The 115,019-nt window shown below is 53.8% G+C and carries 111 protein-coding genes, 1 tRNA gene and 1 pseudogene (2 of these 113 running past the window's edge); 39 read left to right on the top strand and 74 right to left on the bottom strand.

The genetic code is table 11. The annotated features are described in order from the left end of the window. The 5 genes from I6L74_RS11050 to rraB form a co-directional block, all read right to left on the bottom strand. On the bottom strand, nucleotides 1-1,055 hold the 5' portion of the coding sequence (locus I6L74_RS11050) for a tyrosine-type recombinase/integrase (RefSeq protein WP_059180011.1). It extends 205 nt beyond the left edge of the window; the window shows 1,055 of its 1,260 coding nt (coding positions 1-1,055); it begins with the start codon at nucleotides 1,053-1,055; its stop codon lies off the left edge, out of view. 164 nt (nucleotides 1,056-1,219) lie between these two features. Beyond that, nucleotides 1,220-1,304, bottom strand: a tRNA-Leu gene (locus I6L74_RS11045). Between the two features lie 108 nt (nucleotides 1,305-1,412). Continuing rightward, on the bottom strand, nucleotides 1,413-2,144 hold the full coding sequence (locus tag I6L74_RS11040; protein WP_059180010.1) for a hypothetical protein: 732 nt from the start codon (nucleotides 2,142-2,144) through the stop codon (nucleotides 1,413-1,415). Nucleotides 2,145-2,169: 25 nt separating this feature from the next. Further along, nucleotides 2,170-2,928, bottom strand: coding sequence for a tRNA isopentenyl-2-thiomethyl-A-37 hydroxylase MiaE (miaE, locus tag I6L74_RS11035; protein ID WP_059180009.1), 759 nt, complete (start codon nucleotides 2,926-2,928; stop codon nucleotides 2,170-2,172). Nucleotides 2,929-2,970: 42 nt separating this feature from the next. After that, a complete protein-coding gene (gene rraB / locus I6L74_RS11030; protein ID WP_012015873.1) occupies nucleotides 2,971-3,396 on the bottom strand; it encodes a ribonuclease E inhibitor RraB in 426 nt (141 codons plus the stop codon). Between rraB and argL the strand changes: the two genes are divergently transcribed. Beyond that, the gene (gene argL / locus I6L74_RS21700; RefSeq protein ID WP_410199990.1) at nucleotides 3,296-3,592 is read left to right on the top strand and encodes a putative translational regulatory protein ArgL; all 297 of its coding nucleotides are present in this window, start codon (nucleotides 3,296-3,298) and stop codon (nucleotides 3,590-3,592) included. The genes rraB and argL overlap by 101 nt on opposite strands. Further along, nucleotides 3,562-4,566 (top strand): ornithine carbamoyltransferase, encoded by a 1,005-nt coding sequence (argF, locus tag I6L74_RS11025; RefSeq protein WP_059180008.1) that lies wholly within the window; start codon nucleotides 3,562-3,564, stop codon nucleotides 4,564-4,566. The genes argL and argF (I6L74_RS11025) overlap by 31 nt, the downstream gene beginning before the upstream one ends. A 90-nt stretch (nucleotides 4,567-4,656) precedes the next feature. Here argF (I6L74_RS11025) and I6L74_RS11020 read toward each other — a convergent pair whose 3' ends face one another. Then, entirely contained in the window at nucleotides 4,657-5,112 is a 456-nt protein-coding gene (locus I6L74_RS11020; RefSeq protein ID WP_059180007.1) for a YhcH/YjgK/YiaL family protein, read from the bottom strand. A 676-nt stretch (nucleotides 5,113-5,788) separates the two neighbouring features. Between I6L74_RS11020 and arcA the strand changes: the two genes are divergently transcribed. The 5 genes from arcA (at nucleotide 5,789) to I6L74_RS10995 (ending at nucleotide 11,139) form a co-directional block, all read left to right on the top strand. Then, nucleotides 5,789-7,009, top strand: a complete 1,221-nt coding sequence (gene arcA / locus I6L74_RS11015; protein WP_059180006.1) for an arginine deiminase — start codon at nucleotides 5,789-5,791, stop codon at nucleotides 7,007-7,009. A gap of 10 nt (nucleotides 7,010-7,019) precedes the next feature. After that, a complete protein-coding gene (arcC, locus tag I6L74_RS11010; RefSeq protein ID WP_059180005.1) occupies nucleotides 7,020-7,931 on the top strand; it encodes a carbamate kinase in 912 nt (303 codons plus the stop codon). A gap of 189 nt (nucleotides 7,932-8,120) precedes the next feature. Continuing rightward, nucleotides 8,121-9,125, top strand: coding sequence for an ornithine carbamoyltransferase (argF, locus tag I6L74_RS11005; protein WP_059180004.1), 1,005 nt, complete (start codon nucleotides 8,121-8,123; stop codon nucleotides 9,123-9,125). A gap of 47 nt (nucleotides 9,126-9,172) precedes the next feature. After that, on the top strand, nucleotides 9,173-10,576 hold the full coding sequence (locus I6L74_RS11000) for a YfcC family protein (RefSeq protein WP_059180003.1): 1,404 nt from the start codon (nucleotides 9,173-9,175) through the stop codon (nucleotides 10,574-10,576). 83 nt (nucleotides 10,577-10,659) lie between these two features. After that, complete coding sequence (locus I6L74_RS10995; RefSeq protein ID WP_059180002.1) at nucleotides 10,660-11,139, top strand: arginine repressor; 480 nt, start codon at nucleotides 10,660-10,662, stop codon at nucleotides 11,137-11,139. A gap of 3 nt (nucleotides 11,140-11,142) precedes the next feature. On the opposite strand, the gene I6L74_RS10990 is transcribed toward I6L74_RS10995, so the two are convergent. After that, complete coding sequence (locus tag I6L74_RS10990; protein ID WP_234593629.1) at nucleotides 11,143-11,241, bottom strand: hypothetical protein; 99 nt, start codon at nucleotides 11,239-11,241, stop codon at nucleotides 11,143-11,145. On the opposite strand from I6L74_RS10990, the gene I6L74_RS10985 reads away from it, so the two are divergent. From I6L74_RS10985 to ridA, 4 genes are all read left to right on the top strand, one after another. After that, complete coding sequence (locus I6L74_RS10985; protein ID WP_072241926.1) at nucleotides 11,240-11,344, top strand: pyrBI operon leader peptide; 105 nt, start codon at nucleotides 11,240-11,242, stop codon at nucleotides 11,342-11,344. The genes I6L74_RS10990 and I6L74_RS10985 overlap by 2 nt on opposite strands. A 34-nt stretch (nucleotides 11,345-11,378) precedes the next feature. Next, entirely contained in the window at nucleotides 11,379-12,311 is a 933-nt protein-coding gene (gene pyrB, locus I6L74_RS10980) for an aspartate carbamoyltransferase (RefSeq protein ID WP_059180001.1), read from the top strand. 12 nt (nucleotides 12,312-12,323) lie between these two features. Beyond that, nucleotides 12,324-12,785, top strand: coding sequence for an aspartate carbamoyltransferase regulatory subunit (gene pyrI / locus I6L74_RS10975; RefSeq protein WP_059180000.1), 462 nt, complete (start codon nucleotides 12,324-12,326; stop codon nucleotides 12,783-12,785). Nucleotides 12,786-12,964: 179 nt separating this feature from the next. Next, entirely contained in the window at nucleotides 12,965-13,351 is a 387-nt protein-coding gene (ridA, locus tag I6L74_RS10970; RefSeq protein WP_059179999.1) for a 2-iminobutanoate/2-iminopropanoate deaminase, read from the top strand. Nucleotides 13,352-13,468: 117 nt separating this feature from the next. On the opposite strand, the gene I6L74_RS10965 is transcribed toward ridA, so the two are convergent. Together I6L74_RS10965 and I6L74_RS10960 are read right to left on the bottom strand one after the other, a co-directional pair. Further along, on the bottom strand, nucleotides 13,469-13,948 hold the full coding sequence (locus I6L74_RS10965) for an Hcp family type VI secretion system effector (RefSeq protein ID WP_059179998.1): 480 nt from the start codon (nucleotides 13,946-13,948) through the stop codon (nucleotides 13,469-13,471). A gap of 234 nt (nucleotides 13,949-14,182) precedes the next feature. Next, entirely contained in the window at nucleotides 14,183-14,875 is a 693-nt protein-coding gene (locus I6L74_RS10960; protein WP_059179997.1) for a hypothetical protein, read from the bottom strand. Between the two features lie 354 nt (nucleotides 14,876-15,229). On the opposite strand from I6L74_RS10960, the pseudogene I6L74_RS21695 reads away from it, so the two are divergent. Further along, nucleotides 15,230-15,372: pseudogene (locus I6L74_RS21695) on the top strand (SymE family type I addiction module toxin); the annotation flags it as partial. Between the two features lie 156 nt (nucleotides 15,373-15,528). Here the strand turns inward: I6L74_RS21695 and I6L74_RS10955 are convergent. The 5 genes from I6L74_RS10955 to mgtL form a co-directional block, all read right to left on the bottom strand. Then, entirely contained in the window at nucleotides 15,529-16,326 is a 798-nt protein-coding gene (locus tag I6L74_RS10955) for a tetratricopeptide repeat protein (protein WP_059179996.1), read from the bottom strand. A 355-nt stretch (nucleotides 16,327-16,681) separates the two neighbouring features. Continuing rightward, nucleotides 16,682-16,960: a hypothetical protein gene (locus tag I6L74_RS10950; protein ID WP_243398823.1), complete on the bottom strand. Its 279-nt coding sequence runs from the start codon at nucleotides 16,958-16,960 to the stop codon at nucleotides 16,682-16,684. 328 nt (nucleotides 16,961-17,288) lie between these two features. Further along, nucleotides 17,289-19,673 carry a beta-N-acetylhexosaminidase gene (locus I6L74_RS10945; protein WP_059179995.1) on the bottom strand — a complete coding sequence of 795 codons (2,385 nt, stop codon included), beginning with the start codon at nucleotides 19,671-19,673 and terminating at the stop codon, nucleotides 17,289-17,291. Nucleotides 19,674-20,297: 624 nt separating this feature from the next. After that, a complete protein-coding gene (gene mgtA, locus I6L74_RS10940; protein ID WP_059179994.1) occupies nucleotides 20,298-23,006 on the bottom strand; it encodes a magnesium-translocating P-type ATPase in 2,709 nt (902 codons plus the stop codon). 332 nt (nucleotides 23,007-23,338) lie between these two features. Then, a complete protein-coding gene (gene mgtL / locus I6L74_RS21635) occupies nucleotides 23,339-23,389 on the bottom strand; it encodes a mgtA regulatory leader peptide MgtL (RefSeq protein ID WP_131489246.1) in 51 nt (16 codons plus the stop codon). Nucleotides 23,390-23,637: 248 nt separating this feature from the next. Between mgtL and treR the strand changes: the two genes are divergently transcribed. The 5 genes from treR to nrdG all read left to right on the top strand — a co-directional run bounded on the left by treR (nucleotide 23,638) and on the right by nrdG (nucleotide 31,240). After that, nucleotides 23,638-24,585 carry a trehalose operon repressor TreR gene (gene treR, locus I6L74_RS10935; RefSeq protein WP_059179993.1) on the top strand — a complete coding sequence of 316 codons (948 nt, stop codon included), beginning with the start codon at nucleotides 23,638-23,640 and terminating at the stop codon, nucleotides 24,583-24,585. Nucleotides 24,586-24,829: 244 nt separating this feature from the next. After that, a complete protein-coding gene (gene treB / locus I6L74_RS10930; RefSeq protein ID WP_059180044.1) occupies nucleotides 24,830-26,248 on the top strand; it encodes a PTS trehalose transporter subunit IIBC in 1,419 nt (472 codons plus the stop codon). 51 nt (nucleotides 26,249-26,299) lie between these two features. Then, complete coding sequence (treC, locus tag I6L74_RS10925; protein ID WP_059179992.1) at nucleotides 26,300-27,955, top strand: alpha,alpha-phosphotrehalase; 1,656 nt, start codon at nucleotides 26,300-26,302, stop codon at nucleotides 27,953-27,955. Nucleotides 27,956-28,330: 375 nt separating this feature from the next. Next, nucleotides 28,331-30,469 (top strand): anaerobic ribonucleoside-triphosphate reductase, encoded by a 2,139-nt coding sequence (nrdD, locus tag I6L74_RS10920; RefSeq protein WP_059179991.1) that lies wholly within the window; start codon nucleotides 28,331-28,333, stop codon nucleotides 30,467-30,469. 306 nt (nucleotides 30,470-30,775) lie between these two features. Beyond that, nucleotides 30,776-31,240, top strand: coding sequence for an anaerobic ribonucleoside-triphosphate reductase-activating protein (gene nrdG / locus I6L74_RS10915; protein WP_059179990.1), 465 nt, complete (start codon nucleotides 30,776-30,778; stop codon nucleotides 31,238-31,240). Between the two features lie 33 nt (nucleotides 31,241-31,273). Here the strand turns inward: nrdG and I6L74_RS10910 are convergent, their stop codons facing one another. The 12 genes from I6L74_RS10910 to pmbA form a co-directional block, all read right to left on the bottom strand. Further along, a complete protein-coding gene (locus I6L74_RS10910; protein WP_059179989.1) occupies nucleotides 31,274-33,184 on the bottom strand; it encodes a BglG family transcription antiterminator in 1,911 nt (636 codons plus the stop codon). A gap of 19 nt (nucleotides 33,185-33,203) precedes the next feature. Continuing rightward, nucleotides 33,204-34,349, bottom strand: a complete 1,146-nt coding sequence (locus I6L74_RS10905; protein ID WP_059179988.1) for a lactonase family protein — start codon at nucleotides 34,347-34,349, stop codon at nucleotides 33,204-33,206. Nucleotides 34,350-34,665: 316 nt separating this feature from the next. Next, nucleotides 34,666-35,406 (bottom strand): 2-dehydro-3-deoxy-phosphogluconate aldolase, encoded by a 741-nt coding sequence (dagF, locus tag I6L74_RS10900; protein WP_059179987.1) that lies wholly within the window; start codon nucleotides 35,404-35,406, stop codon nucleotides 34,666-34,668. Further along, complete coding sequence (locus I6L74_RS10895; protein WP_059179986.1) at nucleotides 35,403-36,521, bottom strand: DgaE family pyridoxal phosphate-dependent ammonia lyase; 1,119 nt, start codon at nucleotides 36,519-36,521, stop codon at nucleotides 35,403-35,405. The genes dagF and I6L74_RS10895 overlap by 4 nt, the downstream gene beginning before the upstream one ends. Beyond that, the gene (locus I6L74_RS10890) at nucleotides 36,505-37,638 is read right to left on the bottom strand and encodes an amidohydrolase/deacetylase family metallohydrolase (RefSeq protein ID WP_059179985.1); all 1,134 of its coding nucleotides are present in this window, start codon (nucleotides 37,636-37,638) and stop codon (nucleotides 36,505-36,507) included. Before I6L74_RS10890 ends, I6L74_RS10895 begins: the two co-directional genes overlap by 17 nt. A 43-nt stretch (nucleotides 37,639-37,681) precedes the next feature. Next, nucleotides 37,682-38,323, bottom strand: a complete 642-nt coding sequence (locus tag I6L74_RS10885) for a DUF4310 family protein (protein WP_059179984.1) — start codon at nucleotides 38,321-38,323, stop codon at nucleotides 37,682-37,684. A gap of 13 nt (nucleotides 38,324-38,336) precedes the next feature. Further along, entirely contained in the window at nucleotides 38,337-39,113 is a 777-nt protein-coding gene (locus tag I6L74_RS10880; protein ID WP_012015840.1) for a DUF4311 domain-containing protein, read from the bottom strand. A gap of 22 nt (nucleotides 39,114-39,135) precedes the next feature. Further along, nucleotides 39,136-39,435, bottom strand: coding sequence for a DUF4312 family protein (locus tag I6L74_RS10875; protein WP_059179983.1), 300 nt, complete (start codon nucleotides 39,433-39,435; stop codon nucleotides 39,136-39,138). 2 nt (nucleotides 39,436-39,437) lie between these two features. Beyond that, nucleotides 39,438-39,800 (bottom strand): SFCGS family glycine-rich protein, encoded by a 363-nt coding sequence (locus I6L74_RS10870; RefSeq protein ID WP_012015838.1) that lies wholly within the window; start codon nucleotides 39,798-39,800, stop codon nucleotides 39,438-39,440. 11 nt (nucleotides 39,801-39,811) lie between these two features. Continuing rightward, nucleotides 39,812-40,150, bottom strand: coding sequence for a glycine dehydrogenase (locus I6L74_RS10865; protein ID WP_096759565.1), 339 nt, complete (start codon nucleotides 40,148-40,150; stop codon nucleotides 39,812-39,814). Nucleotides 40,151-40,473: 323 nt separating this feature from the next. Beyond that, nucleotides 40,474-40,860, bottom strand: coding sequence for a cytochrome b562 (gene cybC / locus I6L74_RS10860; RefSeq protein ID WP_059179981.1), 387 nt, complete (start codon nucleotides 40,858-40,860; stop codon nucleotides 40,474-40,476). Between the two features lie 93 nt (nucleotides 40,861-40,953). Beyond that, nucleotides 40,954-42,306 carry a metalloprotease PmbA gene (pmbA, locus tag I6L74_RS10855; protein ID WP_059179980.1) on the bottom strand — a complete coding sequence of 451 codons (1,353 nt, stop codon included), beginning with the start codon at nucleotides 42,304-42,306 and terminating at the stop codon, nucleotides 40,954-40,956. Between the two features lie 94 nt (nucleotides 42,307-42,400). On the opposite strand from pmbA, the gene yjgA reads away from it, so the two are divergent. Together yjgA and I6L74_RS10845 are read left to right on the top strand one after the other, a co-directional pair. After that, nucleotides 42,401-42,952, top strand: coding sequence for a ribosome biogenesis factor YjgA (yjgA, locus tag I6L74_RS10850; protein WP_059179979.1), 552 nt, complete (start codon nucleotides 42,401-42,403; stop codon nucleotides 42,950-42,952). A 304-nt stretch (nucleotides 42,953-43,256) separates the two neighbouring features. Beyond that, nucleotides 43,257-44,465 carry an aldose 1-epimerase family protein gene (locus tag I6L74_RS10845; RefSeq protein ID WP_059179978.1) on the top strand — a complete coding sequence of 403 codons (1,209 nt, stop codon included), beginning with the start codon at nucleotides 43,257-43,259 and terminating at the stop codon, nucleotides 44,463-44,465. Nucleotides 44,466-44,522: 57 nt separating this feature from the next. Here I6L74_RS10845 and mpl read toward each other — a convergent pair whose 3' ends face one another. Beyond that, entirely contained in the window at nucleotides 44,523-45,896 is a 1,374-nt protein-coding gene (mpl, locus tag I6L74_RS10840; RefSeq protein WP_059179977.1) for a UDP-N-acetylmuramate:L-alanyl-gamma-D-glutamyl-meso-diaminopimelate ligase, read from the bottom strand. Between the two features lie 199 nt (nucleotides 45,897-46,095). On the opposite strand from mpl, the gene fbp reads away from it, so the two are divergent. Next, nucleotides 46,096-47,094, top strand: coding sequence for a class 1 fructose-bisphosphatase (gene fbp / locus I6L74_RS10835; protein ID WP_059179976.1), 999 nt, complete (start codon nucleotides 46,096-46,098; stop codon nucleotides 47,092-47,094). 144 nt (nucleotides 47,095-47,238) lie between these two features. After that, complete coding sequence (locus tag I6L74_RS10830; RefSeq protein ID WP_059179975.1) at nucleotides 47,239-47,541, top strand: helix-turn-helix domain-containing protein; 303 nt, start codon at nucleotides 47,239-47,241, stop codon at nucleotides 47,539-47,541. Nucleotides 47,542-47,575: 34 nt separating this feature from the next. On the opposite strand, the gene I6L74_RS10825 is transcribed toward I6L74_RS10830, so the two are convergent. The 5 genes from I6L74_RS10825 to ytfQ form a co-directional block, all read right to left on the bottom strand. Further along, nucleotides 47,576-49,144, bottom strand: coding sequence for a methyl-accepting chemotaxis protein (locus I6L74_RS10825; protein WP_059179974.1), 1,569 nt, complete (start codon nucleotides 49,142-49,144; stop codon nucleotides 47,576-47,578). Nucleotides 49,145-49,237: 93 nt separating this feature from the next. Beyond that, nucleotides 49,238-50,239, bottom strand: coding sequence for a galactofuranose ABC transporter, permease protein YjfF (gene yjfF, locus I6L74_RS10820; RefSeq protein WP_059179973.1), 1,002 nt, complete (start codon nucleotides 50,237-50,239; stop codon nucleotides 49,238-49,240). Then, entirely contained in the window at nucleotides 50,226-51,251 is a 1,026-nt protein-coding gene (gene ytfT, locus I6L74_RS10815) for a galactofuranose ABC transporter, ATP-binding protein YtfT (RefSeq protein ID WP_096759564.1), read from the bottom strand. Before ytfT ends, yjfF begins: the two co-directional genes overlap by 14 nt. 10 nt (nucleotides 51,252-51,261) lie before the next feature. Continuing rightward, a complete protein-coding gene (ytfR, locus tag I6L74_RS10810) occupies nucleotides 51,262-52,764 on the bottom strand; it encodes a galactofuranose ABC transporter, ATP-binding protein YtfR (protein ID WP_059179971.1) in 1,503 nt (500 codons plus the stop codon). Nucleotides 52,765-52,888: 124 nt separating this feature from the next. Continuing rightward, nucleotides 52,889-53,845 carry a galactofuranose ABC transporter substrate-binding protein YtfQ gene (gene ytfQ / locus I6L74_RS10805; RefSeq protein ID WP_059180043.1) on the bottom strand — a complete coding sequence of 319 codons (957 nt, stop codon included), beginning with the start codon at nucleotides 53,843-53,845 and terminating at the stop codon, nucleotides 52,889-52,891. Between the two features lie 309 nt (nucleotides 53,846-54,154). On the opposite strand from ytfQ, the gene ppa reads away from it, so the two are divergent. Continuing rightward, nucleotides 54,155-54,685 (top strand): inorganic diphosphatase, encoded by a 531-nt coding sequence (gene ppa, locus I6L74_RS10800; RefSeq protein WP_012015824.1) that lies wholly within the window; start codon nucleotides 54,155-54,157, stop codon nucleotides 54,683-54,685. A 90-nt stretch (nucleotides 54,686-54,775) separates the two neighbouring features. Here ppa and I6L74_RS10795 read toward each other — a convergent pair whose 3' ends face one another. The 13 genes from I6L74_RS10795 to tamA all read right to left on the bottom strand — a co-directional run bounded on the left by I6L74_RS10795 (nucleotide 54,776) and on the right by tamA (nucleotide 70,466). Next, nucleotides 54,776-56,431 (bottom strand): O-antigen ligase family protein, encoded by a 1,656-nt coding sequence (locus tag I6L74_RS10795; protein ID WP_243398824.1) that lies wholly within the window; start codon nucleotides 56,429-56,431, stop codon nucleotides 54,776-54,778. Between the two features lie 65 nt (nucleotides 56,432-56,496). Further along, nucleotides 56,497-57,420, bottom strand: coding sequence for a fimbrial protein (locus I6L74_RS10790; RefSeq protein WP_082691947.1), 924 nt, complete (start codon nucleotides 57,418-57,420; stop codon nucleotides 56,497-56,499). Nucleotides 57,421-57,476: 56 nt separating this feature from the next. Further along, nucleotides 57,477-58,022: a fimbrial protein gene (locus tag I6L74_RS10785; RefSeq protein WP_059179969.1), complete on the bottom strand. Its 546-nt coding sequence runs from the start codon at nucleotides 58,020-58,022 to the stop codon at nucleotides 57,477-57,479. 7 nt (nucleotides 58,023-58,029) lie between these two features. Next, on the bottom strand, nucleotides 58,030-58,542 hold the full coding sequence (locus tag I6L74_RS10780; RefSeq protein WP_059179968.1) for a fimbrial protein: 513 nt from the start codon (nucleotides 58,540-58,542) through the stop codon (nucleotides 58,030-58,032). Between the two features lie 11 nt (nucleotides 58,543-58,553). Continuing rightward, a complete protein-coding gene (locus I6L74_RS10775; protein ID WP_059179967.1) occupies nucleotides 58,554-59,108 on the bottom strand; it encodes a fimbrial protein in 555 nt (184 codons plus the stop codon). A 15-nt stretch (nucleotides 59,109-59,123) separates the two neighbouring features. Continuing rightward, nucleotides 59,124-59,702 carry a fimbrial protein gene (locus I6L74_RS10770; RefSeq protein ID WP_059179966.1) on the bottom strand — a complete coding sequence of 193 codons (579 nt, stop codon included), beginning with the start codon at nucleotides 59,700-59,702 and terminating at the stop codon, nucleotides 59,124-59,126. Nucleotides 59,703-59,724: 22 nt separating this feature from the next. Beyond that, a complete protein-coding gene (locus I6L74_RS10765; protein WP_082691946.1) occupies nucleotides 59,725-60,492 on the bottom strand; it encodes a fimbria/pilus periplasmic chaperone in 768 nt (255 codons plus the stop codon). Between the two features lie 30 nt (nucleotides 60,493-60,522). Continuing rightward, nucleotides 60,523-63,030 (bottom strand): outer membrane usher protein, encoded by a 2,508-nt coding sequence (locus I6L74_RS10760; RefSeq protein WP_072241922.1) that lies wholly within the window; start codon nucleotides 63,028-63,030, stop codon nucleotides 60,523-60,525. Between the two features lie 31 nt (nucleotides 63,031-63,061). Beyond that, nucleotides 63,062-63,610: a fimbrial protein gene (locus I6L74_RS10755; protein WP_128131004.1), complete on the bottom strand. Its 549-nt coding sequence runs from the start codon at nucleotides 63,608-63,610 to the stop codon at nucleotides 63,062-63,064. A gap of 83 nt (nucleotides 63,611-63,693) precedes the next feature. Continuing rightward, nucleotides 63,694-64,227 carry a fimbrial protein gene (locus I6L74_RS10750; protein WP_059179962.1) on the bottom strand — a complete coding sequence of 178 codons (534 nt, stop codon included), beginning with the start codon at nucleotides 64,225-64,227 and terminating at the stop codon, nucleotides 63,694-63,696. Nucleotides 64,228-64,612: 385 nt separating this feature from the next. After that, nucleotides 64,613-64,957: a gamma-glutamylcyclotransferase family protein gene (locus tag I6L74_RS10745; protein WP_059179961.1), complete on the bottom strand. Its 345-nt coding sequence runs from the start codon at nucleotides 64,955-64,957 to the stop codon at nucleotides 64,613-64,615. A gap of 2 nt (nucleotides 64,958-64,959) precedes the next feature. Then, nucleotides 64,960-68,736, bottom strand: coding sequence for an autotransporter assembly complex protein TamB (tamB, locus tag I6L74_RS10740; protein WP_059179960.1), 3,777 nt, complete (start codon nucleotides 68,734-68,736; stop codon nucleotides 64,960-64,962). Next, complete coding sequence (tamA, locus tag I6L74_RS10735) at nucleotides 68,733-70,466, bottom strand: autotransporter assembly complex protein TamA (RefSeq protein WP_059179959.1); 1,734 nt, start codon at nucleotides 70,464-70,466, stop codon at nucleotides 68,733-68,735. Before tamA ends, tamB begins: the two co-directional genes overlap by 4 nt. Before the next feature lie 222 nt (nucleotides 70,467-70,688). On the opposite strand from tamA, the gene msrA reads away from it, so the two are divergent. Both msrA and paeA read left to right on the top strand, forming a co-directional pair. After that, entirely contained in the window at nucleotides 70,689-71,330 is a 642-nt protein-coding gene (gene msrA / locus I6L74_RS10730; protein WP_059179958.1) for a peptide-methionine (S)-S-oxide reductase MsrA, read from the top strand. Nucleotides 71,331-71,551: 221 nt separating this feature from the next. Further along, nucleotides 71,552-72,889 carry a polyamine export protein PaeA gene (gene paeA, locus I6L74_RS10725; protein ID WP_059179957.1) on the top strand — a complete coding sequence of 446 codons (1,338 nt, stop codon included), beginning with the start codon at nucleotides 71,552-71,554 and terminating at the stop codon, nucleotides 72,887-72,889. A 74-nt stretch (nucleotides 72,890-72,963) separates the two neighbouring features. Here paeA and I6L74_RS10720 read toward each other — a convergent pair whose 3' ends face one another. Further along, nucleotides 72,964-73,170 (bottom strand): DUF1107 domain-containing protein, encoded by a 207-nt coding sequence (locus I6L74_RS10720; RefSeq protein ID WP_012015808.1) that lies wholly within the window; start codon nucleotides 73,168-73,170, stop codon nucleotides 72,964-72,966. A 331-nt stretch (nucleotides 73,171-73,501) separates the two neighbouring features. On the opposite strand from I6L74_RS10720, the gene I6L74_RS10715 reads away from it, so the two are divergent. Continuing rightward, nucleotides 73,502-74,059 (top strand): YtfJ family protein, encoded by a 558-nt coding sequence (locus tag I6L74_RS10715; protein ID WP_059179956.1) that lies wholly within the window; start codon nucleotides 73,502-73,504, stop codon nucleotides 74,057-74,059. Here the strand turns inward: I6L74_RS10715 and cysQ are convergent. Then, nucleotides 74,053-74,793, bottom strand: a complete 741-nt coding sequence (gene cysQ, locus I6L74_RS10710) for a 3'(2'),5'-bisphosphate nucleotidase CysQ (RefSeq protein WP_059179955.1) — start codon at nucleotides 74,791-74,793, stop codon at nucleotides 74,053-74,055. The genes I6L74_RS10715 and cysQ overlap by 7 nt on opposite strands. A gap of 180 nt (nucleotides 74,794-74,973) precedes the next feature. Here cysQ and I6L74_RS10705 point away from each other — a divergent pair, with 180 nt between their 5' ends. Both I6L74_RS10705 and I6L74_RS10700 read left to right on the top strand, forming a co-directional pair. Next, the gene (locus I6L74_RS10705; protein WP_059179954.1) at nucleotides 74,974-76,920 is read left to right on the top strand and encodes a bifunctional 2',3'-cyclic-nucleotide 2'-phosphodiesterase/3'-nucleotidase; all 1,947 of its coding nucleotides are present in this window, start codon (nucleotides 74,974-74,976) and stop codon (nucleotides 76,918-76,920) included. A 90-nt stretch (nucleotides 76,921-77,010) separates the two neighbouring features. Further along, nucleotides 77,011-77,637, top strand: a complete 627-nt coding sequence (locus tag I6L74_RS10700; protein WP_059179953.1) for a Vat family streptogramin A O-acetyltransferase — start codon at nucleotides 77,011-77,013, stop codon at nucleotides 77,635-77,637. Nucleotides 77,638-77,714: 77 nt separating this feature from the next. Here I6L74_RS10700 and I6L74_RS10695 read toward each other — a convergent pair whose 3' ends face one another. Continuing rightward, nucleotides 77,715-78,119 (bottom strand): YybH family protein, encoded by a 405-nt coding sequence (locus I6L74_RS10695; RefSeq protein WP_059179952.1) that lies wholly within the window; start codon nucleotides 78,117-78,119, stop codon nucleotides 77,715-77,717. 351 nt (nucleotides 78,120-78,470) lie between these two features. Between I6L74_RS10695 and I6L74_RS10690 the strand changes: the two genes are divergently transcribed. Next, on the top strand, nucleotides 78,471-79,214 hold the full coding sequence (locus I6L74_RS10690) for a hypothetical protein (protein ID WP_082691945.1): 744 nt from the start codon (nucleotides 78,471-78,473) through the stop codon (nucleotides 79,212-79,214). Nucleotides 79,215-79,334: 120 nt separating this feature from the next. Here I6L74_RS10690 and I6L74_RS10685 read toward each other — a convergent pair whose 3' ends face one another. Together I6L74_RS10685 and I6L74_RS10680 are read right to left on the bottom strand one after the other, a co-directional pair. Further along, nucleotides 79,335-79,511 (bottom strand): flavodoxin-like domain protein, encoded by a 177-nt coding sequence (locus I6L74_RS10685; RefSeq protein WP_174521011.1) that lies wholly within the window; start codon nucleotides 79,509-79,511, stop codon nucleotides 79,335-79,337. 50 nt (nucleotides 79,512-79,561) lie between these two features. Beyond that, entirely contained in the window at nucleotides 79,562-79,948 is a 387-nt protein-coding gene (locus I6L74_RS10680; protein ID WP_059179951.1) for a winged helix-turn-helix transcriptional regulator, read from the bottom strand. An 83-nt stretch (nucleotides 79,949-80,031) separates the two neighbouring features. On the opposite strand from I6L74_RS10680, the gene I6L74_RS10675 reads away from it, so the two are divergent. The 3 genes from I6L74_RS10675 (at nucleotide 80,032) to I6L74_RS10665 (ending at nucleotide 82,827) form a co-directional block, all read left to right on the top strand. After that, nucleotides 80,032-80,880, top strand: coding sequence for an SDR family oxidoreductase (locus I6L74_RS10675; RefSeq protein WP_059179950.1), 849 nt, complete (start codon nucleotides 80,032-80,034; stop codon nucleotides 80,878-80,880). A gap of 81 nt (nucleotides 80,881-80,961) precedes the next feature. Then, nucleotides 80,962-81,786: an AraC family transcriptional regulator gene (locus I6L74_RS10670; RefSeq protein WP_059179949.1), complete on the top strand. Its 825-nt coding sequence runs from the start codon at nucleotides 80,962-80,964 to the stop codon at nucleotides 81,784-81,786. Nucleotides 81,787-81,861: 75 nt separating this feature from the next. Continuing rightward, a complete protein-coding gene (locus I6L74_RS10665; protein ID WP_059179948.1) occupies nucleotides 81,862-82,827 on the top strand; it encodes a DMT family transporter in 966 nt (321 codons plus the stop codon). Nucleotides 82,828-82,864: 37 nt separating this feature from the next. On the opposite strand, the gene I6L74_RS10660 is transcribed toward I6L74_RS10665, so the two are convergent. Then, complete coding sequence (locus tag I6L74_RS10660) at nucleotides 82,865-84,514, bottom strand: methyl-accepting chemotaxis protein (RefSeq protein WP_059179947.1); 1,650 nt, start codon at nucleotides 84,512-84,514, stop codon at nucleotides 82,865-82,867. A 250-nt stretch (nucleotides 84,515-84,764) separates the two neighbouring features. Between I6L74_RS10660 and ytfE the strand changes: the two genes are divergently transcribed. After that, nucleotides 84,765-85,427, top strand: coding sequence for an iron-sulfur cluster repair protein YtfE (ytfE, locus tag I6L74_RS10655; RefSeq protein WP_059179946.1), 663 nt, complete (start codon nucleotides 84,765-84,767; stop codon nucleotides 85,425-85,427). 67 nt (nucleotides 85,428-85,494) lie between these two features. Here ytfE and cycA read toward each other — a convergent pair whose 3' ends face one another. Further along, nucleotides 85,495-86,904 carry a D-serine/D-alanine/glycine transporter gene (gene cycA / locus I6L74_RS10650; RefSeq protein WP_059179945.1) on the bottom strand — a complete coding sequence of 470 codons (1,410 nt, stop codon included), beginning with the start codon at nucleotides 86,902-86,904 and terminating at the stop codon, nucleotides 85,495-85,497. 305 nt (nucleotides 86,905-87,209) lie between these two features. Beyond that, the gene (gene bamJ / locus I6L74_RS10645) at nucleotides 87,210-87,830 is read right to left on the bottom strand and encodes a BamJ family beta-barrel-assembly machinery protein (protein ID WP_059179944.1); all 621 of its coding nucleotides are present in this window, start codon (nucleotides 87,828-87,830) and stop codon (nucleotides 87,210-87,212) included. A gap of 253 nt (nucleotides 87,831-88,083) precedes the next feature. On the opposite strand from bamJ, the gene I6L74_RS10640 reads away from it, so the two are divergent. Continuing rightward, nucleotides 88,084-88,716, top strand: a complete 633-nt coding sequence (locus tag I6L74_RS10640) for an OapA family protein (RefSeq protein ID WP_059179943.1) — start codon at nucleotides 88,084-88,086, stop codon at nucleotides 88,714-88,716. 39 nt (nucleotides 88,717-88,755) lie between these two features. On the opposite strand, the gene I6L74_RS10635 is transcribed toward I6L74_RS10640, so the two are convergent. The 5 genes from I6L74_RS10635 to rpsF form a co-directional block, all read right to left on the bottom strand. Further along, a complete protein-coding gene (locus I6L74_RS10635; protein WP_059179942.1) occupies nucleotides 88,756-89,694 on the bottom strand; it encodes a DMT family transporter in 939 nt (312 codons plus the stop codon). A 152-nt stretch (nucleotides 89,695-89,846) separates the two neighbouring features. Further along, nucleotides 89,847-90,296: a 50S ribosomal protein L9 gene (gene rplI, locus I6L74_RS10630; protein ID WP_059179941.1), complete on the bottom strand. Its 450-nt coding sequence runs from the start codon at nucleotides 90,294-90,296 to the stop codon at nucleotides 89,847-89,849. A 41-nt stretch (nucleotides 90,297-90,337) separates the two neighbouring features. Continuing rightward, nucleotides 90,338-90,565: a 30S ribosomal protein S18 gene (gene rpsR / locus I6L74_RS10625; protein WP_000135199.1), complete on the bottom strand. Its 228-nt coding sequence runs from the start codon at nucleotides 90,563-90,565 to the stop codon at nucleotides 90,338-90,340. A gap of 4 nt (nucleotides 90,566-90,569) precedes the next feature. Continuing rightward, entirely contained in the window at nucleotides 90,570-90,884 is a 315-nt protein-coding gene (gene priB / locus I6L74_RS10620; RefSeq protein ID WP_006178996.1) for a primosomal replication protein N, read from the bottom strand. A gap of 6 nt (nucleotides 90,885-90,890) precedes the next feature. After that, nucleotides 90,891-91,286, bottom strand: coding sequence for a 30S ribosomal protein S6 (rpsF, locus tag I6L74_RS10615; protein ID WP_011915632.1), 396 nt, complete (start codon nucleotides 91,284-91,286; stop codon nucleotides 90,891-90,893). A gap of 342 nt (nucleotides 91,287-91,628) precedes the next feature. Here rpsF and yjfY point away from each other — a divergent pair, with 342 nt between their 5' ends. Next, on the top strand, nucleotides 91,629-91,904 hold the full coding sequence (yjfY, locus tag I6L74_RS10610) for a DUF1471 family protein YjfY (protein WP_059179940.1): 276 nt from the start codon (nucleotides 91,629-91,631) through the stop codon (nucleotides 91,902-91,904). Between the two features lie 109 nt (nucleotides 91,905-92,013). Here yjfY and yjfP read toward each other — a convergent pair whose 3' ends face one another. Continuing rightward, nucleotides 92,014-92,739, bottom strand: coding sequence for an esterase (yjfP, locus tag I6L74_RS10605; RefSeq protein WP_059179939.1), 726 nt, complete (start codon nucleotides 92,737-92,739; stop codon nucleotides 92,014-92,016). A 139-nt stretch (nucleotides 92,740-92,878) separates the two neighbouring features. Here yjfP and bsmA point away from each other — a divergent pair, with 139 nt between their 5' ends. From bsmA to I6L74_RS10590, 3 genes are all read left to right on the top strand, one after another. Next, nucleotides 92,879-93,208: a biofilm peroxide resistance protein BsmA gene (bsmA, locus tag I6L74_RS10600; protein WP_072241921.1), complete on the top strand. Its 330-nt coding sequence runs from the start codon at nucleotides 92,879-92,881 to the stop codon at nucleotides 93,206-93,208. Nucleotides 93,209-93,344: 136 nt separating this feature from the next. Then, nucleotides 93,345-93,632 carry a DUF1471 family protease activator YjfN gene (gene yjfN, locus I6L74_RS10595; protein WP_059179937.1) on the top strand — a complete coding sequence of 96 codons (288 nt, stop codon included), beginning with the start codon at nucleotides 93,345-93,347 and terminating at the stop codon, nucleotides 93,630-93,632. A gap of 171 nt (nucleotides 93,633-93,803) precedes the next feature. After that, complete coding sequence (locus I6L74_RS10590; RefSeq protein ID WP_059179936.1) at nucleotides 93,804-95,735, top strand: methyl-accepting chemotaxis protein; 1,932 nt, start codon at nucleotides 93,804-93,806, stop codon at nucleotides 95,733-95,735. Here I6L74_RS10590 and I6L74_RS10585 read toward each other — a convergent pair. Further along, on the bottom strand, nucleotides 95,732-97,354 hold the full coding sequence (locus tag I6L74_RS10585; RefSeq protein WP_059179935.1) for an isovaleryl-CoA dehydrogenase: 1,623 nt from the start codon (nucleotides 97,352-97,354) through the stop codon (nucleotides 95,732-95,734). The two genes, I6L74_RS10590 and I6L74_RS10585, sit on opposite strands and share 4 nt — an antisense overlap. Nucleotides 97,355-97,546: 192 nt before the next feature. Here I6L74_RS10585 and I6L74_RS10580 point away from each other — a divergent pair, with 192 nt between their 5' ends. Further along, nucleotides 97,547-98,836, top strand: a complete 1,290-nt coding sequence (locus I6L74_RS10580) for an MFS transporter (RefSeq protein WP_059179934.1) — start codon at nucleotides 97,547-97,549, stop codon at nucleotides 98,834-98,836. A gap of 89 nt (nucleotides 98,837-98,925) precedes the next feature. On the opposite strand, the gene rlmB is transcribed toward I6L74_RS10580, so the two are convergent. The 14 genes from rlmB to nnr all read right to left on the bottom strand — a co-directional run bounded on the left by rlmB (nucleotide 98,926) and on the right by nnr (nucleotide 114,769). Further along, on the bottom strand, nucleotides 98,926-99,660 hold the full coding sequence (rlmB, locus tag I6L74_RS10575; protein ID WP_011915624.1) for a 23S rRNA (guanosine(2251)-2'-O)-methyltransferase RlmB: 735 nt from the start codon (nucleotides 99,658-99,660) through the stop codon (nucleotides 98,926-98,928). A 99-nt stretch (nucleotides 99,661-99,759) separates the two neighbouring features. Continuing rightward, nucleotides 99,760-102,225: a ribonuclease R gene (gene rnr / locus I6L74_RS10570; RefSeq protein ID WP_059179933.1), complete on the bottom strand. Its 2,466-nt coding sequence runs from the start codon at nucleotides 102,223-102,225 to the stop codon at nucleotides 99,760-99,762. 38 nt (nucleotides 102,226-102,263) lie between these two features. Further along, nucleotides 102,264-102,689 carry a nitric oxide-sensing transcriptional repressor NsrR gene (gene nsrR, locus I6L74_RS10565; RefSeq protein WP_011915622.1) on the bottom strand — a complete coding sequence of 142 codons (426 nt, stop codon included), beginning with the start codon at nucleotides 102,687-102,689 and terminating at the stop codon, nucleotides 102,264-102,266. Between the two features lie 191 nt (nucleotides 102,690-102,880). After that, nucleotides 102,881-104,179, bottom strand: coding sequence for an adenylosuccinate synthase (locus tag I6L74_RS10560; RefSeq protein ID WP_059180040.1), 1,299 nt, complete (start codon nucleotides 104,177-104,179; stop codon nucleotides 102,881-102,883). 101 nt (nucleotides 104,180-104,280) lie between these two features. Further along, nucleotides 104,281-104,478: a DUF2065 domain-containing protein gene (locus I6L74_RS10555; protein ID WP_059179932.1), complete on the bottom strand. Its 198-nt coding sequence runs from the start codon at nucleotides 104,476-104,478 to the stop codon at nucleotides 104,281-104,283. Nucleotides 104,479-104,550: 72 nt separating this feature from the next. Continuing rightward, nucleotides 104,551-105,555 (bottom strand): protease modulator HflC, encoded by a 1,005-nt coding sequence (gene hflC, locus I6L74_RS10550; protein WP_059179931.1) that lies wholly within the window; start codon nucleotides 105,553-105,555, stop codon nucleotides 104,551-104,553. Nucleotides 105,556-105,557: 2 nt separating this feature from the next. Further along, a complete protein-coding gene (gene hflK, locus I6L74_RS10545) occupies nucleotides 105,558-106,823 on the bottom strand; it encodes an FtsH protease activity modulator HflK (protein WP_059179930.1) in 1,266 nt (421 codons plus the stop codon). 58 nt (nucleotides 106,824-106,881) lie between these two features. Further along, a complete protein-coding gene (hflX, locus tag I6L74_RS10540; protein WP_059179929.1) occupies nucleotides 106,882-108,162 on the bottom strand; it encodes a ribosome rescue GTPase HflX in 1,281 nt (426 codons plus the stop codon). 75 nt (nucleotides 108,163-108,237) lie between these two features. Then, nucleotides 108,238-108,549: an RNA chaperone Hfq gene (gene hfq, locus I6L74_RS10535; protein WP_011915616.1), complete on the bottom strand. Its 312-nt coding sequence runs from the start codon at nucleotides 108,547-108,549 to the stop codon at nucleotides 108,238-108,240. An 85-nt stretch (nucleotides 108,550-108,634) separates the two neighbouring features. Then, nucleotides 108,635-109,585, bottom strand: coding sequence for a tRNA (adenosine(37)-N6)-dimethylallyltransferase MiaA (miaA, locus tag I6L74_RS10530; protein WP_059179928.1), 951 nt, complete (start codon nucleotides 109,583-109,585; stop codon nucleotides 108,635-108,637). After that, nucleotides 109,578-111,419: a DNA mismatch repair endonuclease MutL gene (gene mutL, locus I6L74_RS10525; protein WP_059179927.1), complete on the bottom strand. Its 1,842-nt coding sequence runs from the start codon at nucleotides 111,417-111,419 to the stop codon at nucleotides 109,578-109,580. The genes miaA and mutL overlap by 8 nt, the downstream gene beginning before the upstream one ends. Before the next feature lie 9 nt (nucleotides 111,420-111,428). Further along, nucleotides 111,429-112,772, bottom strand: coding sequence for an N-acetylmuramoyl-L-alanine amidase AmiB (gene amiB / locus I6L74_RS10520; RefSeq protein ID WP_059179926.1), 1,344 nt, complete (start codon nucleotides 112,770-112,772; stop codon nucleotides 111,429-111,431). 16 nt (nucleotides 112,773-112,788) lie between these two features. Next, nucleotides 112,789-113,250, bottom strand: a complete 462-nt coding sequence (tsaE, locus tag I6L74_RS10515) for a tRNA (adenosine(37)-N6)-threonylcarbamoyltransferase complex ATPase subunit type 1 TsaE (RefSeq protein ID WP_059179925.1) — start codon at nucleotides 113,248-113,250, stop codon at nucleotides 112,789-112,791. Beyond that, nucleotides 113,243-114,769 (bottom strand): bifunctional ADP-dependent NAD(P)H-hydrate dehydratase/NAD(P)H-hydrate epimerase, encoded by a 1,527-nt coding sequence (gene nnr / locus I6L74_RS10510; RefSeq protein WP_059179924.1) that lies wholly within the window; start codon nucleotides 114,767-114,769, stop codon nucleotides 113,243-113,245. The genes tsaE and nnr overlap by 8 nt, the downstream gene beginning before the upstream one ends. On the opposite strand from nnr, the gene queG reads away from it, so the two are divergent. After that, nucleotides 114,768-115,019: the start of a tRNA epoxyqueuosine(34) reductase QueG gene (queG, locus tag I6L74_RS10505; protein ID WP_059179923.1), read on the top strand. Its footprint extends 888 nt past the window's final position; the window shows 252 of its 1,140 coding nt (coding positions 1-252); its start codon is at nucleotides 114,768-114,770; the stop codon falls past the right edge of the window. The genes nnr and queG overlap by 2 nt on opposite strands.

Genomic DNA, 115,019 nt, shown 5'->3' with positions numbered 1-115,019 from the left:
AACGCACTACACGCCATCGCACGGAAACCATGCCCACATACTTCGGTTTTGGTGTCATAACCCATCCCACGTAAAGCGTTATTGATGGTGTTTTCACTCATGGGTTTAGTTGGATGATGATCTCCGGGGAAGACTAGGTCACTATGACCACTTAACATTCTGATCTCTTCGAGCAAGGCTATCGCCTGATGAGATAATGGTACTAAATGAGTTGTTCTCATTTTCGACCCGCGGTGGGAATGTTTCACACCTTCAATGGCCTCTCGCTCAGCAGGAATAGTCCAAAGTGCTTTCTTGAGATCAATCTCTTTCCAGCGTGCAAAACGTAACTCGCTGGAACGGATAAAAACATTGAGGCATAGTTGAAGAGCCAAACGCGTTAGCAAACGGCCTCTATGGCATTCAATCTTTTGGATAAAAGCAGGTAGTTTCTCAAGAAGTAAAGCCGGTCTGTGAGTCGCTTTTCTTGATGTAATAGCCCCAGCGAGATCCTGTGCTGGATTTCTTTCAATGAGGCCACTTTGTACGGCGTAGCGCATAATACCGCTGATACGTTGCTGTAAACGAGAAGCAACATCCAAGCGACCGCTCATTTCTACTTCACGCAGTGGAAGCAAGAGATCTCGAGTAGATAAATCTGCAATGTTTCTAGCGCCGATAGTTGGAAGAATATTGCGCTCTAAATCTCGCCATACTCTTTCTGCATGACCGCTAGACCATCGCTTATTGTTCGAGTGCCAGTCTTTTGCCACTTTCTCAAAAGTATTTAACGTTGCTTGCTCCTGCTCTCTCACCTCTTCTTTTTTTGCATTAGGGCTAATCCCTTCAGCTAACAAGAGGCGTATCTCATCACGTTTTTCACGGGCTTTTGCCAGGGATACAAGAGGATAAGCACCCAAAGCAACCCGGCTTTCTTTACCTTCAAAGCGGTACTTCAGATACCAGCGTTTAGAACCAGTTGGTTTAACTAAGAGATATAAGCCATGGGAGTCTGTGAGTTTGTATTCTTTTTCGCGGGGCTTTGCTGTGCGGGCTGCTACGTCTGTGATAGCCATAAATTGGGGGTCAATCCTTTATCGAACCGAGCTGACCACTATTCTGACCCCCATTAGCACTGGATGTCAACGGATGTCCTCGGACGAATCAAGACCAAAAAAAAGCCTTTCGGCTTTAATTTTAGTAACTTACGGACTATTACGGACGTATTCAAACATACTAATGGTGCCGAAGGCCGGACTCGAACCGGCACGTATTTCTACGGTTGATTTTGAATCAACTGCGTCTACCGATTTCGCCACTTCGGCACTGAAGGGGATGATGCGGAAACGTTGTGGATTATACCTGTCACGCGCCGCCTTGCAAGCGGCAGCGCGCTAAACCTGTGCTAAGTGTCGAAAAAACCAGCGTAACGCCTATTCCAGTTCCGAAACCGCGAGCCGAATCACGCCTGCGGCGTGGCTCTCGGGCAGTTTCAGCACCTTCGCCCACATCTCCTGCACCATATCGCAAGACACCTTCTCTTTACCCGCCGCTTTATCAGGGGTCTGCAACAGCTGGATATCCTCGCCGTATTTCGCGGCCAGCGCTTTCATGATTGGTCGCACATCGGCAACGGCCGTTTCACGCTCCTGCGGCGTCACGGTATGTTTATTCTTTCCATATGCGGCGCGCATCATGTCGGCGTCGGCCTGCATACGGCGCTGCATCATCGGTTTATCCAGCACCCGTAGCGGATTGATGCCGCCTTTCACATCAGGATAAAGAAAGCGGAAACAGGCATCGTCACTCACCTTCTGAATGGCAGCGGTCTGTTCCATATTCGCGCGCATGTAATCCACCACGTTGGCGTCCGGCGCGTTTTGCAGCCGCGACATCTGCAGGCGCAGGATTTGCGGCTGAATCACGTCAATAATGTGTTGCTCGGAGTCGCCCTCTTTTTGCATCGCCAGGATCTGGGCGCGAATTCGTTCCTGAAAAGCAGGGTCCTGCTCTTTCAGTACTTGCCACGCGGGCATGCTATTGAGTGTGGTATCAAGGCGATATTCAGGGGTGTGCTGCAGACGCTGTTTGTCGTAATAGACCCAGAAGGCCACTGCGGCGGCCAGTACAGCGACGGCAACAATAGGTTTCCACGTTCTTCTCATCTCGCATCCTTTTTGCAGTGACGGGTTACACCGGTACGCCGCTATGAAAGCGAAATTCATTGTCCGGTGTCGAGATAAGTGTGGCTTCTATTTCGCCAAAAATCTGTATCCGTGAAGAGATATCGTTGTCGCTTACCTGTTGGGCAAGTGTCAGATAGTCCTGATAATGACGCGCCTCAGAACGCAATAGCGACAAATAAAATTTTTGCAGGTCGTCATCCAGGCACGGCGCCAGCGCGGCGAAGCGTTCGCAAGAGCGTGCTTCTATATACGCTCCGCAGATCAGTTTATCGATAAGCGTCAGCGGTTCGTGAGTGCGCACCTCTTTCAACATGCCTTTGGCGTAGCGGCTGGCCGTGATTTTGACGTAGGGAATGCTGCGCGTCAGCATCGCCTCACGCACCTGCCAAAAATGATGCAGCTCTTCTTTTATTAACAGAACCATGCTGTCGATAAGCGCCTGCCCCCACGGGTCGTCGGTTTTTGGCATCACGCTTTTGCCAATCTGCTTATGCAGAGCAACAAAATCAGGTTCCGGCCCGTCGCGGAAGGTGAACGCTTCGTAGGGCTTGAGCCAGTCGAGCAACGCATCCGCACCCCTTTTATCGGCGACGTATTTACGCACCAGCAGGAGCGCAGTCTGCGCGGCCTTGAGTTCGCACACCATGTGGTCAGTAAGCAGCAGCGGTAAATTGGCAGGATCGCGGGCTTTATCAATCCACGCTTGCGGAGTAGGACACTGGAGGAAGTTCAGAACAGGAGAGAGAATCTGCGGGTAATCCATTGTGGTTCCTGATGCGGCAGCCGGAGCTGCCGCTATTAACACTTAGTGACGTACGCCGTCGTCGTCTTCGTCGATGCTATCTTCATCATCTTCGTCGTCGCCGTCCTCACCGTTAGGATCTTCGTAGTACGTTCCCCAGCCGTCGTATTCCACTTCGAATTTATCAGCCAGATCCATCAGCTGTTCTACCTGCGCGTCGATAAGTTCCGCTTTCAGCGCGCCTTCGCTCAGGATATCGCAGCAGATGACGGTTTCGCCCTCTTCCACTTCCAGCTCTTCTGGCTCGGTCACTTCGTAACCCATTTTGAACGCTTCTACCGCCAGCTTCTCCAGCGATTCAAAGTCATCTGCAGAGAAATGGTGCTCGATGGTGTACAGCGCGTCCGGATCGCTGCCGTCTTCCAGCAGCTCTTCAATGATCAGGCGCGTCTCTTCGCGTTGCTCTTCCAGCAGTTCTGGGTTTGCCATGGCTCGTTCCTCTTTAAAGTTCGGCAGATACTTCTATTTTCACACACGGATGTGTTTGCCTCCACCTAATGTAAGAAAGATTTGTGAAACAGGGTTGCAAATGAATATTCATACATATAAAGTGAATTTTAATTCAATAAGTGGCCTTTGCCATGTGAGGATAAAATGTCTGAACTGTATAAAAAACACTTCCTGAAACTGCTCGACTTTACCCCTGCACAAATCAATTCCCTGCTGTCGCTTGCCGCCCAACTTAAAGCCGACAAAAAAAATGGCATGGAAGTACAAAAGCTTACTGGCAAAAATATCGCGCTCATCTTCGAAAAAGACTCAACTCGCACACGATGCTCTTTCGAAGTTGCCGCATTTGACCAGGGCGCTCGCGTCACGTATCTCGGGCCGAGCGGCAGCCAGATTGGGCATAAAGAATCAATTAAAGATACTGCGCGCGTGCTTGGCCGCATGTATGACGGTATTCAGTATCGCGGTCACGGTCAGGACGTTGTCGAAACGCTGGCGCAATACGCGGGCGTGCCGGTGTGGAATGGCCTGACAAACGAGTTTCATCCCACGCAGCTGCTGGCAGATCTGCTGACCATGCAAGAGCATCTCCCTGGTAAATCGTTCAATGAGATGACGCTGGTGTATGCGGGCGATGCGCGCAACAACATGGGCAACTCGATGATGGAGGCGGCGGCGCTGGTGGGGTTGGATCTGCGTCTGGTCGCACCAAAAGCCTGCTGGCCGGAAGAGAGTCTGGTGGCGGAGTGCAGCGCACAGGCGTTGCAGAACGGCGGAAAAATCACGCTAACAGAAGATGTCGCGGCGGGCGTGAAAGGCGCAGATTTCATCTATACCGACGTGTGGGTGTCGATGGGCGAGCCAAAAGAGAAATGGGCGGAGCGTATCGCGCTGCTGCGCGGCTATCAGGTGAATAGCGAGATGATGGCGCTGACGGATAATCCGAACGTGAAATTTCTGCACTGTCTGCCCGCATTCCACGACGATCAAACTGCGCTCGGCAAGCAGATGGCAAAAGAGTTCGACCTGCATGGCGGCATGGAAGTGACGGACGACGTGTTCGAATCCGCAGCCAGCATCGTTTTTGATCAGGCGGAAAACCGCATGCATACCATCAAAGCCGTTATGGTTGCGACGCTGGGAGAGTAGTCCTCTGCGGTTGTCTGCCTTCATCTTTTCCCTCTCCTACAGGGAGAGGGGATTAACACTTAAACGACAACCTTTCGTTGTCGTTTTGCTTTAATTTGTTACCAGCATCTTCACGACGACTTTACGCACCTGCGCAGGCGCACCCACGGCGCACAGCGGCTTGTGAACTTCTCCCGGATAGAACACCACAAAATCACCTTCATTTAATACGACGGTTTTTTCCTGCTCGCCTTCTGGCAGAAACGCAATGTCCTTGTCTGCCAGCCAGTCAGTGTCCGGCGTACCGTGCGGCAGGGTACTGAAGGTCATCCCTTCCTGGCCTTTCAACACGATCTGGATATCCAGATAACGCGCGTGATACTCCGCGCGACGCTCTGCAAACGACTGGGTCATATCTTCAGAGACCAGGTAAAACAGATTGTTACCGTCGATATCATGCTTACCTGGCGTTGTCGCGTCGGTGACATGCGCTTTGACGTGTTCAATAGCCTGACGCAGCTCATCCGGCAGCCAGGACTGTAAGTTGTGAATATTACCCACGATCATGATTTAACCCTCAATATAAAACAATGTTTCATTTTAATCTTTTATACGAGAATTCCCACTGCCATACCACCCCTTTTTGCGTCATCCTTGCGACAGCGCATGTTTATCGGGAAATGTGTTAAGCCGCTGTTAATGCACTTCCCACATTTATGCAGGGATTATGCATAACATGAGCGTGACGTCATTTCGGTAAGCTTCTAATCCATTGATTAATATTATGTAATCTTAAAACCCACTTCTAGTTCACACTTTACTACTTTGAAAGTTTGCTCTAAAAATAAATAATTATTTAGTGATTCCCGTTAAGTTTGTAATAGTTAATGCGACTTTTTGCATACCTATTCCGCTCGATAATATTAACCAAATAAAATCAACAACATATAATATATTCAATATTTTCAATAACCAACAAAATAATAACAAACACACATAACGAGTGTTAATAACGCTTAGCCATTCATCTTAAGATAATGACTAACTAATCATTATCTGATGCGAATCATGCAATAGAAAACAAACCTCTTATTACCCGATCCGGCGTGAGCAGCATCACATTCTATAATTTCAAGCCGCCTACTATAAGCCGTGAAAACAATTGAGCTTAGAGGGCTATGAAATAAACCCAGATTCATAGCACAGCCCTTTTTATTCTGAAAAAACAGTTAAAGGAATAATCATGGAAAAGCATTACGTCGGTTCTGAAATCGGTCAATTGCGTAGCGTTATGCTGCATCGCCCAAATTTAAGTCTGAAACGCTTAACGCCGTCGAATTGTCAGGAACTCTTATTCGATGACGTATTATCCGTTGAGCGGGCGGGTGAAGAGCATGATATTTTCGCAAACACGCTGCGCGATCAGGGTGTGGAAGTCCTGCTGTTAACCGACTTGCTCACCCAAACGCTTGATATTGCAGATGCCAAAGCCTGGCTGCTGGATACCCAAATCTCTGATTATCGCCTCGGGCCCACCTTTGCCAATGACGTTCGCGGCTGGCTTGCGGATATGCCGCATCGCGAACTGGCGCGTCGTTTAAGCGGCGGATTGACCTACGGCGAAATTCCGGCCTTTATTAAAAATATGGTTGTTGATACCCACACGGCTAATGATTTTATTATGAAGCCGTTGCCCAACCATTTATTTACCCGCGATACATCGTGCTGGATTTATAACGGCGTTTCTATTAACCCGATGGCAAAACCGGCCCGCCAGCGTGAAACGAATAACCTGCGCGCAATATATCGCTGGCATCCTGATTTCGCCGATGGCGATTTCATTAAGTATTTCGGCGATGAAAATATTAATTACGATCACGCCACCCTGGAAGGCGGCGACGTATTAGTGATTGGTCGCGGCGCGGTATTAATTGGCCTGTCGGAACGAACCACGCCGCAGGGCGTTGAATTCCTGGCGCAAAGCCTGTTTACGCATCGCCAGGCAGAACGCGTGGTTGTCGTTGAGCTGCCAAAACACCGCTCCTGTATGCATCTCGACACCGTCATGACCCACATTGATGTCGACACATTCTCCGTTTATCCAGAAGTGGTGCGCAAAGAAGCCCAGTGCTGGACCCTCACGCCCGATGGGCGCGGCGGCCTGCTGCGTACGCAGGAAACCGATCTGCTGCACGCCATCGAAAAAGCCCTCGGTATCAATCAGGTACGCCTGATCACTACCGGCGGCGACGCGTTTGAAGCCGAACGTGAACAGTGGAACGACGCTAACAACGTCCTAACCATCCGCCCCGGCGTGGTGATTGGCTACGAGCGCAACATCTGGACCAACGAAAAATACGACAAAGCGGGCATTACCGTGCTGCCAATCCCGGGCGACGAGCTGGGACGCGGTCGCGGCGGCGCGCGCTGCATGAGCTGTCCATTGGAACGAGACGGAATTTAAGGGAGTCAGCATGGAAAGAAAACCCACTCTGGTCGTGGCATTAGGCGGCAACGCACTGTTGAAACGCGGTGAGCCGCTCGAAGCCGATATCCAGCGCCAAAATATTGAGCTTGCCGCCCGTACCATTGCCGGTCTGACGGAACAGTGGCGCGTGGTGCTGGTGCACGGCAACGGGCCGCAGGTCGGGCTGCTGGCTTTACAGAACAGCGCCTACACCAACGTCGCACCCTATCCGCTCGACATTCTCGGGGCCGAAAGCCAGGGAATGATTGGCTACATGCTCCAGCAAGCGCTCAAAAATAACCTGCCGCAGCGTGAAGTGAGCGTCCTGCTTACTCAGGTAGAAGTGGACCCCGCCGATCCTGCATTTCGCAATCCGACGAAATACATCGGCCCGGTGTATAGCGAGGAACAAGCCAGCGCGTTAGGCGCTGAAAAAGGTTGGGAATTTAAGGCTGACGGGACGTACTTCCGTCGCGTAGTGCCTTCTCCGCAGCCCAAACGGATCGTCGAAAAAGAGGCCATTACGGCGCTGATTGCGCGCGATCACCTGGTGATTTGTAACGGCGGTGGCGGCGTGCCGGTGGTGGAAAACGCCAACGGCTACCACGGCATCGAAGCGGTGATCGACAAAGATCTCTCCGCCGCGCTATTGGCTCGCCAGATTGAGGCCGATGCGCTGTTGATCCTGACGGACGCCGATGCGGTGTATCTCGACTGGGGCAAACCGACACAGCGCCCTCTGGCGCAGGTGACGCCGGAGGTGCTCAGAAATATGCATTTCGACGCCGGTTCGATGGGGCCCAAAGTCGCCGCCTGCCGTGAGTTTGTCGAGACGTGCAGAGGCATCGCCGGAATCGGTGCACTGGCCGACGGCGCGGCGATTCTGGCCGGGGATAAAGGCACGTTGATTTGCCACTGAGGCACATTTTCCCCTCACCCTAACCCTCTCCCACAGGGAGAGGGAATTAACTCCCTATGTCTACATGGCAGTGTGAGTGAGGACGTTTTCTCCCTCCCACTCAGTGAGAGAAGCCGTTTTCTCCCTCTCCCTGTGGGAGAGGGCCGGGGTGAGGGCATCAAACCGCACACATTTAAAAAGGATCCACCCATGACCATTAACCTGAAAAATCGCAATTTCCTTAAGCTGCTGGACTACACCCCGGCAGAAATTCAGTACCTGATCGATCTCGCCATCGAACTGAAAGCCGCAAAAAAAGCGGGTCGCGAAAAGCAAACCTTAAAGGGCAAAAACATCGCGCTGATCTTCGAAAAAACCTCCACTCGCACCCACTGCGCATTTGAAGTGGGCGCATTCGATCAGGGCGCACAGGTAACCTATCTCGGCCCAAGCGGCTCGCAGATTGGGCATAAAGAGTCGATGAAAGACACCGCCCGCGTGCTGGGCCGGATGTATGACGGCATCGAATATCGCGGCTACGGCCAGCAAATTGTCGAAGAGCTGGGTGAATTTGCAGGCGTACCGGTCTGGAACGGGCTGACCGATGAGTTCCACCCGACGCAAATCCTCGCCGACCTGATGACCATGCTGGAACACGCGCCAGGCAAAACGCTGCCGGAGCTGAGCTTTGCGTACCTCGGTGACGCACGCAACAACATGGGCAATTCGCTGATGGTCGGCGCAGCAAAAATGGGCATGGATATCCGTCTGGTCGCGCCGAAATCGTTCTGGCCAGAAGCCGGGCTGGTTGAGCAGTGCCGCGCTATCGCCAAACAAACTGGCGCGCGCATCACCTTGACCGACGACGTCAATGAAGGCGTTCACGGCGCAGATTTCCTCTATACCGACGTCTGGGTGTCGATGGGCGAGCCGAAAGAAGCCTGGGCTGAGCGCGTCAGCCTGATGAAGCCCTATCAGATCAACACCGCGGTACTGAAAGCGACCGGCAATCCGAACGTGAAGTTCATGCACTGCCTGCCGGCCTTCCATAACGAGCACACCAAAATGGGTCGCGAAATCGAAATGGCCTACGGTCTGAAAGGGCTGGAAGTGACGGAAGAGGTGTTCGAATCCGCGAACTCTATCGTCTTCGACGAAGCTGAAAACCGCATGCACACCATTAAAGCGGTCATGGTGGCGACACTCGGCGACTAATCACCGCCCGGCGCGGCCTGAGGTTGCGCCGGGGCAAGGAGAACATCATGGGCAAGTTCAAATTTCCTTCCGCTTACACCATTCTCTTTTTCCTTATTGCCGTTGTGGCCGCACTGAGCTGGGTTATTCCGGCTGGTCAGTATCAGATGGCGATGAACACCGCGCTTGGCAAAGAAGTCCCTGTAGCCGGAACCTACGCGCACGTCGCGGCGCATCCGCAGGGGATCGTTTCGGTGCTGATGGCCCCGATTGCCGGGCTGTACGATCCGGTTTCCGGTCAGGCGGGCGCGATCGACGTGGCACTGTTTATCCTGATCATCGGCGGATTTCTGGGGATCGTCACCAAAACCGGGGCGATTGACGCAGGGATCGAACGCGTCACCACGCGGTTACGCGGGCATGAAGAGTGGATGATCCCGATCCTAATGGCGCTGTTCGCCGCGGGCGGGACGATCTACGGCATGGCCGAAGAGTCGCTGCCGTTCTACACGCTGTTAGTGCCGGTGATGCTGGCGGCCCGTTTCGATCCGGTTGTCGCCGCCTCCACCATTTTGCTCGGCGCAGGCATCGGTACGCTCGGCTCGACCATCAACCCCTTCGCCACGGTAATCGCCGCCAACGCGGCGGGCATTCCTTTCACCAACGGGATCGCTTTGCGCGTCGCGCTGCTGGTGATCGGCTGGCTCATCTGCGTGGCGTGGGTGATGCGCTACGCTCGTAGAGTGCGCCAGGATCCGTCCCTGTCGATCGTCGCCGACAAACTGGAAGAGAACCGCAACCATTTCCTGGGCAACAAAAGCGAGCAGTCGCTGGAATTCACCCCAGTGCGCAAAGTGATTCTGGTGATTTTCGCCCTCGCCTTCGCGGTGATGATTTACGGCGTGGCGGTGCTGGGGTGGTGGATGGCGGAGATTTCCGCCGTGTTCCTCGCCAGCGCGATTATTGTTGGTCTGATTGCCCGCATGAGTGAGGAAGAGCTGACCTCAACATTTATCAACGGGGCGCGGGATTTGCTGGGCGTCGCGCTGATTATCGGCATCGCACGCGGTATCGTAGTCATTATGGATAAGGGCATGATTACGCACACGATTTTGCACAGTGCTGAAGGACTGGTCACCGGATTGTCATCGGTGGCGTTCATCAACGTGATGTACTGGCTGGAAGTCGTACTGTCGTTTCTTGTGCCTTCTTCCTCCGGCCTGGCCGTTCTGACGATGCCGATCATGGCGCCGCTCGCCGATTTCGCTAACGTCAACCGCGACCTGGTCGTGACCGCGTACCAGTCCGCATCCGGCATCGTCAATCTGGTCACGCCGACGTCTGCCGTCGTGATGGGTGGCCTTGCCATCGCCCGCGTACCTTACGTGCGCTACCTGAAATGGGTTGCGCCACTGCTCGGCATTCTGACGGTAGTGATCATGGCGGCGTTAAGCCTGGGTGCGTTGTTGTAATTTGCCGGATGGCGCTGTGCTTATCCGGACCCCGGTTCGGTGCGGCGCCACCGGACATTTTTGGCCATCAAATGGGATTAGATATGACGGAATACGGAGATTACTCCCCAAAAGAACAGCTTCAGCTCAGGGTTTGCCAGAGCCTGATCAGCGAAAAAAGTTACCTTTCCCAGGAAGAAATACGCCGCGATTTGCAGGAGCGCGGGTTTGACAGCATCAGCCAGTCGAGCGTTTCCCGGCTGCTGAAGTTGCTTGGCGTCATAAAAATTCGCAATGCTAAAGGCCAAAAGATTTATTCCATGAATCCGCAGCTGCGCCCTGCTCCCGACGCGGCGCGTTCGATCGCCGAAATGGTGGTCAGCGTGGAGCACAATAGCGAGTTTATCCTTATCCACACGGTGGCCGGATATGGCCGCGCCGTGGCGCGAATTCTGGATTATCACCAGTTACCGGAAATTTTAGGCGTGGTGGCCGGGAGCAGTATCGTCTGGGTTGCGCCCCGCGTGGTGAAGCGCACGCCGCTGGTGCACAAGCAAATTAATTATTTACTCAGAACGCATTAATATTCATATAGAACCGTTTGCGATGAGTAAAGTGTGCATTAATCGCTTGATCAGAACATCGAGCTGAGTATAATCGCCGACAATTTGCCGGGAGGAAGCCATGCTCAAGCGTGTTCGACATCATGTCTTACCGCGTCTGAAAACAGACGCTGGCCTGCCGTTTTTCTTCCCGTTGCTCCCCCTATTCCCAGAGCCCCTCATTTGAGGGGCTTTTTTTTGCCCGGCGTCAGGAGATAAACATGAATCCGCTTTATCAAAAACACATCATTTCCATCAATGACCTCAGCCGCGAAGAGCTGGAACTGGTTCTCGATACCGCGGCAAAACTGAAGGCCAACCCACAGCCCGAGTTGCTGAAGCATAAAGTGATTGCCAGCTGTTTCTTCGAGGCGTCGACGCGCACCCGTCTGTCGTTTGAAACCTCCATGCACCGTCTGGGTGCCAGCGTCGTGGGCTTCTCTGACAGCAGCAACACGTCGCTGGGCAAAAAAGGCGAAACGCTGGCGGACACCATTTCGGTTATCAGCACTTACGTGGACGCGATTGTAATGCGCCACCCGCAAGAAGGCGCAGCGCGTCTGGCGACAGAGTTTTCCGGGGGCATTCCGATTCTGAATGCGGGTGACGGCGCGAATCAGCACCCGACGCAAACCCTGCTGGATTTGTTCACCATTCAGGAAACCCAGGGGCAGCTTGAGAACCTGAATATCGCGATGGTCGGCGATCTGAAATATGGCCGCACCGTCCACTCGCTGGCACAGGCGCTGGCGAAGTTTAACGGCAACCGCTTCTACTTCATCGCCCCGGCCGCGCTGGCGATGCCGCAGTACATTCTCGATATGCTCGATGAAAAAGGCATCACCTGGAGCCAGCACGCCAGCATCGAAGAGGTGATGGGTGAAGTGGATATTCTGTATATGACTCGCGTGCAGAAAGAGCGCCTGGACCCGTCCGAATATGCCAACGTGAAGGCGCAATTTGTCCTGCGCGCCAGCGATCTTGAAGGCGCGCGCAACAACATGAAAGTGTTGCATCCGCTGCCGCGCATCGACGAGATCGCCACCGACGTGGACAAGACGCCGCACGCCTGGTATTTCCAGCAGGCTGGCAACGGTATTTTTGCTCGCCAGGCGCTGCTGGCGCTGGTTTTGAATCGCGAATTAACACTGTAGAGGGACAGGAAAATGACACACGATAACAAACTCCAGGTAGAAGCCATCAAGCGTGGCACGGTGATTGACCATATCCCTGCGCAAATCGGCTTTAAGCTACTGACCCTGTTCAAGCTGACCGAAACCGATCAACGCATCACCATCGGTCTGAACCTGCCATCCGGCGAAATGGGTCGCAAGGATTTGATCAAAATCGAGAACACGTTCCTGACCGACGAGCAGGTGAACCAGCTGTCCCTGTATGCGCCGGATGCGACCGTTAACCGCATCGACGATTACGAAGTGGTGGGGAAATCTCGCCCGAATTTACCAGAACGTATCAACACTGTTCTGGTTTGCCCGAACAGCAACTGCATCAGCCACGCTGAGCCGGTTTCATCCAGCTTTGCAGTCAAAAAGCGCGAGAAAGACATCGCACTCAAATGCAAATACTGTGAAAAAGAGTTTTCTCATTACGTGGTGCTGGCTAACTAATTGAGGCCTTCTGCTACCCGAAATCATTCGCACTGCATTTAGGCGGCAAGTCCGAATATCCCCAAGAGCAGAGAAAACTCTGTGACCGGGGTAGGAGGACGCGGCCAACGATGAGGCAGCGTGAAGGATGAAGTGTATAATGGATGGGAATTTTTTAACGCTGTTATCCTGGAGAAATCATGACAAAAGTACTTGCGACGGAAAATGCACCAGCGGCTATCGGCCCATACGTTCAGGGCGTTGATCTGGGCAGCATGATCATCACTTCCGGTCAGATCCCGGTGAATCCAAAAACCGGTGAAGTACCGGATGACGTTTCCGCTCAGGCGCGTCAGTCGCTGGAAAATGTAAAAGCGATCGTGGAATCCGCGGGCCTGAAAGTGGGCGATATCGTGAAAACCACGGTGTTTGTGAAAGATCTAAACGATTTTGCGACCGTTAACGCCACTTACGAAGCGTTCTTCACTGAGCACAATGCGACCTTCCCGGCGCGTTCTTGCGTGGAAGTGGCGCGTCTGCCGAAAGATGTGAAGATTGAGATTGAGGCGATTGCGGTTCGTCGTTAATCGGTTTGCCCTCTCCACTGCGGAGGGGGCTGTTTCTGGTACTCCCCTTCCCTGCAACTTTTTCATTCCACTCAACTTTTCTTTGAAACATCTTCGCTTTCCGCGTGGGTAAATCGTTCAGGCATAACAACGATCATTCCATGCATCGCGATAGATGATATTTCCTTCTGTGTATTTCCAGATGATGGCGGTATAGCGTAGTTCGAGTGTTTCCAGATGCGTGCTGCTTAATCCGTTAGGGGCAAGATATGGCGAAACCGTCGTGATTTTGACATCTTCCAGGACAATATTGAAATACTCGGATTCCACGCCTGATTCCAGAATGCGGTACATCCTGATGGTCGCTTTCTTCATGGTTCGGCCTTCGCACACCGCGCGATAAAGAAGGGGCGTAGTTTGGTCGAATTCTTTCACTATTGTGATAGGGCGATGCACTCGCGTACCTGTCAATTTTCCCCAACTCGGATCAACCGGAATGGTTACGCCGTGAGAAAAAGATTTTAATTCGATTGAGCCTAAGCGCGTTGGCATCAGGCAGCTTCCAATGACAGGGCTGCCATTTTCATCTTCAAGCCATAAATAAGCTGGGGTAGACATACGATTTCCTTATCTCTAGAGTTTAAATAGCCTAAGTAGTACTGTATTTAATTTTTCGTTATCAAAGAAAAAAAACCATCACAATGAAAAATATAGGTACAGGCCACAATGGTCCATCAGGGAGTATCTGAAAAAAGATAACTGCAAACAAAAGTGTTAATACAGAAGGGCCATAATATGAAACTAATGTTCTAAATATTCGCCTAAAAATCCTTTTAATCAGATCCATCATGCTTACCTAACCATCCTGGTGATGATGTTTGCAATATCACCATCCGATGCCCATTGTGCTTCAAACGCCTCCGCACGTTCAAACAATGGCTCTATTAAGAAATACATCATTTCCAGTTCTTGAGTATACAGCGCAGAGTAATAAGCAGGATAGATATAGTGAAGACGATTTGCGCCATCTGCTGCTTTCTGGACGATGCCATAAAGACTAGCCCCAACAAAAATCTTTGTAGATCTGCCTCCTACTAATGCACTCATATAAAGACTTAGATTCATGCCAGCTGCAACAGATGCCGCTACTGCCAAAGCAAAACCTGCTTTTGTCAGTGAACTGGCAGCAATGTGGACATTCACAGACATGAGTATTTGTTTTATGTGCTCAAGGTGATCGGATGTTTTGTTTTTAAATATTTCTTCGAAATAAATTTTAAGCATGTCGTATACAACATCGCTATGCTCTAAAAGATGATAAACTCCTTTGGCAAATCGAATGTCCTCTGTTTTTTGTTTCTGACAAACATCCTGATACTCATCAGTAAAGCAGGACGTGTAATAAAGCATGCGTTGCGCGCCACTCCCTATCATTTCAATCTGATTGGATACCGCCTTTCCAACGCCTGTAAATGCCTGATCGAGCTTTAATGCGAGTATTTTATTGGCCTGCAAATACCTAATGACTTCACTGTCGTAATACATAGCCGCCCCTGGTCGATTTGCGTTAAGTATTTAAATACTACCCCCTCCTTACTGTTCAAAAATGTGCGATTGGTTACGTATTTTGAATTTATTTGCATACTACAAAAAAACTGAATATCCAGTACGGCGTGAAGATTAGGTAACAAGCAGGATTCCCCGCAGTTCTGCAAAATTTCATCTCTGTTTAATTCTCTCTGAATCGCCCTCGCATTTCCTGTGTTTCTCCCATATTTCTGAGTACTGTTTTTTATCCAAGGAGTATTATTGGTTTTACGCGATGGGATGTTTATTCAGAATTGCCTAAACGGGTCCTGAGAGATCGGCGGATAATGATCGTTTTCCCAAGGTGGCTCGCAAATCTGCCGCGAGCAGTGGGGCTGTCTCGAAGGCATGAGCGTAGTGAGTATCAATAAACAACGCGTGCAGGAATGGCTGAAAACGTTTCCGGTGTGCTGAATGACACCGGAAATACCCCGAAGATCCGCAGGACGGTATGATCGGTAATGACGAAGTGGTTCCCGGCTTAAAGGCCGGGAATTATGCTGGGATTGAAATATTCCAGGGACTGTTATGAGCGAGAAGCGGACTTTACTTACATCCACTTTCACAAATAAGCAAAACAAATGCTTTATTTTGAAGCAATAAGAAGATTTTTATTTACTGAGATCAATTTTACAAATACCACCCAGTTCTAAATCTTTTTTAACCATTGGCAATAAATCCGGAATGGCATTTATTGATTGTTGTATGTAATTTCTTCCATCATTTACATCTCCTTTCGCACATAATATTTTAGCAGCATTAATGGCCATGTATTTTCTTACTTTATCATTATCACTGCCAATCCTAAGCGCAATGGAAATACTATTCATTGCATCAGTATAATTTCCTGCTCTAAATTGTGCATAAGCTTTTTGATTCCACAAAGAAGCATCTACGGGTGTCATTTGAGTTGCCTGGGAGAATGACTCTGCTGCCTCCAGAAATTTTTTATTTTGCAAATAGTTGAATCCAAGACTCTTGTAATGCTCAATGCTGTAAGTCGGCTTATCTTGGCTATCTACTGATTGATTATTGTTTTTTGATAAGCAGTTTGTTTGAACCTTTGCAATCATGATATTTTTCTTTTCTGATGAAGAATAGTAAGCATCAGCATAAGATTTTATTTTTCCAATTGATAACTCTCCATCTTTTTGGCATTCTTCATAGCTTGTTCTTAAAAAATCAATATCAAGTTTCTGTGAATTCAAACCTTGCTCTGCACTTTTTATGAATAACTCTTTATTTTGAATAGAGAGAATACTTTGCGCGTTTTGTCTCTCGAAAGCAAGTCTTTCATCGTTTTGACTTTTTGTTATCAAAATATTTGCTATTCCCATTGGGAGAGTTGCAATAAAAACCATTATTAATTCAGTTATCTTGATTTTATTTTCAGTATTCAATGTCGACATTTATTTATCATCCAAGTCTAGATTTAAATTATAAATGTTATCGGCAATAGAGTAATTTTCTTTATTTTTAAACCCATTGATGGTGTTAAGTGTATATATTTAGGTGGCATATGTAATGTCCGCTCCTGGCACTGAGCGGACAGTCCAATCGGCTGCCTGGTACGCTATGAGCGAGGAACATAAGTAACAAATGTGATGGTCCTCAAAAAACCGTATCTGCATATATGCTGAATTTAACCAAAAACATGCATAGCTTCCAACTGCTCGGTTTTCATTTCATTGCAAGAGGATAGAAAATTATCCTTAAAATTTGGCGGGGGAGATCTTAGTTGCTGCACTGCCTCTTTATTTACCTCTAACTCCCGTAATTGTGCAATAGTGCTTCTACGAATCGATGAGAGAAAAAAATCGCCTGCGTTTTTTTATGACTCTCCAGATAATTAGTTAGTATTTTAGACGATGTTTGAATTGCTTTTTCCTCAGAAAAACCCAAAGCAAAGCGAGAATAAATGACATTATATTGGTACAGACATGCTGCTTCAGCTATTTGTTTAGCTTGCTCTTTAGGGGAGGGCTGACTTGCCCACGACTGAGAACTGATAATAAATATAAGCAGTAACAATCGTATTTTCATGTGTAGAATCCATATCCATTGGGAATACATTATGTAAACCTAACTAGCGTGACTTTGCAACATCCGCTCCTGCCACAAACCCGACCTAAACTTTAATTATGGTCATTTAAAAATCCTTTTTGCCCAACAGCTATATCATTCGTTTAATTCGCAGCCGTCAAATAGGGCATCGGTGCTGAGTCCCCGCTGAAATCGGTGAACCGGAGGCCGGGGGGCCTCGCAGCCCCCCTGTCACCTTCACAGGTTATCAAGCCATTTTATTCTGCTGAACATCAGGCGATCGGAACCCGCTGCGATGCTTGACTGGCTGCTACAAGCCCAAACCTCATCACTGATTCCGCGTCGCCCTTAACAGCGTCTCAACCGGATAAACCGCTGCAATCACCACTTCATCGTGAATCTCCGCAGCTTTATCCAGCTCTTTCTGGATAGAGGCGATCTCCTTATCATCCAGCGTGCCCTGCCGCGCCACCAGGTCGGTCAATCGCAGGCCAATCGATGCCAGTTTATCCACCTCCTGAATAATTGGCGTGATGGCTTTGAGCTGATAGTTATTTTCGCTCAGCGCCTGCGCATCGCTGGTATTGCTTTGCCAGCGGGTAAATACGTGGCGCAGCGCCTCGGCGCTTTCGCTGTCTTCCGCATCGCTGACCAGGCGTTCGGCCCATTTGTTCATCTGGCGCACGGTGTTGCTCTCCGCGCTCAGCGCGTCGGCGTAGCGGTTCAGTGGCTCGAACTGATGATAATTTCCGGCCTGGAATTTAAGATGCTGCCGGGTGTAATACTGCGCCGGCTCCAGCGCCTGCGAGAGAATCTGCAACGGCAGCGTCTCGGTCGTATTCGCCAGACGCGTGAAATACGCCTGCTGCTGGCTGTGCTGCTGAAGGCCGACCGATACCGTCGTCCAGCTGTCCATCGCCTGCAAACGGCCGTACATGTTGTCGACATCCTTCACGTCCTGCGCGGACCATAGACGCTCCGCCACCGCAAACGCGCGCGGCCACAGCTTGATATCCAGCACCGGCGCAACCACGTTTTCCGCCCACAGCGCCGCTTCGCCGCCCATCAGATTCGCCTGCTGATTGGCATCCGGCACCACCGGTGGCGTGCCTTTTGGTATGTCATCCAGACGCGCGCCGGAAATGGGATAGCGGGCGTTACCCACCAGGAAATAGCCCGTCAGCTTATCGTTTGCGACGTTCACCACCGGACGCGTTTCGCCCATCCAGGTATCAACGGTGAAGGTCACCTGATTATCATCACGCCACGCAATATCATTCACCGCGCGCCGGGATTTACCGTTGAAATCAATAAATCCGCGCCAGCCAGAAACGGCTTTCACCAGCGTAAAGCTGCCCTCCACCGGCTTGCCTTTCAGGCGCGGCATGGTGAACGTCCAGCTCTGCGCGCTGTCGTTATCGCCAATGATATCCACGCCGTTTAAGCCCTGCGGCACGATTTCATTGCGATAGTGATAGGCCGTGCTTTGCGGCTGATCGAGATAAAAACCAGTTGAGAGAATCCCTTTGTAGCCCTGCTTTGCCACTTCGCCCAGCGCGTCCTGCCCCTGCCAGGACTGGATCAGAATGCTTTTTGGCAGATCCGGATGGTAAATCTCATCCCAGCCGACCATCTGGCGGTGATTTTTCTCAAGGATCGTTTCCAGCTTGCGGTTGAAATACGCCTGCAAAGCGTGGCTGTCGGCAAGCTTGTTGTCGCGCATAAATTGCTGGATGACTTTGTTTTCTTTCCACTGCGTGTCGTCAACTTCATCGCCGCCGATATGCAGATACGGATCGGGGAAGATCGCCGCCAGTTCGCTGACAATCGCCTCGGCGAAGGCATAAGTCGCCTCTTTTGTCGGATCGAGAACCGGTTTCAACACGCCCCAGTGACGCTCCATCGCATAGGGTCCTGGCGCGCTCATGAGTTCCGGATAGGCCACGGCAATCGCCGACGCGTGACCGGGCATGTCGATTTCCGGCACTACGCGCACGCCGCGCGCGGTGGCGTAGCGCACGATGTCACGCATCTGCTCCGGCGTGTAAAACAGTCCGTCGCTGGCCAGTTGGGTCAGTTTTGGATAGCGTTTTGAGGTAAATCGCCAACCCTGATCGTCGGTCAAATGCCAGTGCAGCACGTTCAGCTTGGCGGCCGCCATACCGTCAATCTGACGTTTGATATCCTCAAGCGGAATGAAATGACGCGCGGAGTCGAGTAATAGCCCGCGCCACGGGAAGCGCGGGGCATCGTCAATCTTCACCCACGGCAGCGAAGTATTTTCCGCGCCGTTTTGAATCAGCTGGAGCAGCGTTTCCATCGCCCGCAGCGCACCAAAGCGGGTGTTGGCCGCGATATTGACGCCGTTGGCGTCGACGGTGAGCGTATAACTTTCATCGCTGTCGGGCAGGGGTTGCGGGGTCACTTTTTTAGCGATCGCGATGCGAATGGTGGGTTTATCCGGATTCACGGCCTGCGGCTGAAGCGTCCAGCCGGTTTGCAGCGCGATGCGCTGGCGCAGACGATCCACGGCATCACCGAGATCGTCGCCGCTCACGCTGACAGAAAGTGTATCGTTCAGAATCAGTGCGCCTTGCGTGGAAGGTCGCTCAACGCTGGCAGGCCACGGCATGAGGGGCAAATCGCCTGCGGGTGCCGCAAGTGCAGAAGAGCCGAGCAAAAGCCCGGCAGTCAGGAGGCTGTAGCGCAACATCATGTTCCTTATCAAATTTGACGGGCCAAATAAGAGCAAAACATTTTGTTAACATGTGGATAAATTGTCGTCAAGGAGAGAGGGCGACGGGGATCACAGGTTGTTAAATTTGGGAGGAACGCCATCCGATGGGTAGCGGCGACGTGTTGTAGGGTCTGATGCCCTCACCCCGGCCCTCTCCCACAGGGAGAGGGGGAAATAGCCCCGCGCGATTCCATCGACCACGGCATAGAGGGAAACAGCACCGAGCAATTCCCTCAACCACGGGCAGAAGTCAAAACAGCCCCGCGCGATTCTCTCCACCACAAGCATAGAGGGGAAAAGCCCCGTACGATCCCGTCGACCACGGGCATAGAGGGAAACAGCCCCGAGCGGTTCTCTCTACCACAAGCAGAGGGAAAAAAGCCCCGTACGATCCCATCAACCACGGGCATAGAGGGAAACAGCCCCGCGCGATTCTCTCCACCACAAGCAGAGGGGGAAAAGCCCCGTACGATCCCGTCGACCACGGGTATAGAGGGAAACAGCCCCGCGCGATTTCCTCGACCACGCGTAGAGAGGGAAAACAAGCCCGTGCGATAACCCTCTCCCCGTGAGAGAGGGTTAAAGTGAGAGAAAAGCGTCTTACTGCCAGCCATAGCGACGGGCATAGAATCCTTTCACCATCTGCGTCAGCACCATGTACCCCGCCAGAATCGCCACCAGCCATGGGAAATAGCTCAATGGCAGCGCTTGCAGGCTCAGGTAGCTTGCCAGCGGTGAGAACGGCAGCGCGATGCCCATCACCATCACCAGCAGGGTCATGATGATCAGCGGCCATGCGGCGCGGCTCTGAATGAACGGGATACGGCGCGTGCGGATCATATGCACAATCAGCGTTTGCGACAGCAACCCGACCACGAACCAGCCGGACTGGAACAGGGTCTGATGTTCCGGCGTGTTGGCGTGGAACACAAACCACATCAGGCAGAAGGTCAAAATATCAAAGATCGAGCTGATCGGGCCAAAGAACAGCATGAAGCGGCCCAGATCGGCGGGGTTCCAACGCTGCGGCTTTTTAATCTGCTCTTCATCCACGTTATCAAACGGGATCGCCACCTGGGAGACGTCATACATCAGATTCTGGATCAGCAGATGCAGCGGGAGCATCGGCAGGAACGGCAGAAACGCGCTTGCCACCAGTACGCTGAAGACGTTACCGAAGTTTGAACTGGCGGTCATTTTGATGTATTTCAGCATATTGGCGAAGGTACGACGCCCTTCAATCACGCCCTGCTCCAGCACCATCAGGCTCTTTTCCAGCAGGATGATATCGGCCGCTTCCCGCGCGATATCCACCGCGCCGTCCACGGAAATCCCAATATCCGCCGCCCGCAGCGCAGGCGCATCGTTAATGCCATCGCCCATAAAGCCCACCACGTGCCCTTCGCGACGCAGCAGCGTGACAATGCGCTCTTTGTGCATCGGCGTCAGGCGCGCGAATAGCGTGGTCTGTTTTGCCAGCGCCGCCAGTTCATCATCGGAGAGCGTTTCGATATCGCTGCCCGTGACCACGTCGCCGGCATCCAGCCCGACGTCATGACACACTTTTGCGGCCACCAGCTCGCTGTCACCGGTCAGGATTTTGACGGTAATGCCGGAGGCGCTAAGCGCTTTCAGCGCCGGTGCGGTCGTCTCTTTCGGCGGATCGAGGAATGCGATGTAACCTTCGAGGATCAAATCGGATTCGTCGATACGCTGATAGTCGCCAACGCGTGCAGGCAGGAATTTACTGGCAACCGCCACCACGCGCAGCCCCTGACGGTTGAGATTGTCCGTCACGCGTTTGATGCGGCGCAGCATGGTGTCGTCCAGCGGCACGATTTCGCCGTTATGACGCACTTGAGCCGACACGTTCAGGATCTCCTGGAGCGCCCCTTTGCAAATCAGCTGATGTACATCCGCCTGTTCGCTCACCACCACAGACATGCGGCGGCGCTCAAAGTCGAACGGGATCTCATCCACTTTTTGCCAGCGCGTCGACAGCGTGCGGGCCGAATCCTCGTCCACCCCTTCCAGCACCGCGACATCCAGCAGATTTTTCAGGCCGGTTTGATAATGGCTGTTCAGCCAGGCAGTGTGCAGCACGCGCTCGCTCACCTTACCGGCGATATCCGTGTGGTTCTCGAGCACAATTTTATCCTGCGTCAGCGTCCCGGTTTTATCAGTACACAGGATGTCCATCGCACCAAAGTTCTGGATAGCGTCGAGATGTTTCACGATCACTTTTTGCTTAGACAGTTTGACCGCCCCGCGCGCCAGCGTGGAGGTAACGATCATCGGCAGCATTTCCGGCGTTAGACCCACCGCGACGGAAAGCGCAAACAGCGCGGCTTCCCACCAGTCGCCTTTGGTGTAGCCGTTGATCAGCAGCACAATCGGGGTCATCACCATCATAAAGCGGATCAGCAGCATGCTGACGCGACCGATGCCTTTCTGGAACGCGTTCGGCTCGCTCTCCTGCTGGCTGACGCGCCCCGCCAGTTGACCAAACCAGGTGTTACCGCCAGTCGCGATCACAATGGCCTGCGCCGTGCCGCTCACCACCGTGGTTCCCATAAAGCACAGGGTATCGCTTTCAAGCGGGTTGGTTTGCTGCGGGTCACGGCTGCGCGCCACTTTCTCGACCGGCAGCGATTCACCGGTCAGCGAGGCCTGCGCGACAAACAGATCGCGCGCCTTAACGATGCGCAAATCGGCCGGGATCATGTCGCCTGCGGCGAGTTTAATAACGTCGCCCACGACCAGCTGATCGATAGGCAATTCAAGCCAGGCGCTTTCGCCTTTCTCGTTGATTACACGCTGCACGGTGGCGGTGTTGCTGACCATCGCTTTCAGAGCGTCTGCCGCACGGGTAGAACGCGCTTCCTGAATGAAATTCAGCAGCGTAGAAATGGCAACCATCAGCGCGATGACCCCCGCAGCGAACAGATCTTCTGTGGCATACGAAACGATAGCCAGTGCGGTCAGCAGCAGGTTAAACGGGTTGCGATAGCACAGCCACAGGTGGACGAACCACGGCGACGGCTTTTGCGCCGGGATCTGGTTGTCGCCATGTTTGGCGCGTGTTTTTTCGACTTCCGCAGCGTTCAGCCCTTCCGGATGGCCGCCAAACGCACGCCAGACTTCATTCTCATCCATCGCGGCGGCTTTCAGGCAGTGTTCCGTCAGCGTCGGTGGAATGACGGTTCCCGCCACGTGTTTGGTATCAGGCAGAAGATCGCGCTGAATGAGACGGCGCGGCAAGTGGCGGCCAAACAACGCGTGTAGCTGCCGGGTGATATTTTTCAGCATAACAATTCCCCCGCATCCGCAAAGGCGGACGCAGTTTTTCCCTCAGGCGTGGCAGTGCCGTACCTGAAGGGCACTTAACTTTTTCAAAGCAGAGATTTTTTTCCTAACTCATTCAACTTGCATGACAACAATGCCCAGGCATTATTGAACAGCGCTTACGCTGGCCCCGAAGGGGCGAGACTGAAAGTCGTGTCACGCGGCAAACGCGTGAGTCCCCGGGAGCTTACTCAAGTAAGTGACGGGGGTGAACAAACGTCGCCAACGCACATGCAGCGTAAAGTTTGACGGGTAAATCGCTGCCTCACATCACCGGTGAGACAGCGAGGGCTGGCTTACCGGAAAGAGATTCTCCCTCGCGGGAGAGGGGTGGGATCAGGGTCCATACAGCCTCCGGTAAGTGAAAAAGAGTAAGTCGACGCGCAGTATCGTGTTTTATCCATACCGTTTGTGACGATTCGAGCGGTATGATAAGCCTGCGTAACTAAACCGAACGTATACGCGGCACTATTCACGCGGCATTAAGCGCAAGCCCTGGATAGATGACCTGTCGAAACCAGACTTTGCCCATTGCGAAATCGTGGTGTCGCATTAGGCTCAGATGACGATTTATCGCTGTTACAGGGAATAAAGGATGCAGAACCGCCTGACCATCAAAGACATTGCGCGCTTAAGCGGCGTGGGTAAATCCACCGTGTCGCGCGTGCTGAACAACGAAAGTGGTGTCAGCGAGCGCACGCGTGAGCGCGTCGAGGCGGTGATGAATCAGCACGGTTTTTCTCCTTCCCGTTCCGCACGCGCCATGCGCGGGCAGAGCGACAAAGTGGTCGCGATTATCGTTTCTCGTCTTGATTCCCTGTCGGAAAACCTGGCGGTACAAACCATGCTCCCGGCGTTTTACGAGCAGGGTTACGACCCGATCATGATGGAAAGCCAGTTTTCGACGCAGATGGTGGAAGAGCATCTCGGTATGCTGCAGCGCCGCAACATTGACGGTGTGGTGCTTTTTGGCTTTAGCGGCATTAAAGACGATATGCTGAAACCGTGGCAGGCATCGCTGGTGCTGCTGGCGCGCGATGCCAGCGGATTTGCCTCCGTGTGTTACGACGATGAAGGGGCGATCCGCGCCCTGATGCAAAAACTGTACGAGCAGGGGCATCGCCATATCAGCTATCTCGGCGTGCCGCACAGCGACGTCACCACCGGTAAGCGCCGTCACGAAGCCTATCTGGCCTTCTGCAAAAAACATAACCTGCCCGCCGTTGCCTCTCTGCCGGGACTGGCGATGAAACAGGGTTACGATCAGGTGGCGAGCGTGTTAACACCGCACACCACCGCGCTGATCTGCGCCACGGATACCCTCGCGCTGGGCGCAAGCAAGTATTTGCAGGAGCAGCGTATCGACAATCTTCAACTGGCGAGCGTGGGCAGTACGCCGCTGATGAAGTTTCTGCATCCGGAAATTATCACCGTCGATCCGGGCTATGCAGAAGCCGGTCATCAGGCGGCGGCACAGCTTATTGAGCAGATAAATGGCCGCAGCGAGCCGCGGCAAATCGTTATCCCCGCCAAAATCGCTTAATTCACCGTCATACTTCACGCAGCAGATGCGTTGGCTGCGTGCGTTCATCCCAGCCGCATAGCTGTTGTCTATGCTGCTGGGACTCCCCCACCTGCCCCCTTTTTTCAACGCAAATTGTTTAGTGATAGTTAACGTTATTGTGATCTCCCCCTGATTTCGGGAACGTTCCCATTTTCGTCGTTACGCTTAAAGAGTAGGCTTGCGTCCAGGTCATTACCCTCCACATCTGTCATGAGGCTTCATGATGAGCAAAGTAAAACAAACCGATATCGACCAGCTGATTGTGCTGGTTGGGGGACGCGAGAACATCGCCACCGTCAGCCACTGCATCACCCGCCTGCGCTTTGTGCTGAACGACCCGGCCAAAGCCGACCCGAAAGCCATCGAAAATCTGTCGATGGTCAAAGGCTGCTTCACCAATGCCGGCCAGTTCCAGGTGGTGATTGGCACCGAAGTGGGCGATTACTACCAGGCGCTACTGGCGACAACAGGCCACTCTTCGGCTGATAAAGAGCAGGCCAAAAAAGCGGCGCGCCAGAACATGAAATGGCACGAGCAGCTGATTTCCCACTTCGCAGAAATCTTCTTCCCGCTGCTGCCTGCGCTGATCAGCGGCGGCTTGATTTTGGGCTTCCGCAACGTGATCGGCGACGTGCCGATAAGCGACGGCAAAACGCTGGCGCAGATGTATCCGGCGCTGCAAAGCATTTACGATTTCCTGTGGCTGATTGGTGAAGCGATCTTCTTCTATCTGCCCGTCGGGATTTGTTGGTCAGCGGTGCGCAAAATGGGCGGAACGCCGATTCTGGGTATCGTGCTGGGCATTACGCTGGTCTCTCCGCAGTTAATGAACGCTTACTTACTGGGGCAGCAAGTACCGGACGTCTGGAACTTCGGGATGTTTACTATCGCGAAAGTGGGCTACCAGGCGCAGGTGATTCCGGCGCTGCTGGCGGGCCTGGCGCTGGGCTTTATTGAGACGCGCCTGAAACGCATCGTGCCGGATTATCTCTATCTGGTGGTCGTTCCGGTCTGTTCACTGATTCTGGCGGTATTCCTCGCCCACGCGTTTATCGGTCCGTTTGGCCGCATGATTGGCGACGGCGTGGCCTTCGCGGTGCGTCACCTGATGACCGGCAGCTTTGCGCCGATTGGTGCGGCGCTGTTTGGCTTCCTGTATGCCCCGCTGGTGATAACCGGCGTCCATCAGACCACGCTGGCGATTGATATGCAGATGATCCAGAGCCTCGGCGGTACGCCAGTGTGGCCGCTGATCGCCCTGTCTAACATCGCTCAGGCTTCAGCGGTAACGGGCATTATCATCGTCAGCCGCAAACACAATGAACGCGAAATCTCGGTTCCGGCTGCAATCTCCGCCTATCTCGGCGTGACCGAACCGGCGATGTACGGCATCAACCTGAAATATCGTTTCCCGATGCTGTGCGCGATGATTGGTTCCGGCCTGGCCGCGCTGCTGTGCGGTCTGAACGGGGTGATGGCGAACGGAATTGGCGTCGGCGGCCTGCCAGGCATTCTCTCCATCCAGCCGGCTTACTGGCAGGTGTTTGCGCTGGCAACGGCGATTGCGGTTATCGTACCGATGGCGCTGACCACCGTGGTTTATCAGCGTAAGTTCCGTCAGGGCACGCTGCAGATTGTTTAACCTCTTCTTTCGGGGCGCACTTGCGCCCCTTCGCATTTGCAGGAACGAACTATGAATACCCTTCCTCACTGGTGGCAAAACGGCGTCATCTATCAGATTTACCCAAAGAGTTTCCAGGACACCACCGGAAGCGGCACCGGCGATTTGCGCGGCGTGACGCAGCGTCTGGACTACCTCAAAACCCTCGGCATCGACGCGATTTGGCTGACCCCGTTCTACATCTCCCCGCAGGTGGATAACGGCTACGACGTGGCGAATTACACCGCCATCGACCCGGCCTACGGCACGCTGGATGATTTTGACGAACTGGTGGCGCAGGCGCATACGCGGGGGATTCGCATCGTGCTCGACATGGTGCTCAACCACACCTCCACGCAGCACGCGTGGTTCCGCGAATCGCTCAACAAAGCGAGCCCGTATCGCCAATTTTACATCTGGCGCGACGGCACGCCGGATGCCCTGCCAAACAACTGGCGCTCCAAATTTGGCGGCAACGCCTGGCGCTGGCACGCCGAGAGCGAGCAATATTATTTGCACTTATTTGCGCCCGAGCAGGCGGATCTCAACTGGGAAAACACCGAGGTGCGCGCAGAGCTGAAAAAAGTCTGCGAGTTCTGGGCCGATCGCGGCGTGGACGGTTTGCGTCTCGACGTGATTAACCTGATCTCCAAACAGCAGGATTTCCCCGACGATAACCTCGGCGACGGGCGTCGCTTCTACACCGACGGGCCGCGCGTACACGAATTTTTGCAGGAGATGAGCCGCGACGTGTTTACCCCGCGCGCGCTGATGACCGTGGGCGAGATGTCATCCACCTCGCTGGAAAATTGCCAGCAGTACGCAGCGCTGGACGGGCGCGAACTGTCGATGACGTTCAACTTCCACCATTTAAAGGTGGATTACCCGAACGGCGAAAAATGGACGCAGGCGTTGCCCGATTTCGTGGCGCTTAAAACCCTGTTCAGCCACTGGCAGCAAGGGATGCACAATAAGGCGTGGAATGCGCTGTTCTGGTGTAATCACGATCAGCCGCGCATTGTGTCGCGCTTTGGCGATGAGGGCGAATACCGCGTGCCCGCCGCCAAAATGCTCGGTATGGTCCTGCACGGGATGCAGGGCACGCCGTACATTTATCAGGGCGAAGAGATCGGTATGACCAATCCGCACTTCACCCGTATCACCGACTATCGCGATGTCGAAAGCCACAACATGTTCGCTGAAAATCGTGAAAAAGGCCGCGAAACGGACGAACTTCTGGCGATTCTGGCGAGTAAATCCCGCGACAATGGTCGGACGCCCATGCAGTGGGACGCCAGCCAACACGGGGGATTTACGCAGGGTGAACCGTGGATCGATCTTTGCGATAACGTCGCCACGATTAACGTCGCCGCAGCGCTACAGGATCCAGACTCTGTTTTTTACACCTATCAGACGTTGATTCAGCTGCGCAAAACGCTGCCGGTACTGACCTGGGGCGACTATCAGGATCTCCTGCCCGAGCACCCGTCTCTGTGGTGCTATCGCCGCCAGTGGCAAGGGCAGACGCTGATTGTCGCCGCTAACCTGAGCCGAGAATGCCAGCAGTGGCATCCGACTGCCCAAGAGGGGAACTGGCGCGTGGTGCTCAGTAACTACGACGAAGCCGCCAATACCCTGGCTGCCATGACCCTGCGCCCCTTCGAAGCCATCTGGTGGCTGCAAGACTGACGAAAAACGCCGGACAATCCTCCTGTTGCCCGGCGTTACAAGCATGTTTTAGTTGAATAATTAATCAGAATTTTCCCGCCTAAATTTACAAACCCTGTAGTGCCCGTCGTTTGTACTCTCGTCCGTTTACTTTGTTCTGAATCAAAAAAATCGCAAACATCTTTGATGCAAATCACTACATATAGAACTTAAAATGCACGCCGACCCTACATATTGTATTTTTCGTCTACTATTCCAACAATACAACGGCGCCGACGTCGGCCGGAGTTGTGGATAACACGGGTCGAAAACGAGGGAAGTGGCTGGAGCATCTATAAATCTGCTCAATGCATACTTCCCCACCTCTGTGGATAACCTGTTTTTAATGGAGTGATCATGACACCGCATGTGATGAAACGAGATGGCTGTAAAGTGCCGTTTAAGTCAGAGCGCATCAAAGAAGCCATTTTGCGTGCAGCTAAAGCAGCGGGAGTCGATGACGCAGATTACTGCGCCACCGTCGCAGAAATCGTCAGCCAGCAGATGAATGAGCGCAGTCAGGTGGATATCAATGAGATCCAGACGGCGGTCGAAAACCAGCTGATGTCTGGCCCACATAAACAGCTGGCGCGCGCCTACATTGAGTACCGCCACGATCGCGATATTCAGCGTGAAAAGCGCGGTCGCCTGAACCAGGAAATTCGTGGTCTGGTCGAGCAGACCAACTCGGCGCTGCTCAACGAAAACGCCAACAAAGACAGCAAAGTGATCCCGACGCAGCGCGATCTGCTGGCCGGGATTGTCGCCAAACACTATGCCCGCCAGCACCTGCTGCCGCGCGACGTGGTACAGGCGCATGAGCGCGGTGAGATCCACTATCACGATCTCGATTACTCCCCGTTCTTCCCGATGTTCAACTGTATGCTGATCGATCTAAAAGGCATGCTGACCCACGGCTTTAAAATGGGTAACGCCGAGATCGAGCCGCCAAAATCAATTTCCACGGCGACGGCGGTAACGGCGCAAATTATTGCGCAGGTCGCCAGCCATATTTACGGCGGGACGACCATTAACCGCATCGACGAGGTGCTCGCGCCGTTCGTTGCTGAAAGCTTCAAAAAACACCGTAAAGTAGCCGAAGAGTGGCAGATCCCAGACGCAGACGGATACGCCCATTCCCGCACCGAAAAAGAGTGCTATGACGCGTTCCAGTCGCTGGAATATGAAGTGAACACGCTGCACACCGCCAACGGCCAGACACCGTTTGTGACCTTTGGATTTGGTTTAGGAACGAGCTGGGAATCACGTCTGATTCAGCAGTCGATTCTGCGCAACCGCATTTCAGGCCTTGGCAAAAACCGCAAAACGGCCGTGTTCCCAAAACTGGTGTTTGCGATCCGCGATGGTCTGAACCACAAGTTTGGTGACGCAAACTACGACATCAAACAGCTGGCGCTGGAATGCGCAAGCAAGCGCATGTATCCGGATATTCTGAACTACGACCAGGTGGTGAAAGTCACCGGTTCGTTCAAAACGCCCATGGGCTGTCGCAGTTTCCTTGGCGTGTATGAGGATGAAAACGGCGAGCAGGTCCATGATGGGCGCAACAATCTGGGCGTGATCAGCCTGAACCTGCCACGCATCGCGCTGGAAGCCAAAGGCAACGAAGAGGCGTTCTGGAACTTGCTGGACGAGCGACTGGTGTTGGCGCGCAAAGCGCTGATGACCCGCATCGCGCGTCTCGAAGGCGTTAAAGCCCGCGTGGCACCTATTCTGTATATGGAAGGCGCCTGCGGCGTGCGTCTGAAAGCAGACGACGACGTTTCTGAAATCTTTAAGAACGGCCGCGCGTCGATTTCTCTGGGCTATATCGGTATTCACGAAACCATCAACGCGCTGTTTGGCGATCAACATGTCTATGACAGCGAAGCGCTGCGTGCCAAAGGCGTGGCGATCGTTCAGCGTCTGCGCGATGCCGTCGACCTGTGGAAAGACGAAACCGGCTATGGCTTTAGCCTGTACAGCACGCCGAGCGAAAACCTGTGCGACCGTTTCTGCCGCCTGGATACCGCCGAGTTTGGTGTGGTGGATGGCGTGACCGACAAAGGCTACTACACCAACAGCTTCCACCTCGACGTCGAGAAAAAGGTCAATCCGTACGACAAAATTGACTTTGAAGCGGCTTATCCGCCGGTGGCGAGCGGCGGCTTCATCTGTTACGGCGAGTACCCGAACATTCAGCACAACCTGAAAGCGCTGGAAGACGTGTGGGATTACAGCTATCAGCACGTGCCGTACTACGGGACAAATACGCCGATTGATGAGTGCTACGAGTGCGGCTTTACCGGTGAGTTTGAATGCACCAGCAAAGGCTTTACCTGTCCGAAATGCGGCAACCACGACGCCGCGCGCGTCTCGGTGACCCGCCGCGTGTGCGGTTATCTTGGCAGCCCGGACGCACGTCCGTTCAACGCCGGTAAGCAAGAAGAAGTGAAACGCCGCGTGAAGCATTTGGGAAATGGGCAGATCGGTTAACGTTGTAGCGCGATACTTTCCCCTCACCCTCTCCCTCAAGGGAGAGGGAACCGATCGAGCAAGGCGTTTACCCCTTTCCCTTAACGGGGTGAGAACCGATCGAGCAACAAGTTTACCCCTTACCCTTAACGGGGTGGGAACCGATCGAGCAACGCGTTTACCCCTTTCCCTTAACGGGGTGGGAACCGATCGAGCGACATGCTTTTCGCCTTTCCCTCAAGGGGGGAGCAACCCTCTTGCCCCCTCTCCCTGTGGGAGAGGGCCGGGGTGAGGGCATCAGACAGCACATTCTTTCTGGACACCGCTATGCGATATCACAACTACTACCCCGTCGACATCGTCAACGGCCCTGGCACACGCTGCACCCTGTTTGTTTCAGGGTGCGTTCACGAATGCCCGGGCTGCTATAACAAAAGCACCTGGCGTCTGAACTCAGGCCAGCCGTTTACCGACGAGATGGCGGATCGCATCATTGACGACCTCAACGACACGCGGATAAAGCGCCAGGGAATTACCCTTTCGGGCGGCGACCCCCTGCATCCGCAGAACGTGCCGGATATTCTCGCGCTGGTAAAACGCATTCGCGCAGAGTGTGCAGGCAAAGATATTTGGGTCTGGACCGGCTACCGGCTGGATGAACTGAGTGATGCGCAGAAGGACGTGGTTGATCTGATCAACGTGCTGGTCGACGGTAAATTTGTGCAGGATTTAAAAGACCCGGCGCTGATCTGGCGCGGCAGCAGCAACCAGGTGGTCCATCATTTGCGCTAAATGAAGGCGGATTTCGACTCTCCGCCCTCACCTTCAAAAACGACTCAAACTCTCCATCGCCACCGCGTTAAACTCATCAAAATCGTGACAGGCGCACAGCCGCGTCATTGCCCGCTCCCGCAGGAAAGTGACAAAAATATCGTAGATCGCCATCGCCTCTTCGTACTCGCTTTTGCTGATCGCCAGCAGGAAAATGACGTGCGCCGTTTCATCGCCCCATTGGATGCCCTGCGGGGCCAGCACGGTGTAGACCACCGTTTTTTGCGCCATCAGACCGAGGGAGTGCGGCAGCGCAATGCCGTCGCCGAGCATGGTGCTGACAATCGCCTCACGCTCCACTACCGAGTCGAGAAATTCCGCGCCAACGAATCCTTCCGCTTCGAGCTGCGAACAGAGTTCCTGGAACAGCGTTTGCTGATCGACGGGTTTATTAATCACGCGGAAATGCGCCGCATCGAAATATTTCTCCAGCATCCACGGGCGCGTGCGGTCCACCAGCACCAGCTTGCCGATCTGCTCCAGCTGATAATCGGTTGGGAACGGTGCAATCAAAACCACCGGTTTGGCCTTTTCGCTGATCCGCGCGGTCGAAATAACAAAATCTTCGCTGATGTTTTCCGCCAGTTCGTACTCGCGCAGCGTGACGGTGCGCGTCACGTCTATCTGCGGATATTTGCGTTGCAGCACCGCCTCGATCATGCGCGCCATCGCGTTACCGGCATCACACACCAAAAGCACGCGCGGCTGACGCTGATAGCCGACGTTGTAATGGCGCTCCAGCCCGACGCCGATATGCAGCACCAGAAAACCAATTTCGTTTTCGCTGATGATATAGGGGGTGTATTTTCCCCAGCCAGAGACCGCCGCCAGCGTCATGTCCCACGCCATCGGATAGTGTTGCTTGATATTTTCCAGCAGCGGGTTGGGGATCATGATTTGGTAACGCACGCGGGTGATCATGGTTTTAATATGCGTCAGCAAATCTGCGTGCAGCTGCGCATCGTTCAGCAGATTGTAGTTATAGTGCGTGTTGATGTAGCGCAGGATGTAATTGACCAGCGCTTCGTCGTCGTCGGCGTTGATGGCACTTGGGGCAATCTCCTGGATTTGACGGGACGCCAGATGGACGCACAGCCAGTTCTCTTCTGAAGGCGAAAGCGCTTTATCCGCCAGTTGCGAAATGGCAGCGGCGATATCCCGCGCGGCGGCGCGCACGTTCTCTTCCACATCTTCGGCATTAAATTCCGGCAGCGGATAACCCTCGCCGATGCGCCGTACCGACACCGCACAGTACAGGCGTACAAACAGCTCGCCTTCATCCGTGAGACGAATGTGATGGCGCGTGAGCGTGTCGTGCAGCACGCCAACCAGTTGCTCCGGCACGCCGACGTTCAGGGCGATTTCGGTCACCAGCGGATTCAGGCTGTCCTGCTGCGCCAGTTCCCACAGCAGATCGGTCAGGCACGCGCGCACGGACATTTCGCTTCCGAAGAGTTTCATGCCGTGACGCGGGCGGGTTTCGAGCGTCAGATTGTAGCGGTGAAACCACTCGCGCACGTCCACCATATCGCTTTGCAACGTGGCGCGGCTGACAAACCATTCATCAGCCAAATCTTCTAGCTTTAAAGAGAAAGCGGCAGTGAGAAATCGCACTACCAGATAGTGCACTCGTTCTTGTCCGGTACGCGGGATACGCAGCGCGCGCGGACGGGAATCCTGCAATGACTGATAGCGCGCGGCATCGTCGATTTTAAGCTGGTAGCCGTTGCCTCGGCTCAAAATAAACTGCGCGCCGTGACTCGCCAGGAGCGCATTCAGGGCCGTGATATCAGCGCGGACGGTACGTGTTGAGACCGAAAGGCGCTGCGCCAGCTCGTCCTGCGGCAGCGTCTCGTTTTGCAACAAATCAAACAGTTGCGCTAAACGTTGGTTCGGAAATCGCACGTCGGTGTCCTCTTACGGCTCATGGCCCTGGTGAAATGACCATCTGGGATGGGCTGCCAACCGGCGTATAGTCCGGCTCAAAGCGTAGCTTACCGTCTGGCTCAACGCGAAAACGGGTAATGTTATCGCTACGCTGATTCATGACGTACAGCCAGCGCCCCTGATTATCAAGCGTCAGCGTGCGCGGGTAATCGCCACGCGTCCAGACATCGTTCTGGTGCGTCAGCGCTCCGTCCGCCGTTACGGTAAAGTGCGCGATGCTGTTATGCAAACGGTTAGCGACGTACAGCTGTTTGCCGTCGCGGCTCAACACCAGGCCCGCGGCAAAGCTGGTCCCTTTGTAGGCGTTCGGCAGCGCGGAGATCGTTTTGCCCTCTTTCAGCGTACCCGAGGTGCTATCGAGCGAATAATGGGTCAGCGTCGATGCCTCTTCGTTAATCAGCCACAGTCCATCGCCTTTTGGCGTGAAGACAAAATGGCGCGGCCCCGCACCTTTCGAGGATGCGTTGATAAACGGCGGATCGTTCGGGGTGAGCTTTCCGCTGCGATCGTCAAAACGGTACTGGTAGATCCGATCCAGACCCAGATCGGTTGAAAAGACAAACTTCCCGCTCGGATCGGCAGCGATCATGTGCGCGTGCGGACCGTTATGATCGCTTATCGCAAAACTGCCTTCCACGGCGGCTTCGGGTGCTGCTGCGCCCGGTTCGCCCCGATCCTGATGGGTGTCTGTGGCCTCGCCGAGGCTGCCGTCAGATTTCACCGGCAGCACCGCAATCGAACCGCTGACGTAGTTTGCCACCAGCAAATGACGACCGTTTGGCGTCAGCGACAGATAAACAGGGCCCGCGCCGCCTGAGGCGACCTGATTTAACGCGCTCAGCTCGCCGTTATCACCAATACGCAGCGCCTGCACCACGCCTTGCTCCACTTCGCTCGCCAGATACAGCGTTTTGCCATCGAACGAGACGGTCAACTGCGCGGCATTCGCCAGCGTGCTGGCCCGCGTTTTATGGTCGAGCGCGCCGGTTTGCGGATCGACGGTAAATCGGTACAGCCCTTCACCGTTCGGATTATACGTCCCGACCCAGGCGTACTGCGGCTGGGCAACGGCAGCCGTCGCCAGCAATGAGAGTGAAGCAGCAAGCAGATGATGAGTGTGCATGGTGGCTCCTGTTGGATGGTGCGGTTTGTGTCCCCTCACCCCTGCCCTCTCCCATAGGGAGAGGGAGAAAACAATCCCCTCTCCCTATGGGTATAGGCAAAGAGTGCATCGGCAATCCCTCTCCCTATGAGCAGAAGGGAAAAGACCGCTCCGGACAGTCCCTCTCCAAAAGGGAGAGGGAGAAAACAATCCCCTCACCCTATGGGTATAGGCAAAGAGTGCATCGGCACTCCCTCTCCTTATGAGCAGAAGGGAAAAGACCGCTCCGGACAGTCCCCCCTCCAAAAGGGAGAGGGTTAGGATGAGGGGCAAAATTCTACTTCACTAACTTCTTCGTGATATCCAGCAGCGTGCGGACATCTTCCGGGCGAGTGTCGCCGGTGGTTTTGTCGATAATCGAGCTGTAAATGTGCGGAATAATCTTGCTGACGCCCGCATCCAGCGCGATCTGCAGGATCGCCTCGATGTTCTCCAGATCGATACCGCCCGTCGGTTCCAGCCAGAAATCGTGCTTCGCGCAGGCTTCTGCCACCGCTTTGTACTCGTCGCGACACGCCAGGCCGCCCATCGGGAAGTATTTGATGGAGCTGCCGCCAAAATCTTTCAGCAGCGCAATCGCGGTTTCTACCGGCACGATGCCGTCAGGCGCGTTGCTGCTCAGCGGCCCGGTGGAGATTTTGACCATCCCGACCGTACCGGTTGGTGACACTAACCCGTTCACCACGGAATCATTTTGTCCCAGCAGCGCGCGGCTGGTCGCCACGCCGGTAAACACCTGATTAACGTGCTGCGGCTGAATCTGGCGGGAGATTTCGCTGACCATCGCCGACTGATTGGGATCGCCCGCGCCAAGCCCTACAGAGAGTGCGTTATCAATCAGCGCAGCGTACTCGCGCATATCCGCGACGGCGCTGTCCACATCAGGATAGTTTTTAGACAACACGCCCACCAGAACATGACCTTCAGCCGCCTCGTAAATCGCACTGGCATTCGCTTTTGAACCTGCCAGAACGTTCAGGCACACGCGATCACGGTAAAAATTGGGGGTTAATTTCATGCGTTTTTCTCCTGGCCTAATACTTCGCGGATGCGGCGATAAACAATTTCTAGCTGGTCGGCGGTCACGCTGCGCACGTCCGCTTCGATAATCCCTTCGTTGGCCTTGTAGCCACGGAAGTAGATAGCGTATTCGCCCTGCTTGAGCGCGTTCACCAGATCGCCGGTGCCCACGCCGGTGGCGGCTTCGTCGAATTTGATTTCGCTGCGCGCGATATCCCGTCCGGCGCTGTCCCAGACCACACGGGCCGTCACACCGTTTAAGGTATTCAGTGCGTCAATAAAGGGGGTCATTTTCGCGACCATTTCAGCGCCGCTCTCTTTGGTCGCCGTCAGGTAATGTTCGATAGCGCAGGTCAGGCCCAGGATGCCCTCTTTACCCACTTTCATGGCGCGGCCAATGCCCGCCGTCTGGCGTTTCACCCATTCGACATACTGCGTTTTACCGATCACCAGGCCGCTGGTTGGCCCCTCGATCGCCTTCGCGCCGCTGTAGATCACAAGATCCGCGCCGGAGCGGTAATAGACATGCAGATCTTCTTCCGCTGCTGCATCGACGATCAACGGCAGATCGTGTTTGCGCGCAACCACCGCCGCCTGCTCGACGCTGAGCATGCTTTTCTGCACGCAGTGGTGAGACTTGATGTAAAGAATGGCTGCGGTACGCGGGGTGATCGCCGCCGCCAGCTGATCGGCGGAGCATTCGTTGGCGTAACCCGCTTCGACCATTTTGCCGCCACCGAGCGCGACCATGGTGCCGACCGGTGCGCCAAAGTTGACGTTGTGACCTTTCGGCAGCACGATTTCGTTGTTCTCAATGGGCGTGACGTGCAGGTTTTCCAGCAGCCAGTCACTCTCTTTCACCAGCACCGCGGCCACGGACTGCGCAATACCCGCCGAGGCGCAGGAGACGACCGTTGCGCCTTCTACGTCCAACAGCTTCGCGATGTATTCACCGGTTTTATTGACCAGATCTTTCATCTCGAAATACTGATTCATGCCGTCCATCGCCGCCTGCACCACTTCCGGACGCGGTGTGGAAACGCCCAGCGCCGTCATGCGGCCGGAGGTGTTGATCACCTGTTTTAAATGGTATTTCTCATAAATCGAAGACATGTTCCGTGCTCCCTTGTTCGGTCATGTAGCCCTTGCCTGCGCGGATCGCGGCAAGCGGCAGCAAAATATGTTCAGCCTGCAGGCTGTCGTTTTCAGCATCTACCAGCAGCGTCGGCTGGCGTTTTACGGTGAACAGCGTCAGGTCGGCATCCAGACCCGGCTGAATGCGGCCTTTTTGCGTCAGACGCAGGCCGTCGGCGGCGTTGGCGGTCACGCACTCGATCACCTGCGGTAGCGACATACCGATGGCGAGGAATTTCGACATCACGCTGGCAAGGCTACCCACCGGCCCGTTGAGGCGGTTGCGGCAGTAGATATCCGAGCTGATGGTGTGCGGCAGAATGCCCATTGCGATGGCGCGCTTCGCCACCTCGAAGCTAAAACTCGCCGTGCCGTGGCCGACGTCAAGGCGCACGCCGCGCTTCAGCGCGTTGGTGATGGAGGCACGCAGTTCGCCCGACGGCGTAAGAATGCGGTTCGGTTTGCCGTTGTAGCAGTGGGTGATGATGTCGCCAGAACTCAGCAGATCGGCAATTTCATCGAGGTTTGGCGGATTGTTGCCGATATGCACCATCAGCGGCAGGCCGCCATTCTGCTGCTGCATCTCTTTTGCGCACGCCAGCGGCGTGATGCCGTTTTCACCGACCACGCTGCTGCTCATGCGGGCTTTCAGGCCCACGATAAAATCAGGGTGGCGCTTCACGGCCTGCTGTACCGCATCCGCATCGATATTGGCCATGTTCGCCAGCTCGTTTTGAGCGATCAGCCCGACGCGGGAAATATTCAGCAGCGCGAAAACCGCCGTGCTGGCTTTGCGGGTAATTTCGTAGAAATCGTCCACATCGTCGGCACCGGTACTGCCCGCGTCCACGACGGTCGTGACGCCAGTCGCGATACCGACGCTGTCCGGCTCATCATGATAAATCGGGGAGTTGGGGTAGCAGTGAACGTGAGAATCAATCCAGCCCGCGCTGACAAACACTTCGCCGTTCAGCTCGACGGTTTTGTGTGCGGGAGCGTTAATCTCACCCAGCGCCGCAATTTTGCCGTCCTGAATGGCAATGTCAGCCAGCGTATCGTCGGTGAGGCGCGCGCGGCGCAGGAGTAAATCAAACATAAACATCTCCAGAGAAAGCGAGCGCCGAAGCGCCCGCCGGGTATTAAAGGGCCACCGGGAACAGCGAACCCAAAATCATTGCGCCAAGGATCGCGCCACCGGTAATCGGCTTCTGCCAGAGATAAAACAGCAGCGCGCCAATCAGAGAACCAATACCAATCGGGATAGAGGCGGTCATCGCGCTGAGGATAATCAACGGGCCAAGAAAGCGGCCAGAGGCGTTACCCGCGCCCATCATCACGTCCGCCCCGTAGGTGGAATCGCTCTGGTTGATGGTGAATTTACGCGCCAGGATAATCAGGTAGCCAATCGCCAGCCCAATCACCAGACCGGTGGCCAGCGAAGCCACAAAGTTAGCCACCGGGAAGACAAAGCCCGCGCCGAGCAGCAACGCCGGAACGCCGAGGCCAACGCCCGTTTGAATCGCTCCGCCGATATCGAGAATACCCACCAGCGAGCCTTCGATGATGCGCGCAAACAGGAAGCTGGCACCAAAGGCCGCCACCGCGCCGTAAACGCCGGTATCCATGCCCGCTTTTAACATCGCCACGAAGGCCACTTCGTTAAACGCGCCGATGCCGTACAGGTAGAACATATGCGTCCCGGCGAAAACGCCGGATGAGAGCAGGCCAACGAAGATCGGGAACGACCAGTCGGCATACCAAAAACCTTTATTCTGTTCCATGTTGAGGCTCCTGTTATTTGCCGCTGAGCGAGCTGTGGATCATGTCGAGCCAGTTCGGCACGGTCAGATGGAAGGATTCGATCATCTTCATGTCGAAGCCACGGAAGAAACCACTCAGCACGAACAGCAGAACAATCGCCACCATCATCACTTTGGTCACGCGGTTCCAGCCGCTCTCTTCGACGCCTTTACCAATCAGAATGCCCAGCACCAGACCCGGTACGGCGTTGCCCATAATCAGCTGCGCCGCGCCGCCAAAAACGGTGGCCCAGAAGCCGGATTTTTTACCCGCGTCGATTGCCGCCAGCCAGAAGATGACCGGCATGACGGTGTTGACCAGCAGGTTCGCCGCAGGAACCAGCACCTTCACGGCTGTGACCTGAAGCGCCGCAGGTACAGACGAGGCAGTGAGGTTTAAGAAGGTGACCACGAACATGCCGATCACGCCGCAGGCAATCGCCATTTTGCGTGGATCGTGCAGCGTTTCACCAACGTTGCGGTTTTTTAACATCAGCGCCGCGGCGCCCCAGTTAGGGATGATGCGATGGTCAACGTCCTGCGTGAAGGCCCCCGCCGCCACTGACGATGCCCAGGCGTTGAAGAAGAACCCCAGACCAAAGGAGAAGTGAGACGCGGGATCCCCTTCACAGGAGTTCAGTTCCCCCAACGTACGAAATGCGCCCATACCCTGTGTGGTAGGCGCATGAAACATGCGTGCAGCCCCGGCGCCAACGCCGACGCCAACCAGGCCGCCGATGATGAGCGATTTTATTAAAATTATCAGGAACATTCGTCTGCCCTATTAGTGAGAATCAGCGTTGCGTGACAAAATCCACCCGATCAAGATTGATGGCAGTCACGTTGACGGTCACGTCCAGCTCCACGCTGTAAGTGCGTCTTTCCCGGCGCAAAAAGAAGAACAGAAACGCTTCTTTACGCACCGCTTCTTGCGCCTGAACAACCTGCACATCCTGTGGCTCAATACGCAGTAAGATATGCGGCGATGCGTTCATCACCGCGGCCTGTACGTGGTTTAGCGCGTCGGCAAAGGCGCGCGTTTTGGCGTCACCTTTGCCTTTCACTCTCACCGTGGTGGTGAATTGCTCTTTCATGGTTACGCGCCGTACTTTTTCAGCCAGGCCTGCACCAGTCGCTCGCCCAGCTCTTCTTTATCCATAAAACCAAAACCCAAAACGTTGTTGCCTTCGTTGATGGCAGTGACGCCCTCTTCCACTGAACGCATACCGTATTTAGCCTTGTAGCCATGTTTGGTTTGCGCTGTGATGGCACCCGCACCGCCGCTGCCGCAGAACGAGATCCCGAATGTGGCGTTTTCCGCTTTCATCACGTCGCCCAATTTCATGTCCGCCGCCACGCCGGGTACGACAACCGCACGGCCGCCGGCCTTTTCCACACCGATAGCCACTTTCTGGCCTTTACCAAGACGATCGCCGATCACGACTGTAATTTGTTCCATTGTGTAGCTCCTTAAAGGTTGTCTTTAGCGACTTCGAAGTGAACGGAGAGCAGCCAGGCCTCTTCATCAGGAAGATTGCCGAACTGCGCGACCACTTCGCGGGCAAGCCGCATTGAATCTGCTGAAATTTCGTCGAACAGGTCAGCTTCGACCTCTGGCAGCGGTTCGCCGGTCACTGACCGGTGCGCCATTGCGCGAACGTGTGACGTCAGCATCTGCCGCTGGACGTCATTGGGAATGATGTTGTGGCGAGCAAGCAGGGAATAGACCTGCTCAAGCATGGTGTTTGCGAGCGTTTCAGTTTGCGCTGCCTGTTCCCCAACGTCGTTCATTACCGCTCCGTTAATCACTCGTCTTACCCCGTTAATGGCTCTGGGATAAAACTAACGCTGGAGGTTAAAGGTTTGTAGCGAGTTGTTTTCCACTTCGAAGTGGAAAGGAAAGCGGCACCAGTGATCTGTTCCACATAATTACGGTGAATATGTATTATCAACTGGATTTACGTGATGAATGTCACGTGATTCGGCGGTGAAAGGTCAGAAAGCAGAGTGGAAAGATTTACGCGCAAGGTCGTAAAGTGTGACGCGGATAAGGTTTTCTTATTACGTTGTGGCAAACAAAACGGGGGGAATACGCCCCCGTTGATTATTTTGCCGTCTGGCTTAGCGTGCCATTAGCGGAATTTTTTGTGGTTTTCGTTGCGGGTGGCAATGAATCCGTCAGCGGCGGCCTGGGCTTCTTTCACCTTGCCTTCGTTGGCAAGCTTCAGGGCACCGTCGATCTGGCCGACCAGCACGTCAAAACCGTGGCGATAGTCTTTCATTTCAGCGCTGTCTGCGGCTTTGTTTTCCAGCTTCGGTGGCGTCGCTTTTTGCGCATCGAGTGCGGCGACGCGCATTTTGGTCAATGCGTCTTTCATTTCCGTCGCATTATCCGTTTTCTGGACCACTTTCAGGTTGGTACTGAGCGTGTTCATATCATCTTCAAGATCGGCGGCAAACCCAGCAGAACTGAACACTAACGACGACACAGCAAGAATGGCTAACAGGTTTTTACGCATTGCTCACTTCCTTTTTTATTATGAAAAATAAGCTAAATACCCTAAATAATTCGAGCGCAGCCAACGCATCTGCCACGTGAAGTATGACGGGTATTATTGACCCGCGATTTTCATCTCGGGTAACAGCACTGAACCACACTGTATATTGCTACGTGTTTCAATATCGTTACCGACCGTAACGATATTGCGCCACATGTCTTTTAAGTTACCGGCAATGGTGATTTCGCTCACCGGATACTGAATTTCACCGTTTTCAACCCAGAAGCCGGCCGCACCGCGAGAGTAATCGCCGGTGATCCCGCTGACGCCCTGGCCCATCAGCTCAGTCACGACCAGGCCGGTGCCCATTTCTTTGAGCATCTGTTCAAAGTTCAGGCCCTGGCCTTCGATGCGCCAGTTGTGGATGCCGCCCGCGTGGCCGGTACTTTGCAGACCGAGCTTGCGCGCAGAATAGCTGGTCAGCAGCCACTGCGTCAGAATACCGTCTTTAATGATGTCGCGACGTTCTGTACGCACGCCTTCGCCGTCGAACGGCGTCGACGCCAGCCCTTTCAGCAAATGCGGATGTTCTTCGATGGTCAGCCATTCCGGCAGAATTTGTTGCCCCAAAGAGTCGAGCAGGAACGTCGATTTACGATAAACCGCACCGCCCGCAATCGCCCCAACCAGATGACCAAACAGCCCGGTCGCCACTTCGTTGGCAAAAATCACCGGCGCTTTCATGGTGGACAGTTTGCGCGGAGACAGGCGTGACAGCGTGCGTTTTGCACACTCTTCACCGACCCATTCAGGGGACTGTAAATCGCCCATCGCACGGCCAATGGTGTAGGCGTAATCACGTTCCATGTCGCCATTTTCTTCAGCGATAACGCAGCTGGAAAGGGAGTGGCGCGTAGAGCTGTAGCCCTGCAACATGCCGTGGCTGTTGCCGAACACTTTGATGCCGTAGTGGCTGTTAAAGCTGCCGCCTTCGGTATTGGTGATGCGTTTATCCGCCTTCAGAGAGGCCTGTTCGGCGCGCGCGGCAAACTCAATGGCTTCGTCTGGAGACACTTCAGCCGGATGGAAAAGGCTGAGATCCGGCGCGTCAAACGCCAGCAATTCTTTATCCGCGACGCCTGCATAGGGATCGGGTGAGGTATAGCGCGCAATATCCAGCGCAGCCTGCACGGTACGGGCGATGGCATCCGGGCTGAGGTCGGTCGATGACGCGCTGCCTTTGCGATTCTGGTGATAAACCGTAATCCCCAGCGCACCGTCACTGTTAAATTCCACGTTCTCGACTTCACCGTAGCGAGTGCTTACGCTGATACCCGTGGTTTTGCTGACTGCTACTTCCGCGCCGTCTGATTTCCCGGAAGCCAGCATCAACGCTGTGGAGACCGCTTCTTCCAGAATCTTACGCTGCGCTTCAACTTGTGAGGTTACTTTCATCGCAAATGCCATACTGTAAGAGATAGTTATCTGAAGTCTAACAGAGAACCGTTTTTCAGTGCGCGTCTTAACTGGTAACATTAGCCTCTTTTTTAAGGAGCCTGACATGACTAAGCAGCCCGAAGACTGGCTCGACGACGTTCCCGGTGATGACATCGAAGACGAAGATGATGAAATCATCTGGGTCAGTAAAAGTGAAATTAAACGTGACGCCGAAGAGTTAAAACAACTTGGTGCGGAAATGGTAGAACTGGGCAAAAACGCGCTGGATAAACTCTCGCTCGACCCGGATCTGCGCAGTGCCATTGAACTGGCCCAACGAATCAAAAAAGAAGGCCGTCGCCGCCAGCTTCAGCTAATCGGTAAAATGCTGCGCCAGCGCGATGTTGAGCCGATTCGTCAGGCGCTGGATAAGCTGAAAAACCGCCACAACCAGCAGGTTGCGCTGTTCCATAAGCTTGAGCAAATTCGCGATCGTCTGGTCGACAACGGTGACGATGCCGTCGCAGAAGTCTTGAACCTGTGGCCTGACGCCGATCGCCAGCAGTTGCGTTCATTAATCCGTAACGCGAAGAAAGAGAAAGAAGGGAATAAGCCGCCGAAATCTGCGCGTCTGATTTTCCAGTATCTGCGCGAACTGGCTGAGAACGAAGGCTAATCCTCTCACGCTAACTCATTGATGGGTTAGCGTCATTTTTCCCTCCCCCCGTCCTTTTCCTCTGGCGTAACCTCTCCTTTTTATTCTCTCTTCAAAGCTGAATCGTTAAAGCAAAAACCATTTTAATTCACACTTTATCGTGCAAATAACGCAGTGCATTACACAATTATCGATCACTCCGCACACTCCAACGAGAAAAATCGCTTAATTCGCCATCAGGTGAAACGCATCACACTTTCACTTTTGTTAAGAATCTAGATTTGCCTGTGAAAGAAATAATCGATTCAGCAAAAAGGGAAGAATGATGAAAAAAACGTTGGCTTTAACCGCACTGGCCTGTTTAATTTCCGCGCCTGTCATGGCAAAAACATGGGTGCTGACAAGCGCTGATAGCGCGACGGAACTGGGTAACTGGAAAGTGACCAGCAATATGCTGAAAGTGAAAAACCAAAACTTCAGCATTGAACAAAAAGTCCTTCATGGCGGCAAACAGGAAGGCAGCAAAGTCATTATTATCACCAGTAAAGACGGGTTGACGATCGCGTTAAGCCCTACACGCGGCATGAATCTGCTGCACGTTGAAGGCTACGGCGTGCGGATGGGTTGGGATTCTCCGGTCAAAGAGGTGGTCAACCCTGCTTTCATGAACCTTGAAAGCCGAAATGGTCTGGGATGGCTGGAAGGTTTCAACGAAATGATGGTGCGCTGTGGCTACGAATGGACTGGGCATCCCGTCACTGCAGACGGTCAAATTTATACGTTGCACGGGAAAGCAGGCAATACGCCAGCCTCGCAGGTGGAAGTCGAGGTGAGCGACAACGCGCCATACGAAATTCGTGTCCGAGGTCTGGTAAAAGAAAGCACGTTCAAAAAAGCCGATCTGCAGACCATGACTGAACTGCGCTATGTTCCAGGCAGCAACAGCTTTGCTCTTCACGATGTGCTGACCAATCACGCTGATTATCCGCATGACTATCAGATAATTTATCACAGCAATTTCGGTAAACCGATTCTGGAAGCAGGGGCGCGGTTTATCGCACCAATGGCAAGCATCAGCCCATTCAATGATTACGCCAAAGCGGGCTTAAAAGAGTGGCAAAACTATGCAGGGCCAACGAAAGGCTTTGATGAAATGGTGTTTAACATCAAACCGCTGTCGGATGAGAATCACCACACCACTGCCGCAGTGATTAATAAAGCAGGCGACAAAGGGGCGGCGATTCAGTTCGACACCCGCCAGCTGCCTGTTTTAACGCTGTGGAAAAACACCGACACGGAGAAACAAGGCTATGTCACCGGCATTGAGCCGGGCACCAGCTATGCCTATCCGGTGACCATCGAACGGGAACAAAAGCGCGTGAAGCAGCTGCAAGCCGGTCAGAGCACACAGTTTGATCTGACATACACGCTGCTTCACACCTCGGGTCAGGTGGACGACGTTGTGAAGAAAATCGGTGAGATTCAGGGCAGCACCCCGATTGAGGAGATTGAAACGCCTATCGCCAAAGAGTAAGCGTTATTCCTTATCCGGCATGTTCACCCGGTAGCGCAACGCTACCGGGTCGTTTGATTACTCTTCGGCCTGGGCTTTCTTCGCCAGACCGTCCAGCAGCTTCTGATGAATTCCACCAAAACCGCCGTTGCTCATCACCAGAATGTGATCGCCCGGCTGCGCGGTTTTAATCACCATATCCGCTAAGGTGTCGACATCCGCATGCCAGTGCGCAGGCTGAATGCAGGCGTCAGCCACTTCCGCGACCTGCCACGGAATGTGCTGCGGTTGCAGGAGGAACACTTCGTCAGCGCGGCCGAGAGACGGTGCGAGATCGTCTTTGCTGAGCCCCATTTTCATGGTGTTAGAGCGTGGTTCCAGCACCGCCAGAATGCGCGCCGTTCCGCCGACTTTGCCGCGCAGTGCCGCCAGCGTCGCCAGAATGGCCGTCGGATGATGGGCGAAATCGTCGTACACCGTCACCCCATTGGCTTCACCGCGCAATTCAAGACGACGACGCGCATTGATAAAGGATCCCAGCGCATCGGCCGCATCGGCAGGCTTGACGCCTACATGACGCGCCGCAGCAATCGCCATCAGGCCATTGTGCATGTTGTGTTCACCGACCAGCGTCCACTTCACTTCGCCGACTTTTTCACCGTCCAGCCACACTTCCCACTCGGATGCGTCAGTTGTCAGTTTCTTCGCCTGCCAGTGGCCCTGCTCGCCCACCAGCTCCTGCTCGCTCCAGCAACCCATCGCGATAGTCTGCTTCAGATTGATGTCGTTCTCAGGGTAGATGATGCGGCCTTGCCCCGGCACGATACGCACCAGGTGATGGAACTGTTTCTGAATGGCTTTCAGGTCGTCAAAAATGTCCGCATGATCGAACTCAAGGTTATTGAGGATCAGGGTGCGCGGGCAATAATGCACAAACTTGGAACGTTTATCGAAGAAGGCGCAGTCGTATTCGTCGGCTTCAATCACAAAGAACGGGCTTTCGCCTAAGCGAGCAGAAACGTCGAAATTGCCCGGCACGCCGCCGATCACAAAGCCCGGCTTGTAGCCGCAAGCTTCCAGAATCCAGGTTGCCATCCCGGCCGTCGTCGTTTTACCGTGCGTACCTGCAACTGCCAGCACCCAGCGGTCGCGCAGGACAAAGTCATGCAGCCATTGCGGGCCGGACATGAACGGAATATTGCGTTCCAGTACCGCTTCCACACACGGGTTACCGCGCGTCATGGCGTTGCCGATGATAACCAGATCCGGTTCGACGTCCAGCTGGCTGGCATCATATCCCTGAATGAGATCGATCCCCTGCTTCTCAAGCAGAGTGCTCATCGGCGGATACACATTGGCGTCCGAACCCGTCACCTCATGGCCCAGAGAGCGCGCCAGCATTGCCAGTCCGCCCATGAAAGTGCCACAAATCCCTAATATATGAATGCGCATACGTCACTATTCCTCTTCTATTTGGCGCACATTTTACTCACATGTCAGCGTCAGAGAAACGCATTTCAGGTAAATCCGTATTTTGCTGGCGCGATTCACCACTGCGCTAATATTTGAATGTTTGTTAAGATTGTTTGAGATTGACCGCTTTAACCATCATTCGATCGCTTTACTCAACATACGATGCAGGGAAAGTGTTATGAAAACGTTAGGTGAATTTATTGTCGAAAAGCAGCACGAGTTCTCTCATGCTACGGGTGAACTCACTGCTTTGCTGTCGGCGATAAAGCTCGGCGCAAAGATCATCCACCGTGATATCAACAAGGCCGGTCTGGTCGATATCCTGGGTGCCAGCGGTGCCGAAAACGTTCAGGGAGAGGTGCAACAAAAACTCGATCTGTTCGCCAATGAAAAACTGAAAGCTGCACTGCGCGCACGCGACATTGTCGCGGGTATCGCCTCTGAAGAAGAAGATGAAATCGTCGTTTTCGAAGGCTGCGAACACGCCAAATATGTCGTGCTGATGGATCCCCTGGATGGCTCGTCTAACATTGACGTCAACGTATCTGTTGGGACGATTTTCTCCATTTATCGCCGCGTCACACCGGTTGGTACAGCCGTGACGGAAGAAGATTTCTTGCAACCGGGTAACAAACAGGTTGCCGCGGGCTATGTGGTTTACGGCTCATCAACCATGCTGGTGTACACCACGGGTTGTGGCGTTCACGCCTTCACGTACGATCCGTCGCTAGGCGTTTTCTGCCTGTGCCAGGAGCGCATGCGTTATCCTGCGAGCGGCAGCACTTACTCCATTAACGAAGGCAATTACATTAAATTCCCTAATGGCGTGAAGAAGTACATCAAATTCTGCCAGGAAGAAGATACGCCAACGCAGCGCCCGTACACCTCGCGCTATATCGGCTCGCTGGTGGCGGACTTCCACCGCAACTTGCTGAAAGGCGGCATTTACCTGTACCCAAGCACCGCCAGCCACCCGGAAGGGAAGCTGCGTCTGCTGTACGAATGCAACCCGATGGCGTTCCTGGCCGAACAGGCAGGCGGCAAGGCGAGTGACGGCAAAGAGCGTATTCTGGATATCACCCCGGAAAGCTTGCACCAGCGCCGCTCTTTCTTTGTCGGTAATAATCATATGGTTGAAGATGTTGAGCGTCTGATCCGCGAATTCCCGGACGCCTAACGTTTTATCACGGGGAGCCTGCTCCCCGTTTTTTATTTATATATTTTACCGTATAAATGAATATAAAAATCGCGCTTTAATCTTCCCGCCTACTCCTGCATTATTTCGATAACAGTTTATTATTTATTCAGGGGAGTCGCCGTCATGACGCAAAACTTTTGTCGTGCAAATACCGGTATCGATCTAAATCTTATTCCAGTGTTTATTGAAATCGTCAGATGCGGCAGCATGGCGAAAGCCTCTGTCCGCCTTGAGATGTCGCGTCCTGCGGTCAGTCTGGCGTTAAAGCGTTTTAATCAACTCTTTGATGAGCCTTTATTTGTTCGCAAAGGTTTATATCTTGAGCCCACAAAAAAAGCGCTGGAATTAACCCATTCGCTGGAAAAATTAATGGCGGATATTCATCACAATATTGGTGCAGTAAACGCTGAGGTGGAAATGGTATAAATCCTGGCGCAGATAGCACCAGGATTTATTATTATTACGCCGCTTGTGAAGTCAGTTTAAATGACGACATCGCTTCAATTAATTCGCGCGACTGCTCTTCTAAAGAGCGCGTCGCCGCGGAGGATTGTTGCACCAGTGCGGCGTTTTGTTGGGCAGTTTCGTCCATCTGATTCACCGCGATATTCACCTGCTCAATGCCGCGGCTTTGTTCCTGAGACGCGCTGGCGATTTCTCGCATCAGTCGGGTCATACGCATCACTTCGGTGGCGATCTCATCCATCGTTTCGCCCGCCTGTTGCGCCAGCTCGCTGCCCTCGTTAACGTGGGTCTGTGAGGCGCTGATCAGCGTGCGAATCTCTTTCGCGGCGTCCGCGCTTCGGCTGGCCAGATTACGCACTTCACCCGCCACCACGGCAAATCCCCGCCCCTGCTCACCGGCTCGCGCCGCTTCAACGGATGCGTTAAGCGCCAGAATATTGGTCTGGAACGCAATACCGTCGATCACGCTAAGAATGTCGGCGATACGGGCTGAGCTGCCGGAAATATCACGCATTTTCTCAATCACATAGCAGACCATTTCGCTGCCGTGATCCGCCGTATCAGAGACGGTTTTCGCCATCTGGTGCGCCTGTTCAGCGTTATCGGCGTTTTGTTTCACCGTCGCGGTGATCTCTTCCATGCTCGCCGCCGTCTGCTCAAGAGAGGTCGCGGTCGATTCTGTACGCTGGGCCAGATCCATATTGCCCGCAGTCAGTTCACGGCTGCCGGTGTCAATCTGCGAGCTGGCATCACGGACGCGCAGCACAGATTCCATCAAAGACTGACGCATTCCTTCGATCGCCGCATTCAGGCGAGTAAACTCCTGGCTCACCGGCATGTTCAGGACATGCGTGAGATCGCCTGCGGCCACATTTTCCAGCTGAGCAATAGAAGCCGAAAGCGGCTTGAGCAGCATATGGCGCAACGACAGCCAGGCCAGCACGATAATCCCTGCCGTAATCAGCGCCGCGATCACGATCAGCAGCATTACGTGGTTTTTACTCGACTGCACCGCCTGCACTTCTGCATTTCCGCGCGCTTCGCTCCATTTCTGAAACGCCTGCATGTCGTTATCAAACTGACGCGCCACCGGGATCAGCTTATTTTCCAGCAGATCGTAATAGGCATCAGAGCTTTGCTGGTTCAGGGCCGCAATCATCGGCGTGATCCCTTGCGCGTTGTAAGCAGCCAGGCTTGCCGCGACTTTATCCAGCAACTGCTGGCCCTGCGGATCCGAGACTCCACCGTCAATCACCGCTTTTAGCGTTTTCTGCGCCTGCGTGACTTCTTTATTAATGCTTTGCACCGATTTAGCGGCGTCATCCAGCATGCCGATCTCCATCAATCGGACGGCCTGACCGGCTTCGTTTCGGGCGCGTAAAATCAGCGTGTAGCCCGAATTGAGCTGCACCATCTGTTCACCTTGAAGGTGATTAATACGCTGCAAAGAAGAGGAACTCTGGGTAAGGGCATAAATGCCGATACCGCTGACAATCAGCAGAAGAAGGGTCATCACGGCCAGTAAAGAAAGCAAGCCGGTACGAATCGATAGCGTTTTAAGCATGATGTTATTTCCGGTAGCGAGATATTTTTTGGCACAACAAAAGGTTATCGGCCGCTACCGGAATAAGTTTAGACTTTGCGCAAATTCAGGGAGTTATCTGTTGAGTGGTCCAGTGCTAACGCGCGTCACAGGCGAGCTCTGGCGGTTCTCCCACAGCACCGTCAGGCCACGCTGTAGCGCGATAAAGATAAACAGCAATATCCCAATGGCGATTTTGGTCCACCACGAACTCAGCGTGCCGTCGAAGTTAATATAGGTTTGAATCAGCCCCTGAATTGCCACGCCAAACAGCGTGCCCAGAACCGTTCCGACCCCGCCACTTAACAGCGTCCCGCCGATAACAACCGAGGCAATCGCATCCAGCTCCACACCGACACCCGCCAGCGCATAGCCTGCCTGGGTATAAATGGAGAAGACAATACCCGCCAGCGTCGCCAGACCCGTCGACAGCATATAAATACGAATAGTGGTGCTCCGCGTGGAAATCCCCATCAGATTGGCAGAGGTGGCGCTCCCGCCGATGGCGTAAACCTCGTTGCCAAAACGGGTGCGATGCGCAAGGAAAATACCAATAACAACAACGCCCAGCATCAGCAGACCCATGGCGCTCAGGCGACCGCCGCCGGGGATTTTCCAGGCCAGGCTCGACAGCGTTTCGTAAACCGGGTGGTTGATGGGAATCGACTCTTCCGAGACCAGATAACTCACCCCGCGCAGGAAAAACATCCCGGCTAAGGTGATGATAAACGCCGGAATTTTTAGCGCATCAATCAGCAAGCCCATAAATGCGCCGAACGCACAGCCCATCACCAGCACCAGCGGGAAGGCGAGCAGCGGTGAGATCCCCCAGAAGCCGATCGCTTTTGCCAGAAAAACCCCGGTAAAGGCGATCACGGAGCCCACCGACAGATCGATTCCGCCGGAGAGGATCACAAACGTCATCCCGACGGCGATAATGCCCAAAAAGGCGTTATCGGTGAGGATATTACAAATCACGCGCGTCGAGGCAAAACCGGGGAATTGCGTCAGGCAGTAGAGATAGCCCAGCACAAAGACGCCGAGCGTGATCATTAACGGTAAATTACGTTTTATCATGGCCGCGAATCCCCTTAATGATGCTAATAAAGCGCGACGACTGAACAATCAGCACGCAGAGCACAACAACCGCTTTCACCACCTGGTTAAGCTCCGGCTGGAAGCCTGAGAGTAAAATCCCGGTATTCATCCCCTGAATAATCAGAGCGCCGACGACGGAAAGGGCCAGGTTAAAACGCCCGCCCATCAGCGAACCGCCACCGATGACCACAGCCAGAATCGCATCCAGCTCCAGCCACAGTCCGGCGTTATTGGCATCCGCACCGCGAATATCGGCTGCCACAATAATGCCGGCAATCGCTGCGCAAACGCCGCTTAATACATAGGCCAACATCACCACTAAGCGCGTGCTCACCCCGGCATTTTTCGCCGCCCGAATGTTAATCCCCACCGCTTCGATAAACATGCCGAGCGCTGTTTTACGGGTAAACAACCAGAACACGATAAGCGTAGCCAGCGCGATAATCACTGGCGTTGGGAAGAGCAGCAGCTTGCCGCTGCCGATCCAGGCCAGATCCGGGGAATCAAAGGTCACGATCTGCCCGGAAGTGATGAGCTGCGCCACACCGCGCCCCGCCACCATCAAAATCAACGTCGCGACGAACGGCTGGATTTTGAGGATAGAGACCAGAATGCCGTTCCACAGCCCCGCCAGAACGCCGGTTCCCAGTGCACCCAGCAGCACAACCGGTAAGCTGTGCCCGGCGACGGTCAGTGAAGCGGCCGTTGCGCCCGCGATGGCCATGATGGCCCCCACGGACAGATCGATACCGCCGGTGGCGATCACCAGCGTCATCCCTATCGCCAACAGCGCGACAGGCGCTGCGCGGTTTAAAATATCAATCGGGCTGCCAAACAGGCGGCCATCCTGCAACACGATTTGAAGGAAATGCGGCGCAACGAGGCTATCGACTGCCAGTACCAGCAGCAGCGCGATAATCTGGGGTGTGCCGGTTGGCCAGCGGAAGCGACGCTTAGACTCTCCAGCGTTTGAAAGTGAACGGGACATCACGATTGACTCCTTATGCCGCGATGGCATTCATGATCGCTGGAACGGACAGTTCATTCAGCGGGATCTCTGCCACCTGTTTACGATCGCGCATAATGATGACGCGATCGGCATAACCCACCAGCTCTTCCAGTTCGGACGAGATGACCAGCAGCGCCAGGCCATCAGCGCACAGCGTTTCGATGAGGCGGATGATTTCCGCATGCGCCCCCACGTCAATGCCGCGCGTTGGTTCGTCCAGGATCAAGAACTGGGGTTTGGTGAGCAGCCAGCGTGAAAGCAGCACTTTTTGCTGGTTGCCGCCCGAGAGAAATTCAATCGGCTGTTCAGGACCTGGCGTACGGATCCCAAGCTGGCGAATAAAGCGCTCGGCAATCGCATTTTGCTCTTTCCGCGGAATAGGTCGTAGCCAGCCGCGTTGGGCCTGGAGCGCCAGAATAATATTTTCCCGCACCGAGGCGGCGGCAATAATCCCGTCCGTTTTTCGGTCTTCCGGGCAAAAACCGATGCCCAGACAGGAGGCCTGATGCGGTGAACGTAAGGTTTGCGGTTTGCCTTTGATCATCGCGCTGCCGCTGTCGGCAGGTTTGATCCCAAAGATCACTTCGGCGGTTTCGGTACGCCCCGATCCTAATAAGCCCGCCAGACCGACGATTTCGCCGGGGCGCACTTCCAGGTTGAACGGTGCGATCGTGCCCTTTTTGCCGAAATCTTTAAACGCAGCAACCGGTTTATCGCTCAGCAGCGTGCGGCCCGCGCGTTGCAGCGCTTTGGTGTCCAGCTCGCGGCCCAGCATCATTTTCACCAGCTCGATTTGCGGCAGTTCGTGGGTTTCGCGACAACCAACAAACGCACCGTTACGCAAGACGGTAATGCGATCGCTGACTTCATAAACCTGATCGAGGAAATGGGTGACGAAGATCAGGCTGACGCCCTGATCGCGCAGCTGGCGCATCAGGGTGAAGAGCATGTCCACCTCTTGCGTGTCGAGGCTTGCGGTCGGTTCGTCGAGGATCAGGACTTTTGCGGAGAGATCAATCGCGCGGCAAATGGCCACGATTTGCTGCATCGCAACGGAAAAGCGGTTCAGCGGTTCGCGCACGTCGAGAGAAAAACCGTAAGATTCCATCAGTTTGGTGGCGCGCGCTTCCATCTCTTTTCGACGCAGCAGGCCAAACCGACGCGGCTCACGGCCAATAAACAGATTATCGGCCACCGACATGTTCGGCAGCAGGTTGACTTCCTGATAGACCGTCCCGATGCCAAGCTGTTGGGCATGGGCGGTATTTCGTGGGGAGATGGCGTTACCTTCGAGCCAGATCGCACCACGATCGGCATGATAAACCCCGGTTAGGGCTTTGATCAGCGTGGATTTACCGGCACCGTTTTCCCCCAGCAGCGCCATGATTTCACCACGACGCAGGCTGAAGTCCACATTATCCAGCGCCTTGACGCCGGGGAAGAACTTACTTAATCCCTCTGTGCGGAGGATTTCCTGGTGTTGTTCAGTGGTCATAATTTCCCCCTCACCCTGCCCCTCTCCCCACTGGGGAGAGGGATGGTTCGTGCAAGCCATAAATTATCTGCCTCACCTTGCCTTTCTCCCCTGTGGGCAGAGGGTTCAGGTGAGGGAAAAGGCCTTAGTAGCCCATGTTTTTCTTCTTCTCTAACTCTTCTTTCGCCGTATCCGGCAGGTAGAGCGTCGATTTGGTGATGGTCACCTGTTCTGGTTTGGTGCCGTCTTTCTTGAATTTCTCAAGGGCATCAAACGCCGGACCAGCCATGTTCGGGGTCAGTTCTACGCTGGCATTTGCTTCGCCATCGATCATCGCTTTATAGATATCCGGTACGCCATCGATGGAGCCCGTCAGGATATCTTTGCCCGGTTTCAGGCCCGCTTCTTTGATCGCCTGGATAGCGCCGATCACCATGTCATCGTTATGGGCGTAAACCATGCAGATATTTTTGCCGTTGTTTTCTGCCTTGATGAAGCTCTCCATGACTTCTTTGCCTTTACTGCGGGTAAAGTCGCCGGACTGTGAGCGAATGATTTTGATGTTTGGCGCTTTAGCGATAGCGTCTGCAAAGCCTTTTTTACGGTCAATCGCGACGCTTGCGCCAACCGTGCCTTGCAGCTCTACGACGTTACACGGCTTGCCGTTAACTTCTTTGATCAGCCAGTCACCAATCAGTTGGCCTTCCAGCACGTTGTTTGCGGTGACGGTCGTCATCACGAGGGATTTGTCTTTCACATCAATAGAACGGTCGAGCAGGAAGACCGGGATTTCTGCATCTTTGGCTTCTTTTAGCACCGGTTCCCAGCCTGTCGCCACGACGGGCGCGATGAAGATAGCGTCAACGCCCTGGGCAATGAATGAACGAACGGCTTTGATTTGGTTTTCCTGTTTTTGCTGCCCGTCGGCGATTTTTAGCGTGATTCCGCGTTTTTCGGCCTCGCTTTTGGCGACGTTGGTTTCAGCTGCACGCCAGCCTGATTCCGAACCCACTTGCGAAAAACCGACGGTTAATGGTGCGGCCATCGCCATAGACGACATGGCTGCCGAAACTGCTGTAACAAGAAGTAAGCGCTTCCACATAATGATGCCCTCATAGCCCAGGTTATTGGTGGTCAAAAGATGTTCTGCGACCAAACTATAGCCAAAGCAATAAGTAACGGAATGCGTTACATCACACTTCGGAAAAGTGAACAAAACGTTAATCACAAGTTTGTAATCGCTTTCATTCACCCATTAAATATGTGGCTGACTTTATGGATTTTCCTGTCATGGAAAGCGTCTGAAAATGGCATGCAAGCGTCGGCAAGAGTGAAAAGAGGCGGAGACTTTCATCGCGAGTTGGCTATAATACTCGCCACTTGTTTACCATACATTTTAAAGGACACAGACATGAGCTTACTCAACGTCCCTGCGGGTAAAGAACTGCCGGAAGACATCTACGTTGTTATCGAAATCCCGGCCAACGCAGATCCTATCAAATACGAAATCGACAAAGACACCGGTGCACTGTTCGTTGACCGTTTCATGTCCACTGCTATGTTCTACCCGTGCAACTACGGCTACATCAACCACACCCTGTCTTTAGATGGTGATCCGGTTGACGTTCTGGTCCCAACGCCGTACCCACTGGAGCCAGGCTCTGTCATTCGCTGCCGTCCCGTTGGCGTGCTGAAAATGACCGACGAAGCGGGCGAAGATGCGAAACTGGTTGCGGTTCCGCACACCAAGCTGAGCAAAGAGTACGATCACATTAAAGATGTGAACGACCTGCCAGAACTGCTGAAAGCGCAGATCACCCACTTCTTCGAGCACTACAAAGATCTCGAAAAAGGCAAATGGGTTAAAGTTGACGGCTGGGACAACGCTGAAGCGGCTAAAGCTGAAATCGTTGCCTCTTTCGAACGCGCCGCGAAGAAGTAATTCTTTCGATGCTAAACACACCGCCTACGGGCGGTGTGTTTGTTTCTGGCGTCGGATGCCGTTTTTCAGGCCATCCAGCAACGCCAGGCTTTAAAAGCAGTCAAACCGGGGATCGTCAGGCCACATCGCTTTTGCCTTGAGGCAAAGAGGCTGAGCCGATGGATCACCTTCCGACCGAACGATCATAAGAAGACTGTAAGTGACGTCGGGGTTGTTATGCACCGTTGAAAAGCGTTCTGACCACGCGCGGAAGCGGGTGAGCAACTCGCCGTCTCTCGTGATATTAAAGCGAAGCAGCAGCGCAACATGACGGTCAAAGTCGAGGCGATCATACTGACTGTATGGGTTGGCTAACGCGTCAACCACTGCCGCTTCATGATGGACAAAAGGCACCAGGCCCTGATGCTCGATGCGGGTGAGTTGGACCTCCGTCACCGCACCGGAAATCATAAACGCCAGTACTCCACATGCCACAAAGCCCACGGCTGTGCGCAGCGGCTTTTCATAGCCAGTCTTCTGATCGGTATTTAACCTGGCCGCCGGGCCAGCAATGGTCAGGAGCATCACCAGCATCAGGCCGTGCGTCACCGACTGATAAAGCGGATATTCCAGGTTCATGTGCAGAGCCAGCGGCAGCATCATCGCCAGACCGCACCACCGGCTGCCGCCTCTTCCCCACAGTCGCCTGAAAATACCCGCGATCATGAACAAAATACCCGCCACCGCAACCAGCCCACCTTCCATCCAGGTATACAAAAACTCGTTGTGCGGATACAGAACCGTTGTGCTGCCCATGCCCGGCGGAACCTGTTGCGACAACTGCCCAAACAGCGCTTCAAAACTGCCGTAACCGTTGCCGATGAACGGGTGGTTCAGAATCAGTTGCCATGTCAATGTGATCAAATACCAGCGCTGCACATTAGAGCCATCCTTCTGTACCAGCTCAGGAATAAAGCCCGGTATCACAAGCGGCCCGTAGTACAACGTGAGCACACCCGCGCCAGCGCCCGCCATCAGTAGCAGCACCGCATACCCTGTGCGACGTCGGTTTTTGCCTGCCGTCAGCAGCAGAACCAGCGCGCCCGCAACGGCCCCCAGCCCTCCCGCGCGGCTTTGTACCAGCACCAGCATGACGGGGATCGCCACCAGCGCAATGGCGGATATACAGACAAATAACCGCTGACGGGTTCGTAGAAATAGCCACAGAGCACAGACCATTCCGGTTGCCAGAAACGAGGCCAGCACGTTGACCTGCTGGAAACTCCCATAGGGGCGCCCCCCGGTCAGATGCGCGATATCGCTGAGTTGAACAACGGCAAAACCGACCTGGAGCAGTGCGGAGACCACCAGAATCAACAGCCAGACACGACGCATTCGGTGGCAGGGGATGGATTTCAGCATCAGCAACCAGATACCGACCAGTCCCCAAAGTGCCAGCACTTTGGGTAAAGCGTTCCATTGCCAGGCGGCAAGCGGAGACCACAGCAACGGCAGGGACCAGAGCGCCGCCCCCGCAATGATAAGGTACGTGCCAGGCGGCCACGCCACTTTCCATCGCGGGGAAAAGAGGTCGCAACACAGCGCAATCAGCGCCAGCACGCACCAGGCGAGAAGGTTTTGTGGCAGAGCCAACCCGGCGCTACCGTGGTTGGGGAGCATCCAGAGCAGCCCGCCGCAAAGCCAGAGCACAATGAGCAGCGTGACGATTTTATTCGCGGGTAATTGTTTGAAATAACGTAGTGACATAGAAATCAATAAACATTAAGGACGGGAAATATCCCGTCCTGTTAATGAAAAATAAAGGCGATGGATTACTGCTGGGTCATCACTAATACCGCATTCGCCGTAAAAGCACCGGTAGGAATATCTTTTAACGCCACAGTAGAATCACGCACGGCCTGGAAACCTAGTGTCAGGTTATTCGAGCCCTCTAAAAAATTCAGCGGTGTGACATCCGAAGGTGAAAGCGCTTTATTATCGTAAAATATCGCTGCTCCGACGCCGTTTGTTGAACTTTTTACCGCCTGACTGCTGCCGATGGAAATAGGTGTGTAGTTCAGCACCATATTGGCCGTTACCGTCCCGCCGGTACAGGTTACCGAAATCGTCTTGCTGATGGCTGAGCCAGAGTCAGGGACCGTAGGGATTTCGTCGCGGTTTAACGTTCCAAGCGAAACGCTTAGCGCATTACCGTCATTGATAGTACAGGATGTCTCAGGGATTGGCGGTGTAGGGGGCAATGGGGTATAACCACTGAGGCAATTATTACCACCCAAGTAGTACATTATTCCTTTAGTATCAACAAGATATACACAGGTATATATAGTTCCTTTAGTTTGAGGATAAGGACGCGCAGGATAAGACACCGACCAGGTACCCGAACCCGTTACAGTCACCTCTTGTTCAGCTATCGATTTGGAAGCATCGAAATATGCGGCATTGGTAGTTAGATGGTGCGACTCCTCGAGCAAACCAGCACCCCAAGCCATTACAGCTTGGTCCAGGTAATAATAACCCGAAGCTGGCACATACCCTGTACTGGACACGGTGCAAGAACTATCAGGAGAAAACGTTACCGTAGTAGCAAACTGAAAAGATCCACTTGATGGAGGGCAAAATTTAACATTACGTCCTTCATAAGGGTAAGCCCCCGAATAACCGCCATGAATAACAGCATTTGCCTTCACGACGATAAAGAGCATTGAAAAAACAATTAACAGGATTTTTTTTAGCATAATAGTCTGCTCAGGAAATTAGAGTTATTGAGGTCCGGTATTTTCTATGGCCGACATTATGGATACGTCAGCTCAAACGTCGCGGTCGCCGAAAAATCCCCAGGCGTAATCGCCTGCTGGGCAATCGCGACGGGCTCGCCCTGCACGTAGGCTTGCAAGGTTAATCGGTTGCTACCGTTGGCTATCGCATATTCCGGCGTCGGTTGATTAAACGGCAGCGCCGCGCCCTCCGGCGTTTCCATGCCAATTGCGATCCCCTTCGCTGTCCCCGTCACTGCCAACAAACCCGGCAGTATGCTGTTTTCGGTGCCTTTAAAGGTCATCGTAACTCTGTTTCCCAGGCTCATATCGCAGTCCGTCAGGTTGACCACAAACGGCACACCCAGGGTGCGGGTATTCTGATACAGGTATTTCGCCACCACAGAACTGAAATCTACGGTGATATCGCTGGTCTCCGGGTCCAGATTGCAGGGTTCACTGACCAGCGCGCCGCTGAAATGCAGGTTGTTATCCAGCGCCTGCGCCTCGTTGACGTTGATGGCAGCCAGCAGCGCTAAACTGAGCGCGCAACGCGACACGCGTGTACAAAATGATCTCTTCATGTCGTCCTCACTGGTACTGCGCGATCAGCGTCGCGGTGGCGGTAAAGGGCTGCTCGGTGAGCGTCTTCGCCGCGTCTTTTACCGGAACAGCGGTGAGCGTCAGTGAAGACAGTTCTCCAAGCGTGGTGCTGAGCGGTTTATTGAGCTTCATCGCCTGGCCGTTAGCCTGAATCTGTAGCCCAAGGCCGTCAGCCGACGTCGTCAGCGCCGCATCGTCATAGCTTTCTTGTGTGCCAATGATGGTCAAATCCAGCGGTGAATCGTCCGGCGCACCGTGGCAATCCACGCTGTAAGGAATCACCTGGACGTTATCCTTTCCATTGACGCCATTGACGCGGATATTGCCAAAGGAGACATCAATCACGTTGTCATTCGACACCGTACAGGGGGTGGAGAGAATAAATTTCCCCTGGAAGGTAATGTTCAGCGTGTCGCCGGTCTGCGCGGCCCTTCCCGTCGATATCACGGCCAGTAACATCAGCCCCAGGGCGGAAAGCGCTGCTGCTTTTTTGCTTTTCATATCCTGTAACCTTAATTAAAAGCCATCACGAGCGTCGCGGCTGCGGTGAACGTATCGCCACTGACCACATTGCTGCTGTTCGTCGTGCTGGTCTGGACCAATTGAGCCTCCAGAGACGGCGGACTGTCCTGGTTTACGGTGAACCAACTCCCCGTGCTTTGCGCAACGCCGTTGACCAGCAGTTCAACGCCCACGATCCCTTTATCGGTATCCAAAACCTGAACGCTGTTATAGGTTTTTTCGCCGCCGCCGGTATCGCTGAGCTTCATCTGGAGCAGCCCGGCACTGTCACCGCTACAAGTAAAGTCACTGACGATGGGCTTGCGGTAAGTGCCATCCAGCGTCACGGTGTTATTTGCGCTTCCCTGCAGCCGAACTTCACCAAAATCCACCGTTAGGGTGCCGCCCTGGTTAAATTTGCAAGAGCCGTTTGCCATGATCGTGCCGTCAATGGCGATATTCAGCGAATAGGTCGATCCTGGGTTTGCCCGCGCAGCAGGGTTGAAGCCCGGCAGCAGCGCCGCCGCCATCAGGCATAAAGCCAGTGCGTTGCATTTCATTGTCATGTTCTTCGCCCGCCCCTACTGGTAAATCAGGCTGAAGTTAATGACCGCGTGGTACGGCCCGGCGATGAACGGCGCGTTAGTCCGCTCCGGGGCCAGGGTGAAGACCACCTCGTCCTGACCGGGGTTCAGCAGCATCGTGTCACCCGTGCGCGACAGCATCACTGTTTTGCCACGGCTATCACGCAGACGCAGGCCGATACCGCTGGCACCGGTGACCGCCACCAAATCTGGATTTGACGCATCCGACACCGCGACAAAGCGTGCCCGATAAGGCGGTTGCATCGTGCTCACCGTTTCGGTCAGCGGCGTAATATTCGTGCTCCAGTTCCCCAGTACGGGACAGTCGCGCAGATACAGTTTCACCGTCACCGGTTTCGCTGCACGGCCTACCAGGTTTACGTCGGCACGGGCTGTTGAGCCGAGATCCACTTCCTGCCATGCAGAATCCATTTCCAGCCGGCAGGTGTTTTCTTGCAAATCGCCGTGCACATACAACTGACCCGTATCGGCCAGCGGCTTTTCATCCGCTGCCGCAGGGCCTGCCAACACCAGCGCGAGCGCCAGCAATGCCATTTTTTTCGCGGCTCTGTTCATCCTTTTCCTCCTTGTCCCGGCTTTATTTTTTGTCTTTGACTAGCTTGCCGGTGCAGGTCGCCCCGCCGCAGCTGAACTGGATCTGCGGACGGCCGCCGTAGTCGTTGACGTAGGTAAATACCGGGCTTGCGCCGAGCGCCGCAGCGGATGCCTTAATGGCACCACTCTCTTTCGGTGCGATCATCACAGGCTCAAAGCCCACCGGCTTGCCTTTCACCGACGGCGCGCCCTCCACCAGAGTCAGGTAGTACGGCGTTGGGTTGTTCACTACAAATTGATCCCCCTGGCGCGTCAGCGTCACCTTCTCCACCCAGTCGCCTTGTGCTGACTGGGTTTTATCCAGCGCGATGGCTGCAGGGCGGTAGAAAAGCTTGATGCGAGTCTGCAACGCAATCTGCAGGGTGTTAGGCTTGGTGCTGCGCGGGGGGATTTCGCGCAGGTTGAAATAGAACAGCGTCTCGCGATCCTGAGGCAGAGCGGCGACGGCCGGGGCCGCCTGCATTTTCACCAAGCTTTTCGCACCCGGTTCCACGCGCTGCACAGGCGGCAGTACGGTCAGCGGCGACGTGATTTTTGTGCCCTGCGCATCTTCCATCCACGCCTGCGCAAGGTAAGGCAAATTTTTGTTTTCGTTACTGATGTTCAAGCTAATAGACTTTTCGCCGCCGTTATAGATAACGCGGGTACGGTCCAGGGCGATAGCCGCAGAGGCCTGCTGAGCAATCATCAGACCGGCTAAAAGAGAGACGGCCATTACTGATTTTTTCAACTGGGTATTTTTCATTATCATATGCTCTGTAAAAAGGGTCTGTACCGCGCCTTATTCGCACGGCAGTAACAGATTTCCGTTCTGACTTAGTCCTGTTAGTTTTTCCGGTACGGTAACGGCACACTGTGCCGTTCCATTCCAGCTCACATTCAATTTCGCGCCTGGCTTCAGGCCACTGAGATAGGCTTGACCGTCATCGTTGACCAGACCGACTTCCTGATTCTCAGCGTTGCGTACGCTTGCCCCAAACGGAGGATGGCTACTGTCTTTCAGGCTGATGACTGCCATCGCCTTCTGACCTGAAAGCACGTTGAACCGACGATAGCCAATGGCCCCTTCGGTCAGCGTCGCCTGCACCACCGACGTAGACACCTCGGCGTTATCCGGTAAATTGTTGATGTCGATGCTCAGACTGTTTTTGTTGTAATCGCTCACCTCGGTGACGACGGCTTTGCCGAATCGGTTGGTCGACGTGTTGCCGCTGTAGCCCTTTACTGGCACATCCGCTGCGTCGCCAGTGTCCAGCAACACGCGGGTGCCGCCTGGTACATTCGAACGGTGTAGCGCCGTCCCCTTCGTGGTGGCAGTGACGCCGCCGCGCAGACTCAGGCCTGTCGAACTGTACTGGCCGTGCTGGTAGTCCACGTTGCCGGTCACTTCCGCCGCATCGCCCAGGTGGTCGTAGTAGCCACTGAGCGAGCCGCCGTCGTTGGTGCCGCCGGCTGCGACGCGGTAATTGTCGCCATTGTCCAGACGGTCGTAGTAGCTCAGATTTTGGCTGCTGGCATCTCCGTTATAAGATGAGTTCATCCCCAGCGAGCCAGTGTCGCCCCACGGAATGGAGAACGACATATACATACCGTCGTCATTGATACCATTGAATTTATTGCGATATGCTGTCAGCGACGCGCTGATATTTTTCCATTTACCGATATCGAAATAGCGAGACAGCGATACGCTGTAGCGATCTTCGGCCGCAGTATTCCAGTAGGTCTGATGCGAGTAGTTAGCGTATGCACTCAGGCCAAGTGCCTTGAATTGCTGGCTGAAGGTGACGGTGTACATCTCTTTACTTTGCATGACATCGCCGTTGTCTGCGCGATAGCTGATGTAGTCCGAGAAGCTCATAAAATCTTTTTCAGAGAAGCGATAGCCTGCGAAGGTCACCTGACTTCCCGTGTCATCAAAGCGCTTTGAGTAGCTCACCCGATACGACTGGCCAGAGCGATGCTCATCTTCCAGTTTTGCATCGGAACGCGTGACGTCGAATGCCAACGCGCCGAGCGCCATCAGGTCGCGACCAATACCCGCTGCAAGAGAAATGTATTTAGCGCTTGAAACCATACCGCCATAAAGCGACCAACCGTTGCTGATCCCCCAGGAGAACTCAGCAGTTCCGAAGGTGTCACCGTCCGTTTTGTGATCGTAGCCAACGGGTTTCCCTGCATAAAACTTATATCGAACGCTGCCGGGACGCGTCAGATAGGGAATATTGGCCGTATTGACTTTATATTCCTGCACGGAGCCATCTTGCTCCTGAACACGCACATTAAGTTCACCCGCTACCGCGCTGTTAAGGTCCTGAATCGCAAACGGGCCTGCAGCAACCTGCGTTTCATAGAGCACGCGTCCCTGCTGGGAGATAGTCACTTTGGCGTTGGTTTTTGCTACGCCGGTCACTTCCGGCGCATAGCCACGCAAATTAGGCGGCAGCATATTGTCATCGGAGATCACGCTTGCACCCACAAAGCGGAAGCTGTCGAACAGATCTGAACTAACGTAATCTTCACCGAGGGTCAGCTTCGCTTTGATCGGTTTAAGCGCACGATAAAGATACATGCGGCTCCAGGTCCACTGCTTCTGTCCGCTGCCGTTTTCATCACTGTTTTGGTCGTAATTGGTCTGCCAGTCAGCACGTGCACGCCATGCGCCAAGGTTGGCGCCAAAGGTCCCGTTGCCCGATACGGTATTTGAATCACCGCCTTGCTCATTGTGTCGGGCCTGGGCGTTAACGTTATAATCTGCCAGCAGGCCAGGAATACCTTCGTCCCACATCGAAGCGGGAACCCAGTCATTCGAGGTGTATTCGAGATACGCCTGCGGCATGTTGATAACAAGTTTGCCTGCACCTAAATCCGGTGTGATCTCTACGCCTTTTAGCCCAGCGACATCTAAACACTCCCCGTTATGCCAGGACTGAAGCTGAGAAAGGAATTTATCTTTAAAACCAAATTTCTGGACCAGTGCCGGTGATAAACACGCAATGGTATTATTCTTATCCGATGGTGACGGATAGACAGATATGTTTTGTTCTTCCAGCTCGTTTTGGTTAATTTGAATCAGGAAGGTATACTCACCCGGCATGATATAGCCGCGCTTAGAAAATTGACTTAGGTCGATATTTGCTTTGTCTTTAACATCCAGCACATCGGTATTAAATTGAATATCATCTGCTGCCATCGCAGGGGCGCGCATACCTGCGCAAACACAAATTGCAAGTACAGACCATTTTGCCACAAAGGTCTTTGTGCACTTTTTATTAATGTATGTATTAACCATTACCTTAGTACCCGCTAAAGGATTAAATTAATCAGAAATACTCAACCCGATAGCGGAGAATGGCCTGGTAATCACCCACCATTAATTCCCGCATTGTGGTCTTTAACTTAATCTGGTAGTCGAGGCGAATCTCATCTGCCGTGAGTTTTTGATAAGGGACGGTTTCACCTGGACGGATAATTTTTCCGTTACTGTCCGTCAGCTCTAATGCAACGCCAGAAGCAACGCCGCTCACTTTAAATAATCCGTCGCTCTTATCGCCATCAAACGTGATACGAATGAACTGCCAGGGTAATGGATTGTCAGCCTCTGCCAGTGAACAATTTGTCAGTGCAATAGAAAAAGGATGGGGTTCACCTTCACTTACCCGAGCCATATGCCCGCGCGTCTCAGAGCCCATTTCTACGGTCTGGTAACCATCACCCGTATCAATGTCGCATGCGCTGGAAAGAATCGTTCCTTCCATATGCACGCGACCGGTAAGCCCAAGATCAAATTCACTTCCCGGAGTAACGCTCTGCCTTGAGGCCTGCGCCAGACATGCAACCGCCATCAGCGAAAGGGCTGTCGTACAGCGCATGAAAGAATTCATAAGTCATCTCTGCGATTCGAAAAATTCATACGCCCACTGTCGTGAGCGTATGTTTCAGTAGGGAGGTGCGATTACTCGTAAGCGAGAGTAAAGTCAGCGACTGCGGTGAAATCACCTGGGGTTACAGTCGCAGAAGCGCCATCGCCTTTCAGGTATGCAGAGAACAGCAGGGTGTTATTTCCGTCCTGCAACATGCGTGCAGCGGATGCCTCACCCATTTTGATCTGCGCGCCGTCACCGTTGGTCAGGATGATGCTTGCGCCTTTCGCGGTACCTGTGATACCCAGTGAGCCATCCGTTGCACCTTCAGCACCCGTGAAGGTGGTTTTAACGGATTTCAGCGTGGTGGTATCACAGCCTTCCAGTTTGATTTCAAAATTACGCGGTACGGAAGTACCGGAATTGCTGTTGGCTTGTAAAGCAACGTTAGAAACCTGACCCAGGTTCACAGTCTGATCGATGCTGTCTGGGTTGATGGAGCAAGGCGCATCAATGATAGAACCGGTGAAAGTCACTTTACCATGGCCCTGGTCCTTCGCATTCGCTGCGCCAGCAACCAACAACATTCCCATAACAGAAGCTAAAGCCGCTTTTTTGAAGTTCATTTTTAAATCCTATTAAATAGTAAACTATTGGGGTATGTTTAAATTATTAATTAAAAAGATACTCCGGCCTTTCATTAATAATCTATGAATATTTTCTCATCATGACAGCATTAATAAAATAAAAAATATTAATAAATAAATCTTACAGTCCGACGGAAGCATTCTTTAAAGAGAATCAACAACAATAACTAGAAATATATTCACAGCGTATAAATCATAGAGGTAAATACATTTCTTATTGCGGCGTATTTTACTGATTAACTCACATTCTAAAAGAGTTTAACTGTCCATTTTGAGACAAAACGGTAAAATCTATTTTTGGATTTCTTGCAGCTGAAAAATATCAAAAAAAACCACGCCGAAGCGTGGTCTTGTGAGGCGATTCTCAGTACTGGTCTCTGTCTAGCCAGTTACCGGTTTCAATCCGTTTCAATCCATCGACAGGACGCTGGTACACGTACATCCATGCACTCCCATACGGAGTCTGGACCAACTGACGTGCATATTCACCGCCCCTGGTGCGCAAGGCATCAAGTTCGGCAAGCGTGGCATTATCAATACGATAAACTTCACCCTGTACTGTTCCGTTCCCCGGAACCGCGCCTGGATAGTGGCCCAGACTGTACAACTGGTAGTTCTCGATATTGTAATTACCCAGCAACTGAGCATTGGTCATCCAGTGACTGTTGCCCTGCTTAGTGCGTAAACTACCGTAGACAAATATTCGCATTGCTAGAACTCAAACTGATAGAGCACATCCAGCGCCTGGTCTATACCAGACACTGCTTCCAGATATAGCTTAGGCATAAGGCGATAGCGTAACGTGAGAGTCGCCAGCGAGTCAAAGATCCCCACGCCATATTTCACTTGCAGACCCGGCAATACATAGCCGCTGACGACCACTTGCGAAGAATCGCCAACGCCCTGGGTGTCGAGCGCCAGATTACTGACGCCAAACGTCTCGCCGATTTTACCCACAACCTGACCACTTTGTGCAACCCCCAGACCCACTAACATTGACGTCATCGCCGCACTATCGCTCTGCTGGCTGTCCAGACCCTGCCCACGCAGGAGATAAGAGAGGGCTTCTTGTTGCGACATCGCCGGATCCGAGAAGATCTCTGCCTTCGGTTCATCGGCGGTTCCCGTAACACGCACCCCGGCAATCACGTCGTTCTCGGTAGATTCAGGGTTACGTATCGCTTCGATATTCAGCAGCGGCTGATCCGGCGGACCGGAGAACAGCAGTTCACCTTTACGCACAATCAGATCCTGACCATAGGCGTGGAAGCGCCCTTCAGGAATATTGATCTGCCCGTTCAGACCAAGCCCCTGTTGGTCCTGCGCCACCTTCAGGTCACCCGTCAGTCTGGCCTTCAGGCCAAACGCATCAAGCCGCACGTTGTTTCCAACATGAACGATCAGATTACTGTTAATCGGAATCCCGGCGCTTTTCGGCTCAGCAGGTTTCAGATTGTTATCCAGCATCACTTCATCGCTTGAAACGCCCACGGCGCTTTCCGGCACGTCATGCACCACGATGCGTGCCCACGGCACATCGACGCGGCCATCGAGGGTAAACAGGCTTGGCGTCGCTTCAAATACCACGTCCGGCGACACGTCAAGACGTACCATCGGCGGCACGGTAATACGCACTTTGCTGCCTTTTGCGGCCACGCGCGCACGCCAGTTATCAATTTGGGTCCAGTCCGCATCACCGCTCAGGTTGATTTGCCCCTGCTGGGTACGCACAACCCCAGCCAGCGTCGAGCTTGTGCCGTTGAAGTTCATCGCAATCTGGCTTGGTTGCATATCAAATGGCATAAAGTTGCCGTCGATATCCACCCCGTTCAGCTGCATTTGACCAAACAGTTGCGGGCTTTGCAGATTTCCCGCCAGCCGCAGATTAGCGCTGAGCATCCCCGCCGCTTTTTCACCGCGCGAGAAGATAGGGTTCACCATCGCAAGGTTAACGTTGCGGATATTCACGTTACCGCCCAAATTACGCTGCCCTTGCGGATCGGTAATTTGCACCTGGCCGTCGAACTGGCCGTTATTGGTGAGACGAATCAACCAGCCAAGCTCAGCGCGATTGTTATGCAAATCGGCTTTCAGATTCAGCGTGTCAAACGCCACCGGCAACGGTGCGTCGTTCACCGTCTGCGTGACCTTCACGTTACGCCCTGAGAGCGTCACGCTGCCCTGCGGCAAGCCCTCTTTGGTGGTGTCCCATGCCACATCGGCCTTACCGCTGAACACACCGCTGGCCTGCGTGGCCTCCGGCATAAACGGTTTCAGCATCGCCAGATCAAAGCGGTTCAGATTCACCACCGCGCGGCCTTCTGCACCAGCATCGATAGTCTGCGGCACGCACAGCTCGGCATTGGGGTTGGTCCAGCAGTGCGGTCCAATACTGATTTTCTGCTCTGCGTTGCGGTAATCCAGCGCAATAGAGCGCGAGAGCGCCAGCGGCCCGACCGGCGTCGTGAAGCGGGTATTATCGAGCAGGCCTTTCCAGCGCTGTTCTTTGCGGTCAAAACTGCCCGTTAAATGCAGCTGGCCAGAAACCGGCTCGCCCTGCACACGCAGCTGAAGATCGTGCTGTTTCTCGCTGCCTTTCGCGTCCAGCGTGACCAGACTGAGATTCACGTCTGGCTGCGAAATACGCTCTACGCGCAGGTTCAGTTTTCCGGCAATCTGATCGGTGGATTTCACGTCGCCCTCGACGCGCACGCGAGCAATGGACAACGCCTGCCATCGCAGGTTGTTGGCGGTAATGTCCGCCAGCAGCTGTGGCGCATCGACCGTACCGCGCACTTTCACCAGGCCTTTTGCCGTCCCGCCCAGGCCCGGCAGCGCGTTGTCGAGGTTTGGCGCATCAATCGTCGCATCCAGATTGAGATCTTTTACCCCCAGCTCGCCTTTGATATCGGCCGTATTGCGCCCCAGCGCAACGTGCATTTTAGGGATAATCCACTGCAAATAACTGTTGCCGCGCAGCGCCCCTTCCACCAGCACCTTGTTCTGTTTCACGTTGCCGGTGATTTTGATTTCCGGGACCTCCATCTGCCAGCTTCCGCCGTACAGACTCCCGCGGGTTTTGATCAAACCGTCGAGTTTCGACGGCCAGTCCGGCACTTCTTTGGCGGTGTTGATGCCCGTCAGTTTCAGCTCACCGCGCCAGCTGATCGCCTGCTGCCAGTCGAGTAGCGCAGTCAGCTCGGTTTTTCCTTCCAGCGCCGCGACGGTGAGTTTATCAAGATTGATTTGCTGCTCGTTGCCCTTCGCATCCAGTGTGATATTTGCAGGCGGCACGCCCTCGCCTTTCACGGCAGTGCGGAACGACAGCGTGTAGTCGGTCATTTTGCCGCTGAGCTTCAGCTTGAGATCATCGGCCTGGAACTGTTTTTCACCGGTGAATGGCCAGTACAACTGCTGGCTTACAATTTCAATATTCAGCGGTAAACCGGCCTCCGTCAGCTGAGTTTGCCCGCGCAGCACCATATCCACCGGGCCTGACAGGTTAATGCCAAACTCCAGTTTCTCGCGCAGCGCGCCGCCCACTTTGAGCTTCACCTTCTCGCCTTTGAGAGGATCGATGTTCAGCGTGCTGTTCAGGGTCATATCCACCGGCCAGTTGTCGCGCAACAGTGCGTTACCGGTGGCGTTCACGGTGCCCTGATTGGTATCGATATCCAGCGTATCGAGCTTCATATTGCCGTCAATGCTGCTCACTTTCAGCAGCATGTTGAACACCGTCAGATCGGTATCCCCCGTCAGGCGCAGCTGCTCGCCCTTAAACGCTTCGATATTCAGATTGAGCGGCAGATGAACGTCGGTCATCTCCGGCAGAACCGGTTTGGAGAAAAGATCTTTCAGCGTTTCGCCCAGCGGTTTTTCTTGTGGCTGCGGGTTCTGAATTTTGGGTTCGACGATCTCTTCCTGCGCCACTTTTGCCACTTTCGGCAGCGCAATCAGCAGCCCCTGTAGCGCGGTTGGCGTCAGGGTTAAATTCTTCTCCTGCCAGCGCAGGCCGGAGGTAAAGTCCATCACCGACACGGTGGTGTCGTCGATTTTGATATTGACGTTATTGAGCGCCACGCGATATAGCGCAATCGGATACGGCGTCGAGAGATTCAGCGGGCCGCTGTCTTCCTCTTCAACAGGCGCAGACTTTGGCATTTTTTTCGAATCTATCGTCACGTTAACGTCTTTTAACGACAGATCGTTTACGCACAGGCTGCTGTCACGCAGGCAGCGCAGTTTGACCGCAAGATGAAACTCACCCGCGTTAACCGCCACGCCAGGCTGCTGGTAACGAATATTCTTCAGGCTCAGGTCGCGCCAGCCGCCCGTCACCTGGCCGATTTCCAGCCCAGGCACCCAGCGGTTTGCTGCGTTAAACAGCAGATGCAGGCCGGTTGTCGTCCCGACCAAAAACGCCACTGTGCCGAGCAACAGCACGATAAAAATCAACACGCCGAGGCTTATCTTCTTCCATAAACTCATAATTCAGGCCCCAGACCGATGTAAAACTGTAATCCGTGCTCGTCTTTGTCCCCAACCGGAACGGCGAAATCGAGCTTGATTGGCCCGACGGGTGATTGCCAGCGCACGCCGACGCCCGCGCCGGTTTTAAAATCGCTTTTGCGGATGTCGTTCACCGCCTCGCCGCCGTCGACGAACATCGCGCCCCACCATTTTCCGCTGACGTTGTACTGATACTCCACCGAGCCGGTCGCCAGCTTGGACGCCCCCGTCAGCTGGCCTTTCTCGTTTTCCGGGGAGATGGATTTGTATTTATAGCCACGAATGCTGCGATCGCCGCCGGCAAAGAAGCGCAGATCCGGCGGCACACGCTCGAAATCACCGGTTTCAATCCAGCCGAGGTTGCCGCGCATCACGAAGCGGTGTTTGTCATAGAGGGTACGTATCCAGACGTTTTGCGCCTGTACAACCGAGAAATCGACGTCCGATCCCCAGGCGGTGTTCGAATAATCAATGGAATAACGCTGGGAGTCGCCCCACACCGGCATCAAACCGCCGCGCGAACGGGTGCGGCTGATCATCACGCCCGGATAAAGCAGCATTGTGGTGTTGGTGACGTTGGCCTGCGTAAAGTGGTCGAGACTCCAGCGCAGGTTGATCGCCCGCTGCCAGCCGCTGGAGAGGTCCCAGAAGCGAGAGACAGCAAGCGTGGTGGAATCCTGTTCGGTATCGTTTAAATCGGTGCGCTTAAAACCGCCCTGTAGCAGATAATATTGTTCCAGCGGATTTTTCAGCAGCGGCATTTTATAGCTGAAATCCACCTGCTGTTCCGGCGCGGAGATGCTGGTGCTGGTGGTCAGACTGTGACCGTAGGAGTTCATCCACGGTTTTTTCCACGTCGCTTTGACGCGCGGGCCGACATCCGTTGAATACCCGACACCCGTTTCGATGGTGTTCTCAGTGCGTGGAGACACCACGCCATGCAGCGGCAACACTTTGGTTTTACGCGCTTTGTCAAATTCAGGTGCAACAACGACCGAGTTAAACCAGCCGGTCGCCGAGAGACGGCGGTTCAGTTCAGCGAGGTCTTTTGACTGGTAATAGTCACCCTCTTTGAATGGCACCAAATTTTGCAGATATTCATCGCGGATTTGCGACCCTTCGAAGGTGACATCGCCAAAACGATAGCGCTCACCGCTGTCGAAATCGATATCCCAGAAGGCCTGACGTCTTTCGAGCGCCACACCCAGTTGGCTTTTGGTAAATTGGCTGTCGAAATAGCCTTTGCGCAGCGAGACGCTGGTCAGCTCTTTTTTGAAGTGGTCGTAGTCGCCGTGGTTAAGCACCGTGCCCACTTTGGGCCGCGTGCTCAGCAGATCCAGATAGTCGCGGTCGGTACGCGCGCCGCCGCGAAGCACAACGTTGGTGCCACCAATCAGCACCGGTTCACCCGCCGAGACACGGGCGATCAGCACCTGGCGTCCCTTGGCAGGTGGCGGACGTAAATCGAACTCGATCGTAGGTTCGTAGTAACCCAGGGCTTTTAAGCCATCGCGAATCGCATCATCCACGCGCGCACGAAATCGCCGGTCGGGCGTCACTTCGTCACTTTGGATGGTCGACAACTGCGCACGCACGTTTTTTTCCAGCGTCCCGGATAACCCCTCAACCTGCAAACGGACATTCGCCGCGCTGGCGACTCCGCTTGTCAGCAATAAACTGACCAAACATAACTGGCGGATCTTTGGCACGTTTTCTCCTGAATATCCTTGTTTCCACCCTGGAAGCAATGAAGTGCCGCTCCGCGGCGTATCACGGCATAAAGCCCAAAACCCAATTCGCGGGTTGAAAAATGGCCGAGAGGCCTAATATTTCTTATGTTTAAATCTAGACTCATTCAGCGTATTTATTGTGTTCAATTAAACGCTTCGTGACAACCCTAACTGAAATATCGCTACCCGGGAGGCCCCACCGTGAGTTTATTCGACAAAAAGCAGCTTGTTTCTCAAGCCGATGCATTACCGGGACGCAACACTCCGATGCCAGTGGCAACGCTGCATGCCGTCAACAATCATTCAATGACCAACGTCCCGGATGGCATGGAAATCGCCCTTTTCGCGATGGGCTGTTTCTGGGGCGTAGAACGTTTGTTCTGGCAGCTACCTGGAGTTTACAGCACCGCTGCGGGCTATACTGGCGGCTATACGCCAAATCCGACCTATCGCGAAGTATGCTCGGGTGAAACCGGCCACGCTGAAGCGGTGCGCATCGTGTACGATCCGAGCGTAATCAGCTACGAACAATTATTACAGGTGTTCTGGGAAAACCACGACCCCGCTCAGGGAATGCAGCAGGGCAACGACCACGGGACACAGTACCGTTCCGCGATTTATCCGTTAACGCCGGAACAGGACGCCGCCGCCCGTGCGAGTCTGGCACGCTTCCAGGACGCCATGCAGGCGGCGAATGACAATCGCAAGGTGACCACGGAAATCGCCAACGCGACGCCGTTCTACTATGCAGAAGATGACCATCAGCAGTATCTGCATAAAAATCCGTATGGCTATTGCGGCATCGGTGGGATTGGCGTTTGCCTGCCGCCACAGCTCGCCTAAGCGTTGTAAATGCCGGGTGGCACATCGCCATCCGGCCTGCTTTTTCAGCGATGTGTCCACCGAAAAAAGCCGAAAATGTGCCCTCTGGCGGCTTTACACTCTCTTACGCTATACTACCCGCTGAAATAATCGGCTCAACGCTACGAGCTGACGTTCAATGTGTCTTCACACAAATGTAATTAACTTCCCTTCCGAGGATCTGGCGTTAGGCCGGATAAACTATGTTAAACAGTATTTTACTAATACTTTGTCTCATCGCTGTCAGTGCCTTTTTCTCGATTTCAGAGATTTCACTGGCCGCTTCCCGAAAAATCAAACTTAAACTGCTGGCCGACGATGGCAACATCAATGCACAACGCATCCTGAAAATGCAGGAAAACCCCGGTATGTTCTTTACCGTGGTGCAGATTGGCCTGAACGCTGTCGCCATTTTGGGCGGTATCGTGGGCGATGCGGCGTTCTCGCCGGTGTTTTACGGTCTCTTCTCCCGATACTTCGCACCTGAACTCTCCGAGCAGCTGAGCTTTATTCTCTCCTTCTCGCTGGTGACGGGTCTGTTCATCCTGTTCGCGGATTTAACCCCGAAACGCATCGGTATGATTGCGCCAGAAGCTGTGGCTTTGCGCATCATCAACCCGATGCGCTTCTGTCTGTACGTGTTCCGCCCGCTGGTGTGGTTCTTTAACGGCCTGGCGAACAATATTTTCCGCCTGTTTAAGATCCCGATGGTGCGTAAAGACGACATCACCTCTGACGATATTTACGCCGTGTTCGAAGCCGGTGCGTTGGCCGGTGTACTGCGCAAGCAGGAGCATGAACTGATCGAGAACGTGTTTGAACTGGAATCCCGTACCGTGCCGTCCTCCATGACGGGCCGCGAAAACGTGATTTGGTTTGATCTCCACGAAGACGAGCAGAGCCTGAAGAACAAAGTGGCCGAGCATCCGCACTCTAAGTTCCTGGTGTGTAACGAAGATATCGATCACATCATTGGCTATGTCGATTCCAAAGACCTGCTCAACCGCGTGCTGGCGAACCAGAGTCTGGCGCTGATCAGTGGCGTGCAGATTCGCAACACGCTGATTGTGCCGGATACCTTAACGCTCTCTGAAGCGCTGGAAAGTTTCAAAACCGCAGGTGAAGACTTCGCGGTTATCATGAACGAATACGCGCTAGTGGTGGGCATTATCACTCTGAATGACGTGATGACGACGCTGATGGGTGACCTGGTCGGCCAGGGTCTGGAAGAGCAGATCGTCGCGCGCGATGAGAACTCGTGGCTGGTTGACGGCGGTACGCCGATTGAAGACGTCATGCGCGTGCTGGATATCGACGAATTCCCGCAGTCCGGCAACTACGAGACCATTGGCGGCTTTATGATGTTCATGCTGCGTAAAATCCCGAAACGCACCGACTCGGTGAAGTTTTCCGGCTACAAGTTTGAAGTGGTGGATATCGACAACTATCGCATCGACCAGCTGCTGGTGACGCGCATCGATAATAAGCCGACGGTGCTGGTGCCGAGACTGCCGGATGCAGAAGAAAAAGTGTCCGCATAACGCGCCGCACAAACATCAACGGCTCCCTTTGGGAGCCGTTTTTTTTACTGCTTAACTACTGCATAGCACGTTGGTTAAGCCATCTCAGTCTGCAGACGCATAACCTGGCGGTTGACTTCGGACATCACAGAATAGTGCTGTTTGTCCTTCACTTTCGGGATAAGAATCTTACCCTTATCAAATTCGAAAGCGCCAACATCCTTGATATACAACCGTCCACGGAACAGGATCTTCACGTACTTCGCCACCTGAAGCGGGTTGTAGCGTTGGAAAATTTTCATTCTTGTATCTCCTGCGAATCATACGCTCTTGCGGCGCCACAATCGGCCCGACGGTCCTGAGCGCAAATTTTGTTGCCCAATGACTATAGACCAGAAAAACATTGATACCCAGTATGCATCAGTTTATTTACCGTTTGATTACAATTAATCAGAACATTCTTTGCATAGCATTACCGAAAGCAGTATAAGGCGTCGTTTTTTTAAGGATATGTGCGTTCGCCCGCAAACTGGCACTCAGATTGCGGGTAAAGCGTATTGATCGCACTTATGATTAAAACGTATGACCAAGTGGTCGGATCACCTGCATATAAGCACATAAAAAGGAAACACTATGACCCTTCGTAACGTCCTGGCCGCAGCCTGCCTGTTACTGCCGCTGATGGCTTCCGCGCACAACATTGAAAATGGACAACGTGTGCCAGCGGTCGGTATTACCGATCGGGGAGAATTGATTCTCGACAATAATAAGTTTAGCTACAAAGCCTGGAATAGCGCGCAGCTTCCAGGGAAAGTGCGAGTGGTGCAACATCTTGCCGGGCGCTCCTCGGCAAAAGAGAAAAATGCCAGCATGATTGAAGCGATTAAGAGCGCAAATCTCCCTCATGACCGCTACCAGACCACCACGATTGTTAACACCGATGATGCGATTCCGGGTTCCGGCATGTTTGTGCGTAGCAGTCTTGAGAGCAATAAAAAACTCTACCCTTGGTCACAGATTATTGTCGACAGCAATGGCGTGACGCGCAAAGCCTGGCAGCTGGAAGAAGAGAGTTCTGCGGTGGTAGTGCTGGATAAAGACGGCCGCGTGCAGTGGGCGAAAGATGGGGCGCTGACGCAGGAAGAGGTGCAGCAGGTGATCGCCCTGCTGCACAAATTGCTCGGTCAATAAATCGAGACCCTAAAGCCCGGATTTAAGAACGACTCGCGCGGGGTATAGTCCAGTGGCTTACCCTGCCAGTCATGCACATGCGCTCCGGCGGCGGCGGCAACCGCATGACCCGCTGCGGTATCCCAGACGTTGGTCGGCCCAAAGCGCGGATACAGCTGAGCCTGCCCTTCCGCCACCAGGCAGAATTTAAGTGACGATCCAATGGATGTCGTCTGGTGCTCACCGATATGTTGCAGATACTCCTGAAGTTCGTTGTCGCTGTGCGAGCGGCTGATGACCACCAGCGGTGGGCGAGCATCACGCACCTGAATCTGTTTACGAACCCCGCACTCCTCTTTCCACGCTTTGCCTTCTGCAGCGCTGTACATCACTTTCAACACGGGTGCGTAAACCACGCCCATCACCGCTTTGCCTTTTTCAATCAAGGCAATATTGACCGTGAACTCGCCGTTGCGCTTGATGAACTCTTTTGTACCATCGAGCGGATCGACCAGCCAGAAGCGCTGCCAGTGCTGGCGCACGTCCCAGCCCTGCGGGTCTTCTTCCGACAATACAGGGATATCCGGCGTCAGTTCCTGCAAGCCTTTGAGGATCACCGCATGGGCCGCAAGATCGGCGGCGGTCACCGGGGAGTCGTCAGCTTTGCTGACCACGTCCATCGGCTTTGCGCCATCGTACACTTGCATGATGGCCTCACCGGCTTCCCGTGCGAGCTGACAAATTTTTTCTAACATACTCCACCTCTTCGTTAACGCAGTGGGCATAACTATTTGTTTTATTTATATCGTAATCACACTCTGTGAAGCAATTCTGGTTTCATTGCGCTTTTTTCTGGCAGGATTCACACTTCTGTAAGCAACAAAATGTACATACATATTCTTTTGTGGCTTGGATCGAAAAAAAGGACTCCTCTGATGATTAAGTTTAGCGCAACGCTCCTGGCGACGCTGATAGCAGCAAGCGTACAGGCCGCGACGGTCGACCTTCGCATTCTGGAAACAACAGACCTGCACAGCAACATGATGGACTTTGACTATTACAAAGATACCCCGACGGAGAAATTCGGACTGGTACGCACCGCAAGTTTGATTAACGCCGCGCGGGGTGAAGTAAAAAATAGCGTGCTGGTCGATAACGGCGACTTAATTCAGGGTAGTCCTCTCGGCGACTATGTGGCAGCAAAAGGGCTAAAAAAGGGTGATGTTCACCCTGTCTATAAAGCGCTGAATACCCTGGATTACGCGGTGGGCAACCTCGGTAATCACGAGTTTAACTACGGGCTGGATTATCTACACAATGCGCTCGCTGGCGCGAAATTCCCGTACGTTAACGCCAATATCATTGACGTTAAGACCCAAAAGCCGCTCTTTACGCCGTACCTGATCAAAGAGACTGAAGTGGTCGATCAGGACGGTAAAAAACAGACGCTGAAAATCGGTTATATCGGCTTTGTGCCGCCGCAGATCATGACGTGGGATAAGGCTAATCTCACCGGCAAAGTGACCGTGAACGACATCACCGAAACCGCGCGTAAGTATGTGCCAGAGATGCGCGAGAAAGGCGCAGATATCGTGGTCGTCGTCGCCCACTCCGGACTGTCTGCCGATCCGTATCAGGCGATGGCTGAGAACTCCGTCTATTACCTCAGTGAAGTGCCGGGCGTCGACGCGATTCTGTTTGGTCACGCCCATGCCGTCTTCCCGGGCAAAGATTTTGCCAGCATCAAAGGCGCGGATATCGAAAAAGGAACGCTGAACGGTGTGCCGTCAGTGATGCCTGGCATGTGGGGCGATCATCTGGGCGTAGTCGATCTGGTGCTGAACAACGACGCCGGAAAATGGCAGGTGACGCAGTCGAAAGCCGAGGCTCGCCCGATTTACGATGCGGCAGCTAAAAAATCGCTGGCCGCAGAAGATAAAAATCTGGTGAACGTGCTCAAGCACGACCATGACGCTACGCGTGAGTTTGTCAGTAAGCCGATCGGAAAATCGTCCGACAACATGTACAGCTACCTGGCGCTGGTGCAGGACGATCCGACCGTGCAGATCGTCAACATGGCGCAGAAAGCCTACGTTGAGCACTTCATTCAGGGCGATCCGGATCTGGCAAAACTGCCGGTTCTTTCGGCTGCCGCACCGTTCAAAGTCGGCGGACGTAAGAACGATCCGGCCAGCTACGTCGAAGTGGAAAAAGGTCAACTCACCTTCCGCAACGCGGCGGATCTGTATCTTTATCCCAACACGCTGGTCGTGGTGAAAGCGACGGGCAAAGAGGTGAAAGAGTGGCTGGAGTGTTCCGCCGGACAGTTTAACCAGATTGATACCAAAAGCAGCAAGCCGCAGTCGCTGATCAACTGGGACGGTTTCCGCACCTATAACTTCGACGTGATTGATGGCGTGGAGTATCAGATTGACGTGTCGCAGCCGGCGAAATACGACGGTGAGTGTCAGGCCATTAACCCGCAAGCGGAACGCATCAAAAACCTGACCTTCAACGGCAAGCCTGTTGATCCGAATGCTACATTCCTGGTTGCTACCAATAACTATCGCGCCTACGGCGGCAAGTTTGCCGGAACCGGCGATAGCCATATTGCGTTTGCCTCACCGGATGAAAACCGCTCGGTGCTGGCGGCCTGGATTAGCGAGCAGTCGAAGAAAGCAGGCGCGGTCCATCCGGCAGCGGACAACAACTGGCGTTTGGCGCCGATTCACAGCGACACCAAACTGGATATCCGTTTCGAGACCTCACCGTCCGATAAAGCGGCGGCGTTTATCAAAGAGAAAGCGCAATATCCGATGACTAAAGTCAGCACCGATGAGATCGGCTTTGCGATTTATCAGGTGGAATTGAATCAGAAATAAACACAGCAGGCGCGCGGAGCACTCCGTGCGCCTTTGCGTTAGACGCCAGTCAAAGGCCTGCGGGCAGTAAAACATTGCAACGGGAGGCGTATGAACGGACCAAACCCATCAACGGCACATCCGATGGAGGGATTCCCTCAGGTTTGTTTTATCAAAAACACGGTGACCAATCCTAATATCATCGTGGGTGATTATACCTACTACGACGATCCGGAAGACTCGGAAAACTTCGAGCGTAACGTCCTTTATCATTTCCCTTTCATTGGCGACAAGCTGATCATCGGCAAGTTTTGCGCGATAGCAAAAGGCGTTCAATTTATAATGAACGGCGCAAACCATAAGCTTTCTGGGATCTCGACTTTTCCGTTTTATATTTTTGGCAACGGCTGGGAGAAAGCCACGCCGCAGCCCGAAGATTTACCTTACAAGGGCGATACGGTAATTGGGAACGATGTGTGGATCGGTTATCAGGCACTGATTATGCCCGGCGTGAAGGTAGGCAACGGCGCGATCGTTTCCTCACGCTCGGTTGTGACCTCCGACGTACCGGCCTATGCGATTGTGGGCGGTAATCCTGCCAGACTCATTAAGAAGCGCTTTTCAGATGACACTATCGCGACGCTTGAAAAACTCGCCTGGTGGGACTGGCCGGTAGAAAAGATCACCCAAAACCTCACGGCAATCATGTCCGGCGATATCGACGGGTTACGCGATTAACTGCGCCGGGTCTGCATTGGTCGCCTTTGATCATTCAGGGCGGTTTAGCGCAAGGCGCAGCCATTCAGAGAGAAAGGCTACGCCGTTTCCCCATCCAACAGAGCGGTACCGTACGAATTGTCGATGGTACAGAGCCAACGACCGTCGTTTTCGTGCCGGAAGACATAGGTGGCGCGACGGGTTATTTCCACCGTTTCGTTCTTACCATCCGGGAAGCGCAGTACCGTTTCCATGATAACCAGCGCGCTATCCCCTCCTTCGATGACCTCCATATTTCCCTGCTCCACAACGAGCTGGTCCTGAAAATAATCAGAGATGGCAAGAAAGGCTTTGCGGATATTCTCTTTACCTTTGACGACCATACCTGGCTTAACCACCAGCGCAGCGTCTTCGCTATAATTTTCCATTAACGAATCATAATCTTTATCGGATATCGCTCTGTCACACGATTCAATCACCTGGCGTAGCGGATGCGAATTCATGAATACTCCTGCTGTTAACTACAAGACCAACCCGTATTAGCATAACAACCTAGCGTAAATGTATAGCTACCAAATTTCATGAGTTTCCGGTTTTGCCCCTAACTTTTCAGGATAGCGCTTTACGCATACGATGAAAAATAACCTTATCCTGCCCGTTTTTAAGCGCGCACCTTCTAAGGATGCGTTTTTATCATTGAGTCACTTCATGATTTTAAATGCCATTTTTCAGCGAAAACGACGACACATTCAGGAGAAACGGAATTAAAGATTATTGACGGTTGACCGATATACTCTTTATTAGCGATGGATAATAGCGCTGCAGGTGTAGCCGCAGCAAAAGGAAAGACACCTATGCTCAACCCTGTCGGAAGTAAATCGAGTCTCAATAATGATTCAACGGATAACAGGCGCACCATGATGCAGCCAGAGAGAGCCGGTAATACAGCCGATAAGGTCGACATGACGACCAAAAAAGACGTTGTTCTTTCCTCGCTTGCTCAACAATTCAGTGACAGTGCAAGTCGGGCCGACGCGGAGAATGCGGGCCTCAGCAGAAAAGAGTTAGGGGCAAAAGCAGAAACTTTGCTTAAAAAAATTACCGGACCTGAATATAACGCGAACCGAGCGATGTATAACGCCGAAATACCTGATTCTTCAGATCCTGAACGTTTAGCCAGAGCCGCGCAAGCCACAAAATTTGTTAATGGCGACGGCAGAAACCCTTTCGCTGGCTTTACACGCGAGAAACTGGCCTTAGTGACTTATGACGACAGCGGGATCTACACCACCAACGAAAGAAGAGCCGCATGGGAAGCGTCTACCGACCAGGAATACGCCTGGCGAAAAGAAGTTGTCGCCAAAGCGATGGCTGAATATAACAGCAGCGGAAAGCTGACAAATTTCTTTAGCGCCGTGTTGGAACACTTCAAAACGTTACCGGATATCGAGCAGGCACAATATCCCGACAACTATGAAACTAAACTGCAGAAATGGATTGAGCTTGATTATAATTATTTTACCAATACGGTAGAAGGCAAAGGCAATCCGGCTGACAGTATTTCACTGCAAGCAAGTCTGAACATAGTGAATCGGTAACCATTATTACTTTAAAAAAGAATATATTCCCCTAATGAGCACATTTCTAATGTGCATCCCGTGTAGGGTAATATCTTCTTCATGACTCAAGCACGTTAACGTTACGGCATGCAGCATAGCTCATTCCCCATGATTTAAAATATTGTTAATACCATGGGGAAAAGACGCCATAGCCAGATATATTTCTCGTTGCTTCACGTCTTCACTTTTTGATGCACCTTCAGCACGGATAAACTCCACCCGTTCAATGCCCAGAAAAGCCATAAATTGACGCAGGCACAGCGCCTGAAAATCCATTTTTATTCGCCGCCATCCCTGCAAGGCGTGCAGATGTTTCCTCAACGACTTTACGCTGCGCGTTCGTCCCGGTTAGTGAGCACTCGCGGAGTGTTCACCTCAATCCAGTCCGCCAGCGCGGCTACTTTCTCGCTCACCTCCGTGCCAAGAGGCGTCAGGCTATACTCAACGTGCGGAGGCACCACAGGATAAGAGACGCGATTCACAAACCCATCCTGCTCCAGCGCCTGTAACGACTGCGCCAACATTTTCTCACTGACGCCGCCCATTTTACGGCGCAGATCGCTAAACCGATGCGTTCCCTGCCGCAGCGCCACCAGAATCAGCACGCCCCAGCGGCTGGTGACATGCTTGAGCACGTCCCGGGATGGGCACTGCTCGGCAAAAAGATTGCCGTCGCGCATTTGCTCGCTGAGCGTCGGGAGGGTTGAGTTCATACTTACCTTTTTGTACGTACTTACTATAAGTTAGTTTGAGTGATAGTGTGCCACAACACCAGACAAACACGAAGGAGTTCCTCATGATCGCGATTACCGGCGCTACCGGCCAGCTTGGCCAACACGTTATCGAACACCTGCTTAAAACCGTTTCGGCCAGTCAGATTGTGGCTATCGTGCGTAACCCGGCAAAAGCCGATGCGCTGAGCAAACAAGGCATTACCGTCCGTCAGGCGGATTACACCGACCAGGCCGCCTTCACCGCTGCGCTGACTGGCGTGGAAAAACTGCTGCTGATCTCGTCCAGCGAAGTCGGCCAGCGTGAACCGCAGCACAAGAATGTTATCAACGCAGCCAAAGCGGCGGGCGTGAAATTTATTGCCTACACCAGCCTGCTGCATGCGGATAAGTCGCCGCTGGGCCTTGCCGATGAACACGTCGCGACCGAGAAAGCGCTGGCAGATTCTGGTATCCCTTACGCCCTGCTGCGCAACGGCTGGTATACCGAGAACTATCTGGCAAGCGCACCACCCGCTATTGAACACGGCGTGTTTATCGGCGCGGCTGGCGACGGTAAAATTGCCGCGGCTACCCGTGCGGATTACGCCGCTGCGGCGGCAACAGTCATCGCGCAAGACGGTCACGCGGGCAACGTGTACGAACTGGCTGGCGACAGCGCATGGACCTTAAGCGAGCTGGCGGCAGAGCTGAGCAAACAGAGCGGCAAACCCGTGACGTATCAGAATATGAGCGAAGCGGATTTCGCCGCCGCGCTGAAGGGCGTGGGATTACCCGCAGGCCTGGCGGATATGTTGGCCGATTCTGACACGGGCGCGTCAAAAGGCGGTCTGTTTGACGATAGCCATACGCTGAGCAAATTGATTGGCCGCGCCACTACGCCGCTGGCGGAAAGCGTCAAAAGTATTCTGTAACGGTTAAGCACGGGTTAATTTTTGTGGCATCCCCCAGGGTCATCTCTGATAATCAAAGGATGACCCTGGAGGAGACTCACCGTGCAAGGCGTACCCGAACAGTTCATCGATGAGAGAGACAGCGCGCGTTTTCGCCATCTGGCGCAGGTGCCAGGCATCGAGCTGTATCACGCCCATATCTCTCGCTACGCCTTTGAGCCTCACACGCACGAAGCCTTCGGAATCGGCGCGATTGAAGCCGGTGCTGAGCGCTTTCGCTATCGCGGCACGCAATACATCGCCCCTGTCCATTCCGTCGTCACCATGAATCCAGATGAGCTGCATACCGGTGAATCCGCTACGGACGAGGGCTGGCGCTATCGTATGGTTTATCTCGAGCCTGATTTACTGGAGGAGGTGACCGGTATTCGCCACTGGTGGTTCAGCGACGTGACGCGCCACGATCCGCAACGCTCACAGCAAATCTGCCAGCTGATTTATGGCCTGTGGCATACGGACGATCCGCTGGCGCAAAAAGGGTTGCTGCTGGATCTGATCGACACCTTTACGCCGCTGGCTCACCATGCGCCAATGGTGCAGGAAGGCGCGCACCGCTTTGAGCAGGCGCGTGACTATCTGCACGACAATTATATGCATCCGGTTACGCTCGACGAGCTGGCACGCGTGGTGTCGCTGAGCCCTTATCATTTCCAGCGTCAGTTTAAGGCGCACTTTCACGTTACGCCGCATCAAATGCTGATGGCGATTCGTCTGTGGCGCGCCAAAGCGTTTCTCACCCACGGCATGCCCGCGGCACACGTGGCGGCTGCGACCGGACTCACCGATCAATCGCATCTCACCCGCGCGTTTACGCATCGCTACGGTATTACGCCCGTGCGCTATCAAAAGCAGGTCGCTCAGCGCTAATGCGCAATCTCATACAATACGCCAGGCGCTGGTCTTCCTACACTTCACGCAGGTTTACAGGTGGTGGAGGGAAAAATGATTAGCGGCGTGCTGTATGCCCTGCTTGCAGGTTTGATGTGGGGACTGATTTTTGTCGGCCCGCTGATTGTGCCGGAATACCCGGCGGTTTTGCAGTCGATGGGACGTTATCTTGCGTTGGGCTTGATCGCTCTGCCGCTGGCCTGGCTGGGCCGTGCGCGTTTACGTCAGCTACGCCGTCAAGACTGGATGACCGCGCTGGCGCTGACCATGATGGGGAATCTGATTTATTACGTTTGCCTGGCAAGCGCCATTCAGCGCACCGGCGCGCCAGTATCGACCATGATTATCGGCACGTTACCCGTGGTAATCCCGGTGTTCGCCAACCTTCTGTATAGCCATCGTGACGGCAAGCTGGCGTGGTCAAAAATGCTGCCCGCGCTGGTCTGCATTGCGGCCGGACTGGCGTGCGTGAATATTGCGGAACTGCGTCATGGACTGGCCGATATGAGCGGATGGCGCTATGGCTCAGGCATTGTGCTGGCAATGATTTCTGTGGTGTGTTGGGCGTGGTATGCCCTGCGTAATGCCCAATGGCTGAGGGAAAACCCAGATAAACACCCGATGATGTGGGCGACTGCGCAAGCGCTGGTGACGCTGCCCGTCTCACTGGTGGGCTACCTCGCCGCATGCGGATGGTTAGGGCTTCAGCAGCCGGAGTTTGCCCTGCCGTTTGGGCCGAGGCCGTGGGTGTTTGTGGGGTTGATGATCGCCATCGCCGTGCTGTGCTCGTGGGTGGGTGCGCTGTGCTGGAATATTGCCAGCCAGAAATTGCCGACGGTGATTTTGGGGCCGCTGATTGTGTTCGAAACGCTCGCCGGTTTGCTTTATACGTTCCTGATGCGTGAGAGCGTGCCGCCGCTGTTAACCACCTGCGGGATTGCGCTATTGGTGATTGGCGTGGTGATCGCGGTAAAAGCAAAACCGGAAAAAACCACGGTCGTTCCGGTTTCGCTGAGTTGAATAATGCCCGGCAGGCGGTGTGCCGCCGGGCAACTTATTAGAACGTTTCCCAGTTACCGTCAGAAACCGTTGCCGTCGGCTTGACCTTCGCTGCGAAGGTTTTGACCGGCGCGGCTTTCACAGCCCGACTACGGTTGATTTTAAACACCGCAACCGCTTCGTTCAGACGTGCAGCCTGATCTTCCAGCGCCGCGGCCGCTGCCGCTGACTCTTCAACCAATGAGGAGTTCTGCTGCGTCACGCGATCCATTTCCGCTACCGCCAGACCAACCTGGTCGATACCACGGCTTTGCTCATCAGAGGCGGAAGCGATTTCGCCCATAATGTCAGTCACGCGCGTGACGGCACTGACAATTTCTGCCATCGTGCTGCCCGCTTCGTTAACCAGCTGGGAACCTGCGCTGACGCGCTCGCCGGAATCATCGATCAGCGCTTTGATCTCTTTCGCTGCCTGGGCGCTGCGCTGCGCCAGGGTGCGGACTTCACCGGCAACCACCGCAAAACCACGTCCCTGCTCGCCTGCGCGTGCGGCTTCTACCGCCGCGTTGAGCGCCAGGATATTGGTCTGGAAAGCGATACCGTCGATCACGTTCGTGATCTGCGCAATTTTGCTGGAGCTGGTGGCGATCTCATCCATCGTACGCACCACGCCTTCTACCACATTGCCGCCTTTTTTGGCGGTGGTGGACGCGTCTTTCGCCAGACGTGACGCCTGACGGGCGTTGTCCGCATTTTGTTTCACGGTGGCGGTCAGCTGTTCCATGCTGGCTGCGGTTTCTTCCAGAGAAGCGGCCTGCTGCTCGGTACGGGAAGAGAGATCGTTGCTGCCTGCAGAAATTTCACCTGCGCCCGTAAAGATAGTGTCTGCGCCTTCACGCACGACACCGACGGTATTCGCCAGCGCGGTTTGCATTTCCTGCACGTTGCGCCCCAGCACGGCCATTTCGTTTTTGCCGTGGGCTTCGATTGGCTGCGTCAGATCGCCTGCAGCAATCGCGCGGATATGGCTAATGACCTCGTCCAGCGGCTTGAGCAGCACGCGACGCATTGCAATCCAACTGGTGATAATCACGCCCACCACCACAATCATAATCGCAGAGAGGATCCACAGGATGCGCTGATAGTCCTTTTCGTTATCCGCAATCCCTCTGTTGGTCAGCTTAGCCTGCGCCTCGCGCCATTCGCGATACACTTTTTGCATCGCCTGCTGCTTAGACTCGGCATTCTGTTTAAACATATCTTCCAGATTACCCTGCGCCAGCAAGCTGTTCATTTGCGCCAGCGTGGAAGAGTAGACGCGATATTGCTCTTCCAGTTGTTTACCCAGGTTTTCGTCCATCCCCGGCGTTTCCGGCAAGGCGTAGTATTTGTCGTAATGTCCTTGTGCGTTCGCCAGCAGATTTTTCGCCGTGGCGACCAGTTCGCTGAGCTGTCCGCCGTTTATCTGGCTCGCTGTGCTGCTTTGCAGGCGGAGCATGCCGCGGTTAAGGGTTACGCGCGCCTGGTTGAGGCTGATCCATGCATCTGTAAACTCTGCAACGTTCTGACTGGACACCTGTGAAACGGTGAAATTGTCTTTGTCATTATTCAGCGCATTTATGAATACGCCTGCAGAGATAATTTGCATGGCACCCAGCACCAGCAACACCGAAACAAGTAGTGTGATAACTTTAATACGCTTAAACATTGTATGCCTTTGTTATATGCAGGATATTGTCTGACGTGTATCTATCGGCAGGTGCGCTGGGTTGTTTAACGCTGTAAATTCTCTAATACCCACACTTTCTGAATTTCTCAAATCCATTCAGCATCTTAATACTTCAAAATAAATTTGTGATGCACCTCACACTTTACTCTTTGCCACTAAAGGGTTATAGCCTTCACTTAAAGGTGCATTTAATATACATCTTATATTATTGATGATGAGGTAACTGCTGATGGCCTTTCGCGACCAACCTTTAGGCGAGCTGGCGCTCTCCATTCCGCGCGCATCTGCGCTGTTTCGTAAATACGACATGGATTACTGCTGCGGCGGTAAACAAACGCTGGCACGCGCGGCTCTGCGTAAGGAGCTGGATGTTGACGCGATTGAAGCTGAACTGGCGCAACTGGCCGAGCAGCCCATCGACAAAGACTGGCGTACCGTCGCGCTTGCCGAAATCATCGATCACATCATCGTGCGCTACCACGATCGCCACCGCGAACAGTTGCCGGAGCTGATTTTGCAGGCGACGAAAGTCGAGCGCGTGCATGCCGATAAAGCCTCTGTCCCGCGCGGACTGGCAAAATACCTGACCATGCTGCACGAAGAACTCTCCAGCCACATGATGAAAGAAGAGCAAATCCTGTTCCCGATGATTAAACAGGGAATGGGTAGCCAGGCGATGGGGCCTATCAGCGTGATGGAAAGTGAGCATGACGATGCGGGCGAACTGCTCGAAGTGATTAAACACACCACCGATAACGTGACGCCGCCCGCGGACGCGTGTACCACCTGGAAAGCGATGTATAACGGCATTAACGAATTGATCGACGATCTGATGGAACACATCAGCCTCGAAAACAACGTCTTATTCCCGCGAGCCCTCGCAGGCGAATAAAAAAAGACGCCCGAGAGCGTCTTGTTGGAAGTCCTTGCTTTAGGCCACCTCGCGTGGCCTTTTTTCTTTAGCGCATACCGGCCATACGTTTCTTACCGATAAACAGCCAGCCGAGACCCAGCGCAATGAACCACAGCGGCGTGACCATCAGCGCCTGACGGGTATCATCCTCCAGCGTCAGCAATACCAGCACAAAGACAAAGAACGCCATACACACCCAGCACATCAGTTTGCCGAGCGGCATTTTGTATTTGGATGACGCATGCAGCTGCGGACGCTGTTTGCGGTACACAAGGTACGAGCAAAGAATGATCGTCCAGACAAACATGAACAGAATCGCGGATACCGTGGTGATCATGGTAAACGCGCCGATCACGCTCGGATTGACGTAAAGCATCACCACACCGCCCAGCAGGCAGATGCAGGAGAAGGTCAGCCCTTTCGCGGGAACCGCACGCTTAGACAGCTTAGCGAATGCGCCGGGTGCCACACCTTCCTGCGCCAGGCCAAACAGCATACGGCTGGTGGAGAACACGCCGCTGTTCGCAGAAGACGCCGCAGAGGTCAGCACCACGAAGTTAATCAGGCTTGCCGCAGCGGGCAGTCCCACCAGTACGAACAGCTCGACGAACGGGCTCTTTGTTGGCACCACGGAACCCCATGGCGTCACGGACATGATCACGATCAGCGCGAACACATAGAACATAATGATGCGAATCGGAATCGAGTTAATGGCGCGCGGTAGCGATTTTTCAGGATCTTTGGTTTCCGCCGCCGTTGTCCCCACCAGTTCGATGCCCACAAAAGCAAACACCGCAATCTGGAAGCCTGCGAAGAATCCGCTCAGGCCTTTCGGGAACCAGCCGCCGTCGTTCCACAGATGGGTAAACGATGCCTGAACGCCGGTTGGTGACTGGAAGTGCGTCAGTATCATCACCAGACCCACCACGATCAGGCCGACGATCGCGACGATTTTGATCATCGCAAACCAGAACTCCATCTCACCGAACATTTTGACGGTCGCAAGGTTGAGGCTCAGTAACAGCACGATCACCGCCAGCGACGCGACCCAGTCAGACAATCCGGGGAACCAAAATTGCGCATACGCGGTAATGGCGACGACATCGGCCATTCCGGTTACCACCCAGCAGAACCAGTAAGTCCAGCCGGTAAAATAGCCCGCCCACGGTCCGAGCAGATCGGAGGCAAAATCGCTAAACGATTTGTACTCGAGATTCGAGAGCAGCAATTCACCCATTGCCCGCATCACGAAGAAAAGCATAAAACCGATGATCATATAGACGAATATGATCGATGGCCCGGCAAGGCTGATGGTTTTACCCGACCCCATAAACAGCCCGGTGCCAATGGCACCGCCGATGGCGATAAGCTGAATATGACGGTTTGTGAGATTGCGCCGCAGCGACTGTTCAGACGAAGCCTCTTCAGCGGCGACGACTTTAACCTGATCTACCATGTGATTTTCCTGTTGTACCTGTCTGTGTTGTTTAGGCTCTTCTGGCCTTTAATGACGTCAAAATGCAACGATCCCTATACAAGGACTCGTCGATAGTAGGTAAGAATCGGCAGGATGAATACTGTGAATTAGATATTATGTTAACAATATGTTTAAAGTGAGTGTCATATCACTTGTACAATGCAAAACAGCTCACAAAAATACACGCAAAGTGTGCATATGCAAAATAAAATGTTGATATCGCTGTAACTTTAGGTTTTATCACGCATTTCCTCTCCCAAAGCGGAAGAGGAAATGCACGTCGATTACAGGATTTCCAGCAACTCGACTTCAAATACCAGGGTGCTGAATGGTGGGATAGAGGCACCCGCGCCACGCTCACCGTATGCCAGGTTTTGTGGGATCGTCAGTTCCCATTTAGAGCCAACAGGCATCAGGGTTAGCGCTTCGATCCAGCCAGGAATCACGCCGTTAACCGGGAATTCAGCCGGCTCGCCACGCGCAACGGAGCTATCGAACACGGTACCGTCGATCAGTTTACCGGTGTAGTGCACGCGAACGTGGTTGCTGCGAGCCGGGATTGCGCCTTCACCTTGAGTGATCACGCGGAACTGCAGGCCAGATTCGGTGATGTTCACGCCTTCGCGCTCACGGTTTTCTTCGAGATATTTCACGCCGTCAGCCGCCATTTCTTCAAAACGCTCGCGACGAACGGCATCAGCACGCTCGTGAATTTCACGCAGTGCGCGATGAACAACGTCGACTGGCACTGCCGGCTGTTTGCCTTCCAGCGCGTCAGCGATACCCGCCACCAGCGCTTCAGGTAACAGTCCTTCCAGGCCGGATTCGCTCAACTGCTGTCCTACCTGCAAACCGATACCGTAGCTTGCCTGCGCTTCGATAGTGTCAAAAGTCGGGGTGGTCATGGGGGGTTTCCTTCCATCACATTTAAAGTAGCGGGCAGCATAGCAGCCACGCCCTTACGGGTAAAACTTTGTCTTAAGTTAAGATGACAAACCGCCGCGAAACAGAAACAATAGGGCTTACCAGGATTTTTCCCAAACGTGGGACAGTGAAGGCGGCTTTGCTACGCCATTCAGGCAGTTAGCGAACTATACTTCTGAGACAGGATATCGACCCGTGGATGACGGGTAAAAGACGCGGAGCAGGAGGAGAGCCATGCCCGGGCGATTTGAACTGAAACCTACCCTGGCGAAAATCTGGCATGCGCCAGATAATTTTCGCATCATGGACCCGCTGCCGAACCTCCATCGCAGAGGCATCATCATTGCCGCCCTGCTGGTGGTGGTAGGCTTCCTGCTTCCTTCTGGCGATGACAGCGATACCGTACCAGCGAGTCGCAACGCGCAGCTGGATATCCAGTCGCAATCACAACCACAACGCGATCAGCAGCCCATGCAGACACAGCTGGTGACGCCGTCAAACGATCCCGGCCAAGTTGCGCCGGTAGAGCCTGAACCAATCCAGGACGAACAGCCTCAGGAACAAGTAGCCGCACCACAGGCCCAGCAACCTTCGGGTATCGAACAGCAATGGCGTTCGTATCGCGTTGAGCCTGGGAAAACAATGGCGCAGTTGTTCCGCGACCACAATTTGCCACCGACTGATGTCTATTCCATGGTGCAAGTAGAAGGTGCAGGGAAACCGCTTAGCAATTTACAAAACGGTCAGATGGTGCAGATTCGCCAGAATGCCAGCGGCGTGGTGACGGGTTTGACGATTGATACCGGAAATGGCGAACAGGTGTTGTTCACTCGCCAGACTGACGGCAGTTTTATTCGCGCGAAATAATTCTCCGCCCGGTGACGTGACGTTCACCGGGCAGACTTTTTAGACTGTTTTTTTACTGACCTTATTCACCCACCAGATCCCTGAACACACCAGTACCAGCGCGATGGCATATTTGATGTCCAGAATGTTTTCGCCCAGGAAAATAGCGGACAGCACCGTCCCGGCCACCGGTACGACAAAGTTGAATGGGGCGATCATGCTGACGCGGTTAACTTTCAACAGCACACTCCACAGCGCAAAAGCGACTGACGATAACAGCGTCAGGTAACCCAAAATCGCGACGGCCTCAATGCTGTGTACTTCCAGCGTTCCGCCCGTCGAGTAGCCGCCCACAACCAGCACCAGTCCGCCAATCGCCAGTTGCCAGCCGGTCATCACGGTCGGATCGACCGTTTGAGAGATACGTTTCCCGTACAACGTGGCGGCAGAGAGGATAAAGGCGGCCAGAATCACAAAGCCATCGCCGTTCCAGACAAAGCTAAAATCCATCAATCCACTGTTGAAGTTCACCAGCATCACGCCCGCAAACCCCAGAATACAGCCAATGGTTTTGTTATAGCTGAGCTTGTCGTTTTGGTAGATAAAGTGTGCCAGCAGGACGCTGAAAAAAGTCCCGGTGGCGTTCATGATTGAACCTTTCACACCCGTGGTATACGCAAGACCAATATAAAAGAACGTGTACTGAATCGTGGTTTGCGTCAGCCCCAGCAGGGACAGTTGCCCAAATTGCCGCGGCGTGAGTCTGGCGATGGGTTTACGCTGGGCAAGCGCAAAAATCAGCAACAACAGGCCAGCAAAGAGAAAACGATACCCTGCGAATACGACTTTTGACGGGATGTCGTCGGTGGCTATCTGGAAGAGTTCATACCCGCTTTTTATTGCCGGATAAGAGCTACCCCACAGCAGACAACAGAGCGTCGCGCAAGCATAAGCAACATTTTTACGGGCAAAAACGGGCACAGGCGGAGCGGAGTTCATGGCGAATCTCAAAAATAAAATGACGTTTCAATTTATTATCAGAGATTGCGGCAGCAATTGCTACCCTATAGGGAGAGTTGTGAGAGGTGCGGTGAGACAAAAAGCAAAACGCCGGCACAAGGCCGGCGCTTTTACGCTAACTCAGTAATAAATTACTCAGCTACAACGTTTACTACCAGTTTAGCGAACACTTCGCTGTGAACCTGGAAGTCCACTTCGTGCTCACCAGTGGTACGCAGAACGCCGTTCGGCATGCGAACTTCGCTCTTAGCCACTTCAACGCCAGCTGCAGTTACAGCATCAGCGATGTCGCGAGTACCGATAGAACCGAACAGTTTACCTTCGTCGCCAGATTTAGACGCGATAGTAACGGTGCCCAGTGCGTTGATTGCTTCAGCGCGAGCGTTAGCAGCCGCCAGAACGTCAGCCAGTTTGGCTTCCAGTTCAGCACGACGTGCTTCGAAAAACTCTACGTTTTTCTTAGTAGCAGGAACAGCTTTACCCTGTGGAACCAGGAAGTTACGAGCGTAGCCCGCTTTAACGTTAACCTGATCACCCAGGCTGCCCAGGTTTGCTACTTTATCAAGCAGAATAACTTGCATTACCTTATCCTCTTAAAGTCGTATTAATGGACTGTGCCCGATTACTGATGACGATCAGTGTACGGCAGCAGAGACAGGTAGCGAGCGCGTTTGATAGCGCGAGCCAGCTGACGCTGATATTTTGCACGAGTACCGGTGATACGGCTTGGGACAATCTTACCGCTTTCGGTGATGTAGTTTTTCAGCGTTGCGATATCTTTATAGTCGATCTCTTGAACGCCTTCCGCGGTGAAACGGCAGAACTTGCGACGACGGAAATAACGTGCCATATGGCTAGTCTCCAGAATCTATCAAATCAATCTGCTCGGCATGCAGAACCATTTTGCTCAGACCGTTCTTTGCCTTGTGGCAAGAAATGAACCCCTGAACGGTTACTGCGCTACCGACCGTTATACTGTGAGTAATGGCCTGGTTTTCGTGTCCGCTAATAATAACGGGCATTTGGCACCACGCCTGCCGGTGAAACCCGGCTTCCTCTTGCACAGAACGATGCTCAAGCACGAACTGGCAATGAGGAATTCCTGATGGGCTGACCTTACGAAGGGGGGTCCTGCACACGGTACCGGACAACACCAGACGGTTGGTCATCAGAAATTACTCTTCAGAATCCCCAGCATCAGAATCATCTGCGGTTTCGTTTGCGAAATCATCGCGACGCTCACGGCGCTCGTCTTTCGCTTTAACCATCGGAGATGCTTCAGTAACTGCGTTTTTAGTACGCATTACCATGCTGCGGATAACGGCGTCGTTAAAGCGGAAGTTAGTTTCCAGCTCATCGATCGCTTCCTGCGGAGCTTCAACGTTCAGCAGAACGTAGTGCGCTTTGTGCAGTTTGTTGATCGGATAAGCCAGCTGACGGCGACCCCAGTCTTCCAGACGGTGGATCGTGCCTTCTGCTGCAGTGATTGCACCAGTGTAGCGTTCGATCATACCCGGAACCTGTTCGCTCTGGTCAGGATGGACCATAAAAACGATTTCGTAATGACGCATCGAATTGCTCCTTACGGATTATTCAGCCTCCTGTCTGGGTCAGCCGAGGCCCATGGAGGCAAGGAACGTTGTTAAAGGTCGGCTGAAAAATTGACGCGCCATTCTAATTGCGAAGCCCCATAAACTCAAGCTGAATGCACAATTAATTCGCACAAAGCGTAAAGCCAGTCTAAGTGGATGATTTAAAATTAATCACATCTGAAAGCGCCATTTTTTTGAACAACAGCATCAGAAATGGTCGCGATTTCCCGCCAGATAAGCGATTACACTTTAATCAGACCCCATCCAGACACGACAGGAGAGGCAAAACCGCAAACAGCATGTTGTCGTGGAGTACAGATCATGAAAAACATCGCAATAGTCATTTTGGCTGCGCTTGTGCTGAGTACAAACGCGATGGCAGCCATCAAAGTAGACAGCCAACAGGCTAAAAATATGGATGATGTGCACAGCTTAGGCGTGATTTACATTAATCATAATTTCGCCACTGAAAGTGAAGCAGATCAGGCGCTTAATGAAGAGACCGACGCACAGGGTGCGGCGTATTACCATGTAGTTTTAACACGCGAACCCGGTAGCAACGGCAATATGCATGCAAGCGCAGATATCTACCGATAAGACTTAACGTTAGCACCAGGAAAGCCAAAAACGAGAACATAGTCCTAGTTTGACTTGCCCCCTGCCCGGGGGCTTTTTTTTTTGCGCCCATGGCGTCAAACCCGCGCTTTTAAAGATGCTTTTGGAAGAACGCAACCGTGGCATCCAGCGCCGTGGGTGTGATGCGATGCTTAACACCCGCTTCCCACAAACACGTTAGATTTTTATCCAGCCCATCGCGAATCAAGGCTTGCTGCAAACGGAACGTCTCGCCAGCAGGTACGACGTCATCCGCTTCGCCATGCCAGAGCAGCAGTGGGCGATCGGCCAGACGCGGCAGCGCATGCGTGACCTCCCAGTCAGTGAGTTGAGAAACCATCGCGTCAACATCACCCGTCGGCGGAAAAAGCGTGTGAGCAAGCGTGGTGAAAAAGCCCGATCCCATCAGGCTCGCGACGCATTTCACTTCCGGGTAACGCGTCATGATGCCCAAGGCAGTCATGCCACCCATTGATGCTCCGGCAACGGCCAGTCGGTCATCAGCAACCCACCCCGCCTGATACACCGCATCACGTAATCCGCTGAACTCCAGCAGATTGCCGTGCAGAATGGGCCAGAACTGGCCCAATCGCGTCTGTTCATCACCTGAATATCGCGCGCCATGATCGGGAGCATCAGGCATCACGACCCGAAAGCCTGCCTGCGCCAATGCCACAGCAAAATAGCTGTACACCAGTTTTGATGACGTAAAGCCATGATAAAAAATAACAACCGGCAACGGCTGCTCACGCATTCCCGCCGGAAAAGCGTGTAGAATTTCGTGTTCGCCAAGCCGCTGCGTTGTGAGTTCAATCATGGTCGATCCTCTTGTCTGATGGGTGATTCATAATGTTGAGAACTGGATTACGCTTTCACGACATTTTCATTCGAAATTTACGTCACAGATAACAGTTTGGGAACATTCCCCCAAAAGGAAATTCGCAGACATCTACACTATGACTATCAGGAAACGAGATATGGTTATGCGCAGGTTCGCTGCTTTATTGCTGGTGTCGCTATTAATGGGCTGTAGCGCGTTGCAAGGCACACCGCAACCCGCTCCCGCGGCTACCGATCATCCTCAGGAAATTCGCCGTAATCAGACCGAAGGATTACAACGACTGGGTACCGTCAGTGCGTTAGTTCGCGGTTCACCGGCGGATGCAGAGGATGAAATAAAAGCCAAAGCTGTCGCTGCGAAAGCAGATTATTACGTCATCATTATGATTGATGAAACAATCATAACGGGACAGTGGTACTCACAAGCCATTTTGTACCGCAAATAACTGTCAGCATTTAAACGACATTTACACTGCTTTGCGTCCATAGACGTTTTCCTGTCCACAATAAACTCCATGCCTGTGACATAGGAAGTGAGTTTATTTGCGAAGGATTGCCCGGCGGATACCGGAGACATGTGAAATGGAGCTGACAATGAAACGATCTCTTGCTTTGACCTCACTGCTGCTCTCAGCGGGACTGATGAGCACCACCGCGCAGTCAGCGGAATTTGCCAGTGCGGATTGCGTCACAGGCTTAAATGAAATGGGTCTGATCTCCGTGACTAACATTTCAGGGAGCCCGCAAGATGTTGAACGTGTGATTGCCTTAAAAGCGGATGAGCAAGGTGCTTCCTGGTATCGCATCGTCCAGATGCAGGAGGACCGACATGCCGACCAGTGGCGAGTGCAAGCTATTCTCTACACCTGAAGCCCGTCCATAAAAGCCACTTAATATTAGTGGCTTTTCTATTTCTACAAATCGTTTACCCTGACTGTTGCTCATTCATCGCATCAATGTAACATTTTGTTACATAAGTTTGGTAAATGTTATCCCCGCTCTGCCGTTGAACTGCCATACCTTTTCGACAATGAGCAATTTATGATCAATTTTTTCCGCCGTTCTGGTTTGGGCACCAAGCTTTCGCTGCTTACCGGTACGAGCGTTGCTACGCTCTTCCTGTTATTCACCTTTCTCCTGAGTCAAAAAGCCAGCCAACAGCTCGAAGCCCTTGCGGTGGAAGATCTGCATAATCAGTCCACGGGCATGGTGGATATGGTCCAGATGTTCAACACCAGCCTCAGCGAAGAAGTCGAGAGCTACACCAAACTCTTTGGCACATTTCTGCCCCAGCCGCTGAGCAGCGATGCCAGTCAAATGCGTACCATTAACGGGCAAAATGCACCTTTGCTGAAAGGGGGTGACACCGAACTCCACGAAAACAATGCCTTCTCTGATGATTTCCTGAATCGTACCGGTGCGATTTCAACCCTGTTTGTCCGCAGCGGTAATGACTTTATTCGTGTAGCGACGTCGCTGCGTAAAGAAAACGGCGATCGCGCCATCGGTACCGTGCTGGATAATTCCAGCGCCGCATTTGGCTCCGTGACCAATGGCGAAGTCTATCGCGGTCTGGCTTTGCTGTTTGGTAAGCGCTACATCACCCAGTATCAGCCGGTCAAAGATGCGAGCGGCCAGGTCATTGCGATCGTTTTTGTCGGGGTCGATATCACGAATTCCTGGAACGTGATGCGTGAAAAGATCCTGAATCGCCGCCTCGGCGACAGCGGTCATTTCTATGTGTTAGATCGCGGCAACGGCAAAACGCGCGGGCAGTATCTGTTCCACTCTAGCGAAGAAGGAAAATTGCCGAAGTGGGATAACGAAATTCAGCAACAGCTTCTGAGCGGAAAATCCGGCACCCTGGAACGTCAAAGCGACGATGGGCGTACCCTTAAAATGGCGTATACCCCGTTGCCAGGCTGGAACTGGACGATCATTGGTGAAGTGGATAAATCCGTGTTGCTGGCCAACGTCAACGCCTTGCGCGATCGCTTCCTGCTGGCGGGAATCGTACTATCTGCGCTGTTTGCCGCACTGTTCGTTGTGATTATCCGTCGCTGGTTAACCCGTCCACTGCGCGACGTCATCGATTTGGCTCGTCAATACGCCGCGGGCGATCTGCGGGCGGAACTCCCGGTCACACGTCAGGATGAAGTCGGCCAGTTGATTGGCGCGATTAACGGCATTGGCGCTGGATTGCAGCAGATCGTTCAGCAGGTTCGTGAAGCGGCAGGTGAAATCCACCAGGGGACTAACGCGCTGGCTTCCGATACCGGAGAAATCTCTGAGCAAATAAATAAGCAGGCGAGTAGCGTTGAAGAAACGTCGGCGAGTATGGAACAACTTGCGGCAACTGTGCAGCAAAATGCGGCGAACATGGAGCAAACGCAGCAGCTGGTTGGTGAGACCTCACGCGCCGTGCATCACGGTGGCGAAACCGTCGGAAACGCGGTCGCCACCATGGATGATATTCGCGACGCATCGAAACGTATTGAAGACATCACACGCGTGATCGAATCGATTGCGTTTCAGACCAATATTCTGGCGCTGAACGCCGCGGTGGAAGCCGCGCGTGCGGGTGAGCACGGCAAAGGTTTTGCCGTTGTCGCCCAGGAAGTGCGTGCGCTGGCCGCCCGCAGTGCCAACGCGGTGAAAGAAATCGAGCAGTTGATTGGCGACACGCTGAAAAAAGTGAGCGAAGGCCACCAGCTTTCCGAACAAACCCAGCACGCGATGGAGTCGATCATTGTGCATATCGATAACATCAACCAGCTGGTAACCGAGATTAACCACGCGTCACATGAGCAATCTGCGGGCATCCATCAGGTCAACCTGGCGATGACCCACATTGGCGAAGCGTCGCATATCAACGCCGATCGCGTTTCACGCAGCGAGCAAACTGCACAAACGCTGCGTGAGAAGGGATCGCACCTGGCTGAAGTGGTCAGCATTTTCCGCTTAAAACACTAAACCACCCGTCCCGTGGCGCGCAGCAGCAGGTCATTTTTGACCTGCTCGCTGAGCACCAGGCTGCCACGGGCATCCAGCATCATGCGGCACCACGCCTGCGCCACCGGGGGCGAAGCGTGCCGTAGCATCTGTGCGCCTGCGCCCAGCAAAAATATCTGCTGGGTGATCTCCCGCCCCTGTGACTCCTGCGGCTTACGTAGCTTTTGCAGCAGTTGTCGCCAGCTGCGATCAAAATGTCGGTCTTGCCCTTTTACCTGGGCAAAATCCTCCTGTAATACGTCGAGAATGGCAGGCTGCTTCGCCAGGACGCGCAAAACATCCAGGCACATAATGTTGCCCGACCCTTCCCAGATGCTGTTCACCGGCATTTCGCGGTAAAGACGCGGCAATTCACTCTCTTCGCAATAGCCTGCGCCGCCCAGCACTTCCATCGCTTCCGCCACAAAGGGGATCCCCGCTTTGCAGACGCTGAATTTCGCGGCGGGTGTAAAGAGCCGCGCCCAGGCTATTTCCTTCTGATCCTCGCGCTGATCCCAGGCACGCGCCAGACGGAACAGCAGCGCGGTTTGCCCTTCGAGCTGCAACGCCATGCGGCTCAGCACTTCGCGCATCAGCGGCTGATCGACCAGATTTTTGCCAAACGTCTGGCGCTGGTGGGCGTGGTACAGCGCAACAGAGAGCGCACGGCGCATCAGCCCGTGGCTACCCAGCGCGCAGTCAAAGCGCGTCAGGCCCCCCATTTTGAGGATCTGGCGTACGCCTTCGCCCTCTTCCCCTACAATCCAACCGGAAGCGTCCATAAACTCCGCTTCGCTGCTGGCGTTTGAGCGATTGCCGAGCTTATCTTTCAGGCGTTCCAGCCGAACAGCGTTGCGCTGCCCGTCAGGCAATATGCGCGGGACGAAAAAGCATGAAAGCCCTCCTTTCGCCTGCGCCAGCACCAGATGCGCATCGCTTTGAGGCACTGAGTAAAACCATTTATGCCCCACCAGCCGATAGCTGCCGTCGCTGCATTTTTCGGCACGCGTGGTGTTGCTCAGTACATCTGAGCCGCCCTGTTTTTCGGTCATTCCCATCCCGATCAGGAGTCCGCGTTTTTGCCCGCCAGGCGCGATATGCGGATCGTAACGATCGCTCATCAGCGGCGTCAGCCAGTCGTGAAAAGGTTTAGGGAGGGAGTGCTGTAACAACGGCGTCGCGGCAAACGTCATGGTGACTGGGCAAAGCGTTCCGGCTTCCACCTGGGCATGGAGAATGAACCGTGCCGCGCGCGCGACAAACGATCCCTTGCGAGCCTGATCTTCCCACGCCAGGTTATGGACCCGATTCGCACACAGTCCCTGCATGAGCAGATGCCACGCCGGATGAAAACGTACATCGTCCAGCCGCTCACCCGCGGCGTTGTAGCGTAAAAGTTCAGGGGGATTTGCATTGGCGAGCCTGCCAAGCTCCAGTGATTCCGCCGTGCCTAGCTGCTGGCCGATGCTGGCGAGCAGCTCCATGTCCCACTCCGCCCCCTCTCGGATGACGGCGTCACGCAGCGCGCAATCGGAAAGAAACAGATTACTGTTGGAAAGGGGTAACGGCTGATTAAAAACAGTATGAGTCTGCCAGTGCATGGTGCGTCCCTCCTTCAATGGCAATGAAGGTCATTATGGACAACCTGCGCGAAGGCTGCATGGGAGTCGGGTCACAAGGCAGCGATCTTGCTGAGATCATTCGTGAAACAGGTCACACAATATAAGAATAAACTATTTCACTCCGGCGATTCTGTTGAATAATTTATTCTCACCTTCCAGAAGAGAATCATTATGCAATCTTCCCAACGTGCGCCGGATGCGCATAAGCGCGCTTTAATTGCAGGCTCTATTGGTAACTTTATCGAATGGTATGAGTTTGCGGTGTATGGCTTTATGGCCACCGTTATTGCGAAAAATTTCTTCCAGCTTGAAGGTGAAGCGGGAACAACCGGCCTGATTCTCACCTACGCTTCGTTCGCGATTGCGTTTTTCTTCCGCCCGTTGGGCGCGGTGGTGTTCGGGCGAATAGGCGACCGTATTGGGCGTAAGCCGACACTGATCATCGTATTGGTGCTGATGACCCTCGCGACGGCGGCGATTGGTGTCGTGCCGGTCTACGCCAGTATTGGCATTGCCGCTCCGCTGATTATCACCGGTCTGCGCATTTTACAGGGGCTGTTTGCGGGTGGTGAATACGGCGGCGCGGTGTCGCTGATGACCGAATTCGCTCCACGCGGCAAACGCGGGCTTTACGGTGCGTGGCAGTCCTTTACCGTGGCACTGGGTCTACTAGCCGGTGCGGGGATCGTGGCGCTGCTTTCCGCCGTCCTCACGCCCGAAGCGCTGCATGACTGGGGCTGGCGCATTCCGTTCTTCCTCGCGCTGCCGATGGGCGTGGTCGCCCTGTGGCTGCGGGTGAGCATGGAAGAGACGCCAAGCTTTGTGAAACAGCAGGAAAAACCGGTCGTTGCGAAGGCGCAGACTGCGGAAACGCTCAAAGCGATCGTGATGGGGATAGGACGCGTGATGGTGTGGTCGGCTGCGGGCTATACCTATCTGGTCATCATGCCCACCTATTTACAGTCGGCGCTGCATACTGGCTTTAACCAGGCGCTGCTGATTGCCGTGATCTCGAATGTCGGATTTGCGCTGACCATTATTCCATCGGGGATATTGAGCGACAAAATCGGTCGGCGCACGGTGATGCTCATCGCCACTGGGCTATTACTGATTCTGGCGCTGCCGCTGCTCAAAGTGTTGCAGGCAGAATCCAGCACGCTGGCCATTAAAGCCATTGTGGTTCTGATTGCTGGCGGACTGGTGGGGATGCTGGCAGGGCCAGGGCCTGCAATGCTCTCGGAGATGTTCCCGACGCGCGTGCGTTACACAGGGCTTGGACTGGCGTATTCGCTGTCGAACGCGATTTTCTCAGGCTGTGCGGGCTTAATCATAACAGGCTTGATCAAACAGACGGGGAATCTCGATATTCCGGCGTACTACGTGATGGCGACGGCGGTGGTCAGCATGGCGGCGCTGATGACGCTCAATAAAGATGACCATTTGCGGTCGTTAGAGGAGTAAGGTTGCCACCGTCTGGGGCCCTCACTCCGGCGCTTTCCCAGTGGGAAAGAAAGAAAACAGTAAGGCCGTCCTGTGGACGGCCTTACTGTTTATTTCGTGCGCTGACGAACCGCTTCAAACAGGCAAATACCTGTCGCAACGGAGACGTTCAGAGACGACACGCTCCCCGCCATCGGGATGCTAATCAGCTCATCGCAATGCTCGCGAGTCAGACGACGCATACCTTCGCCTTCTGCACCCATCACCAGCGCCAGACGGCCGGTCATTTTACTCTGATAAACGGTATGATCGGCTTCACCCGCCGTACCAACGATCCAGATATTCTCTTCCTGCAGCTGACGCATGGTGCGCGCCAGATTGGTCACGCGGATCAACGGAACGTTTTCCGCTGCGCCACAGGCCACTTTCTTCGCCGTCGCATTCAGCTGTGCCGCACGATCTCGTGGAACGATCACCGCATGCACACCTGCTGCATCAGCACTACGCAGACACGCGCCGAGGTTGTGCGGATCGGTCACGCCGTCGAGGATCAGGAAGAACGGGTTATCCAACTGGGCAATCAAATCCGGCAGATCGTTTTCCTGGTACTGACGACCCGGTTTCGCACGGGCAATGATCCCCTGGTGTACCGCGCCTTCACTTTTCTCGTCGAGGAACTGACGGCTGGCCAGCTGAATCACTACGCCCTGAGCTTCAAGCGCATGGATCAGCGGGAGCAGACGTTTGTCCTCACGGCCTTTCAGAATAAACACTTCCTGAAAACGCTCTGGAGCGCGCTCCAGCAGGGCCTGCACCGCATGGATGCCGTAAATCATTTCACTCATTAATGGACTCGTCTTTCACTCTGTTAACGGATTCCCCTCACCCCGGCCCTCTCCCACAGGGAGAGGGCGGAAATGCTTCCAAGGGAATGAGGGTAAAAATTACTCAGCGATTTTTTTCTTCGCTGCGCGTTTTGCTTTGGTGGCAGCAGCTATTTTTTGCGTTTTAGCCGACGGTTTTTTCGCGCCTTTCTCCGCTTTCGCTTTTGGGGCTTGCGGAGATTTTGGCTGTTTAGGTGCCGCTTTGCCTTTGTCACCCCGGAAAGCGCTGTCTGGCTCGAAGTTCACCTTTTTGCCGGACTGACGACGTTTGCCGTTGCTCTTACCGCCAGACCCTTTTTTCGCACTTTCACGCGCGGTTTTACCCACATTACGCGGCGCGCGTTCGCTTGAAATCAGGCTGAAATCAATCTTACGTTCGTCCATGTTCACGGCTTCAACGCGCACTTCGACGCGATCGCCCAGACGATACGTTTGACCGCCGGACTCACCGGTCAGACGCTGTCCTACCTGGTCGTAACGATAGTAATCGTTGTCCAGCGAGGAGACATGCACCAGACCATCAATGAACAGCTCATCGAGACGGACGAAGAAACCAAAACCGGTCACGCTGGCGATCACGCCTTTAAAGACGTTACCCACCTGATCCAGCATAAAGTCACACTTCAGCCAGTCAGCAACATCACGCGTTGCTTCATCGGCGCGACGTTCCGCCATGGAACAGTGCTGACCCAATTGCAGCACCTCTTCCATGGAATAATGGTAGCCGCCGGTTTCGGTGGTGTTGCCCTTATGCCCCTGCTCTTGCGCCACCAGATATTTAAGGGCGCGGTGCAGCGACAGATCCGGATAACGACGGATCGGTGAAGTAAAGTGCGCGTATGACTGCAGCGCCAGGCCAAAGTGACCGCGGTTTTCCGGATCGTAAATCGCCTGTTTCATCGAACGCAGCAGCATGGTTTGCAGCATTTCTGCATCAGGACGATCGGCGATCGCGGTCAAGAGTTCGGCATAATCGCGCGGCTCTGGCTTGCTACCGCCCGGCAGCTCAAGACCCAGCTCTGCCAGCACTGAACGGAAAGAGGTGATGGCTTCGGTCGTCGGCTTATCGTGGATACGGAACAGCGCAGGCTCTTTGGCTTTCTCAACGAAACGCGCCGCCGAGATGTTGGCTAAAATCATGCACTCTTCGATAAGCTTGTGCGCATCGTTACGCTGGGTCTGCTCGATACGTTCGATACGGCGCTCAGCGTTAAAGATGAATTTGGCTTCTTCACTCTCAAAGGAGATCCCGCCGCGCTCTTCACGCGCTTGCTCCAGGGTTTTGTAGAGATGGTGCAGCTCTTCGATGTGTTTGACCAGCGGCGCATACTGCTCGCGCAACTCCTGATCGCCCTGCAGCATATGCCAGACCTTGGTGTAGGTCAGACGGGCATGAGAGCTCATCACCGCTTCATAGAATTTGTAGCCGGTTAAGCGCCCTTTGGTGGAGATGGTCATTTCGCAGACCATACACAGCCTGTCAACCTGCGGGTTCAGAGAACACAGGCCATTGGAGAGCACTTCTGGCAGCATCGGCACGACCTGCGACGGGAAGTACACCGACGTACCGCGACTGCGCGCTTCGGCATCGAGCGGCGTGTTAGGGCGAACATAATAGCTGACGTCAGCAATCGCCACCCACAAACGCCAGCCGCCGCCGCGTTTCTTCTCGCAGAACACGGCGTCATCGAAGTCACGCGCATCTTCGCCATCGATGGTCACCAGCGGCAAATCACGCAAGTCCACGCGACCGACTTTGGCCTCTTCTGGCACCTGTTCTTTCAGGTCTTTGACCTGCTCTTCCACCGCATGCGGCCAGACGTAAGGTATTTCATGCGTACGCAGCGCCATGTCAACGGCCATGCTGGTACCCATGTTATCGCCCAGCACTTCTACGATTTTACCGATCGCTTTGGTGCGGCGCGTTGGGCGTTGGGTGAGTTCAACCACTACCACAAAGCCCATTCGCGCGCCCATCACCTCTTCCGGTGGGATGAGGATGTCGAAGCTCATACGGCTGTCGTCAGGCACCACAAAGCCCACACCGGCATCGGTAAAGTAACGACCGACAATCTGGCTGTTTTTTGGCACCAGCACACGCACTACACGCGCTTCGCGACGGCCTTTACGATCGGCCCCCAGTGGCTGAGCCAAAATCTGGTCGCCGTGGATGCACATTTTCATCTGTTCAGAGGAAAGGTACAGATCGTCTTTACGCCCTTCGACGCGCAGGAAGCCGTAACCATCGCGGTGACCGATAACGACGCCTTTCAGCAGGTCGAGACGTTCTGGCAGTGCATAGCACTGGCGGCGGGTAAAGACCAACTGACCGTCACGCTCCATAGCGCGCAGACGGCGGCGAAGGGCTTCAATTTGCTCTTCACCTTCTATATTTAATTCAACGGCAAGTTCTTCACGATTGGCGGGTTTTTCGCGTTTTGTTAAGTGTTCGATGATGAACTCGCGGCTTGGGATAGGATTCGCGTACTTTTCTGCTTCGCGGTCCTGGAAAGGATCATGTGACATAGCGGTTCCTCCGTTGTCAGCTCCGGCGAAAGTTTTCTTCATTCCACCAGCAATAATTTATACAGCGGTTGATTCTCTTCAACCAAATCGGCCAGCGTGTAGTTATCCAGTTCCATAAGGAAACTTTGCACAGCCTTAGAAAGTGCCTGTTTCAGGCGGCATGCGGGGGTGATGTGGCAAAAGTCGCTGCTGCAATTCACCAGAGACAGCGGCTCCAGTTCGCGCACCACGTCCCCTACACGAATACTCTGTGCGGGCTTACCGAGACGAATTCCCCCGTTTTTCCCGCGGACGGCAGTCACGTATCCCGCACGGCTAAGTTGATTGATTATTTTGACCATATGATTACGGGACACGCCGTAGACCTCTGTAACTTGAGAGATACTGGTCATCTGCCCTTGTGGCAACGACGCCATGTAAATCAGCGCACGTAAGCCGTAATCGGTGAAACTCGTTAACTGCACATCAACCTCAGGAAAAGGGAAAAACGCGGTGTAACCGCAGAGATATTCAATAATGATGATAAACCAGCCAGATAGTTAACGGCGAATTTATTTAAACGGAAAGGGGTAAAAGCGGAAACAGAGGACAAAAACCAGATGGAACGGCGTTTATCCGGCCTACGGATCGCTCCGCAGGCCAGGATTCACGAAAATTATGCGTCGAACGGGTCACGCAGAATCATCGTTTCACTACGGTCAGGGCCGGTAGAAATAATATCAATCGGCACTTCAGTCAGTTCTTCAATACGCTTGATGTAGTCCAGCGCCGCCTGCGGCAGGCCGCTACGCTCTTTCACGCCAAAGGTGGTTTCTGACCAGCCAGGCATGGTTTCGTAGATTGGCTCGATGCCTTCCCAGTCGTCAGCAGCCAGCGGCGTGGTTGTCACTTCGCGGCCATCTGGCATACGGTAACCGATACACAGTTTCACTTCTTTCAGGCCGTCCAGCACGTCCAGCTTGGTCAGGCAGAAGCCAGACAGGGAGTTGATCTGCACTGCGCGACGAATCGCAACGATATCCAGCCAGCCGGTACGACGACGACGACCGGTGGTGGCGCCAAACTCGTTACCTTGTTTGCACAGGAATTCGCCGATGTCATCAAACAGCTCAGTCGGGAATGGACCTGCTCCCACGCGAGTGGAGTAAGCTTTGATGATACCCAGAACGTAATCCACGTAACGCGGGCCCAGGCCAGAGCCGGTCGCCACGCCACCCGCGGTGGTGTTAGAGGAGGTCACGTACGGATAGGTACCGTGGTCGATATCCAACAGCGTACCTTGTGCGCCTTCGAACATGACGAAATCGCCACGCTTGCGCGCCTGGTCCAGCAGATCGGACACATCCACAACCATACCGGTCAGGATATCCGCTACCGCCATGACATCATCCAGCACTTTCTGGTAGTCAACAGCGTCAGCTTTATAGAAATTCACCAGCTGGAAGTTGTGATATTCCATCACTTCTTTCAGTTTGTCAGCGAAGGTGGCTTTGTCGAACAGATCGCCAACGCGCAGACCACGGCGGGCAACTTTATCTTCATAAGCAGGGCCGATACCACGGCCAGTGGTGCCGATAGCTTTTGCGCCGCGCGCTTTTTCACGCGCCACGTCCAGCGCCACGTGATAGTCGAGGATCAGCGGGCAAGCTTCGGAGAGCAGCAGACGCTCACGAACCGGGATACCACGGTCTTCCAGGCCTTTCATCTCTTTCATCAGCGCAGCAGGAGACAGCACAACACCGTTACCGATGATGCTGGTCACATTGTCGCGAAGAATACCTGATGGAATGAGATGGAGGACGGTTTTTTCACCGTTGATTACGAGAGTATGGCCCGCGTTGTGGCCACCCTGATAGCGTACAACATATTTAGCACGTTCAGTCAGAAGATCAACGATCTTCCCTTTACCTTCGTCACCCCATTGGGTGCCCAGTACGACAACGTTGTTACCCATTTTAAAAATCACCGATTGCTTAAAAATGGATTCTACCACCGCTTTTTCAGATATACAGCACTTTTTGCCCGCAATATAAGGCAAATCCGACCACTTTTTGATCAGCCAATCGTTTTCCTCAACATGTAGTAGATAACGATACCGGCAACCACAAGACCTCCTCCAAAACGACGCAAAATAGTATCCGGCAGTTGGCTCATGGTGGCGATCATGCGTCGCCAGGCACGCGGATAAAGCATCGGTCCAAGGCCTTCCAGCACTAAAACTAACGCCAGTGCCAACAGGATGGTTGAATTCATTGCGGATCCTTATAAAAGAAAACCACCGCCTCGGAAGAGAGCGGTGGTTTGATCACTCAAACGGATTTGAGTTTATCGCGTGGCGTTGCCTGGCGTCTTCATATAACGGAAGAAATCGCTATCCGGGCTGAGCACCATCACATCCTGGTTGCTCTGGAAGCTGTTTTCATACGCACGCAGGCTACGGATAAAGGCATAGAAATCCGGATCCTGGCTGAATGCATCCGCAAACAGTTTCGCAGCTTCTGCATCGCCTTCACCGCGCAAGATGCGGCCCTGACGTTCAGATTCTGCCAGCGTTTTCGTCACTTCATAATCGGCTGTTGCGCGCAGCTTTTCAGCTTCTTCCTGACCTTGTGAACGGTGGCGACGTGCGACCGCTTCACGCTCAGCGCGCATACGGTTGTAGATCGCTTCGGACACTTCGGTAGGAAGGTTAATCTGCTTGATTCGCACGTCGACAACTTCGATACCCAACGCCGCCATACTGTTCGGGTTGATTACCGGCGCTTTGCCGTTGGTCTCGGTCTGAACACGTTCAGCCGCTTTCGCAATCGCATCATCTGCTGCTGGCGTTGCGACTTCGTCTTCCGTACCCGCAGAACCGGAGTTCAGCGCATCACGGACTTCAATCGTCAGACGACCACGAGAATCGGTTACGATGTCTTTTACATCCAGGCGACCAATTTCAGAACGCAGACGGTCAGAGAACTTACGTTTCAGCAGCACTTCTGCCTGAGAGACGTCACCGCCGCCCGTTGCCAGATAGTAGCGGCTAAAATCGCTGATACGCCATTTGATATAAGAATCGACGATCAGGTCTTTTTTCTCTTTGGTCACGAAACGATCGGCCTGGTTATCCATGGTCTGGATACGGGCGTCGAGCATTTTCACTGATTCGATCATCGGGAGCTTGAAGTGCAGACCCGGCTCGAAAACCAGCGGTTTGTTTTCATCGTCACGCAGAACTTTGCCGAAGCGCATGGTGATACCGCGTTCGCCCTCTTTCACTACAAAGATTGAGGCATAAAGCACTACCAGCACGATGATAATAATCGCAATAACTGACTTACGCATCGTTATTCCCCCTGACGCTGGCTGTCGTTACGCTGCGCGTTAGCGCGACGTTGGTCCATGATGTCACCATCGGTTGAAGACGACGTGTTTTTGGCGTTAGAGTTGCTCCCGGACGCAGGAGGCAGGCGCAGCAAATTGTTGGCTCCGCTATTATCCTGTTTTGCGCCGGACGCATTACCGCCTTTCAGCATCTGGTCCAGCGGCAGAACCATCAGGTTGCCACCTTTGCTGTCATTCACCAGCACTTTACGGGTATGGCTCAGCACTTTCTCCATGGTTTCGATATACAGACGTTCACGGGTAATTTCCGGAGCGGCTTTATATTCAGGCAGGAGCTTAGCAAAGCGGGCTACTTCACCCTGCGCTTCCAGCACGGTCTGAGTCTTATACGCACGCGCCTCTTCGAGGATACGCTGCGCCTGACCGTTAGCACGTGGCTGAACTTCATTGGTGTAGGCTTCTGCTTCACGGATGTACTGCTGCTCATTCTCACGTGCGGAAATCGCATCATCAAACGCAGCTTTCACCTCTTCCGGCGGACGAGCAGCCTGGAAGTTGACGTCCAGCAGGGTGATACCCATGTTGTATGGACGAATGGTCTCTTCCAGCTCGCGCTGGGTATCGCTACGAATAACGGTACGACCTTCAGTCAGAATACGGTCCATGGTGTATTTACCGATCACACCACGAAGCGCACTGTCCGTCGCCTGACGCAGGCTATCGTCCGCGCTGGTCACACTAAACAGATAATGCTGTGGATCGGTTACGCGATACTGCACGTTCATCTCGACGCGAACCACGTTCTCGTCAGAGGTCAGCATCACGCCGGACGCCGCCAGTTCACGAACCGATTCTACGTTGACCGCAGTCACGTTATCGACAAACGTTGGCTTCCAGTTCAGACCCGGTTCAACCAGATGGCTAAACTTGCCGAAGCGAGTAACAACACCGCGCTCCGCTTCTTTAATGGTGTAGAAACCGCTGGCAGCCCAAATGATCACCACGGCAGCGGCAACAATGCTCACTACGCGGCCACCAATATGCGGGCGCGGCCCCTGTGGGGCATTTCCGCCGGAACCCGAACCGGAACCCTTTCCACCAAAACCGCCAAGCTTTTTGCTTAGCTTGCGGAAGATATCGTCCAGATCAGGAGGCCCCTGCTCGCGACCACCTTTGTTGCCATTTCCCCCAGAGTTGCCGCCTTGATTATTGCTGCTTCCCCACGGGTCGCGGTCTTGTCCGTTATTACCGGGCTGATTCCACGCCATGTATATGCTCCATATTTGTTATGCAAGGGCGAATATCTTCAGGACTACCCTAATCTGATCAGACTACGTAGTCGATCAACGTAGGTTCTTGTTTACAGAGGCGACGCCAGTCAACGATTGGCATACGCACCTGCATCCCCACGCTGCCGTCATCCTCCATCCACTCTTTTTCTATCGCCTGAAGTTGATAAAACCGGCTACGCAGCTTGCCTTCCTGTGGTGGTAGACGCAGCGTGTGCTGAGCAACCTCACCGGAAAGACGTTCTGTTAAAGCCTGGAAAAGCAGTGGCACGCCAATTCCGGTCTGCGCAGACAGCCAGACCCGAATCGGTTTGTTCTCATCATCTCTGTCGATACGCGGCTCGAAATCTTCGAGCATATCGATTTTATTCATCACCAACAGCGTTGGGATCTCGTCCGCTTCGATCTCTTCGAGTACGGTATTCACCGCATCAATATTTTCCTGCACGCGGAAATCGGCGGCGTCGATAATATGCAGCAGCAGGGTCGCCTGACGCGTCTCCTGCAAGGTCGCTTTAAACGCAGCCACCAAATCGTGGGGTAAATGACGAATAAACCCTACGGTATCCGCCAGCACGGTTTCGCCAACGTCCGCTACATCAATACGGCGAAGCGTAGGGTCGAGCGTCGCAAACAGCTGGTCTGCGGCGTAGACTTCAGCATTCGTAATCTGGTTAAACAGGGTGGATTTACCGGCATTGGTATACCCCACCAGCGACACCGTTGGGATGTCAGCTTTGGTTCGCGAACGACGTCCTTGCTCACGCTGTTTCTCGACTCTTGCCAGTCGTGAGAGGATCTGGGTAATACGACCACGCAGTAATCGACGGTCAGTTTCGAGCTGGGTTTCACCCGGGCCGCGCAAACCAATACCGCCTTTTTGTCTTTCAAGGTGGGTCCAGCCCCGCACAAGGCGCGTTGCCAGATGACGCAATTGCGCCAGCTCAACCTGCAATTTCCCCTCGTGGGTACGTGCACGCTGAGCAAAAATATCTAATATCAGGCCGGTACGGTCAATAACACGACATTCGCACAGACTTTCCAGGTTACGCTCTTGAGCCGGAGACAACGCATGATCAAACAGCACGACTGACGCGCCGGTTGCTTTTACGGCTTCCGCAATTTCGATTGCTTTACCTTCGCCTACAAAAAACTTCGGGTGCGGTGCTTTACGACTACCGGTAATCACCTGCATTGCTTCGACGCCAGCGGAAGAGACCAGAGCTTCAAACTCCTCGAGATCTTCTTTATCTTTGTCTTGCGTAAAATAGATGTGTACCAGCACCGCATGCTCACCGGCATCATAACGGTCAAACAAGCGTATTATCCTCAGTATAAATCAGCGGGGAACGCAGAAGACCTGGCTCCCCGTGTGGAAAAACAGCCCGCAACCTTATTCGGTTTCGTCGCTGTCTTGCGCAGGAGCAGAAGAACCCTGCGCGTTGCTGCCATGATGGAAGTTACTACCGGTGCCGCCGCCAGCGTTGTTGCTGTGATGAGAAACTGGACGGGACGGAACAACAGTAGAGATAGCGTGCTTATAAACCATCTGGCTGACCGTGTTTTTCAACAGGATCACGAACTGATCGAAAGATTCAATCTGACCTTGCAGCTTAATACCATTCACCAAATAAATAGAAACTGGAACACGTTCACGACGCAGTGCGTTCAAGAACGGATCTTGTAAAGATTGCCCCTTAGCCATTCTCTCTTTTCCTTATATGTTTGTTTTGTACTTAGAACCTTGCGATTCTGAAAAATTGCGCACGGTACGACTTAATTGTACACACTCAGTCTGCGATAGCACCCACTACCTGTAAAACTTCGTTGTATGACTGTTCAGGCTTTTCGCTGTCTAACCAGTGAATCCCCTCCCAACCACGCAACCAGGTAATCTGCCGCTTCGCCAACTGTCTGGTGGCGCAAACACCTCGGTAAACCATTTCATCGTATGAGATCTCACCTTCAATGTATGACCACATCTGGCGATATCCGACACAACGAATGGAAGGCATGTCCGTATGCAAATCTCCGCGAGCAAATAACGCCCGCACTTCTGCTTCAAAACCTGAAGCTAACATCTGATGAAAACGCTGCTCAATTCGCTGATGGAGCAGTTCACGGCTCGCCGGGGCGATGGCGAACTGATGCACCTGATACGGCAGAGCCTCGCCTGACGTTTGCGTCAGTTCCGTTAAAGTTTTACCCGAAATGAAAAAAACTTCCAGTGCTCGGGAAAGCCTTTGCGGATCATTTGGATGAATCCGTGCTGCGGCAACCGGATCAACCTCTTCCAGTTGCTTATGCAACGCGCCCCATCCCTGCTCTGCCGCCTGCTGCTCAATCTTGGCTCTTACCTCAGGATCCGCTGATGGCAAAGGTGATAACCCCTCCAACAGCGCCTTAAAGTAAAGCATGGTACCGCCAACCAACAACGGTATCCGTCCCGCCGCGGTTATCTCGGCCATCTCAGCGAGCGCATCGCGACGGAAATCCGCTGCGGAATACGCCTGCGCCGGGTCGAGAATATCCAGCAACCGGTGCGGTGCCGCATGCAGTTCTTCTGCATTTGGCTTCGCCGTGCCGACATCCATCCCTTGATAAATAAGGGCGGAATCGACGCTAATCAACTCTACTGGCAAAACTTTACGTAGCTCAATGGCTAACGCCGTTTTACCGGAGGCCGTAGGCCCCATCAAAAAAATCGCCTTAGGCAGGCTCGCCTTACTCACATCACTCATCTGTCAGGGCTTTCATCGCCGAATGCAAATCAACACGTTGTAATAAACCACCCGGCGGAGCTTTGACCAGTTGTGGACAAAGACGTTCAACTTCCGCCAATACGGTAATGGCCTGGGCCATACTCCACAGAGGATGGTCACTCGCTAAATGGCGGGCAATCCACTGCGCGGTATTGGCAGCATCAAAGGTTGTTTGCTGCGCCAGGTAGCCTATCAGTTCAGGAATCAAGTTTTGTAAATTTTGTTGGCGTAAGGGTAAAGGCACCGCGCGAATGGTCACATGATGTGCTTCTACAACAAATTCAATGCCCATTTCCACCAACACCGCTTTTGCACGCTGTAAAACCGCCACTTCTTCTGCCGACACTTTAAGCCGGACGGGAATCAACAGCGGCTGTGCGCACGCAGCGTTTGCTCCCGGCGTCAGCTGCACTTGTTTCAGCCAGCGCTCCGCGACGGGTAACGCCAGCAACGCAAGGTGGCTATCACGTTCAAGTAAGGCCATGTCCGGCGCAATAATGGTCAGCACGCGGCCAAAACTCTGGCTGTGCCCATCGAGTGCCGGAGCCGACTGCGCAACATTCTCTTTACGTTCAACTGCGGGAGTATCCAGTAATTTGCTGTAAAGCGCACCCTGCTGTTTTTGATAAACCGGCGCATGGGGATAATTCGCCCCAGTGGGACGCGGCGCACTTGCGCCCGATGAATAGCGCGGCGCTTCAGGCTGTCGCGCAACCGCAGGCTCAGCAAACTGGTTGCGCCCCGCTGCAATACGGTTTTCCGGGATCGGCCGTGGGCTGACAACATCTTCAGTCAGCGGTAGCGACGGTTCAGCCTGCTGCTGCAACACGCTCAGCACGCCCTGATAAATAAAATCGTGAACCAGTCGCGACTGATGAAAACGCACTTCATGCTTGGCCGGATGCACGTTGACATCAACCTGATGCGGATCGATTTCAAGATAAAGCACAAATGCGGGCTGCTGATCGGCACCCAGTTTGTCTTCACAGGCCTGGCGAATGGCGTGATTTATCAGGCGATCGCGCATCATGCGGCCATTCACATAACAATACTGAATCTCAGCCAGCGTCGCGTTCATCGTTTTAGGATCGGCAACCCAGCCGCGCATCGCTAAATCGCCATGCTGCCACTCAATCGCCAGCGCCTGTTCAAGAAAAGCCGTACCGCAGATCGCGCCCAGACGGCGCTCTTTCTGCCCGCCCTCCGCTACCGCGCGATACTGGCGCATCACCTTACCGTTATGGCTGAGGTTAATCGTGACGTCAAAACGGGCCAGCGCGATGCGGCGAATAATCTCGTCAATGTGGTTGAATTCGGTTTTTTCGGTGCGCATGAATTTGCGGCGCGCGGGGGTGTTGTAAAACAGATCCAACACCTCCAGCGTCGTGCCCACCGGGTGGGCAGCGGGTTTGACCGTCACGTCCATGTCACGCCCTTCGGCGTAAGCCTGCCAGGCTTCCTGCTGTTCAGCCGTGCGGGAAGTGAGCGTTAGACGGGATACAGAACTGATACTGGCCAACGCCTCGCCGCGAAAACCGAGGCTAATAATGGCTTCCAGATCGTCAAGCGAGGCAATTTTACTGGTGGCATGACGTGCCAGCGCCAGCGCCAGTTCGTCTTTTTTGATACCGCAGCCGTTGTCACGAATGCGGATAAGCTTTGCGCCGCCGCGTTCGATGTCGATATCGATGCGGGTCGCGCCCGCATCAAGACTGTTTTCGACGAGTTCCTTCACAACCGATGCAGGACGCTCCACCACCTCACCGGCGGCGATTTGGTTCGCAAGCTGCGGCGGCAGAACCTGAATCGGCATGACTTCTCCTTAGTGGGTCGCGCTCATCTCACCGGGGAGGGCTGCACTGGCAGTTTGTCCCCCGCCCCCTGGCGGCGCTGACTGTAACGGATGTGACGCAAAGTAATTGCGCAGACCGTTGTAAATAGCATCGGCGATTTCCTGCTGGTAACTGTCGCTCGCCAGCAGGCGCTCTTCGCCGTTATTACTGATAAAACCGGTTTCGACCAGAATCGATGGGATATCCGGCGAACGCAACACGCCAAGGCTGGCATGCTCTGGACGGCGTTTGTGGATTGCGCCCACACGCTGCAACTGGCTTATCACGTTAGTGGCCACATCATACCCGACGCGCTGGGAATGACCGAATTGTAAATCCAGCACCGCCTGGCTGAGATACGGGTCGGACTGACTGTTTGCCAGCACATCCCCTGCGCCACCCAACAGTTCAGACTGTTTCTCATGCTCTTCCAGCCAGTTCGCCATCTCGCTGTTCGCGCGGCGATTCGACAACACCCAAACGGACGCGCCGGTCGCGCTGCGATTTGGCGCAGCATCCGCATGAATTGACACCAGGAAGTTAGCGTTTTGCTTGCGTGCAACGTCAGAACGCCCCATGACGGAGATAAAGTAATCGCCATCGCGGGTCATTACGCCTTTAAACATCGGGTCATCATTCAAGAGTTCACGCAGTTTGCGCGCAATCGCGATGGTGACATTTTTCTCACGCGTCCCACTCGGGCCAATTGCGCCAGGATCTTGCCCGCCGTGCCCCGCATCAATGGCGATAATCACTTTCTCACCGTTGGTATTCGTGGCAGGACGAGCGCGAGCCGCAGGGCGCGTGACCGTATTGCTGCTGGTGACGCTGGTTATGCGATCGTTTTCCGCTTTAAACGGATTACGCGCAGGTTCAGACGGACGCGGTGCAACAATCGGCGCTTCAACGCGTTTCGCCACGACAGGCGGTGGCGGTGGAGGCGGCGGAACATCAGCATTGATCGTAAAGACCACGGTATAATTCGCACCGTTTTGCTGCTTCACGGCGCGGGTTTTACCGTTTTGGGTAAGATCGACCACCAGGCGTAAAGACTGAGCATCTTTTGCCGTGCCGGAACGAATACTTTTGACCAGGTTATTACCGCTAAATTGCAGCGGCAGGCCTTGAATCACGCCAGTTTGTTTAATATCCAGCGCAACGCTGCGCTTATCAACCTGTGAAAACGCATAATCTGGATCGCCCATAAAACTGAAGGTGATCCGCGCCTGCGAATCACCGTTGGAGACCTGAATATCCGATAAACTTGCGGCTCCGGCCTGCGCGCACAGCAGCACCGTTGCAGCTAACAACCAACCTTTAACGCGATTAATCATCCCGTTATCCCTGAGTTCAGCCAGCTAAACGCGCCAGCAAGGAATTACCTGATGAGGAAACTGCACTGATGCGTGCCTCACGCCCTTGAGCCTGGTAATCTAAGTGAATTTCGACATCCGGGTCAGGCAACACACCCGCACCTTGTTGCGGCCACTCCACCAGGCAAATGGCATCGTTGGCAAAATAGTCACGGATCCCCATAAATTCCAGCTCCTCAGGGTCCGCAAGACGGTAAAGATCGAAGTGGTACACCATCAGATTGTCGAGGGTATAGGGTTCAACGAGCGTGTAAGTCGGGCTTTTCACGTTCCCTTTGTGGCCCAGGGCCTGTAAAAACCCCCGGCTAAACGTTGTTTTACCCGCCCCCAAATCACCGTACAAATAAATGACGGTCGCGCCCTCACAGGCCTGCGCCAGGCGCTTGCCAAGATCCAAAGTTGCCTGCTCGTCGGGTAAAGCCATCACTCGATTAGTCATTTTCTACGTCAATCACATCTGGGTTAACAACACGCCGTAGCGTGTCAAAAAGATCGGTGGCCAGCATACCGCGCGTTCCGTAGCGAGCAGCGAGCTTATCTGCTGCCGCCCCGTGGACCACGCAGCCTACGCTGGCTGCTTCATAAGGAGTGAATTGTTGTCCCAGCAATGCGCCGATAATACCGGAGAGCACATCGCCCATTCCGCCACTCGCCATTCCCGCATTGCCCGCGTCAATAATGCTGAGCGCGCCGGACTCACAGGCCACAATCGTGCCCGCCCCTTTTAAAACTGCAACACCTCCGTAACGTTTTACCAGACGCTGCGCAGAAAGTAAGCGATCGTTTTCAATTTCTGCGACGCTGCAGCTAAGCAGCCGCGCGGCCTCGCCGGGGTGTGGCGTCAGGATGCGATTGTGACGTTTATCAGGATTGATTGCCAGAAGGTTAAGCGCGTCGGCATCCCACAGCATCGGTTTACGACAATTCTCGACCTTTTGTAGCGCTTTCTTGCCCCACGCTTGTTGTCCCAGTCCAGGGCCAATGACCACCACATCGGCCCACTCCAGGCTCGCATCAAGAGATTCTGGCGTCAGTTCATGAGCCATCAGTTCAGGGCGAGCGGTAATAATGGGAGGGATATTTTCGATGCGCGTTAGCACTCGGACCAGGCCGGCTCCCGCACGCAGCGCGGCCTCTCCGGTCATACGAATCGCACCCGCGGTGCCGTGATCGCCGCCAATAATCACCAGCTTGCCGTGATCGCCCTTGTTCGACGTAGGACGGCGCGGCGGTAGCCACGCCTCAAGCTGATTCGCATCCAGGCGAGCGATGGGCGGTTCTTGGCCGGCAAGCCAGCTTTCAAGCCCCAGGGCATGATGATGAAGTTTTCCGACCACATCGCGGGCTTTGCCGGTCAGTAATCCAGGCTTGAGCGCAATAAACGTAACCGTATTCGTAGCATGAATCACCGCACCCGGCGTCGCGCCCGTCTGGGCAATCAGACCCGACGGAATATCCAGCGCAATGACAGGAGCCGGATGGGCATTCGCTTTATCGATGAGCGTTGCGATTGTTTCGCGCGGAGCCTGCCGGAGCCCCGTCCCCAGCAACCCATCAACAATCAGATCAATCCCTTCTGGCCAGATGATATCGGCGGCATGAATCTCCCCACCCGCATTCAGCCACGCCTCACGAGCTTCGCTCGCCTCTTCCGGCAGCGGTTTTTCACTTTCGATGGCCAGCAGCGTGACGCGCAGACCAGCGGCAACGGCCAGACGCGCGACCACATAACCATCGCCGCCGTTGTTGCCGTGCCCGCACAGAATCAGCCAATGTTGTGCCCCGGGACATGTCTCTCGCGCCACGGAAAACGCCGCCTCGCCGGCACGGAGCATCAGTTCATACAGCGTGATACCCAGGCTGTCTGCGGCCTCTTTTTCAGCGCGACGGAGGTCATCCGCAGGCCAAATGGAATGTGGTATACTGATGGGGATTTTCTTCATTGTATGGTCCGTCATGTCACAGCCCCTCGATCTCAATCAGTTAGCGCAAAACATTAAACAGTGGGGCGCAGAGCTTGGCTTCCAGAAAGTCGGTATCACCGATACCGATCTTTCCGCGAGCGAGCCAAAACTGCAGGCCTGGCTGGACAAACAATACCACGGCGAAATGGAGTGGATGGCGCGCCACGGTATGATGCGCGCGCGCCCTCATGAACTATTGCCGGGTACCTTGCGCGTCATCAGCGTTCGCATGAACTATCTTCCC

The organism is Lelliottia amnigena, assembly GCF_019047465.1.
GTDB classification, from domain to species: Bacteria; Pseudomonadota; Gammaproteobacteria; order Enterobacterales; family Enterobacteriaceae; genus Enterobacter; species Enterobacter amnigenus.
This window is presented reverse-complemented; position numbering and strand designations above follow the sequence as displayed.

Coding starts and splice junctions, on each gene's coding strand:
- I6L74_RS10585 (WP_059179935.1), bottom strand. CDS start 97,354: ATGCACTGGCAGACTCATACTGTTTTTAATCAGCCGTTACCCCTTTCC.
- ytfR (WP_059179971.1), bottom strand. CDS start 52,764: ATGACCACTGAACAACACCAGGAAATCCTCCGCACAGAGGGATTAAGT.
- I6L74_RS10885 (WP_059179984.1), bottom strand. CDS start 38,323: ATGGAACAGAATAAAGGTTTTTGGTATGCCGACTGGTCGTTCCCGATC.
- ridA (WP_059179999.1), top strand. CDS start 12,965: ATGACAAAAGTACTTGCGACGGAAAATGCACCAGCGGCTATCGGCCCA.
- tamB (WP_059179960.1), bottom strand. CDS start 68,736: ATGAGTTTATGGAAGAAGATAAGCCTCGGCGTGTTGATTTTTATCGTG.
- I6L74_RS10950 (WP_243398823.1), bottom strand. CDS start 16,960: ATGAAAATACGATTGTTACTGCTTATATTTATTATCAGTTCTCAGTCG.
- I6L74_RS10775 (WP_059179967.1), bottom strand. CDS start 59,108: ATGACAATGAAATGCAACGCACTGGCTTTATGCCTGATGGCGGCGGCG.
- tsaE (WP_059179925.1), bottom strand. CDS start 113,250: ATGACTAATCGAGTGATGGCTTTACCCGACGAGCAGGCAACTTTGGAT.
- I6L74_RS10755 (WP_128131004.1), bottom strand. CDS start 63,610: ATGCGCTGTACGACAGCCCTTTCGCTGATGGCGGTTGCATGTCTGGCG.
- mgtA (WP_059179994.1), bottom strand. CDS start 23,006: ATGCTGAAAAATATCACCCGGCAGCTACACGCGTTGTTTGGCCGCCAC.
- I6L74_RS10845 (WP_059179978.1), top strand. CDS start 43,257: ATGAAAAAAACGTTGGCTTTAACCGCACTGGCCTGTTTAATTTCCGCG.
- miaA (WP_059179928.1), bottom strand. CDS start 109,585: ATGAGTGATGTGAGTAAGGCGAGCCTGCCTAAGGCGATTTTTTTGATG.
- I6L74_RS10695 (WP_059179952.1), bottom strand. CDS start 78,119: ATGAATTCGCATCCGCTACGCCAGGTGATTGAATCGTGTGACAGAGCG.
- treB (WP_059180044.1), top strand. CDS start 24,830: ATGAGCAAAGTAAAACAAACCGATATCGACCAGCTGATTGTGCTGGTT.
- nnr (WP_059179924.1), bottom strand. CDS start 114,769: ATGACGGACCATACAATGAAGAAAATCCCCATCAGTATACCACATTCC.
- rlmB (WP_011915624.1), bottom strand. CDS start 99,660: ATGAGTGAAATGATTTACGGCATCCATGCGGTGCAGGCCCTGCTGGAG.
- dagF (WP_059179987.1), bottom strand. CDS start 35,406: ATGAAATTAACCCCCAATTTTTACCGTGATCGCGTGTGCCTGAACGTT.
- cybC (WP_059179981.1), bottom strand. CDS start 40,860: ATGCGTAAAAACCTGTTAGCCATTCTTGCTGTGTCGTCGTTAGTGTTC.
- I6L74_RS10830 (WP_059179975.1), top strand. CDS start 47,239: ATGACGCAAAACTTTTGTCGTGCAAATACCGGTATCGATCTAAATCTT.
- cycA (WP_059179945.1), bottom strand. CDS start 86,904: ATGGTAGATCAGGTTAAAGTCGTCGCCGCTGAAGAGGCTTCGTCTGAA.
- I6L74_RS10870 (WP_012015838.1), bottom strand. CDS start 39,800: ATGGAACAAATTACAGTCGTGATCGGCGATCGTCTTGGTAAAGGCCAG.
- miaE (WP_059180009.1), bottom strand. CDS start 2,928: ATGGATTACCCGCAGATTCTCTCTCCTGTTCTGAACTTCCTCCAGTGT.
- I6L74_RS10785 (WP_059179969.1), bottom strand. CDS start 58,022: ATGAAGAGATCATTTTGTACACGCGTGTCGCGTTGCGCGCTCAGTTTA.
- I6L74_RS10995 (WP_059180002.1), top strand. CDS start 10,660: ATGACGGAATACGGAGATTACTCCCCAAAAGAACAGCTTCAGCTCAGG.
- I6L74_RS10635 (WP_059179942.1), bottom strand. CDS start 89,694: ATGAACTCCGCTCCGCCTGTGCCCGTTTTTGCCCGTAAAAATGTTGCT.
- I6L74_RS10555 (WP_059179932.1), bottom strand. CDS start 104,478: ATGAATTCAACCATCCTGTTGGCACTGGCGTTAGTTTTAGTGCTGGAA.
- hflC (WP_059179931.1), bottom strand. CDS start 105,555: ATGCGTAAGTCAGTTATTGCGATTATTATCATCGTGCTGGTAGTGCTT.
- paeA (WP_059179957.1), top strand. CDS start 71,552: ATGTTAAACAGTATTTTACTAATACTTTGTCTCATCGCTGTCAGTGCC.
- bamJ (WP_059179944.1), bottom strand. CDS start 87,830: ATGACCACCCCGACTTTTGACACTATCGAAGCGCAGGCAAGCTACGGT.
- I6L74_RS10580 (WP_059179934.1), top strand. CDS start 97,547: ATGCAATCTTCCCAACGTGCGCCGGATGCGCATAAGCGCGCTTTAATT.
- I6L74_RS10750 (WP_059179962.1), bottom strand. CDS start 64,227: ATGAACTTCAAAAAAGCGGCTTTAGCTTCTGTTATGGGAATGTTGTTG.
- I6L74_RS10715 (WP_059179956.1), top strand. CDS start 73,502: ATGACCCTTCGTAACGTCCTGGCCGCAGCCTGCCTGTTACTGCCGCTG.
- I6L74_RS10770 (WP_059179966.1), bottom strand. CDS start 59,702: ATGAACAGAGCCGCGAAAAAAATGGCATTGCTGGCGCTCGCGCTGGTG.
- nrdD (WP_059179991.1), top strand. CDS start 28,331: ATGACACCGCATGTGATGAAACGAGATGGCTGTAAAGTGCCGTTTAAG.
- I6L74_RS10720 (WP_012015808.1), bottom strand. CDS start 73,170: ATGAAAATTTTCCAACGCTACAACCCGCTTCAGGTGGCGAAGTACGTG.
- mutL (WP_059179927.1), bottom strand. CDS start 111,419: ATGCCGATTCAGGTTCTGCCGCCGCAGCTTGCGAACCAAATCGCCGCC.
- priB (WP_006178996.1), bottom strand. CDS start 90,884: ATGACCAACCGTCTGGTGTTGTCCGGTACCGTGTGCAGGACCCCCCTT.
- cysQ (WP_059179955.1), bottom strand. CDS start 74,793: ATGTTAGAAAAAATTTGTCAGCTCGCACGGGAAGCCGGTGAGGCCATC.
- yjfY (WP_059179940.1), top strand. CDS start 91,629: ATGAAAAACATCGCAATAGTCATTTTGGCTGCGCTTGTGCTGAGTACA.
- I6L74_RS10745 (WP_059179961.1), bottom strand. CDS start 64,957: ATGCGAATATTTGTCTACGGTAGTTTACGCACTAAGCAGGGCAACAGT.
- I6L74_RS11040 (WP_059180010.1), bottom strand. CDS start 2,144: ATGAGAAGAACGTGGAAACCTATTGTTGCCGTCGCTGTACTGGCCGCC.
- arcC (WP_059180005.1), top strand. CDS start 7,020: ATGGAAAGAAAACCCACTCTGGTCGTGGCATTAGGCGGCAACGCACTG.
- rpsF (WP_011915632.1), bottom strand. CDS start 91,286: ATGCGTCATTACGAAATCGTTTTTATGGTCCATCCTGACCAGAGCGAA.
- I6L74_RS10990 (WP_234593629.1), bottom strand. CDS start 11,241: ATGGCTTCCTCCCGGCAAATTGTCGGCGATTATACTCAGCTCGATGTT.
- yjfF (WP_059179973.1), bottom strand. CDS start 50,239: ATGATAAAACGTAATTTACCGTTAATGATCACGCTCGGCGTCTTTGTG.
- I6L74_RS10560 (WP_059180040.1), bottom strand. CDS start 104,179: ATGGGTAACAACGTTGTCGTACTGGGCACCCAATGGGGTGACGAAGGT.
- nrdG (WP_059179990.1), top strand. CDS start 30,776: ATGCGATATCACAACTACTACCCCGTCGACATCGTCAACGGCCCTGGC.
- I6L74_RS10780 (WP_059179968.1), bottom strand. CDS start 58,542: ATGAAAAGCAAAAAAGCAGCAGCGCTTTCCGCCCTGGGGCTGATGTTA.
- yjfN (WP_059179937.1), top strand. CDS start 93,345: ATGGAGCTGACAATGAAACGATCTCTTGCTTTGACCTCACTGCTGCTC.
- I6L74_RS10700 (WP_059179953.1), top strand. CDS start 77,011: ATGAACGGACCAAACCCATCAACGGCACATCCGATGGAGGGATTCCCT.
- treC (WP_059179992.1), top strand. CDS start 26,300: ATGAATACCCTTCCTCACTGGTGGCAAAACGGCGTCATCTATCAGATT.
- I6L74_RS10685 (WP_174521011.1), bottom strand. CDS start 79,511: ATGGATTTTCAGGCGCTGTGCCTGCGTCAATTTATGGCTTTTCTGGGC.
- pyrI (WP_059180000.1), top strand. CDS start 12,324: ATGACACACGATAACAAACTCCAGGTAGAAGCCATCAAGCGTGGCACG.
- I6L74_RS10875 (WP_059179983.1), bottom strand. CDS start 39,435: ATGAAAGAGCAATTCACCACCACGGTGAGAGTGAAAGGCAAAGGTGAC.
- yjgA (WP_059179979.1), top strand. CDS start 42,401: ATGACTAAGCAGCCCGAAGACTGGCTCGACGACGTTCCCGGTGATGAC.
- pyrB (WP_059180001.1), top strand. CDS start 11,379: ATGAATCCGCTTTATCAAAAACACATCATTTCCATCAATGACCTCAGC.
- I6L74_RS10590 (WP_059179936.1), top strand. CDS start 93,804: ATGATCAATTTTTTCCGCCGTTCTGGTTTGGGCACCAAGCTTTCGCTG.
- I6L74_RS10765 (WP_082691946.1), bottom strand. CDS start 60,492: ATGATAATGAAAAATACCCAGTTGAAAAAATCAGTAATGGCCGTCTCT.
- I6L74_RS10705 (WP_059179954.1), top strand. CDS start 74,974: ATGATTAAGTTTAGCGCAACGCTCCTGGCGACGCTGATAGCAGCAAGC.
- I6L74_RS10665 (WP_059179948.1), top strand. CDS start 81,862: ATGATTAGCGGCGTGCTGTATGCCCTGCTTGCAGGTTTGATGTGGGGA.
- argL (WP_410199990.1), top strand. CDS start 3,296: ATGGTGTACAGCGCGTCCGGATCGCTGCCGTCTTCCAGCAGCTCTTCA.
- I6L74_RS10985 (WP_072241926.1), top strand. CDS start 11,240: ATGCTCAAGCGTGTTCGACATCATGTCTTACCGCGTCTGAAAACAGAC.
- I6L74_RS10675 (WP_059179950.1), top strand. CDS start 80,032: ATGATCGCGATTACCGGCGCTACCGGCCAGCTTGGCCAACACGTTATC.
- ytfQ (WP_059180043.1), bottom strand. CDS start 53,845: ATGTGGAAGCGCTTACTTCTTGTTACAGCAGTTTCGGCAGCCATGTCG.
- I6L74_RS10890 (WP_059179985.1), bottom strand. CDS start 37,638: ATGTTTGATTTACTCCTGCGCCGCGCGCGCCTCACCGACGATACGCTG.
- rpsR (WP_000135199.1), bottom strand. CDS start 90,565: ATGGCACGTTATTTCCGTCGTCGCAAGTTCTGCCGTTTCACCGCGGAA.
- I6L74_RS10690 (WP_082691945.1), top strand. CDS start 78,471: ATGCTCAACCCTGTCGGAAGTAAATCGAGTCTCAATAATGATTCAACG.
- rraB (WP_012015873.1), bottom strand. CDS start 3,396: ATGGCAAACCCAGAACTGCTGGAAGAGCAACGCGAAGAGACGCGCCTG.
- amiB (WP_059179926.1), bottom strand. CDS start 112,772: ATGATTAATCGCGTTAAAGGTTGGTTGTTAGCTGCAACGGTGCTGCTG.
- I6L74_RS10640 (WP_059179943.1), top strand. CDS start 88,084: ATGCCCGGGCGATTTGAACTGAAACCTACCCTGGCGAAAATCTGGCAT.
- I6L74_RS10680 (WP_059179951.1), bottom strand. CDS start 79,948: ATGAACTCAACCCTCCCGACGCTCAGCGAGCAAATGCGCGACGGCAAT.
- pmbA (WP_059179980.1), bottom strand. CDS start 42,306: ATGGCATTTGCGATGAAAGTAACCTCACAAGTTGAAGCGCAGCGTAAG.
- hfq (WP_011915616.1), bottom strand. CDS start 108,549: ATGGCTAAGGGGCAATCTTTACAAGATCCGTTCTTGAACGCACTGCGT.
- I6L74_RS10790 (WP_082691947.1), bottom strand. CDS start 57,420: ATGCTAAAAAAAATCCTGTTAATTGTTTTTTCAATGCTCTTTATCGTC.
- argF (WP_059180004.1), top strand. CDS start 8,121: ATGACCATTAACCTGAAAAATCGCAATTTCCTTAAGCTGCTGGACTAC.
- I6L74_RS10960 (WP_059179997.1), bottom strand. CDS start 14,875: ATGTATTACGACAGTGAAGTCATTAGGTATTTGCAGGCCAATAAAATA.
- ppa (WP_012015824.1), top strand. CDS start 54,155: ATGAGCTTACTCAACGTCCCTGCGGGTAAAGAACTGCCGGAAGACATC.
- I6L74_RS11020 (WP_059180007.1), bottom strand. CDS start 5,112: ATGATCGTGGGTAATATTCACAACTTACAGTCCTGGCTGCCGGATGAG.
- yjfP (WP_059179939.1), bottom strand. CDS start 92,739: ATGATTGAACTCACAACGCAGCGGCTTGGCGAACACGAAATTCTACAC.
- argF (WP_059180008.1), top strand. CDS start 3,562: ATGTCTGAACTGTATAAAAAACACTTCCTGAAACTGCTCGACTTTACC.
- arcA (WP_059180006.1), top strand. CDS start 5,789: ATGGAAAAGCATTACGTCGGTTCTGAAATCGGTCAATTGCGTAGCGTT.
- I6L74_RS10760 (WP_072241922.1), bottom strand. CDS start 63,030: ATGGTTAATACATACATTAATAAAAAGTGCACAAAGACCTTTGTGGCA.
- mpl (WP_059179977.1), bottom strand. CDS start 45,896: ATGCGCATTCATATATTAGGGATTTGTGGCACTTTCATGGGCGGACTG.
- I6L74_RS11000 (WP_059180003.1), top strand. CDS start 9,173: ATGGGCAAGTTCAAATTTCCTTCCGCTTACACCATTCTCTTTTTCCTT.
- treR (WP_059179993.1), top strand. CDS start 23,638: ATGCAGAACCGCCTGACCATCAAAGACATTGCGCGCTTAAGCGGCGTG.
- I6L74_RS10895 (WP_059179986.1), bottom strand. CDS start 36,521: ATGTCTTCGATTTATGAGAAATACCATTTAAAACAGGTGATCAACACC.
- I6L74_RS10965 (WP_059179998.1), bottom strand. CDS start 13,948: ATGTCTACCCCAGCTTATTTATGGCTTGAAGATGAAAATGGCAGCCCT.
- I6L74_RS10825 (WP_059179974.1), bottom strand. CDS start 49,144: ATGCTTAAAACGCTATCGATTCGTACCGGCTTGCTTTCTTTACTGGCC.
- I6L74_RS10660 (WP_059179947.1), bottom strand. CDS start 84,514: ATGTTTAAGCGTATTAAAGTTATCACACTACTTGTTTCGGTGTTGCTG.
- bsmA (WP_072241921.1), top strand. CDS start 92,879: ATGACTATCAGGAAACGAGATATGGTTATGCGCAGGTTCGCTGCTTTA.
- I6L74_RS10905 (WP_059179988.1), bottom strand. CDS start 34,349: ATGCACACTCATCATCTGCTTGCTGCTTCACTCTCATTGCTGGCGACG.
- I6L74_RS10955 (WP_059179996.1), bottom strand. CDS start 16,326: ATGTCGACATTGAATACTGAAAATAAAATCAAGATAACTGAATTAATA.
- rplI (WP_059179941.1), bottom strand. CDS start 90,296: ATGCAAGTTATTCTGCTTGATAAAGTAGCAAACCTGGGCAGCCTGGGT.
- I6L74_RS10880 (WP_012015840.1), bottom strand. CDS start 39,113: ATGTTCCTGATAATTTTAATAAAATCGCTCATCATCGGCGGCCTGGTT.
- I6L74_RS10795 (WP_243398824.1), bottom strand. CDS start 56,431: ATGTCACTACGTTATTTCAAACAATTACCCGCGAATAAAATCGTCACG.
- hflK (WP_059179930.1), bottom strand. CDS start 106,823: ATGGCGTGGAATCAGCCCGGTAATAACGGACAAGACCGCGACCCGTGG.
- rnr (WP_059179933.1), bottom strand. CDS start 102,225: ATGTCACATGATCCTTTCCAGGACCGCGAAGCAGAAAAGTACGCGAAT.
- I6L74_RS10945 (WP_059179995.1), bottom strand. CDS start 19,673: ATGTTGCGCTACAGCCTCCTGACTGCCGGGCTTTTGCTCGGCTCTTCT.
- ytfE (WP_059179946.1), top strand. CDS start 84,765: ATGGCCTTTCGCGACCAACCTTTAGGCGAGCTGGCGCTCTCCATTCCG.
- fbp (WP_059179976.1), top strand. CDS start 46,096: ATGAAAACGTTAGGTGAATTTATTGTCGAAAAGCAGCACGAGTTCTCT.